108 protein-coding genes, 3 tRNA genes and 4 pseudogenes (1 of these 115 running past the window's edge) are annotated in these 115,343 nt (G+C 30.6%); 55 read left to right on the forward strand and 60 right to left on the reverse strand.

Annotation, left to right across the window (positions count from 1 at the left end; all coding sequences use genetic code 11):
- Positions 1–237: flagellin (locus tag FBE93_RS02050; protein WP_257407226.1), on the forward strand; the 237-nt coding region annotated here is incomplete at its 5' end.
- 27 nt (positions 238–264) lie between these two features.
- Here the strand turns inward: FBE93_RS02050 and FBE93_RS02055 are convergent.
- Genes FBE93_RS02055 through pseI form a run of 4 tightly spaced genes read right to left on the reverse strand, consistent with a single transcriptional unit; the run spans position 265 to position 7,013 of the window.
- Positions 265–2,163: a motility associated factor glycosyltransferase family protein gene (locus FBE93_RS02055; RefSeq protein ID WP_048818634.1), complete on the reverse strand. Its 1,899-nt coding sequence runs from the start codon at positions 2,161–2,163 to the stop codon at positions 265–267.
- Entirely contained in the window at positions 2,150–4,114 is a 1,965-nt protein-coding gene (locus FBE93_RS02060; RefSeq protein WP_048818636.1) for a motility associated factor glycosyltransferase family protein, read from the reverse strand. The genes FBE93_RS02055 and FBE93_RS02060 overlap by 14 nt, the downstream gene beginning before the upstream one ends.
- A gap of 20 nt (positions 4,115–4,134) precedes the next feature.
- On the reverse strand, positions 4,135–5,985 hold the full coding sequence (locus FBE93_RS02065) for a motility associated factor glycosyltransferase family protein (protein ID WP_048818633.1): 1,851 nt from the start codon (positions 5,983–5,985) through the stop codon (positions 4,135–4,137).
- Positions 5,982–7,013 (reverse strand): pseudaminic acid synthase, encoded by a 1,032-nt coding sequence (gene pseI / locus FBE93_RS02070; RefSeq protein WP_165434133.1) that lies wholly within the window; start codon positions 7,011–7,013, stop codon positions 5,982–5,984. Before pseI ends, FBE93_RS02065 begins: the two co-directional genes overlap by 4 nt.
- Positions 7,014–7,270: 257 nt before the next feature.
- Between pseI and pseA the strand changes: the two genes are divergently transcribed.
- From pseA to hisF, 3 genes are read left to right on the forward strand one after another with little or no spacing between them, the layout of a single operon-like run.
- Positions 7,271–8,407 (forward strand): pseudaminic acid biosynthesis protein PseA, encoded by a 1,137-nt coding sequence (gene pseA, locus FBE93_RS02075; RefSeq protein ID WP_002866284.1) that lies wholly within the window; start codon positions 7,271–7,273, stop codon positions 8,405–8,407.
- Positions 8,404–9,009, forward strand: a complete 606-nt coding sequence (hisH, locus tag FBE93_RS02080; protein WP_072225876.1) for an imidazole glycerol phosphate synthase subunit HisH — start codon at positions 8,404–8,406, stop codon at positions 9,007–9,009. The genes pseA and hisH overlap by 4 nt, the downstream gene beginning before the upstream one ends.
- On the forward strand, positions 9,010–9,756 hold the full coding sequence (hisF, locus tag FBE93_RS02085) for an imidazole glycerol phosphate synthase subunit HisF (RefSeq protein WP_002866282.1): 747 nt from the start codon (positions 9,010–9,012) through the stop codon (positions 9,754–9,756).
- Here the strand turns inward: hisF and pseH (FBE93_RS02090) are convergent.
- The 4 genes and pseudogenes from pseH (FBE93_RS02090) to pseF all read right to left on the reverse strand — a co-directional run bounded on the left by pseH (FBE93_RS02090) (position 9,721) and on the right by pseF (position 12,320).
- Entirely contained in the window at positions 9,721–10,230 is a 510-nt protein-coding gene (pseH, locus tag FBE93_RS02090) for a UDP-4-amino-4,6-dideoxy-N-acetyl-beta-L-altrosamine N-acetyltransferase (protein WP_002934480.1), read from the reverse strand. The two genes, hisF and pseH (FBE93_RS02090), sit on opposite strands and share 36 nt — an antisense overlap.
- Before the next feature lie 143 nt (positions 10,231–10,373).
- A pseudogene (gene pseH, locus FBE93_RS02095) lies at positions 10,374–10,817 on the reverse strand (UDP-4-amino-4,6-dideoxy-N-acetyl-beta-L-altrosamine N-acetyltransferase); the annotation flags it as partial.
- Positions 10,814–11,638: a UDP-2,4-diacetamido-2,4,6-trideoxy-beta-L-altropyranose hydrolase gene (pseG, locus tag FBE93_RS02100; RefSeq protein WP_165434134.1), complete on the reverse strand. Its 825-nt coding sequence runs from the start codon at positions 11,636–11,638 to the stop codon at positions 10,814–10,816. The gene pseG and the pseudogene pseH (FBE93_RS02095), both read right to left, overlap by 4 nt.
- Positions 11,622–12,320: a pseudaminic acid cytidylyltransferase gene (pseF, locus tag FBE93_RS02105; protein WP_165434135.1), complete on the reverse strand. Its 699-nt coding sequence runs from the start codon at positions 12,318–12,320 to the stop codon at positions 11,622–11,624. Before pseF ends, pseG begins: the two co-directional genes overlap by 17 nt.
- Positions 12,321–12,411: 91 nt before the next feature.
- On the opposite strand from pseF, the gene FBE93_RS02110 reads away from it, so the two are divergent.
- Positions 12,412–13,623, forward strand: coding sequence for a DUF2920 family protein (locus tag FBE93_RS02110; RefSeq protein WP_012006746.1), 1,212 nt, complete (start codon positions 12,412–12,414; stop codon positions 13,621–13,623).
- On the opposite strand, the gene FBE93_RS02115 is transcribed toward FBE93_RS02110, so the two are convergent.
- The 8 genes from FBE93_RS02115 to dcd are packed head-to-tail and all read right to left on the reverse strand — an operon-like array spanning position 13,616 to position 20,902.
- Positions 13,616–13,852 carry a hypothetical protein gene (locus tag FBE93_RS02115; RefSeq protein WP_002866278.1) on the reverse strand — a complete coding sequence of 79 codons (237 nt, stop codon included), beginning with the start codon at positions 13,850–13,852 and terminating at the stop codon, positions 13,616–13,618. The two genes, FBE93_RS02110 and FBE93_RS02115, sit on opposite strands and share 8 nt — an antisense overlap.
- A gap of 1 nt (position 13,853) precedes the next feature.
- Entirely contained in the window at positions 13,854–14,576 is a 723-nt protein-coding gene (locus FBE93_RS02120) for a formyltransferase family protein (protein ID WP_165434136.1), read from the reverse strand.
- On the reverse strand, positions 14,563–16,071 hold the full coding sequence (locus tag FBE93_RS02125) for an AMP-binding protein (RefSeq protein ID WP_002866276.1): 1,509 nt from the start codon (positions 16,069–16,071) through the stop codon (positions 14,563–14,565). The genes FBE93_RS02120 and FBE93_RS02125 overlap by 14 nt, the downstream gene beginning before the upstream one ends.
- Complete coding sequence (locus tag FBE93_RS02130; protein WP_002866275.1) at positions 16,072–16,857, reverse strand: AAC(3) family N-acetyltransferase; 786 nt, start codon at positions 16,855–16,857, stop codon at positions 16,072–16,074. It abuts the gene before it with no gap.
- A complete protein-coding gene (locus FBE93_RS02135) occupies positions 16,854–18,164 on the reverse strand; it encodes a DUF4910 domain-containing protein (protein ID WP_048818631.1) in 1,311 nt (436 codons plus the stop codon). The genes FBE93_RS02130 and FBE93_RS02135 overlap by 4 nt, the downstream gene beginning before the upstream one ends.
- A complete protein-coding gene (pseC, locus tag FBE93_RS02140; protein ID WP_002866273.1) occupies positions 18,157–19,287 on the reverse strand; it encodes a UDP-4-amino-4,6-dideoxy-N-acetyl-beta-L-altrosamine transaminase in 1,131 nt (376 codons plus the stop codon). The genes FBE93_RS02135 and pseC overlap by 8 nt, the downstream gene beginning before the upstream one ends.
- A 1-nt stretch (position 19,288) precedes the next feature.
- The gene (gene pseB / locus FBE93_RS02145; protein WP_002933602.1) at positions 19,289–20,293 is read right to left on the reverse strand and encodes a UDP-N-acetylglucosamine 4,6-dehydratase (inverting); all 1,005 of its coding nucleotides are present in this window, start codon (positions 20,291–20,293) and stop codon (positions 19,289–19,291) included.
- 48 nt (positions 20,294–20,341) lie between these two features.
- A complete protein-coding gene (gene dcd / locus FBE93_RS02150) occupies positions 20,342–20,902 on the reverse strand; it encodes a dCTP deaminase (protein ID WP_002856264.1) in 561 nt (186 codons plus the stop codon).
- Between the two features lie 147 nt (positions 20,903–21,049).
- Between dcd and accB the strand changes: the two genes are divergently transcribed.
- Entirely contained in the window at positions 21,050–21,505 is a 456-nt protein-coding gene (gene accB / locus FBE93_RS02155; protein WP_002866271.1) for an acetyl-CoA carboxylase biotin carboxyl carrier protein, read from the forward strand.
- Between the two features lies 1 nt (position 21,506).
- Positions 21,507–22,838, forward strand: coding sequence for an acetyl-CoA carboxylase biotin carboxylase subunit (locus FBE93_RS02160; protein WP_002854112.1), 1,332 nt, complete (start codon positions 21,507–21,509; stop codon positions 22,836–22,838).
- Between the two features lie 37 nt (positions 22,839–22,875).
- On the opposite strand, the gene salC is transcribed toward FBE93_RS02160, so the two are convergent.
- Positions 22,876–23,691: a peptidylprolyl isomerase SalC gene (gene salC, locus FBE93_RS02165; protein WP_002856474.1), complete on the reverse strand. Its 816-nt coding sequence runs from the start codon at positions 23,689–23,691 to the stop codon at positions 22,876–22,878.
- Positions 23,692–23,755: 64 nt separating this feature from the next.
- On the opposite strand from salC, the gene gltX reads away from it, so the two are divergent.
- From gltX to FBE93_RS02185, 4 genes are read left to right on the forward strand one after another with little or no spacing between them, the layout of a single operon-like run.
- Positions 23,756–25,147: a glutamate--tRNA ligase gene (gltX, locus tag FBE93_RS02170; protein ID WP_087684555.1), complete on the forward strand. Its 1,392-nt coding sequence runs from the start codon at positions 23,756–23,758 to the stop codon at positions 25,145–25,147.
- 1 nt (position 25,148) lies between these two features.
- A complete protein-coding gene (locus FBE93_RS02175; protein WP_002933607.1) occupies positions 25,149–26,384 on the forward strand; it encodes a malic enzyme-like NAD(P)-binding protein in 1,236 nt (411 codons plus the stop codon).
- Positions 26,381–27,007, forward strand: a complete 627-nt coding sequence (upp, locus tag FBE93_RS02180; RefSeq protein ID WP_165434137.1) for a uracil phosphoribosyltransferase — start codon at positions 26,381–26,383, stop codon at positions 27,005–27,007. Before FBE93_RS02175 ends, upp begins: the two co-directional genes overlap by 4 nt.
- A 5-nt stretch (positions 27,008–27,012) precedes the next feature.
- Entirely contained in the window at positions 27,013–27,684 is a 672-nt protein-coding gene (locus FBE93_RS02185; protein WP_002933608.1) for an MqnA/MqnD/SBP family protein, read from the forward strand.
- On the opposite strand, the gene FBE93_RS02190 is transcribed toward FBE93_RS02185, so the two are convergent.
- A complete protein-coding gene (locus FBE93_RS02190) occupies positions 27,681–28,331 on the reverse strand; it encodes a TrkA family potassium uptake protein (protein WP_002853664.1) in 651 nt (216 codons plus the stop codon). The two genes, FBE93_RS02185 and FBE93_RS02190, sit on opposite strands and share 4 nt — an antisense overlap.
- Positions 28,332–28,341: 10 nt before the next feature.
- Complete coding sequence (locus tag FBE93_RS02195; protein WP_165434138.1) at positions 28,342–29,685, reverse strand: TrkH family potassium uptake protein; 1,344 nt, start codon at positions 29,683–29,685, stop codon at positions 28,342–28,344.
- Positions 29,686–29,824: 139 nt separating this feature from the next.
- On the opposite strand from FBE93_RS02195, the gene FBE93_RS02200 reads away from it, so the two are divergent.
- Positions 29,825–29,900, forward strand: a tRNA-Phe gene (locus tag FBE93_RS02200).
- Between the two features lie 106 nt (positions 29,901–30,006).
- Here FBE93_RS02200 and FBE93_RS02205 read toward each other — a convergent pair.
- Together FBE93_RS02205 and FBE93_RS02210 are read right to left on the reverse strand one after the other, a co-directional pair.
- Positions 30,007–30,083 (reverse strand) — tRNA-Ile (locus FBE93_RS02205).
- Positions 30,084–30,136: 53 nt separating this feature from the next.
- A complete protein-coding gene (locus FBE93_RS02210) occupies positions 30,137–31,237 on the reverse strand; it encodes an FtsW/RodA/SpoVE family cell cycle protein (protein ID WP_002853654.1) in 1,101 nt (366 codons plus the stop codon).
- 77 nt (positions 31,238–31,314) lie between these two features.
- On the opposite strand from FBE93_RS02210, the gene FBE93_RS02215 reads away from it, so the two are divergent.
- The 17 genes from FBE93_RS02215 to FBE93_RS02295 all read left to right on the forward strand — a co-directional run bounded on the left by FBE93_RS02215 (position 31,315) and on the right by FBE93_RS02295 (position 50,881).
- Positions 31,315–32,283, forward strand: coding sequence for an RluA family pseudouridine synthase (locus FBE93_RS02215; protein ID WP_004313924.1), 969 nt, complete (start codon positions 31,315–31,317; stop codon positions 32,281–32,283).
- The gene (locus FBE93_RS02220) at positions 32,228–33,463 is read left to right on the forward strand and encodes a fibronectin type III domain-containing protein (RefSeq protein ID WP_165434139.1); all 1,236 of its coding nucleotides are present in this window, start codon (positions 32,228–32,230) and stop codon (positions 33,461–33,463) included. Before FBE93_RS02215 ends, FBE93_RS02220 begins: the two co-directional genes overlap by 56 nt.
- Positions 33,463–34,641, forward strand: a complete 1,179-nt coding sequence (trmB, locus tag FBE93_RS02225) for a tRNA (guanosine(46)-N7)-methyltransferase TrmB (protein ID WP_002933613.1) — start codon at positions 33,463–33,465, stop codon at positions 34,639–34,641. Before FBE93_RS02220 ends, trmB begins: the two co-directional genes overlap by 1 nt.
- A gap of 70 nt (positions 34,642–34,711) precedes the next feature.
- Positions 34,712–35,377: an ABC transporter ATP-binding protein gene (locus FBE93_RS02230; RefSeq protein ID WP_002856386.1), complete on the forward strand. Its 666-nt coding sequence runs from the start codon at positions 34,712–34,714 to the stop codon at positions 35,375–35,377.
- Positions 35,364–36,170 carry an FtsX-like permease family protein gene (locus FBE93_RS02235; RefSeq protein ID WP_002933614.1) on the forward strand — a complete coding sequence of 269 codons (807 nt, stop codon included), beginning with the start codon at positions 35,364–35,366 and terminating at the stop codon, positions 36,168–36,170. Before FBE93_RS02230 ends, FBE93_RS02235 begins: the two co-directional genes overlap by 14 nt.
- Positions 36,167–37,360 carry a M23 family metallopeptidase gene (locus FBE93_RS02240; protein WP_002933616.1) on the forward strand — a complete coding sequence of 398 codons (1,194 nt, stop codon included), beginning with the start codon at positions 36,167–36,169 and terminating at the stop codon, positions 37,358–37,360. The genes FBE93_RS02235 and FBE93_RS02240 overlap by 4 nt, the downstream gene beginning before the upstream one ends.
- A gap of 51 nt (positions 37,361–37,411) precedes the next feature.
- On the forward strand, positions 37,412–38,131 hold the full coding sequence (gene pyrH, locus FBE93_RS02245) for a UMP kinase (RefSeq protein ID WP_002854049.1): 720 nt from the start codon (positions 37,412–37,414) through the stop codon (positions 38,129–38,131).
- A gap of 10 nt (positions 38,132–38,141) precedes the next feature.
- Positions 38,142–38,366: a DNA-directed RNA polymerase subunit omega gene (locus tag FBE93_RS02250; protein WP_002853464.1), complete on the forward strand. Its 225-nt coding sequence runs from the start codon at positions 38,142–38,144 to the stop codon at positions 38,364–38,366.
- A complete protein-coding gene (locus tag FBE93_RS02255) occupies positions 38,350–40,545 on the forward strand; it encodes a bifunctional (p)ppGpp synthetase/guanosine-3',5'-bis(diphosphate) 3'-pyrophosphohydrolase (RefSeq protein ID WP_002866265.1) in 2,196 nt (731 codons plus the stop codon). Before FBE93_RS02250 ends, FBE93_RS02255 begins: the two co-directional genes overlap by 17 nt.
- An 11-nt stretch (positions 40,546–40,556) precedes the next feature.
- Positions 40,557–41,762: a tyrosine--tRNA ligase gene (gene tyrS / locus FBE93_RS02260; RefSeq protein ID WP_002856563.1), complete on the forward strand. Its 1,206-nt coding sequence runs from the start codon at positions 40,557–40,559 to the stop codon at positions 41,760–41,762.
- Positions 41,759–42,850: a nitronate monooxygenase family protein gene (locus tag FBE93_RS02265; RefSeq protein ID WP_002857924.1), complete on the forward strand. Its 1,092-nt coding sequence runs from the start codon at positions 41,759–41,761 to the stop codon at positions 42,848–42,850. Before tyrS ends, FBE93_RS02265 begins: the two co-directional genes overlap by 4 nt.
- Positions 42,850–44,829 (forward strand): N-acetylmuramoyl-L-alanine amidase, encoded by a 1,980-nt coding sequence (locus FBE93_RS02270; protein ID WP_165434140.1) that lies wholly within the window; start codon positions 42,850–42,852, stop codon positions 44,827–44,829. The genes FBE93_RS02265 and FBE93_RS02270 overlap by 1 nt, the downstream gene beginning before the upstream one ends.
- Positions 44,826–46,667: a bifunctional tRNA (5-methylaminomethyl-2-thiouridine)(34)-methyltransferase MnmD/FAD-dependent 5-carboxymethylaminomethyl-2-thiouridine(34) oxidoreductase MnmC gene (gene mnmC / locus FBE93_RS02275; RefSeq protein ID WP_002933621.1), complete on the forward strand. Its 1,842-nt coding sequence runs from the start codon at positions 44,826–44,828 to the stop codon at positions 46,665–46,667. Before FBE93_RS02270 ends, mnmC begins: the two co-directional genes overlap by 4 nt.
- Positions 46,668–46,786: 119 nt before the next feature.
- A complete protein-coding gene (locus FBE93_RS02280) occupies positions 46,787–47,926 on the forward strand; it encodes a hydrogenase small subunit (protein ID WP_002933625.1) in 1,140 nt (379 codons plus the stop codon).
- Between the two features lie 2 nt (positions 47,927–47,928).
- Positions 47,929–49,644 (forward strand): nickel-dependent hydrogenase large subunit, encoded by a 1,716-nt coding sequence (locus tag FBE93_RS02285; RefSeq protein WP_002933628.1) that lies wholly within the window; start codon positions 47,929–47,931, stop codon positions 49,642–49,644.
- Positions 49,645–49,655: 11 nt separating this feature from the next.
- Entirely contained in the window at positions 49,656–50,348 is a 693-nt protein-coding gene (gene cybH, locus FBE93_RS02290) for a Ni/Fe-hydrogenase, b-type cytochrome subunit (protein WP_002933630.1), read from the forward strand.
- Positions 50,345–50,881: a HyaD/HybD family hydrogenase maturation endopeptidase gene (locus FBE93_RS02295; protein ID WP_002933633.1), complete on the forward strand. Its 537-nt coding sequence runs from the start codon at positions 50,345–50,347 to the stop codon at positions 50,879–50,881. The genes cybH and FBE93_RS02295 overlap by 4 nt, the downstream gene beginning before the upstream one ends.
- On the opposite strand, the gene recR is transcribed toward FBE93_RS02295, so the two are convergent.
- Genes recR through FBE93_RS02310 form a run of 3 tightly spaced genes read right to left on the reverse strand, consistent with a single transcriptional unit; the run spans position 50,878 to position 53,353 of the window.
- On the reverse strand, positions 50,878–51,450 hold the full coding sequence (gene recR / locus FBE93_RS02300) for a recombination mediator RecR (protein WP_002933640.1): 573 nt from the start codon (positions 51,448–51,450) through the stop codon (positions 50,878–50,880). The two genes, FBE93_RS02295 and recR, sit on opposite strands and share 4 nt — an antisense overlap.
- Complete coding sequence (locus FBE93_RS02305) at positions 51,450–52,685, reverse strand: ArsS family sensor histidine kinase (protein WP_002933646.1); 1,236 nt, start codon at positions 52,683–52,685, stop codon at positions 51,450–51,452. The genes recR and FBE93_RS02305 overlap by 1 nt, the downstream gene beginning before the upstream one ends.
- Positions 52,682–53,353 (reverse strand): response regulator transcription factor, encoded by a 672-nt coding sequence (locus FBE93_RS02310; protein WP_002861955.1) that lies wholly within the window; start codon positions 53,351–53,353, stop codon positions 52,682–52,684. Before FBE93_RS02310 ends, FBE93_RS02305 begins: the two co-directional genes overlap by 4 nt.
- A 154-nt stretch (positions 53,354–53,507) precedes the next feature.
- Between FBE93_RS02310 and dnaJ the strand changes: the two genes are divergently transcribed.
- Positions 53,508–54,632 carry a molecular chaperone DnaJ gene (dnaJ, locus tag FBE93_RS02315; RefSeq protein WP_165434141.1) on the forward strand — a complete coding sequence of 375 codons (1,125 nt, stop codon included), beginning with the start codon at positions 53,508–53,510 and terminating at the stop codon, positions 54,630–54,632.
- A gap of 114 nt (positions 54,633–54,746) precedes the next feature.
- Here dnaJ and FBE93_RS02320 read toward each other — a convergent pair whose 3' ends face one another.
- Both FBE93_RS02320 and FBE93_RS02325 read right to left on the reverse strand, forming a co-directional pair.
- Positions 54,747–56,024: a major outer membrane protein gene (locus FBE93_RS02320; RefSeq protein WP_165434142.1), complete on the reverse strand. Its 1,278-nt coding sequence runs from the start codon at positions 56,022–56,024 to the stop codon at positions 54,747–54,749.
- Between the two features lie 251 nt (positions 56,025–56,275).
- A complete protein-coding gene (locus FBE93_RS02325; RefSeq protein ID WP_002933659.1) occupies positions 56,276–56,731 on the reverse strand; it encodes a low molecular weight protein-tyrosine-phosphatase in 456 nt (151 codons plus the stop codon).
- A 53-nt stretch (positions 56,732–56,784) separates the two neighbouring features.
- On the opposite strand from FBE93_RS02325, the gene FBE93_RS02330 reads away from it, so the two are divergent.
- Both FBE93_RS02330 and FBE93_RS02335 read left to right on the forward strand, forming a co-directional pair.
- On the forward strand, positions 56,785–57,969 hold the full coding sequence (locus FBE93_RS02330; protein ID WP_002866251.1) for an MFS transporter: 1,185 nt from the start codon (positions 56,785–56,787) through the stop codon (positions 57,967–57,969).
- Between the two features lie 17 nt (positions 57,970–57,986).
- A complete protein-coding gene (locus FBE93_RS02335) occupies positions 57,987–58,649 on the forward strand; it encodes a DUF4230 domain-containing protein (RefSeq protein WP_002866250.1) in 663 nt (220 codons plus the stop codon).
- Here FBE93_RS02335 and FBE93_RS02340 read toward each other — a convergent pair.
- The 8 genes and pseudogenes from FBE93_RS02340 to guaA all read right to left on the reverse strand — a co-directional run bounded on the left by FBE93_RS02340 (position 58,646) and on the right by guaA (position 68,680).
- A pseudogene (locus FBE93_RS02340) lies at positions 58,646–58,856 on the reverse strand (4-oxalocrotonate tautomerase family protein). The gene FBE93_RS02335 and the pseudogene FBE93_RS02340 overlap by 4 nt on opposite strands.
- Before the next feature lie 57 nt (positions 58,857–58,913).
- A complete protein-coding gene (locus tag FBE93_RS02345; protein WP_002876781.1) occupies positions 58,914–59,396 on the reverse strand; it encodes a DNA-deoxyinosine glycosylase in 483 nt (160 codons plus the stop codon).
- On the reverse strand, positions 59,393–61,552 hold the full coding sequence (locus tag FBE93_RS02350) for a polyribonucleotide nucleotidyltransferase (protein ID WP_165434143.1): 2,160 nt from the start codon (positions 61,550–61,552) through the stop codon (positions 59,393–59,395). Before FBE93_RS02350 ends, FBE93_RS02345 begins: the two co-directional genes overlap by 4 nt.
- A gap of 69 nt (positions 61,553–61,621) precedes the next feature.
- The gene (locus tag FBE93_RS02355; RefSeq protein WP_165434144.1) at positions 61,622–63,670 is read right to left on the reverse strand and encodes an LPS-assembly protein LptD; all 2,049 of its coding nucleotides are present in this window, start codon (positions 63,668–63,670) and stop codon (positions 61,622–61,624) included.
- Positions 63,660–64,112, reverse strand: a complete 453-nt coding sequence (locus tag FBE93_RS02360) for an RDD family protein (RefSeq protein WP_002855813.1) — start codon at positions 64,110–64,112, stop codon at positions 63,660–63,662. Before FBE93_RS02360 ends, FBE93_RS02355 begins: the two co-directional genes overlap by 11 nt.
- Positions 64,109–65,359 (reverse strand): phosphoribosylamine--glycine ligase, encoded by a 1,251-nt coding sequence (purD, locus tag FBE93_RS02365; protein ID WP_002859311.1) that lies wholly within the window; start codon positions 65,357–65,359, stop codon positions 64,109–64,111. Before purD ends, FBE93_RS02360 begins: the two co-directional genes overlap by 4 nt.
- Positions 65,360–65,598: 239 nt before the next feature.
- Complete coding sequence (locus FBE93_RS02370) at positions 65,599–67,059, reverse strand: hypothetical protein (RefSeq protein ID WP_002933663.1); 1,461 nt, start codon at positions 67,057–67,059, stop codon at positions 65,599–65,601.
- A gap of 85 nt (positions 67,060–67,144) precedes the next feature.
- Positions 67,145–68,680, reverse strand: coding sequence for a glutamine-hydrolyzing GMP synthase (gene guaA / locus FBE93_RS02375; RefSeq protein WP_002937788.1), 1,536 nt, complete (start codon positions 68,678–68,680; stop codon positions 67,145–67,147).
- 138 nt (positions 68,681–68,818) lie between these two features.
- On the opposite strand from guaA, the gene FBE93_RS02380 reads away from it, so the two are divergent.
- The 3 genes from FBE93_RS02380 to FBE93_RS02390 are packed head-to-tail and all read left to right on the forward strand — an operon-like array spanning position 68,819 to position 72,306.
- A complete protein-coding gene (locus tag FBE93_RS02380) occupies positions 68,819–69,313 on the forward strand; it encodes a hypothetical protein (RefSeq protein ID WP_002933665.1) in 495 nt (164 codons plus the stop codon).
- Entirely contained in the window at positions 69,306–71,108 is a 1,803-nt protein-coding gene (gene uvrC, locus FBE93_RS02385) for an excinuclease ABC subunit UvrC (RefSeq protein WP_165434145.1), read from the forward strand. The genes FBE93_RS02380 and uvrC overlap by 8 nt, the downstream gene beginning before the upstream one ends.
- A gap of 1 nt (position 71,109) precedes the next feature.
- Positions 71,110–72,306 (forward strand): hypothetical protein, encoded by a 1,197-nt coding sequence (locus FBE93_RS02390; protein WP_165434146.1) that lies wholly within the window; start codon positions 71,110–71,112, stop codon positions 72,304–72,306.
- On the opposite strand, the gene FBE93_RS02395 is transcribed toward FBE93_RS02390, so the two are convergent.
- The 4 genes and pseudogenes from FBE93_RS02395 to FBE93_RS02410 all read right to left on the reverse strand — a co-directional run bounded on the left by FBE93_RS02395 (position 72,303) and on the right by FBE93_RS02410 (position 75,960).
- A complete protein-coding gene (locus tag FBE93_RS02395) occupies positions 72,303–73,205 on the reverse strand; it encodes a radical SAM protein (RefSeq protein ID WP_059110951.1) in 903 nt (300 codons plus the stop codon). The two genes, FBE93_RS02390 and FBE93_RS02395, sit on opposite strands and share 4 nt — an antisense overlap.
- Positions 73,202–74,224 carry a uroporphyrinogen decarboxylase gene (hemE, locus tag FBE93_RS02400; RefSeq protein ID WP_002933677.1) on the reverse strand — a complete coding sequence of 341 codons (1,023 nt, stop codon included), beginning with the start codon at positions 74,222–74,224 and terminating at the stop codon, positions 73,202–73,204. Before hemE ends, FBE93_RS02395 begins: the two co-directional genes overlap by 4 nt.
- Positions 74,225–74,403: 179 nt before the next feature.
- Positions 74,404–74,724, reverse strand: a complete 321-nt coding sequence (ciaC, locus tag FBE93_RS02405) for an invasion antigen CiaC (protein ID WP_165434147.1) — start codon at positions 74,722–74,724, stop codon at positions 74,404–74,406.
- 55 nt (positions 74,725–74,779) lie between these two features.
- A pseudogene (locus FBE93_RS02410) lies at positions 74,780–75,960 on the reverse strand (MFS transporter).
- A 111-nt stretch (positions 75,961–76,071) separates the two neighbouring features.
- Between FBE93_RS02410 and FBE93_RS02415 the strand changes: the two are divergent.
- Positions 76,072–76,674 carry a hypothetical protein gene (locus tag FBE93_RS02415; RefSeq protein WP_165434148.1) on the forward strand — a complete coding sequence of 201 codons (603 nt, stop codon included), beginning with the start codon at positions 76,072–76,074 and terminating at the stop codon, positions 76,672–76,674.
- Here FBE93_RS02415 and pdxA read toward each other — a convergent pair.
- Both pdxA and FBE93_RS02425 read right to left on the reverse strand, forming a co-directional pair.
- Positions 76,664–77,758, reverse strand: a complete 1,095-nt coding sequence (gene pdxA, locus FBE93_RS02420) for a 4-hydroxythreonine-4-phosphate dehydrogenase (RefSeq protein ID WP_002933683.1) — start codon at positions 77,756–77,758, stop codon at positions 76,664–76,666. The genes FBE93_RS02415 and pdxA overlap by 11 nt on opposite strands.
- Positions 77,755–78,528, reverse strand: a complete 774-nt coding sequence (locus FBE93_RS02425) for a pyridoxine 5'-phosphate synthase (protein ID WP_002933685.1) — start codon at positions 78,526–78,528, stop codon at positions 77,755–77,757. Before FBE93_RS02425 ends, pdxA begins: the two co-directional genes overlap by 4 nt.
- A 55-nt stretch (positions 78,529–78,583) precedes the next feature.
- On the opposite strand from FBE93_RS02425, the gene FBE93_RS02430 reads away from it, so the two are divergent.
- Positions 78,584–79,558, forward strand: coding sequence for a Ppx/GppA family phosphatase (locus FBE93_RS02430; RefSeq protein ID WP_165434149.1), 975 nt, complete (start codon positions 78,584–78,586; stop codon positions 79,556–79,558).
- On the opposite strand, the gene FBE93_RS02435 is transcribed toward FBE93_RS02430, so the two are convergent.
- The 8 genes from FBE93_RS02435 to FBE93_RS02470 are packed head-to-tail and all read right to left on the reverse strand — an operon-like array spanning position 79,555 to position 87,244.
- On the reverse strand, positions 79,555–80,505 hold the full coding sequence (locus FBE93_RS02435; RefSeq protein ID WP_002933697.1) for an SAM-dependent methyltransferase: 951 nt from the start codon (positions 80,503–80,505) through the stop codon (positions 79,555–79,557). The two genes, FBE93_RS02430 and FBE93_RS02435, sit on opposite strands and share 4 nt — an antisense overlap.
- A complete protein-coding gene (locus FBE93_RS02440) occupies positions 80,502–81,323 on the reverse strand; it encodes a M23 family metallopeptidase (RefSeq protein ID WP_002933698.1) in 822 nt (273 codons plus the stop codon). Before FBE93_RS02440 ends, FBE93_RS02435 begins: the two co-directional genes overlap by 4 nt.
- Positions 81,320–83,314, reverse strand: a complete 1,995-nt coding sequence (gene glyS, locus FBE93_RS02445) for a glycine--tRNA ligase subunit beta (RefSeq protein ID WP_002933703.1) — start codon at positions 83,312–83,314, stop codon at positions 81,320–81,322. The genes FBE93_RS02440 and glyS overlap by 4 nt, the downstream gene beginning before the upstream one ends.
- A 55-nt stretch (positions 83,315–83,369) precedes the next feature.
- The gene (locus FBE93_RS02450; protein WP_002933705.1) at positions 83,370–83,990 is read right to left on the reverse strand and encodes an HAD family hydrolase; all 621 of its coding nucleotides are present in this window, start codon (positions 83,988–83,990) and stop codon (positions 83,370–83,372) included.
- Positions 83,987–84,319 carry a hypothetical protein gene (locus FBE93_RS02455; RefSeq protein ID WP_002933707.1) on the reverse strand — a complete coding sequence of 111 codons (333 nt, stop codon included), beginning with the start codon at positions 84,317–84,319 and terminating at the stop codon, positions 83,987–83,989. Before FBE93_RS02455 ends, FBE93_RS02450 begins: the two co-directional genes overlap by 4 nt.
- Before the next feature lie 9 nt (positions 84,320–84,328).
- Positions 84,329–85,954, reverse strand: a complete 1,626-nt coding sequence (locus tag FBE93_RS02460; RefSeq protein ID WP_002933709.1) for a cation:proton antiporter — start codon at positions 85,952–85,954, stop codon at positions 84,329–84,331.
- 6 nt (positions 85,955–85,960) lie between these two features.
- The gene (gene hspR, locus FBE93_RS02465) at positions 85,961–86,335 is read right to left on the reverse strand and encodes a heat shock transcriptional regulator HspR (protein WP_002861924.1); all 375 of its coding nucleotides are present in this window, start codon (positions 86,333–86,335) and stop codon (positions 85,961–85,963) included.
- 15 nt (positions 86,336–86,350) lie between these two features.
- On the reverse strand, positions 86,351–87,244 hold the full coding sequence (locus tag FBE93_RS02470; RefSeq protein ID WP_002933711.1) for a DnaJ family protein: 894 nt from the start codon (positions 87,242–87,244) through the stop codon (positions 86,351–86,353).
- A gap of 199 nt (positions 87,245–87,443) precedes the next feature.
- Between FBE93_RS02470 and htrA the strand changes: the two genes are divergently transcribed.
- From htrA to FBE93_RS02490, 4 genes are all read left to right on the forward strand, one after another.
- The gene (htrA, locus tag FBE93_RS02475; RefSeq protein ID WP_165434150.1) at positions 87,444–88,862 is read left to right on the forward strand and encodes a serine protease HtrA; all 1,419 of its coding nucleotides are present in this window, start codon (positions 87,444–87,446) and stop codon (positions 88,860–88,862) included.
- Positions 88,863–88,937: 75 nt separating this feature from the next.
- Entirely contained in the window at positions 88,938–89,612 is a 675-nt protein-coding gene (locus tag FBE93_RS02480) for a response regulator transcription factor (protein ID WP_002777451.1), read from the forward strand.
- Complete coding sequence (locus FBE93_RS02485; protein ID WP_002853920.1) at positions 89,609–90,856, forward strand: ArsS family sensor histidine kinase; 1,248 nt, start codon at positions 89,609–89,611, stop codon at positions 90,854–90,856. The genes FBE93_RS02480 and FBE93_RS02485 overlap by 4 nt, the downstream gene beginning before the upstream one ends.
- Positions 90,857–90,948: 92 nt before the next feature.
- A tRNA-Asn gene (locus tag FBE93_RS02490) sits at positions 90,949–91,023 on the forward strand.
- An 89-nt stretch (positions 91,024–91,112) separates the two neighbouring features.
- Here the strand turns inward: FBE93_RS02490 and FBE93_RS02495 are convergent.
- Together FBE93_RS02495 and FBE93_RS02500 are read right to left on the reverse strand one after the other, a co-directional pair.
- Positions 91,113–91,361, reverse strand: a complete 249-nt coding sequence (locus FBE93_RS02495) for a ribbon-helix-helix domain-containing protein (RefSeq protein WP_165434151.1) — start codon at positions 91,359–91,361, stop codon at positions 91,113–91,115.
- An 11-nt stretch (positions 91,362–91,372) separates the two neighbouring features.
- Complete coding sequence (locus FBE93_RS02500) at positions 91,373–91,972, reverse strand: bacteriohemerythrin (protein ID WP_002866222.1); 600 nt, start codon at positions 91,970–91,972, stop codon at positions 91,373–91,375.
- Between the two features lie 147 nt (positions 91,973–92,119).
- Here FBE93_RS02500 and dccR point away from each other — a divergent pair, with 147 nt between their 5' ends.
- Both dccR and dccS read left to right on the forward strand, forming a co-directional pair.
- The gene (gene dccR, locus FBE93_RS02505; protein ID WP_002853205.1) at positions 92,120–92,785 is read left to right on the forward strand and encodes a two-component system response regulator DccR; all 666 of its coding nucleotides are present in this window, start codon (positions 92,120–92,122) and stop codon (positions 92,783–92,785) included.
- Positions 92,778–93,968: a two-component system sensor histidine kinase DccS gene (gene dccS, locus FBE93_RS02510; RefSeq protein ID WP_002933796.1), complete on the forward strand. Its 1,191-nt coding sequence runs from the start codon at positions 92,778–92,780 to the stop codon at positions 93,966–93,968. Before dccR ends, dccS begins: the two co-directional genes overlap by 8 nt.
- Before the next feature lie 42 nt (positions 93,969–94,010).
- Here the strand turns inward: dccS and groL are convergent, their stop codons facing one another.
- Together groL and groES are read right to left on the reverse strand one after the other, a co-directional pair.
- The gene (groL, locus tag FBE93_RS02515) at positions 94,011–95,648 is read right to left on the reverse strand and encodes a chaperonin GroEL (protein WP_002853460.1); all 1,638 of its coding nucleotides are present in this window, start codon (positions 95,646–95,648) and stop codon (positions 94,011–94,013) included.
- Positions 95,649–95,668: 20 nt separating this feature from the next.
- On the reverse strand, positions 95,669–95,929 hold the full coding sequence (gene groES / locus FBE93_RS02520) for a co-chaperone GroES (RefSeq protein WP_002825273.1): 261 nt from the start codon (positions 95,927–95,929) through the stop codon (positions 95,669–95,671).
- Positions 95,930–96,090: 161 nt separating this feature from the next.
- Between groES and FBE93_RS02525 the strand changes: the two genes are divergently transcribed.
- The 4 genes from FBE93_RS02525 to FBE93_RS02540 are packed head-to-tail and all read left to right on the forward strand — an operon-like array spanning position 96,091 to position 100,100.
- Complete coding sequence (locus FBE93_RS02525; RefSeq protein WP_002933800.1) at positions 96,091–98,631, forward strand: hypothetical protein; 2,541 nt, start codon at positions 96,091–96,093, stop codon at positions 98,629–98,631.
- Between the two features lie 8 nt (positions 98,632–98,639).
- Positions 98,640–99,251, forward strand: a complete 612-nt coding sequence (locus tag FBE93_RS02530; protein WP_002933801.1) for a riboflavin synthase — start codon at positions 98,640–98,642, stop codon at positions 99,249–99,251.
- Positions 99,215–99,895 (forward strand): polyphenol oxidase family protein, encoded by a 681-nt coding sequence (locus FBE93_RS02535; protein WP_165434152.1) that lies wholly within the window; start codon positions 99,215–99,217, stop codon positions 99,893–99,895. The genes FBE93_RS02530 and FBE93_RS02535 overlap by 37 nt, the downstream gene beginning before the upstream one ends.
- Before the next feature lies 1 nt (position 99,896).
- Complete coding sequence (locus FBE93_RS02540; protein ID WP_002933811.1) at positions 99,897–100,100, forward strand: hypothetical protein; 204 nt, start codon at positions 99,897–99,899, stop codon at positions 100,098–100,100.
- On the opposite strand, the gene FBE93_RS02545 is transcribed toward FBE93_RS02540, so the two are convergent.
- Complete coding sequence (locus FBE93_RS02545; RefSeq protein WP_002852845.1) at positions 100,097–101,257, reverse strand: M23 family metallopeptidase; 1,161 nt, start codon at positions 101,255–101,257, stop codon at positions 100,097–100,099. The two genes, FBE93_RS02540 and FBE93_RS02545, sit on opposite strands and share 4 nt — an antisense overlap.
- Before the next feature lie 121 nt (positions 101,258–101,378).
- Here FBE93_RS02545 and FBE93_RS02550 point away from each other — a divergent pair, with 121 nt between their 5' ends.
- The 3 genes from FBE93_RS02550 to FBE93_RS02560 are packed head-to-tail and all read left to right on the forward strand — an operon-like array spanning position 101,379 to position 104,299.
- Entirely contained in the window at positions 101,379–102,104 is a 726-nt protein-coding gene (locus FBE93_RS02550; RefSeq protein WP_002853792.1) for a plasminogen-binding N-terminal domain-containing protein, read from the forward strand.
- 2 nt (positions 102,105–102,106) lie between these two features.
- Complete coding sequence (locus FBE93_RS02555) at positions 102,107–103,489, forward strand: FAD-linked oxidase C-terminal domain-containing protein (RefSeq protein WP_002933814.1); 1,383 nt, start codon at positions 102,107–102,109, stop codon at positions 103,487–103,489.
- Positions 103,490–103,492: 3 nt separating this feature from the next.
- Complete coding sequence (locus FBE93_RS02560) at positions 103,493–104,299, forward strand: YihY/virulence factor BrkB family protein (RefSeq protein ID WP_002933815.1); 807 nt, start codon at positions 103,493–103,495, stop codon at positions 104,297–104,299.
- Here the strand turns inward: FBE93_RS02560 and FBE93_RS02565 are convergent.
- The 4 genes and pseudogenes from FBE93_RS02565 to FBE93_RS02580 all read right to left on the reverse strand — a co-directional run bounded on the left by FBE93_RS02565 (position 104,243) and on the right by FBE93_RS02580 (position 108,165).
- Positions 104,243–105,499: pseudogene (locus tag FBE93_RS02565) on the reverse strand (ComEC/Rec2 family competence protein). The gene FBE93_RS02560 and the pseudogene FBE93_RS02565 overlap by 57 nt on opposite strands.
- Positions 105,499–106,056, reverse strand: coding sequence for a DedA family protein (locus FBE93_RS02570; protein WP_002853883.1), 558 nt, complete (start codon positions 106,054–106,056; stop codon positions 105,499–105,501). Before FBE93_RS02570 ends, FBE93_RS02565 begins: the two are co-directional and overlap by 1 nt.
- 8 nt (positions 106,057–106,064) lie before the next feature.
- Positions 106,065–107,618, reverse strand: a complete 1,554-nt coding sequence (gene rny / locus FBE93_RS02575; protein WP_165434153.1) for a ribonuclease Y — start codon at positions 107,616–107,618, stop codon at positions 106,065–106,067.
- Entirely contained in the window at positions 107,539–108,165 is a 627-nt protein-coding gene (locus tag FBE93_RS02580; RefSeq protein WP_002860439.1) for a 5-formyltetrahydrofolate cyclo-ligase, read from the reverse strand. Before FBE93_RS02580 ends, rny begins: the two co-directional genes overlap by 80 nt.
- A gap of 82 nt (positions 108,166–108,247) precedes the next feature.
- On the opposite strand from FBE93_RS02580, the gene FBE93_RS02585 reads away from it, so the two are divergent.
- The 5 genes from FBE93_RS02585 to FBE93_RS02605 all read left to right on the forward strand — a co-directional run bounded on the left by FBE93_RS02585 (position 108,248) and on the right by FBE93_RS02605 (position 111,948).
- On the forward strand, positions 108,248–108,805 hold the full coding sequence (locus FBE93_RS02585) for a TlpA disulfide reductase family protein (protein ID WP_165434154.1): 558 nt from the start codon (positions 108,248–108,250) through the stop codon (positions 108,803–108,805).
- The gene (gene ftsY / locus FBE93_RS02590) at positions 108,805–109,671 is read left to right on the forward strand and encodes a signal recognition particle-docking protein FtsY (protein WP_165434155.1); all 867 of its coding nucleotides are present in this window, start codon (positions 108,805–108,807) and stop codon (positions 109,669–109,671) included. The genes FBE93_RS02585 and ftsY overlap by 1 nt, the downstream gene beginning before the upstream one ends.
- The gene (radA, locus tag FBE93_RS02595; protein ID WP_002933842.1) at positions 109,671–111,011 is read left to right on the forward strand and encodes a DNA repair protein RadA; all 1,341 of its coding nucleotides are present in this window, start codon (positions 109,671–109,673) and stop codon (positions 111,009–111,011) included. The genes ftsY and radA overlap by 1 nt, the downstream gene beginning before the upstream one ends.
- 68 nt (positions 111,012–111,079) lie before the next feature.
- Complete coding sequence (locus tag FBE93_RS02600) at positions 111,080–111,760, forward strand: F0F1 ATP synthase subunit A (protein WP_002858390.1); 681 nt, start codon at positions 111,080–111,082, stop codon at positions 111,758–111,760.
- Positions 111,757–111,948 carry a hypothetical protein gene (locus FBE93_RS02605; protein WP_002933843.1) on the forward strand — a complete coding sequence of 64 codons (192 nt, stop codon included), beginning with the start codon at positions 111,757–111,759 and terminating at the stop codon, positions 111,946–111,948. Before FBE93_RS02600 ends, FBE93_RS02605 begins: the two co-directional genes overlap by 4 nt.
- Positions 111,949–111,969: 21 nt before the next feature.
- Here FBE93_RS02605 and metF read toward each other — a convergent pair whose 3' ends face one another.
- The 3 genes in view from metF to FBE93_RS02620 are tightly spaced (at most 11 nt apart) and all read right to left on the reverse strand, a layout consistent with a single transcriptional unit that may run on beyond the window.
- A complete protein-coding gene (gene metF, locus FBE93_RS02610; RefSeq protein WP_002892722.1) occupies positions 111,970–112,818 on the reverse strand; it encodes a methylenetetrahydrofolate reductase [NAD(P)H] in 849 nt (282 codons plus the stop codon).
- A gap of 9 nt (positions 112,819–112,827) precedes the next feature.
- Positions 112,828–115,092: a 5-methyltetrahydropteroyltriglutamate--homocysteine S-methyltransferase gene (metE, locus tag FBE93_RS02615; RefSeq protein ID WP_002933844.1), complete on the reverse strand. Its 2,265-nt coding sequence runs from the start codon at positions 115,090–115,092 to the stop codon at positions 112,828–112,830.
- Between the two features lie 11 nt (positions 115,093–115,103).
- Positions 115,104–115,343, reverse strand: partial view of a MetQ/NlpA family ABC transporter substrate-binding protein gene (locus tag FBE93_RS02620; protein ID WP_165434156.1) — the 3' portion only. Its footprint extends 531 nt past the window's final position; the window shows 240 of its 771 coding nt (coding positions 532–771); its start codon lies beyond the right edge, outside the window; the stop codon is at positions 115,104–115,106.

Genomic DNA, 115,343 nt, shown 5'->3' on the forward strand with positions numbered 1-115,343 from the left:
AATCTTGATCAAATCAGAGCAGACATTGGTTCAGTGCAAAATCAACTTCAAGTTACTATAAACAACATCACCGTAACTCAAGTGAATGTTAAAGCAGCAGAATCAACTATAAGAGATGTAGACTTTGCAAGTGAGAGTGCAAATTTTTCTAAGTACAACATACTTGCCCAGTCAGGCTCATACGCTATGAGTCAGGCAAATGCTGTACAACAAAATGTTTTAAAACTTTTACAATAATCTTTCTAAAGAGCAGAATTTTGCTCTTTAGATCAAATTTCTTTTTTCTAGTTCATCTTGCAAGGGAATGATAGCTTTTTTTAATCTCGTGTTTTGACTTTCTATAAGATCTATTATAGTTTCGATTAAAGATTCGTTAGCATAGATCCAAGATAAAATTTTATTTTGTCTTTGACTTTCATTATGAACGCTTTGGGTATAAATAGGAGCAATTAAACTTTCTTCATGATGTAAGGTGGGTCCTAAAATTTCATGTAAGAAAAAGTATTTCTTATGGCTTAATTTTTCTCTTATAAGATCTATATCTTTTATAACATTTTCTAGATTTATGTATTTGTTTTTTTGAGTGATTTTTTGAATTTTTCCAAGAGTTTTTTTGCACTCTTTTTGAAAATTTAATGCAAGCTGCATATTTTTTTTAATTTTTTGATAGCTTTTTAACATGCATTCAAATTGTTCTTTTTTTGTTTTTTTCTTTAATTTTTTTAAAGGTTTTTTGATATTATTTATTAACAATTCTTCACATACTTCTTTAAAAGGTTTTTCTATGGTTCCTTCTATCCTAGCACCCCCTTCTGTGCAATTATAAGTATTAATTTTTGTTTGATTGTTTATAGCATAGTTTTCAAAAATTTTTCTAAAGATTGTCCAAACTTCAGAACTCTCAACCATTCCTTTGCCACCATAAGCTGTAGTAGTAAAACGACCTTTATTTTGCTCAAAATCTTTTTCATGCAACGATAAATTGACATAATCTTCTGTGTGAGATTTTCCTTCTTTGCTGTAAGCTAAATCTTGTCCAATTAAAATAATATTTTCGCACTTTAGTAAAATAGCCAGTTCATAAGCACTATGAGCTACACTCATACCCCCTCCTATATAGCCGTTTTCTTTAAGATCTAAGGAAATGATGAAAGGTAGATATCTAGCTACTAACATATAATCTTTTTTAAATTTATTTAGATATTTAATTGAATTAGGGTGGGTTAATCCTGGTAAAATAAATAAAATATCTTTATCAAAATCACCAAAATCGTTATTAAAAAATTCTGAAGTTAATGGTATTCTTTCTAAGGATAATACATAATCAGGTTTAATATTATGTTTTGCAAGTATAGGATAAGAAGAATCGGCACAAAATATTATAGCTTTATTTGCATATTGTTTTAAAAGTGGAAGCTGTTTAGTAAGACTAGGTCCTGTTGAAACAATGATAGCATTTTTACTAAGATTTTTTCTTTTATCTAGTAATTCTTTATAGCTATAGTGTTTAAACATTTGCGGTAAATTCCAGATAGCTTGTTCTATGCCTATCATAGCATCTAAAGGATCTGTGCCCTTTTTTAAGGTAAGATATTTTATAGTTTGAAGGTTGACATTGTTGATTTTTTTAATATCTTCTTGATAAATTTTGTAAAAGGATGAATGTAAATTAATTTGATAGGTTTTTAAAAAAAGATTAATTTCTTTTAATCCAAAAATTAATTCTGCTATGTTATTATCATAATCAAGTGCATGGATAATAACTATGCGCCCTTTAAGCAAATCTTCACTAAAATCTATAAGATTTAGAGTTATAAATATAATATCTAGTTCTTTTTCTATAACAATGATTCTTTTATGATGTGAATTTTTTGCTAATGCTTTATATAAAATTCCATTTCCAAAACCATAAAAAAATAAAAAAGGATAATTAGTATATTGTTCTTGATAAAGTTTTAAATTTTCTTCAAGTTCTTTTATAGGATTTTGATAAATTTTTTTTAAATGTTTTTTATCGATAATATTGATATCTATAGGATCAGATCCTATGTGAAAAGAAAAATTTCTAAGTTCTTGAAAATTTTTAAGTTTATGTTTTAGCTTTTCATGCGCACTTCCTTGCATAGCTTCTAAATTTTTTTTAAAAATTTCATTTATTTGCATTTTTTATCCTTTCTAGGTATTTTTGCATTTTTCTTTCTTCAAGTTTTTGTTCCAATGGGATAATATTTTCAAACAAGGCATTTTCTTGTGCTTGTATATGTCCATAAATCATTTCTATCCATTCTAAGTGTTCTTTTATCCAAATTAATGATTTATTAAAACTATCTTCTAGTGTTTTGGGATTTAAAACATAAATTCTTGCTAAATTGAGTTCAAACTGAACCAATAAGGGTCCTAAAATTTCATATAAATCTTGCATATTTTTAGCATCATCAATTTGGTATTTAACTATATCAATTTTTTGTATAATAAAATTTAAAAGCTCTTTACTTTCTTCTATTTGTAAATTTTCTAAAGTTAAATACAGTTCTTTGATTTCATTATATTCTTGTAGTAACTTTTTATTAAAATCTTTGCAATGATAAATGCTTTTATAAATTTTATTATATGTTTTTAGCATTAATTCATTTTGCTTATTTATATTCAAAGGGTTTAATTTAGGGAAAGGTTTATTTAAATCTTTACTAAGTAAATTCTCACAAGCCCAAAGAAAAGGTTTTTCTATGGTTCCTTCTATTCTAGCGCCTCCTTCTGTGCAATTATAGATATTTATAAAATTCTTATCATAACTTATCCAAGTTTCAAAAAGTTCTCTAAAAAGATTCCAAAAATACGAGGATTCTACTTTATCTTTTCCACCATAGGCGGTACTTGTGAAAAGATTTTCATCTTTTTGAAAATGTCCTTCATGTAGTTTTTCGTGTATAAAATCTTTAGCATGAGAGGACTGATCTTTGCTGTAAGCTAAATCTTGTCCTATAAAAATTATATTTTTATGAGACAAGAATTTTGCTAACCAGTAATTCATATGCGCAACGCTTACCATTCCATCAATAGGTTGAAAATATTTTGCTAGATTAAGATAGTAAAAAAAATCATAAGCCCTAGGCACCAACATATACTCCCTATTATTTCTTTCAAGAAATTCAATAACTTCTTTATGAACTACCGAAGCTAGGATAAACAAAATTCCTTTATCAAATTCTTTAAAATCGTTGTCAAAACACTTAGAAACTATATCATCTCTTTCTAGCATGCAAACATAATCGGGCTTAATATTGTGTTTTGCTAAAATAGGATAAGCGCTATCGGCGCAAAAAATCGTAGCTTTATTTGCGTATTGTTTTAATAAAGGAAGTTGTTTAGTAAGACTTGGTCCTGTAGAAACAATGATGGCTGTATCACTTAATTTATATCTTTTTTTGAGAAAAATTTCACTATATGGATGAGTAAGTAATTTTGAAAGATTATAAATAAAATGTTTTATTCCCATCAAATTGTCTATAGAATCATTGCCGTATTGTATGATAGATATTTTTATTGTTGATAAAATGGTATTATTAAGCTTTAAAATTTCTTCGTTATATCTTTCATAATAATTGCTTATAAGTTCTAAAAAATAAATTCTAGAAAATTGTAAAAAAATACTATTAGCTTTTTTGTAGAAATTTGATAGATCAAATTCGCTTAAAATATTGGTATTGATAATAATTAAATTGTTTTTTTGTAATTCATTTGAAAAATCTAAGATATGAAACATCACCCAAATGATTTCTATATCTTTTTCAAAAACAACAATATGTTGATGATTTTTATTTTGTAATAAAGCTTTAAATAAAATTCCATTTCCAAAACCATAAAAATACAATACAGGATAAAGTAGGTATTTATCATTGTAAGTATTTAGCATAGAGTTTAATTCATCAATAACATTTCCATAAAGAAAAGTATTATCATTTGTATTTTTTAGATTGATATCAAGATTATCTTTACCTAAGATAAGTTCAAATTTACTAGACTTGATTTCTTTTAAACTTTCCTTTAAAAGAATATTACCTAAAGCCTCAATGTTTTTATTAAAGAGTTCTTTTTGGTTTAAATTAAATTTCATATTTCCCTCTCTGCTTTTTATCAAATATCGTCATTTTTGTATTTTTTTAAAGTTTCTTTTATGATTTGATTTTGAGTATTTAAATACTCAAAACTTTGCAACCACCATTTTTTTTGATTGGTTAAAAAATCTTCAATTTTTTTATCTTGTTCTAAATCATTTAAAACTTCATAATACATAATTTCGCATTCATTATGATAATATATAGCTTGAGTAAGCTCATTAAATAGTTTTAGTTTTTTAAATTCACTAAAAAATTTTAAAAGATTTTTTTTGATTTTTTCCAAGGTTGATAAATTAAGTTCCAATTTATTGAGTTCAAAGTCAAGTTTTTTTAGCTCATTTTGACATTTTTTTATAAATTCTTCACTTTGTTTGACATTTTTAATTAATAGTTTTTGAGTTTGTAAAAATTTATTTTTTATCTTATTTTTTTCCAAAATTTTAGGCTTATCAAATGGTTTTTTAAGATTTTCCTTAAGTAAGGTTTCGCATACTTCTTGAAAAGGTTTTTCTATAGTTCCTTCTATCCTAGCACCTCCTTCGGTGCAATTATAAGTGTTGATTTTTAATTTTTCTTTTGCCCAAAAAATATCTTTTTCAAATGCTTGTCGGAATAAGTTCCAAGTAAGTTGAGTTCTTACTTGTTTTTCTCCTCCATAAGCAAGTGTATAGACTTCACCGCGTAATTTTTCCCCTTGGTTTCCATAGATATGCTCTCTTGGATGAGAACTTCCATCTTCTGCGTAAGCTAAGTCTTGTCCTATTAAAATGATATTTTCATGCCTTAGACTTGCAGCTAGTTCATAAGCCATATTAGCAACACTTGCTCCTACCCCAATATAACCAAATTCTTTAAGATTTAATGATATGGCAAAGTGTAAAGGACGATGCACCAACATATACTCCCTATTATTTCTTTCAAGAAATTCAATAACTTCTTTATGAACTACCGAAGCTAGGATAAACAAAATTCCTTTATCAAATTCTTTAAAATCGTTGTCAAAACACTTAGAAACTATATCATCTCTTTCTAGCATGCAAACATAATCGGGCTTAATATTGTGTTTTGCTAAAATAGGATAAGCACTATCGGCGCAAAAAATCGTAGCTTTATTTGCGTATTGTTTTAATAAAGGAAGTTGTTTAGTAAGACTTGGTCCTGTAGAAACAATGATGGCATTTTTAACTTTTCCTTTTCTTTTTTTTAAAAAATCCTGAAAAATACCATGACTTAAAAGTTTTGGAATATTATTTAAAGTATGTTTTATCCCAATTATAGAATCATAAGGGTCGTTACCTTTATTTAATACTATGTATTTAATAGTTTCCATAAGTTTATAATTCAATTTTTTTATTTTTTGAGTATAAAATTTTTCATAAAAATTATTATGAATATATAAATTAAAAATTTTTACACTTTTTTGAATATTTTCATATATAAACAGAGTTGTTAATTGTGCTGTTGTTACTTCTGGAGTATAAAATAAAATTAATTTTTCGTTCTTTAACTCTTTGCTGAAATCAAACAAATGAAAAGCAAGAGCTAAAATTTCAAGTTCATCTTCAAAAACTATGATATGTTTATGGTTTTTATTCTCACATAAAGCTTTATAAAACATACCATTTCCAAAACCATAAAAAAATAATACAGGATATTTTTCATACTCGCTTTTAAAAAGAGTTAAATTTTCTAAAAGCTCTTGATTAGGATTTTTATAAAGCGAAATATCATCTTTTATAAAATTAATCCCATTTTCATTTTGCAGTATTTTAAAATCAATTTTTTCTAAACTACGCAGTTTATAGGCTAATATTTGATCTACTTCAAATAAGGCTTGAGTATTTTTTAAAAAAAGATCTTTATTCATCTAAAATCACTTTCTTTTAAAGCTTCACCAAATTTTATATCTTTATTAGCTTTTTTTCCAAAAAGTTCTTGATAAAATTTAGGATGTAGTCCAAAAGAAGGACGCACTGATTTTACATTTTCTTCGCTGAAAATTTCACCTTTTTTGATATCCTTACTTGCATATAAACTTCTTGCAAAAACACGGTTTTTAAGCGCCTTTTCATCTAAATCTAACTTGCCATCGCCTAAAGCACTTTCAGCTTGTCTAACTGCATCTACCATAGCTTTAAATTCATCAAAATCAAGACTAAATTTACTGTCTTCACTTTCTATGCTTTTATCTAACATAAAGTGCTTTTCTATCACTCTAGCTCCAAGTGCTACTGCCATAACAGGAGCTAAAAAACCAAAGCTGTGATCGCTTAGTCCCACTTCAACATTAAATTTTTCTTTTAAACTTACTATGCCTTTTAAATTCATATCTTCTATGGCAGCAGGATAAGCTGAAGTGCATTTTAAAAAGATCAAGTCAGGATTTTTTTCTTCTTTAAAAATTTCACAGATTCTAAAAAGTTCTTCTTCTGTAGCAATGCCCGTTGAAACGATAGTAGGTTTTTTTTCTTTGGCGATTAAACGTACGAAATTTGCATCATTAGCTTCAAAAGAAGCGATTTTATAGGCTATAGGATCAAAGCGTTTTAGAAATTCTAAATCTTCTTTGGCAAAAGGACTTGAAAAACAAAGTACGCCTTCATTTTGTGCGGTTTCAAAGATTTGAGAATGCCATTCATAAGGGGTTTTTGCACTTTCATAAAGCTCATAAAGTTTTCTTTTATCCCAAAGCCCACCCTTGATGATAAAATCTTCTTTGTCGCTATTTAGCGTGAGGCTATCTGGAGTGTAGGTTTGGATTTTTATCGCATCAGCACCTGCTTTTTTGGCTGCTTTTATACTTTGAAGTGCCATTTCAAGACTTCCTGCGTGATTTGCACTAAGTTCTGCTATGATAAAAACTTTTTTATCTGTGTTAAAATTTCCTATTTGCATGTTTTTCTTTCTTTTGATAAATTTCCTGACTATAAATAATATATAATTATATTATATATTTATTCAATTTATATATTTATATTATATAAATATTACGACTTTGTTATGATTTTGCTTGGTTTTATTCAAAAAATGCCATAGGGATTTAAATCATAGAATTCATTCATTTTTTAATTTTTATATAATATAAATACATAAAATTATAAAATAAAATTTAATTATAACGATATATATTCAAGACTAACTAAAGGAAATTTATGAAATTTTGTAAAAAATGTGTGATGCCAGATACTAAACCTGATTTACATTTTGATGAAGAAGGAATTTGTGATGCTTGTCGTTCTCAAGAAGCTAAAAATCAAAAAATCAATTGGCAAGAAAGAGAAAAAGAATTTTTTGAGCTTGTAAAAAAATACAAAAAACATCCTGTCTATGATTGCGTTATCGGAGTAAGCGGTGGAAAAGATTCTACTTTTCAAGTGGTTAAAATGCTTGAACTTGGACTTAATCCTTTGTGTGTGTGTTTTGAGCCTAGTGTGCCTACGAAAATAGGTCGCAAAAATTTAGACAATTTAAATCATTTGGGTGTGGATTTGATCCATATCAAGCGTGATCCAAAAGTTTATCAAAAACTTGCCCGTGAAGCTTTTATAAGAACAGGGGATAATGAGTGGCAAAACCATTTGGGAATTTTTACTTCTGTTCCACGCATAGCGGTAAATTTTGGAGTGCCTTTGATCATCTGGGGAGAAAGTCCGCAGATAGAGTATGGTGGTCCTGCGAGTAGTAAAAATAAGAATATTTTAGACAGAGAGTGGCTAGAAGAATTTGGCGGACTTTTAGGAAATCGCATTAGCGATATGATAGGTGTTGAGGGTATTACTCAAAAAGATGTTTATTTTTACACTTATCCAATTAATGAAGAACTTCAAAGAGTAGGGGTTACTGGGCTATTTTTAGGGTATTATTTTAAATGGGACTATAAAAAAATTCTTGAAATTTCTAAAAAATATGGTTTTTTAACTCTAGATCATCCTGTTGAGACTACTTATGAAAATTTTGAAAATTTAGATTGTTATTCTAATCATGTGCATGATTATTTAAAATACTGTAAATATGGCTTTGGTAGAGCAACGGATAATGCTTGTTTGGATATTCGTTTAGGTTATATCAGCCGTGAAGAAGGGGTGCGTTTGGTGCAAAAATACGATGGTAAACCCCCTAAAAAAGCTATTAAAAAATACCTTGAATTCAGTGGTTTTAGCGAGGAAGAATTTCAAAAAATAGTAGATTCTTTTACTAATAAAAAAATCTTTAAACGTGATGAAAATGGCAAATTTATAAGAGATTATGATGGTTCTTTGGTAAGAAAAGACGAGTGTGTTTTAAAATGATAGCACTCATTGATTATAAGGCAGGAAATTTAAACTCCGTTGCTAAGGCTTTTGAAAAAATAGGAGCTACAAATTTCATAGCTAAAAATCCAAAAGATTTGCAAAAAGCAGATAAATTGCTTTTACCTGGAGTGGGATCTTTTAAAGAAGCGATGAAAAATTTAAAAGAACTTGGTTTTATAGAAGCTTTAAAAGAGCAAGTTTTGGTGCAAAAAAAACCTATTTTAGGCATTTGTTTGGGAATGCAGCTTTTTTTAGAAAGGGGCTATGAAGGTGGAGTTTGCGAAGGACTTGGTTTTATAGAAGGTGAAGTAGTCAAATTTGAAGAGGATTTAAATTTAAAAATCCCACACATGGGTTGGAATGAACTTGAAATTTTAAAACAAGAACCTTTGTATCAAGACATAGAAGATAAGAGTGATTTTTATTTTGTACATTCTTTTTATGTGAGATGTAAAGATGAGTTTGTAAGTGCTAAAGCACAATACGGGCATAAATTTGTTGCATCTTTACAAAAAGATCATATTTTTGCGACGCAATTTCACCCCGAAAAAAGTCAAAATTTAGGCTTAAAACTTTTAGAAAATTTTGTAAGGCTTTGAATGTTAAAAACTAGAATTATCCCTTGTGTTTTATTAAAAAATTCTCAACTTGTTAAAAGTATAGAATTTAAGAATTTTCGTACCATCGGGCATTTAACTTCAACAATGAGAATTTATAATGCGCGCAATGTTGATGAGCTTATTATCTTAGATATAGATGCTTCAAAAAGTGGTGAGATAGACTTTGAAAGTATAGAAGATCTTGCTAAAGAATGTTTTATGCCTTTAACTATAGGTGGCGGGATAAAAACTCTTGAAGATATACAAAAGATTTTAAATTTAGGTGCGGATAAAATTTCTATCAATTCTAAAGCATTAGAAGATAAAGATTTTATAAGTAAAGCAGCAAATCGTTTTGGTTCTCAATGTATAGTTTGTTCTATAGATGTTAAAAGAAAAGGAGAGCAATTTTGTGTTTATGATAGGGGAAATTTACTTGAAAAAAGTCCTTTAGAACTTGCTTTAGAATATGAAAAAAAAGGAGCTGGAGAGCTTCTTTTAACTTCTGTGGATTTTGAAGGAAAAGCAAAGGGTTATGATTTAGAACTTTTAAAGATCTTTCAAAATAAACTTAAAATTCCTCTTATTGTCAATGGAGGACTTGGCAAGCCAAGTGATGGAGTTAAGGCTTTAAATTTGGGTGTTGATGCTTTAGCAGGGGCTTATATTTTTCATTTTTCTAAGTACACCCCTAAAGATGTAAAAGAAGAATTAGCTAAGCAAGGCTTTGCAGTCAGATTGCTTTAGACTCATTTTTAAAATTTTTTGTTTTTTTATGAAAAATTCTTGTACAATGCTAAAACCAAATTTGCGGTGTAGGTTGATTACTTGTGTGTTATTGCTAAAAACTTCCAACGAAAGTATAGGTACATTTATAATTTTAAAAGCATAATAAATACCAATTTGTTCTAAAATTCTTCCTATGCCTAATATTTTGGAAAATGGATTAGCATAAAATCCAAAATCTATTTCATTTTCTCTGATGTAAAAATTTATATTTCCTATAATTTGATTGTCTAATATGACGCAAAAATAAGATTTTTTAGTATTATATTTGAGTTTTTTGATAAAATTTTTATGTTCTAGTTTTGATATGAAATGGGTTTGATAGAGATATTTTTTAACTTCTGGCTGATTTCTATATTTTCTGATTTTTTCTTTTTCAATATAATTTAAATTGATGTAGTTTTTTAAAAGAATATTACATCGATAATCTTGCATTAAAAAAACAATATTTTTATTTTTTATATTATATTGAGTAATTTTAAAAAATTTGTCATTAAAATATTTTTAATATTTGTATTTACCCCCCCCCTATCCAGTTTACTTATTCTTTTTGCAAATTGCTTTTTATAGTTATAATTTTTAAGTTTTATATAAAAGATATTTTTATCTTCATCGTAAATAGTAAAATGATTTTGTTGATATAATTTTAAAGCTTTGTGATTATCTTTAAAAACATAAGCTTTAAGAGTATTTACTTTTAAGTTTTCAAAAGCGTATTTTATAATTTCATTCATTAAAATTTGTCCTACGCCTTTTAAATCAGGTTTTGCATAAAGTCCAAATTCGCAAGATTTAGTTGTGATATTGACAAAATCAATCACACCGATAATCTGTTCATCTTGAAAAACTAAAAAATATTTTTTGCTAGAATCTTGATGTAAATTTTTTAAAAATCTTAAATGTTCTTCAAAATCAATATGTTTTGTTTTCATAAATTGACTGATATCGGGGTGATTGCGCCATTTAAAAATCAGCTCTATTTCTTGAGGGTTAAGTTCTGTGAAATTTTTAAGTTTTATCAATACTTATACTCCACTTCATAGCCTTTTTGAGCTAACCAATTGGCTAGTTTTTCTTGATTTTTAGCAACACAGATGGCTTTAAAATTTGCTTTTAAAAGTAAGGCTTCATTGACTAAAGAACTTGCACTGATGATGAGTTTATTGCTTTCATTCATCAATTTTGCAATATTTTCATGATCGATAAATAATCTAATATTACTATGTAATTTTGCAAATTTTTGTAATTTTTTAAGATTGGGATTAGAAGAGCTAGTTGCAATGCTTATGATTTTTGTTTTAGGTAATTCGCTAGCGATTTGCAAGGAAAGATTTTTGATATCTGTTCCGCCCATGCAAATGAAAAAATCGTATTTTTTTTCTCTATTTTCTTTGGTTTCTTGATAAAATTCTTCTCTGATTAAAGCATAAGAAAAACCACATCTTACTTCGCATTTAAAAGGTACTAAACCTTCATAATCACTTGCTTTTGCATAAGCATTGACATTGAGTAAAATGTCACAATGATGAGGCTTTAATTCATCATCAAAGCTTAAGATTTTTACCCCTGTTTCAAGCTTGATCAGTTTTTCATCATCTACGCTGATGCCATAGTGATCGATGATAAGAAGTTCAAATTTTTCTTCTTTGATGAGATTAATAAGCTCGTAGATACTTTCACTGCTAAGCTCATAAACAGGATAAGGAATTTCATCAATCAAAGAGCCTTTTAAAAGCAAACAAGCAAAACTTACATCATCGTATTGTTTAGCTAAGACTAGATCGCGTTTAATGTGTCCAAAGCCTATTTGACTCGAGCTATCGCTTCTAAAAAGTACTTTCATGATTTGCCTTATAAAGTATTTTTGCAAATTCCAAATCTTGCATGGTGTCTATATCGCAAACTAAATTTCTTGGCAATACAAATACGCCAGAATGAGGTTTAAACATACAATCTTCCTCAAGCCAAGCTTTACTTGTACCAAAATAAAAAGCCCCTGCATCATGATAAGCTTTTGTTAAGTCTTGTGAGCGGCTTTTATAATGTTTTTCATCAAACATATAAACTTGATTGTTTTCATTTAGATAAAAAGCCCTTTGTATAGGATACTCAAACTCAGTGGCAGCAAATAAAAACTTGCTTTGATTTTGGATAAATTTTTCATAGGCTTGTTTTAAAATATCTTTGTTTAACAAAGGAGCAGTAGCATAAAGGCAGCAGACATTATCATAAATTTGATTTTGGCTTTGTAAAATTTCTATAGCATTTTGCACTACAGCAGTGCTTGAAGCATAATCATCGCTTAAATTTTTATCACGCACAAAAGGAGCTTTTGCACCATATTTTAAGGCTACTTCTATGATTTCTTCATCATCGCTTGAAAGTATTACTTCATCAAAAATACCTGAATTTAAAGCATTTTCTATGCTATAAGCGATTAAAGGTTTACCTAGAAAATCAATGATATTTTTTCTAGGAATTCTTTTTGATCCACCACGAGCAGGGATGATGCAAAGATTTTTCATAGCTAAGCCTTGTTTTTTGTGTTGTATTTTACTAAAATTTAAGTATAATTGTCTTTAAAATACAATAAAATAATGCAAAGAGGGTGGAATAGTGCTTATAAATCAAACCTTTGAAATCGATTCTTGTGATGATGTAGAACTAGGTATTAAAAGAACCAGTAAGCTTGAATACCGTATAAGTTATGATGATGAAAAAGATATCAAAGCTATAGTTTTTATAGTGGGTGGTTTTGGAGCTAATGCAAATATTTCTTTTTTAGACTTTGATAGAGAATATATTGCTAAAAAATTTGATGTTGTAGCGGTGCATGTTTTTTATCATTGTTTTTGTCACAGAAGATCAAATGTTGAGAAATATAGTGCAATTACAATGTTTACAAAAGAGGATGTGTCAAATTTATCTCAAGCTTTATTAGATATAGGTATTAAGATAGATGTTGATATTCAAAATGCACATCAATGTTATGAATTGCTCAATCAGAATATTACTACTTTAAAATCACAAGGAAGATTGGTACAAAATTATCAAGCGAAATTGAGTTCAACTTTTATCCCACCTAACGGGGATTATCAAAATTTTGGCATTATGCCTGCTATCGATCATATCAATGCTTTAAAAGATTTAGTGAAACGCTTTCCAAAATTTGCAGATTTACCAAAAATTTATGGGGGGGGGTCTTATGGAGGATACCTATCTTTACTCATAGCAAAAATAGCTCCTTGGTATGTGGATGGCGTGATTGATAATTCAGGAACTGTTTTGCCATTACTAGAGTGTATCATAGGAAGAAAATTAAATAAACCTGAATTTATTTACAATGATCCTAATACGCTAATAGAAATGTTTATCAAAACTTATTGGATTAGAGAGGATGAAAATTCGTCTTATTTTATTGCTAATGAAAATTATATGATTCGTTCTTTGCTAAATTCTTCTCATTTAACCATACAGGCTAATATTAACAAAAATATCATTTTTATATCTTATCATAGTTTAAAAGATGAGTTTAATACAGCCAAAGATAAACAAACTCTTTTTTTAGCATACAAAGAATTAGGCTATGATGCGACTTTGTATTTGATAAAAGATGAAAGTGAGATAGATGGAAGATTTATAAAAGATTTAAAACATGGGATGAGAATCAGTAATAAAGCTTTATTTAGAAAAGAACTTCCTTTAATGCTTGAAAAACTACAAGGAAGAAAATCTTTTATGCAAGAAAATTCCATCTCTTATCCTTGTAGGGATCAAAAATTTATTTTTGAAGATGATAAAGATAAATTTACCTTAATCATTACTTAAAGGCTTGATTTATCATATCTTGTATGGTTTTAAAACTTTCAAAATTTTCTGCTTTGATAAATTCGGCTTTTAAGGGCTTTTTATAAAATTTTTCAATTTCAGCAACTAAAGACATGATATCTATACTATCTATAATATCCTCGCTTAAAAGATTTTCCATGTTTTCATCTATATCGGCTCTATCTATGTTGATGAAAAATTGTTTGATTAAATCTACTGTATTTTGCATTTTATTCCTTTGTGATTTTTAAAAGAGTATTATCGCTTAAATTCAAAATTAAATCAAGTTCATTGATCTCATAAAACAAAATTTCTTTTTCTTCTCCTAGGATTTTTAATCTAGCTTTGGGCACTCCACTTAAAACACCACAGTCCATAGCTCTTAAAAAGCGAGAAATTTTTTCTTTATCCCAAGTAAGATCTAAATAACCTTCATTTGGCAAAGCCAATTTTTTGTGATATCCTTTTTTTGAAATTTGAGCTTTAAGTGCTTTATTTTCTAAATTTTCTACAGCTTCTTTAAATGAAGCCATAGCAAGATTGTGCTGAGTGTTTAAAAGACTTAAGGCGGTAAAATTATCATCAAGCTTTATTTCTTTTTGAGTTAAAATCGCACCCGTATCGATACTTTCTTCAACCATGTGCCAAGTAATGCCTGTTTTTTTATCATTTTCCCATATGCTCCAAATATGAGCATTACATCCTTTATGAAAAGGCAATAAAGCATTATGGTAGTTAATAATAGCGTTATTTTGAATACATTCTTTTTTGAAAATATAAAAATTATTAGCACTGATGATGAGGCAATTTTTAAGATTTTTAAAGAAATCATCCAAATTTTCTATATTTTTTACAAAAATTACTTCTTGCTTAAAAAAACCACTAGCTATTTTTTGGCATTCTTTAGCAACTTTTCCTGTACCTATAATGTAAATATTTTCAAATTTTTTCATTTAAAATCTTCCTATCGATTTTACCATTTTGATTAAGCTTAAATTTATCGATTTTAATAAAATTTTTTGGGATCATATAAGAAGGTAATTTATCTTTTAAAAAAGCTTTAAGATCAAGCTCATCTTTGCTTTCATAAAAACAAATAATATCTTCTTTAAAAATACAAGCACTGTTTTTTACACTTTCATGAGAATTTATCACACTTTCTATTTCTCCAAGCTCTATTCTATGTCCCATATATTTGATCTGATTATCTGCTCTTCCATAGCATAAAAGTTCGCCAAATTTATTATAAGAAACAATATCACCTGTTTTATAGAGTAAATCTAAATAATTATCATGCAAAGGATTTTGAATAAAAGCTTGTTTGCTTTTTTCTTTGTCATTATAATACCCTAAAGACAAAGAAGTTCCACGCACGAAAAGCTCTCCTTTAACACCTATTTGTTTAGGGCTTATGAAATTCATATTTTCATCAAAAACTAAAAGTTCTGTGTTTTTACATGCTTTACCTATAGGTAAAAGTTCTTCATCTTTAAAAGTGCGATTGATGATATAAAAAGAACATACATCAGTGATTTCTGTTGGACCATAAAGGTTCGCAAATAAAGCATTGGGTAAGTGTTTACGCCAAATGTTTAGCTGCTTATTAGGCATGATTTCACCACAAAAAAGTATCTTTTTTAAGGTGTTTAAACTAAAATTATTCAAAGCTTCAGTATTTGCAAAATAAATCAGCACCGAAGGTACCCAAAATATAGTGCTTACTTTTTCTTTTTCAAGGCATTCTAAAATTTTATTTGGAAAGGCAAAAAGATGATTAGGTAAAAGATGTAAAGTCGCTCCTGATTTTACACTTGAAAAAATATCTAAAATGCTATTGTCAAAATAAAATGGCGCTTGATTGGCTAAAATTTCATTCTCATCAAATTTAAAAGTCTCACATACCCAAAAAGTATAATCAATCACACTTTTATGAGCTATGCTTACTCCTTTAGGAATGCCTGTGCTCCCGCTAGTAAAGAAAACATAAAGTAAATTAGTATCTATGTGTTTTTCTTTTGCATTTTTTAGCAAACTCTCATTTATATCAAAACCTTCAAAGTCTTGCGTATAAAGTGTAGGTAAATTTAAATTAAAATTTAAGTTCTTTGAAGTGATAAAAAGTTTAGGTTTTAAAACTTCTATAACTTTTTCTACTCTTTCTTTAGGACTTTTCTCATCTAAAAGGGTATAAAAATTTCCACTTAATGCCACTCCAAAAAATGAAATCAAACAATCAATCCCTTTAGGTAAGATGATTAAAACAGGAACTTGGATAGGATTATCATTTCCTAGATTTCTCAAAATTTCACTGGCTAGTTTTTTAGAAAAAAGATCAAAGTTTTTATAAGTGATTTCTTTTCTTTCCTTGGCAAAAGGTTCTACAAAAGCAGTTTTTTCGCTAAATTTGATTAAACTTTTTTCTAGGAAATCATAGATGTGGGTTGTCATTTATGGCTCCATTAATAAACATTTTAAATTTTGGTTTAAAGCTTGCATAGTGTCTTCTAGGTAAGCTTTAGAATTAATAAGAACAATGCAAGAATTACTAAATTGTTGGAGTTTAAAATTATCATTTTGTTTTAAAATTTCAATTTGTTTATACACATCCAAATTTGAATTTTCTTCTAAATCTCTTACATAATAATTTATTACTATTTCTTTTGGCATTTTGTTTTCTAATATAATTTTACCTTTAAACTCCTTAAAATATCTATAAGGTACTTTAATTTTTTCTTCGATAAAATGAGTAAAAGTATATCCTGCAATTTTTGTGCCAAGAAGTATTATTTTGCCATTTTCTTTAACTAAAGTGTCATATACAGAATTTTCTCCAAAGCAACTTGTTGTGTTTTTTAAAAACAATTCTTCTTTTGCTCCTTTTATAGCGAAAGAAAATATAGGATCATTTGTGCGTTTTACTCCTTGTTGTTTTCTAAAAAATTCATTTAATGTTCCTACGGTGCACTTAGAATTAAGTTTGTCATAAACTTCATTTTTGCAAAAACTATAAGTAAAGGTTGGCATGATCAAAGTGCCTTCTTTGCCTATAACTTCAAAAAAGCAATTGAGTATAGTCTGTAAAAATTCATTTCTAGAAAGCAAAGGCACGCCAAAGTTAAAAAGTTCTGTATGTACGCATAAAATATCGCCTCTTTTTATACCTAGTTGATAAAAAGCATCTATTAAATCTTTATCGGAGTATTTTTTGTCGTTGTGTTCTAAAAAATATTTCATTTTACTAGTCCATAAAATTTTATTTTTTCCAAAAGTTCTTTAAATTCATAAGCTTGCATATTTAAGATATTGGCTATATCGATAATGTCATTTTGTCCATCACAGTATGCTAGAAAATCGGCACTTATAGGTTTTTGTTTAACTCCTTTATTTATAGTGTGGTAAAGCCCTCTTTTGCCAAGATTGGGTTCGCATACTATGGTGTTTTCATATATAGCGTTGATTTCTAGATTTAAAATCATTTCTTGCATACTTTGAAGTCCGCCCATTAAACCTTTTTCAGAGATAAAATTGAGATCATCTTTTGAGTTATGATATCCATCATAATCACCATACCTTGTGCGACATACTCCTACTATGCCAAGATTTGCAAGCGGAGCATTGTATTGTCTTTCATCGCTTCCACGATTTAAAAAACTAAAAGCTTTGAAATTTTCTTTATTTTTAAGCGTATGCAGGGCGACTTTATCGCTTAGAGTGTTTTCTTTAGGTGTGTGTATGAGTGAGTAAGCATGATCATCGCCTATACAAGAAAGTACAAAGCCTGCTTTGACATGTTTTTTTAAATGTTCTAAATGTTTACTAAGATAGACTATAGAGCCTATGGTTTCAGGGATGATGACAAAGCGGTAATTATATTTTCTTTCTTTTAAATTCAAAAGCCATTTTGCTAAGAAAATAGCCACCACAGGGCCACTAAGCTCATTATTTGCCATGGAAGGGTGGCAAAGATAGGTTGAAATTAAAATTTCATCTTTTGAGTTTTGCGTGCTAGGTAGGATAAAATCAGCATAGTCCAAAACCCCATTTTCATCATGTTTTGCATCGATATAGACTTTGTATTTGCCTTTTTTGAGTTTTTTTCTTTCATTATGTGTGAGACAAAATCCCCAACGCCTTTTATAATAGCTCGTTACATAAGGAATAGCATCAGGCATTTCTTCTATGGAGTAAAGATGATCTTGAAGTTCTTCTAGTTCGATTTCTTGATCGATAGCTTCGCTATAGTTTAGAAGGTGTAGATTATGCTTTTTAAAATCACAAATTTTTTCTCCTTCTGGAGTGATGATATAGGCTTCTTTGGCGTTCCATTCATCAGGAACTATCCAGTCAAAAACCTTTGTACCACTTTTTATAGAGTGAAATTTGAGTATACCCCCCCCCAGAGTTTTATTTAAAATTTCTAAACTAGCTCTAAAACCTTGCCCTGTGATGCTTCTAGGGATAGGAAAAAGTTCACAAGCTAGTTCATACATAGCCTTTCCAGTTTGGCTAAAATCTTGATTTCTAAAGTCTAGCTTATCCACAATATCCCTTTTTAACTTTTTCAAGAATGCTAAATAAAGTATCTTTTACAAATTTTGCATCTTTTAGATTCATTTCTTGATGACAAGGTATGCTAAGCTCGGCTTTGTAAAAATTATCCGCATTTTGGAGTTTTATTTCTCCTAAGAGTTTTTTATAAAAACTAAACTCATAAGTTGGTTTATAATGCACCTGTACGCCAATTCCTGCATGAAGTAAGCTTTCAAAAAGTTCTTCTTTTTGACAATAAAATTCAGGAAAAAGCAAAATAGGATATAAATGTCTCGAGCTTTTTTTATAGTTTTTGATTTTTATCGTGGAGAAATAAGGATTTTTTTCAAATTCTTTATCATAAAAACTTGCGATTTTTTCTCTTTTTTCAAGATTGTGATCGAGTTTTTTAAGCTGGTTTATCCCTAAAGCACAAGCAACATCACTTAAGCGGTAATTATAGCCAAGTTCTACCATATCGCTATCCCAAAGCCTTTTTTTAATGATACCATGGCTTCTTAAAAGCTTGATTTTAGCGATAAGCTCTTCATTGTCACTCACCACAGCTCCGCCTTCAAAAGTGGTAATAGGTTTAACAGGGTGAAAAGAAAAGATAGAAAGATCGGCTTTTTTTCCTACTTTTTCACTTTTATACAAAGCACCCAAAGCATGACTTGCATCATCGATTAAAGGGATATTATATTTTTTAGCAAGGTTTGAAATTTCATCCATTTCAACGCTATTGCCCGCAAAATCCACTACGCTAATAGCTCCTATATTTTCACTATCTTTTAAAAGTCTTGCTTCTAGTTTTTTTTCATCGATATTGCCATCGTTTTTAATGTCGATAAACTCTACCTTAGCTCCAGCCATTAAGGCCGCATTAGCTGTAGCAGCGAAGGTTAAAGGAGTAGTTAAAACGATTTTTTCTTTGACGCCTAGTGCTGTGTAGGCAAGATGAAGGGCTGAAGTGGCTGAGTTTAATACACAAGCGTGTTTTACGCCCACATATTCACAAAGGGCTTCTTCAAATTCATTTACTTTTTTACCCCCTGTTAAAATTTCATCTTTTAAAGCTTTTGTAAGCGTATCTATATCGCTTTGATCGATGTTTTGATGAGAATAGGTAAGCATTTTAAAAACCTTCGGTGTGATTGATGATTTCTAAAAGTTCTTTTTCGCTTGCCCATAAAGGATTATTATCCGAACTATAAGAAAAACCATCTTTTACTTTTTGTCCTTTTTCGCCTAGAGCATTGATACTAAAGTCATTATCTTTATCTACAAATTTAATGCTAGGGCTTATAGCATAGTAGTTTTCAAATTCATAGGTTAAATGACTATCATCGCTTGAAATCATGATTTCATGTAGTTTTTCTCCTGCTCTTATACCTATGATTTTATGGCTTAAATGAGGAGCTAAAGCATGGGCTAGATCGGTGATTTTCATCGAAGGAATTTTAGGGATAAAGATTTCTCCTCCGTGCATTCTTTCAAAATTACTCAGTACAAATTTTACTCCATCTTCAAGGCTGATCCAAAAACGAGTCATTCTTGTATCGGTGATAGGAAGTTCTTTAGCTCCTTCGCTGATGAGTTTTTTAAAGAAAGGCACCACTGATCCTCTTGAACCTACAACATTGCCATATCTTGTAACACTAAAGCGTGTTTGTTTGTTACCTGCTATATTGTTTGCAGCGACAAAAAGCTTGTCGCTTGCAAGTTTGGTTGCGCCGTATAAATTTATAGGATTGCAAGCCTTATCTGTGCTAAGAGCGATACATTTTTTAACCCCATTTTCAAAACAAGCGTCGATGACATTTTGCGCACCGTGGATGTTTGTTTTTATACATTCCATAGGGTTATATTCAGCAATAGGCACATGCTTCATCGCAGCAGCATGTATAACAAAATCCACATCACGCATAGCAGCACTTAAACGCTCATTATCTCTTACATCTCCTATAAAATAACGCATACAAGGAGCATTAAAAACGCTTGCCATTTCAAATTGTTTGAGTTCGTCACGAGAATAAATGATGATTTTATTAGGTTTATAGTTTTCTAGTAAAACCTTAGTATAGGTTTTTCCAAAAGAGCCTGTTCCGCCTGTGATTAAGATATTTTTTCCATTAAACATTTTGCCTTCCTTTGCTTAAGTTTTTTTAAATTAAAGCAACAAGTGTTCCTATTTTAAAATTCTTGGCAAGGTTATGCCAGTTTGGGCTTGATACTTGCCTTTTTTATCTTTATAAGTGGTGTCGCATTTTTCATCGCCTTGTAAAAACAACACTTGCGCTATGCCTTCATTGGCATAAATTTTTGCAGGTAAAGGCGTAGTATTTGAAATTTCTATAGTGATATGTCCTTCAAAACCTGGCTCAAAAGGAGTAACATTGACGATGATACCACATCTTGCATAAGTGCTTTTGCCAAGACAAATAGCTAAAACATCATCAGGCATTTTAAAATACTCTATAGTTCTAGCTAGGGCAAAAGAATTTGCAGGAACTATACATACATCACCTTCAAAATCTACTACATTTTCTTCTACGAAATTTTTTGGATCCACTACAGTTGAATTAACATTGGTAAAAATTTTAAACTCACGCCCTACGCGTATATCATAACCATAGCTTGAAAGCCCATAGCTTACCACACCTTTTCCTATATTTGCTTCGCAAAATGGTTCGATCATCTTGCGTTCTAATGCCATTTTTCTTATCCAATTATCCGCTTTTAAGCCCATTTTTAACCTTTTAATATTAGTAATTTTTTATAAGGATTATAACCTAAAAAATCTATATTTTTTATGATTTTTTTCTTTTTTAAAGTTAAATTTCAAGTTTTTTTATATAATACAAGATTAAGTTCTTAAATTTTGTAGGAGAATTTTATGACAAAAGAAGAAATTAAAGAGTTAGTAAACCTTTTTGCTGAAGCAAATATTAGTAAAATTAAGATCAAAGAACAAGATGGTTTTGAAATAGAACTTGAAAGAGATATGTGCTGCGATGTTCCAGCTCCTGTTTGTCCTCCAGTTCCAGCTCCACAACCTATCAATGTAAGCGTTGTAAATGAAGCTCAACCTAGTCAAAGCGCAAAATCGAACAAACCAAGTATAAACAGCCCTATGGTAGGAACTTTCTATCAAGCTCCAAGCCCAGGTGCAGCACCTTTTGTAAAAGTAGGTAGTACAGTTAAAAAAGGCGATACTATAGCTATTATCGAAGCGATGAAAATCATGAATGAAATTGAAGCAGAATTTGATTGTAGGATCGCTGAAATTTTAGTTGCTGATGGTCAGCCTGTAGAATTTGGAATGCCTTTATTTGCGGTGGAGAAATTATAAAATGGAAATTAAAAGCATATTAATTGCTAATCGTGGAGAAATAGCACTGCGTGCTTTAAGAACGATTAAAGAAATGGGTAAAAAAGCAATTTGTGTGTATTCTGAAGCAGATAAAGATGCTTTGTATTTAAAATACGCTGATGCAAGCATTTGCATAGGCAAAGCAAGAAGTTCTGAAAGTTATTTAAATATCCCAGCTATTATCACAGCAGCTGAAATTGCTGAAGCAGATGCGATTTTTCCAGGATATGGATTTTTAAGCGAAAATCAAAATTTTGTTGAAATTTGTGCTAAACATAACATCAAATTTATAGGTCCTTCTGTAGAAGCTATGAATTTAATGAGTGATAAATCAAAAGCAAAACAAGTTATGCAAAGAGCAGGTGTACCCGTAATCCCAGGAAGTGATGGGGCCTTAGCAGGAGCTGAAGCGGCTAAAAAACTTGCTAAAGAAATAGGCTATCCTGTGATTTTAAAAGCAGCTGCAGGTGGTGGCGGTCGTGGTATGCGTGTGGTTGAAAATGAAAAAGATCTTGAAAAAGCGTACTGGTCAGCTGAAAGTGAGGCTATGACAGCTTTTGGTGATGGTACTATGTATATGGAAAAATACATACAAAATCCACGCCATATAGAAGTGCAGGTTATAGGAGATAGTTTTGGTAATGTGATTCATGTGGGCGAAAGAGATTGTTCTATGCAAAGACGCCATCAAAAACTTATAGAAGAATCCCCTGCAATTTTACTAGATGAAAAAACACGCACTAGGCTTCATGAAACTGCTATTAAGGCAGCTAAAGCTATAGGATATGAAGGTGCGGGAACTTTTGAGTTTTTAGTAGATAAAAATTTAGACTTTTATTTTATAGAAATGAATACGCGTTTGCAAGTTGAACACTGTGTAAGTGAAATGGTAAGTGGGATTGATATCATAGAACAAATGATTAAAGTAGCAGAAGGTTATGCCTTACCATCTCAAGAAAGTATTAAGCTTAATGGGCATTCTATAGAATGTAGAATCACAGCTGAAGATTCTAAAACCTTCTTGCCAAGTCCAGGTAAGATTACTAAATACATTCCACCAGCAGGACGCAATGTAAGAATGGAAAGTCATTGTTATCAAGACTATAGCGTGCCTCCTTATTATGATTCTATGATAGGCAAACTTGTAGTTTGGGCAGAAGATCGTAATAAAGCTATTGCAAAGATGAAAGTAGCTTTAGATGAATTGCTTATAAGTGGGATAAAAACGACTAAAGATTTTCATCTTTCCATGATGGAAAATCCTGATTTTATTAATAATAATTACGATACAAATTATCTTGCAAGACATTAAAATTTCCCTATTATAAGGGAAATTTTAATTGTAATTTTTATCTTAAATATTCTATATTGATTTTAGAGCGGAGTTTATCAAAATAATCCTGTATGAAATTTTGTCTTTGTTCACTTACGTAAGCGTTTAAAACTTCATTTTTAACTTGTTCGTATTCAGGAGTTTGTGTCCCATCTTTGCTTTTAACTTCATAGAGTTCATAGCCATTTTTTCCATTTAAAACAGGGGAAAAGCCTCCAACAGGAATTTGCGATAAAAGTCCTAAAAGTCTTGGATCGGCATTGCTTGTGTTTAAAGATGCATTTTGTGGTTTAAGGATTGTTTTTTTTGTATTTTTGATATTTTCTAAAGTTTGAGGATTGTTTGATAGATAAATATTTGCATTAATTTGTGTATAAAAAGTGAATTTATCTTTATTTTGTTCGAAAAATTTTTTTGCTCCATCATCACTAAAGTCAGTTTTTGCCATACTTGCGATTTTTTCATAAAGCTTTCTTTTTTCTAAATCTTTTTTAAAATTTGTACGAAATTGTTCATAGCTTTGATTTTTGGATTTTAAATTTGCTTTGAAAGCATTTAAAGTGGTTTTGTTTTGAGCAAGCATTTTATTTATAGCATCATCAAGCTCTAGATCATTGACTACAATACCCAGTTGTTTCATTTGTGAAATTTCCATTTTTTCATTGATGAGTACGCCTAAAGCTTTATTTCTATCAATTTTAAGTGCTTTCATAGTTTGATCTATATCATAAGTTGTGATAGGCTCTTTGTCTACAACTACAGCTATAGCATTAATGGTATTTGCACTAGCCAAACTTGCAAAAAATGCAAAACTTAATAAAATTTTTTTCATTTCAAACCTTTATTTAAGTATAAATATCGCATTATATCAATAAAAATTTAAGAAAAGGCAAAAAATGCACGAAAAACTTACAACGCGTTTTGCTCCAAGCCCAACAGGGTATTTGCACATAGGTGGACTTAGAACAGCTCTTTATAATTATTTATACGCTAGAAAAAATGGTGGAAATTTTTTACTTCGCATTGAAGATACGGATTTAAAAAGAAATTCCAAAGAAGCTACTAAAGCAATTATCGAAGCTTTTAAATGGTGTGGTTTAGAACATGATGGAGAAGTAACTTACCAATCAGAGCGTTTTGATCTTTATAAAGAATATGTTAAAAAGCTTTTAGATGAAGGTAAAGCGTATTATTGTTATATGAGTAAAGAAGAATTAGAAGAATTGCGTGCCAAGCAAGAAGCCGCCAAAGAGCGCCCAAGATATGATGGAAGATATAGAGAATTTACAGGCACGCCACCTCAGGGTATAGAACCTGTTGTGCGTATTAAAGCGCCTCAAAGTGGCGAGATTGTTTTTGAAGATGGGGTTAAAGGCGAGGTGAGATTTAAAGCAGAAGATATAATGGATGATTTTATCATTGCAAGAAGTGATGGAACCCCAACTTATAATTTTACTGTTGTTATTGACGATGCTTTAATGGGGGTAAGCGATGTGATTCGTGGGGATGATCATCTTTCAAATACTCCTAAACAAATTGTGCTTTATGAAGCATTGGGTTTTAAAATTCCTAAATTTTTTCATGTGGCTATGATACATGGAGAAGATGGTAAAAAGCTTTCAAAAAGACATGGGGCAACTGATGTTATGGAATACAAAGAAATGGGAATTTTACCTCAAGCTTTGCTTAATTTTCTTGTGCGTTTAGGTTGGAGTCATGGCGATGACGAGGTTTTTTCACTAGAAGATTTGAAAAAACTTTTTGATCCTTATCATATCAATAAAAGCGCATCTTGTTATAATGCTAAAAAGCTTGAATGGTTGAATGCTCATTATATTAAAACTTTGCCTTTTGAAGAGATTAACCGTCAGCTTAAAGATCTTGGCTTTGATTTATCTGTTTATGAAAAGGCAGGATTTTTACTTGATTTATTAAGAGAGCGTGCAAAAACCTTGCATGATATTATCAATGGTGCAAAAAGCATAGTTAATGCACCGCAAAATTATGATGAAAATGCAGTGCAAAAATTTGTTAACGAAAATAATTTAGAATTGCTCCAAGCATTTGCTAATACACTTAAAGATCAAAAAACAGGTAAAGATTTTGAAGATTTTACAAATGATTTTTTAGAAAAAAAAGAAGCAAAGTTAAAAGATTTGGCTCAGCCTATACGCATAGCTTTAACAGGGAGTGCGGTAAGTCCTAGTATTTTTGAAGTATTAGAATTTTTAGGGGTTGATGAGTGTAAAAAAAGAATAGAAAATTTTTTAAAAGTTAGAGGAAAATAAAATGAATTTAAAAGAAGAAGCTTTAAAATACCATTTAGGTGGGAAAATTGATATTGTACCAAGTAAGCCAATGGCTACAAGTTATGATCTATCTTTGGCGTATAGCCCAGGAGTTGCAGAACCTTGCCTTGAAATCGCTAAAGATAATGAGCTTGCTTATACTTATACAAATAAGGCTAATTTGGTAGCTATAGTTAGCGATGGTTCTGCTGTTTTAGGACTTGGAAATATAGGAGCACAGGCTTCAAAACCTGTTATGGAAGGTAAGGCTTGTTTGTTTAAAAAATTTGCAAATGTAAATGCTTATGATATAGAAATTAATGTTCATAGTGCGGAAGAGATTGTAAATTTTTGCAAAGCTTTGACTCCGACTGTGGGTGGGATAAATTTAGAAGATATAGCTGCTCCAAAATGTTTTGAAATTGAAGCGGCTTTGCAAGATTTAGGAATTCCTGTAATGCATGATGATCAGCATGGAACGGCTATTATTTCAACTGCGGGACTTATGAATGCTATGGAGATAAGCGGTAAAAAATTTAAAGACATTAAGGTGGTTGTAAGTGGCGCAGGTGCTGCAGGTATAGCAAGTGCTAAGATGTATAGAAATTTAGGGGTTGAAAATATTATTTTAGTAGATAGCAAAGGTGTTGTTTCTAAGGATAGAAATGATTTAACTCCTCAAAAGCTTGAATTTGCTGTTGATTCTAAGGAAAAGACTTTAAAAGAAGTTTTAAAAGGAGCTGATGTTTTCCTAGGACTTAGTGCACCAAAAATTCTTGATGATGAAATGGTTTTAAGTATGGCAAAAGATCCTGTAATTTTTGCTTTGGCAAATCCTATCCCTGAAGTGATGCCTGAAGATGTGGCTAGACTTAGAAAAGATGCGATTGTAGGAACAGGAAGAAGTGATTATCCAAATCAAATCAATAATGTTTTAGGTTTTCCTTTTATTTTCCGTGGGGCTTTAGATGTGCGTGCAAGTAAAATCACTGAAAATATGAAAGTAGCTGCTGCTAAAGCATTAGCAGATCTTGCAAAACTTCCTGTAAGCGATGAGGTTAAAAAGGCTTATAATTTAAGCGCTTTAGAATTTGGAAGAGATTATGTTATACCAAAACCTTTTGATGAAAGAGTAAAAGCTGCAGTAAGTACAGCTGTAGCAGCAGCTGCAGTAAAAGATGGTGTGGCTAAGGTGAAAAATTTTGATGAGAAAGCTTATTTTGAAAGCTTAAAATGAAAAATATTCATTGTATCAATCATCCATTGATCGAACATAAATTAGGAATTTTAAGGGCTAAAGAGACAAAGCCCTTTCAATTTCGTATGTTAATCGATGAAATTTCATCTTTTTTGCTTTTTGAAGCGAGTAAAGATTTTTCTTTAAAAGAAATTGAAATTTCAACACCTATACAAAAAACTACAGTAAAAAAACTTGATGAAAAAATTATGATTTGTCCTATTTTAAGAGCTGCATTAGGAATGCTTGAAAGTGTTTTTAAGATGATTCCTGATGCAAGTGTTGGATTTTTGGGGTTTGTGAGAAATGAAGAAACTTTAAAGGCGGATTTTTATTTTCAAAAACTTCCCAAAGATGCAAAAAAACGCACTACTATTGTTATAGATCCTATGTTTGCTACAGGTGGGACTGCTATAGAGGCTTGTAATTTTTTAAAAAGCCAAGGAGTTAAAAAAATAAAATTTATATCCATACTTGCTGCTCCACAAGGTTTGAAAAAATTTAGCCAAATGCATGATGATGTAGAAGTTTTTGTGGCTTGTATTGATGAAGGTTTAAATGAAAAAGGTTATATTATCCCAGGGCTTGGAGATGCAGGAGATAGAGTGTTTAACACTCTTTAAAAGAGATGATTTTTGGAAAAATTGATTATATTAATCTTTTACCTTTGCATATATATCTTAAGAAATATCCCTTGCCTAATGGTTATAAAGCAAGTATGGAGTATAAAAAAGGAGTTCCAAGTAAGCTAAATAAAGATTTATTTTATAGAAGAATTGATGCAGCTATCATTTCAAGCATAGAAAGTGCTAGAAAAAAATATAAAAATTTAGATTTGGGTATTTGTGCTAATAAAAGAGTTTTAAGTGTTTTAGTAGAAAAAAATACATTAAATGCCAAAGATCCAAGTTCAGCAACTTCAAATGCTTTAGCTAAAGTATTAAAACAAGATGGAAAAGTAATTATAGGTGATAAGGCTTTAAAGCTTTATCTAAAAGATTCTTCTAAATATATCGATTTATGTGCAAAATGGCACGAAAAAACAGGGTTGCCTTTTGTTTTTGCTAGATTCTCTTGTGTGCAAAAAAAAACTTTATATAAACAAATTTTGAAAAAATTTCCAAAAATAAAGATTAAAATTCCTTATTATATACTGCAAAATTATGCCAAAACAAGGGATTTGGATATAAAAGATGTTAGATATTATTTAGATGAAGTTATATATCATAAAATTTCTACTAAAGAAAAAACAGCCTTAAAGCGTTTTGTAAAGGCTTGTAAGACTTTAAATCTTGCTTAGTGTTCAAATTCTCTAAGTTCTTTAACTGTTCCAAGGAGTATTACAACATCTCCACTATAAACCGTCGTGGTTTCTAAATCAGGTAGTATTTCCCAGTCGCTATTTAATTTTTTATAAGAAATCACTTTCATATTTTGTGCTACATGTTTTAAAGAATTTCCTGCTAATTTTTCATCTATATTGATCTTAATAGCTCGTATAGTATTTGCTGAAAGATCAAAAACTTCATAATCAGCATCTTTAGTTAAAAATTCTTTTACTAGTCTTTTAGCACTTTCTTTTTCAGGATAAATAACCTTTGTTGCACCTAACTTAGAAAGAATTTGACCATGGATATTAGAGGTTGCTTTAGCAATGATATTTTTAACACCTATATCTTTAAGCGCCATAAGAGTAAGGATTGATTTTTCAACATTTTCTCCTATGCTAACAATAACAACTTCAACATCATGAAAGCCTGCTTCTTTTAGGGCTGAAATATTTGTAGAATCTAAAATATAAGCATAGCTTGGAGGATTTTGTATACTTTTTAAAGCTTCCTCATCTTTATCCGCAACGATAACAGTATGACCTCCAGCAATGAGTTCATCTGCTACAACTGATCCAAATTTTCCAAGTCCTATGATTCCATAATTAAGATTTTTCACGATTTTACCTTTATAAATTAACCTTTCCTTCAGGGAATTTTAAATGAATAGCTTTGTCTTGTTTGAATACCGAGAGTAAAAAAGCAAAAACACCTATCCTGCCACTTAGCATCATAATGATGATAATCACCTTGCTAGGATCACTAAATAAAGCACATAAAGATAAAGTTCCACTATTTCCTACTGAAATTCCTACGGTTGCAAAAGCTGAAGAAGTTTCAAAAAGCAAGGCTATAAAATCAAATTTTGACTCTAGCAAGGAAAGCAAAATAACAGCTATTACTATATAAACAGCTGAACCTACAGCTATAATAAAAGCTTTAGATATAGTTTCTCTTGGAATTTCATGTCCAAAAATTCTAACTCTTCCATCGCGGATACTCCAATAAGCATAGAGTAATAAAACCATTACAGTTGTTACTTTCATACCCCCAGCTGTTCCTCCTGGTGCACCACCAATAACCATAAACAATGATCCAAAAAATAAGCTTGCATCATGCAAATGTCCCATATCTAAGGTGTTAAATCCTGCTGTGCGGTAATTAATAGCGATAAAATATGAGCTTAAAATTTTATCAAAAAATGAAAAATGTCCTATAGTTTGAGGATTTGAGTATTCAAAAGCAAAAATAATAAGCGTTGAAGAGAAAATAAGAAAAATACTTGCAACAACAACCATTTTTGTATGTAGGCTTAAATTTTGCAATTTTTTTCTTTGAAAAAAGTATAATTCAACCAAAACAAAATATCCAAGCCCTCCAATAATAATCAAAGAAGTGATAATAAGATTAATTGCTATATCATGTTTATAAGCTATAAGTCCATGTTCAAATATAGTAAATCCAGAATTATTAAAAGCACTAATAGAATGAAAAATTCCAAACCATAAAGCTTTCTTAAAATTCATTTCAAGGGCAAAACGCATGGTAAGAAGTATAGCACCTATCAATTCTATAGTAAAAATGAACAGCAAAACCTTTTTAAAAAATTTAAATAAACCATCCATTGATGGATAAAATAAAGACTCTTTTAGTAAATTTCTTGCACCAAAACCAACTTTTTTGCGTATAAGTATATAAACAAATAAACCTATACCCATATATCCTAAACCGCCAATTTGTACCAAAGCTAAGATAATAATTTGCCCTGCTAAGGTAAAGTCAACCGCAGTGTTCTTAACTACTAATCCTGTCATACTAACAGCAGATGTGCTTGTAAAAAAGGCATCTAAAAAATCAATAGGAGTTGTATGTGCCCAGCTTGAATGTAGCAATAAAGCCCCAAACAATGCAATAATAATATAACCAGCTAGTAAAATTTTAAAAGTTCGTCTATCTAGTCCAAATTGTTTCAAAAAATTTCCATTTGATAATGATCTAAAGCGGGTATTCTATCTTATTAAAACTTTAAGGGAAATAAAATTTTATTTTTGTATTTAAACTTAAATTAAAGAAAAAAAGATACAATTACATTTTTACTTTATTAAACATCGTGGTTGGATAGCTCAGTCGGTAGAGCAGCAGACTGAAAATCTGCGTGTCGGCAGTTCGATTCTGCCTCTAACCACCACTTTATCTTTCAAAAAATCACATCACATACTTTTTTATATAAGATTGAAATATTTAAAGAACTAAAAATTATTTTTAAAGAAAGAGTCTATAGCTTATATGTAGAATGGTGGATTTAGCAGGACTCGAACCTGCGACCAACCGGTTATGAGCCGGTTGCTCTAACCAACTGAGCTATAAATCCGCCTAAGTTGAATTAAAAGATAAAATTATATCTTATTAATGCTTAAAAATATTTTATTTAGCCTTTATATCCGTCCAAAAATATCTAAAAGTGATTAAATGCTGTAAAATTCCAAAAAAAATCATAAAAATAGTAAAAGAACTTCCACCATAACTAAAAAAAGGCAAAGGGATCCCAACTACTGGTGCAAAACCTATAGTCATTGAAATATTTACTGCCGCATAAATAAAAATAAATAATGCAACACAATTAATAGCAACTCTAGCAAAATAATCATCTTTAAGCTTATAATTTAAACTAAGTAGATGAAAAATAAGTAAAATATAAAATATAATTAATGTCAATCCCCCAATAAATCCAAATCTTTCTATCATGTAAGCGAAAATAAAATCACTAGTTGAAATAGGTAAAAATTTAAAATGAGTTTGCGTAGCTTCATCTTGAGATTTTCCGGTTAAACCACCATTTCCAATAGCTATCATTGATTGGGCTACTTGATAACTTGGTTTTTCTGAAATAAAATCATGAATTCTTTGCTTTTGGTAGGGCTTTAAAAGATGTGTATAAATAATAGGAGAGCTAACACTTATAGCTATAACAATACTTAACCAAATTTTATAATGAACTCCCATGATAAAAAGCACTCCAAAACCAACAAGTAGTAAAACCATAGCACTTCCTAAATCAGGTTCTTTTGCAATTAGCAAAAAAGGCAAGATGATGTAAAAGCTAAGTTTGATGAATTGTTTAAGTTTGTATCCATTTTTTGGAGGAGGATTTTGATAAATAAGATAGGCAAGCATTAAAATAAAACTAGGTTTAAAAATTTCAGAAGGTTGTATAGTAAAGTGAGTAAAAGGAATTTCAAGCCATCTTTTAGCACCTAATTTTTCAACCCCAAAAATATCTACGCTTAGCAATAAAAAAATATTAATCCAATAAGCAACAGGAATAATCCAAATAAATTTCCTTATGGGAAAGAAGAAAAAAACCATAAAAGCAAACAATCCCACACAGGCATAAACAAACTGTTTTTCTGCTAAAAAAGGATTAGCTTCAAAGATTAAGAAAAATGAAATAAGAATTATGGGTAAAAATAAAATGGGTTGCATATAGTCAAAATGAGTTAAAATTCTTCTATCTAATCTAAACAAAATTTGCCTTCAGTTGGTAATATAAAGCTATAATTATAAACTAAAATTTTAAATTTATCAAAACCTCTAAGGAAAAAATGCAAACTTTTTTAGTAGATGAAAATTCAAGGCTTGATGTATTTTTGGCTAAAAAATTAAACCAAAGTCGCAATCAAGTTGCTTTACTTATAGAAAAAGATTGTGTACAGGTTAATGATAAAATTCAAGATAAAAATTCATTTAAGCTTAAAAATGGTGATATTATTTCTATTGCAAGTTTAAAGCTTTGCAATGAGATAAAACCTCAGTTTGAAGTGGATTTTGATATTGATGTGTTATACGAAGATGAAGACTTGCTTGTTTTAAATAAACCTTCAAATTTAGTCGTTCATGGAGCAAGTAGCGTTAAAAATGCCACTTTGGTGGATTGGTTAATAGAAAAAAAATATACTTTATCAAATTTAGGAGGAGAGATAAGAGCTGGTCTTGTTCATAGATTAGATAAAGATACAAGCGGAGCTATACTGATAGCGAAAAATAACTTCACCCATCAAAAATTAAGCGAACAGCTTGCAGATAAAAGCATGGGAAGAATTTACCTTGCGTTAATTGATTTGCCACTAAAAGAAGATAAAATTATAGTAGAAAAATTTTTAATGCGTTCGCCTTCTAATGCTATTAAAAAAATAGCCATAGATAAGGAAAATAAATTCAGTAAAAACGCAAAATCAGCTTTTATAAATGTAGTAAAAACTGAAAATTTAACTTTGATGGCTGCTAAGCTTTTTACAGGAAGAACTCATCAAATTAGAGCGCATTTGGCTAGTTTAAATCGCCATATTTTAGGTGATAGTTTATATGGTTATAAGGGTAAGTATGATTGTAGGATAATGTTGCATGCTTATTTTTTGTATTTTATCCATCCAAAAACCAAAGAGCAAATTTTTGTTAAAGCACCTTTGATGGAAGATTTTAAAAATATTATGTTTAAACAAATTAATTTAGGAGAGAATGATGAAAAGATTTCGCTTGAGTTTTTACTTGAGTTTTTTAACTCTTTTGCTTAGCGCTTGTAGTGTTTCGCAAATGAATTCACTAGCTTCAAGTAAAGAGCCTGCTGTAAATGAAAGCTTGCCAAAGGTTGAAAGTTTAAAAAGTCTTAGTGATATGAGTAATATTGCTTTTGAATGGGAGCCTTTATATAATGAAAATATTAAAGGATTTTATTTGTATCGTTCTAGTGATGAAAATCCTGATTTTAAACTTGTAGGTACTATTAAAGATAAGTTTCAAACTCATTATGTAGATACTAAATTAGAGCCTGGTACTAAGTATCGTTATATGATGAAAAGCTTTAATGAGCAAGGACAAATTTCAGAAGATGGCAAGGTTATAGAAGTGAGCACAGCTCCAAGACTTGAAGCTATTCCTTTTGTTCAAGCTGTGACTAATTTGCCTAATCGTATTAAACTTATTTGGCGTCCGCATCCTGATTTTAGAGTTGATTCTTATATTATTGAAAGAACTAAAGGTGATGATAAAGAATTTAAAAAAATTGCAGAAGTAAAAAATCGTTTAAACGCTGAATACATCGATAGTGATTTAAAACCTAATGAAAATTCAAGCTATAGAATCATTGCTGTGAGTTTTAATGGGATAAAGAGTGAGCCAAGTCAAGTTGTAAGTTCTACAAGCAAGGCTTTACCTCCTCAAGTTGAGCATTTAAGTGCTAGCACAGATGGTTCTAATAAAATCATTTTAACTTGGGATACTCCTGCATATAAAGATTTTTCTTATTATAAAGTTTATTCTACGAGCTCGAGCTTCCTTCCTTTTAGTGTTTTGGCAAAGACTGATAAAAATTCTTATGAGGATATAGTAGAAGGAGCAGGTAAAAGCAAGTATTATAAAGTAACAATGGTGGATAAAGATGGTCTTGAAAGTCCTATGCCAAAAGATGGTGTAGAAGGTAAAACTTTAGGCAACCCTTTGGCTCCTAGTATTATTTTGGCTCAAAGTACAAGCGAAGGGATAAATTTAGAATGGAGCGATAATGATACTAGAGCTGTTGAGTATGAAGTAAGACGCTATGGCGGGGAGCAAAATGCAGTTTTTAAAGGCATTAAAGAAAAGCGATTAAAAGATGTAAAAGCTTTGCCAGGGGTGGAATATAGTTATGAAGTTATTGCTATTGATTCAGCCGGGCTTCGTTCAGAACCTTCAAGCAAAGTTAAGGCGGCTCAGTAGTGCCAAATTTTAAAAGCAAAAAGATCAAAGAAATAAATCTGCCTTATAGTAAGGATGATGTTGAATTTCTTTGGCTTGCTAAGAATGATAATGTTAGTCTTATTTATACAAAGGTTCAAGAAGAGAGTTTTTTTCTGCAGATTAAAAAAGCACAAAATGGTTTTGTGATTAAAGGCGATAAACATACAAAACCTTCTAAAATAGGTTATTTGCAAAAGGCTTTAAAAATCTTTAAAGAAGGTTTTTGTGAGGATATTATCAATGAAGCTTTTGGACTTAAAAACAATGCTTTAATTGAAAAAACACCATTTATCGTTGATAATTTTGATGAGCTTTTATCTAGACTTCAAGGTAAAATTTATATAGAAATAGGCTTTGGATCAGGAAGACATTTGCTTTATCAAGCAAAAGAAAATCCAAATGTTTTAATTTTAGGGGTGGAAATTTACAACCCAGCTTTAACTCAAGTAGCTAAACTTGCTAAAGTGCAAAATGTAAATAATATTTTGCTAATCCAAAGTGATGCAAGATTGTTATTGAGTGTATTAAAATCAAAATCAGTTGAAAAGATTTTTCTACATTTTCCTGTTCCTTGGGACAAAAAGCCTCATAGGCGAGTTATTGGGAAAGATTTTTGCAAAGAATGTGCTAGGGTTTTAACCCAAAATGGTCGTTTTGAACTTAGAACAGATAGTTTTGAGTATTTTAATTTTACTTTAGAACAATTTTTGACTTTTCCTGCTCCAAAATTTAGTCTTAGAAAAAATGAAAATTTAGAAATTTCAAGCAAATATGAAGATAGATGGAAAAAGCAAGAAAAAAATATATATGATCTTTGGGTTTGGAATTTTAACCAAGAGTGTAAAAACTATGAGTTAAATGAATTTAATCTTTCATCGGTTGAATTTTCTAAAGAGGATTTGAAAAAAATAGAGCAGAATTTTAAAAATATTACTATAAAAAAAGATGATTTTTTCTTACATTTTGAAAGCATCTATAAACAAGATGAGAATTTGCTTTTAAAGGTTGCTTTTGGAGCTTTTAATAAGCCTGAACATTGCTATTTGCATCTTGATAAAACGATCGATTTTGCTTTTAAAGAACCATTTAAAATTCAAGAAAATATTAAAGCGATAAATGAATTAAAAGAAATTTTAAAAGTTCAGTTTAAAATATAATTTTTCTTGAAAGTTAAGCAAAAATAAAGCATAATTTAAAAATTTAAATAAGGGAAATTAAGGAAAAAGGATGCCTAATTTAATCCAAGCAAATAAACTTACTTTAGGTTATGATGAATTAGTTATTAAAGAAGCAAGTTTTGCTTTTAAGGATGATGATTTTGTTTTTATTACGGGTAAAAGTGGGAGTGGTAAGAGTACGCTTTTAAAGTCTTTTTATGGAGATTTAGAACCTATTTCTGGTAAGCTTGAAGTATGTGGATCTTTGATGAATAAAATTGGAAATTTAGAACTTTTAAAATTGCGTCAAAGAATAGGGATTATTTTTCAAGATTATAAACTTGTACAAGAATATAGTGTTGAAAAAAATGTTATGTTGCCTTTAATGATTAAGGGTTATAGCAAAAAAGTATGCCATGATCAAGCTGCTAAGCTTTTAAAGCATGTAAATTTAACTTTTAAAGCAGATAAATTGCCTAATCAACTTAGCGGTGGTGAGCAACAACGCGTCGCTATGGCTAGGGCTTTAGCTCATAATCCAAAGCTTTTGCTTTGCGATGAGCCAACGGGAAATTTGGATGAGTATTCTTCTGATATTATATGGACTCTTTTAAAGTCTGCTAGAGAGCTTTTAGGAACTTGTGTTATAGTGGTAACACATAGAATTCCTAGTAATTTAAGAGTGGATTATCGTCGTTTTAATATAGAAAATGGAAAAATGAATGAAATTTTTTAAAACACATTTATCTTTAATTTTACCTTTACTTTTTATGATGTTTGCTTTTGAATTTATTTTGATTACAAATGCAACTTTAAAGCATTATGAAGAACTTGTTAATAAAGATTATAATATTATAGTTGTCAGCAAAACTGAACTTGATCAGAATGTAGTAAAAACAAAAATACCATTTTTTGCTGGACTTGAATCTTTGGATCCTAAGGATTTAATCGATCGTTTGAAAAATGATGTTTCTGAAAAGAATTTGAAAGTTTTAAAAGATTCTCTGCCGAAATTTTATACTTTAAAATTAAATTCTTTGCCCGATCAAAATGAACTAAATTCGATTAAAAATCAACTTTTAAATATTGTAGGTGTTAGTAAGGTTGAAACTTTTTCTAAAACCCATGATAAGATATACTCTTTGCTTATTTTGATGAAATTTGTTTTTTGGTTGTTTTTATTTATCATTATTTTGCTTGCCTTTGTTTTGTTTTTAAAACAGATGAGAATTTGGCTTTATGAACATACCGATCGTATTGAAATTATGTGTTTATTTGGAGCCCCGTTTTGGTTTAGATCTTTTATGCTTTATAAGGTGGTTGTGGTTGATTGTTTTATTGCTTTTGTTATTTTACTTGCCTTTTTTACCCAAATTTTTGATCTTTCTATTATCCAAGAAAGTTTAAAGGCTGTAGATATTATTTTTCCACCTATTAATTTTATTTTACATTTGACTTTAATTTTTTTAGCTACTTTGTTTATTTGCTTGTTGTGTGTAAATACGGTTATGTTTAAGGTTAAAAGATGAGAAAAAATATTCTTATCTTTTTTTGTTTTTTTTTATTTGTTGATATAAGTTTAGCAAACGCTATAAATGAAAAAACAAAAAGTTTAGAAGAAAATAAACGCATACAAGAACAGCTAAATAAAAAACTTGAAGATTTGGCTAGCGATATTTTAAATGGTGAAAAAAGTTTGAAAGATCTAAGTTTGCAAATTGAAAGCTTAAATTCACAAACTTCTAAGCTTGAAGCAAGTGCTAAGGCTCAAAATCAAGAGTTAAACACCCTTACAAGCCAAAATGAAGATTTGCTTAAAAGTAAATCAAATATGGAAGGTAAGCTTATATCTTTAATGGCTAAAGATTTTGCTTATGATTTACCTATCTCTCAAGGCTATATTGAAAGTGAAGAAAGTTTTATGGCTTTTGAAATTTTAGGAAGTTTAAACAAAGTTTTAAATGAAGAAATTTTTAAAATTTCTAAAGATTATGAGGGAGTAAGCAGGCTTATTGATGATAAACAAGCTCAGATTAAGAAAATCAATGAAAGTCTTAAGGATTACAACGCTCAATTAGCCAAGCTTCAAAGTTTAAAACAAAAACAAATTAGCGAAATTAATAAACAAAAAACAGATCGAGCTATATATGCAAAAAAACTCGATGATTTGCAAGCTCAGCAAGAAGAGCTTAGAAAAACATTAAATCAATTAAAAATTATTAATGATAAAGAAGATGCAAATTCAAACAAAAATGATACTAAAATAGTAAAAAATAATCAAAAAATAAGACAATTAGGTTCAAGCTATCAAGGAAGTTCAGTCAAGCGTTACACAGGAAAAAAAACCATAGCTCCATTGGATTCTTTTACTGTGAAGCAAAAATTTGGAAATTATGTTGATCCTGTTTACAATCTTAAAATTTTTAACGAGAATGTAGTTTTAAGAAGCAATAAAAGCGATGCAGTTGTTAAAAATGTGCTAGATGGAAAAATAGTTTTTGCCAAAGATACTAGTATGTTAGCTCGAGTTGTTATTGTTGAACATGATAATGGCATACATACAATATACGCACATTTAGATAAGATTGCTCCTAATATTAAAGTTGGTAAGAATATTAAAAAAGGTGCCGTAGTGGGTAGAATAAAAAATGATCTTACTTTCGAAGTAACTCAAAAAAATTTTCATATCAATCCTTTGGAACTCATTAGCTTAAATTAGCTAAATTTAATGGAATTTAAAATATAATTTCAAGTTAAATAAGGAGAAATAATGCAAGAGAGAAAAAGAGTTTTAGTAAAATTTTCAGGAGAGGCTTTAGCAGGTGAAAATGGCTTTGGTATAGAAAATTCTATTTTAAAATTCATAGCTTCAGAGATTAAAGAACTTATAAAAAATCAAATAGAAGTAGGCATAGTTATAGGCGGTGGTAATATTATTCGCGGAGTAAGTGCTGCTAAGGGCGGATTGATTAAAAGGACAAGTGGAGATCATATGGGAATGCTTGCTACGGTTATCAATGCTATTGCTATACAAGAAGCTTTGGAAAGCTCTGGACTTGAAGTTAGGGTTCAAAGCGCCATTCAGATGGAAGCATTTTGTGAAACTTATATTATGAGAAGAGCACAAAGACACTTAGAAAAGGGTCGTGTTGTGGTTTTTGCCGCAGGTACTGGAAACCCTTATTTTACTACAGATACAACAGCTATTTTAAGAGCTGTGGAAATTGATGCAGATATGGTAATAAAAGCTACAAAAGTTAATGGAGTTTATGATAAAGATCCAAAACAATTTGATGATGCAGTATTTTTAAATACTTTAAGTTATGATGAGGCTATGCAAGATAATATTAAAGTGATGGATGATACAGCTATAGCTTTAGCTAAAGATAACAAACTTCCTATTGTGGTTTGTAATATGTTTGAAGAGGGTAATTTACTTAAAATCATACAAGGTGATACTAGCCTTTGTTCAATCGTTAAAAATAATTAAGGAGAAAATTATGGATAAAAGAATAGAAGAAGTAGCGGCAAAAGCTTTGGAAAAAATGGGTAATGATAGATATCGCCTTTCTTTAGTGGTAGCAAAAAGAGCGGAACAATTGGCGAATGGAGCGACCCCTTTGGTAGACTTTGATAAAAATAAAAATAAACTTGCAGATATAGCTTTATATGAAATTGCAGAAAATAAAATCACTTTAGAGGGTTTAGTTGAAACCAATCGATGAAGAATTATTGCTTGAACAATTAATCGATAATGTAAAAAATTGTAAAGATTTAGAAGCTGCTAAGGCTTTGCTTTTCGAAATTTGTGGCCATGATGCCATTCTTGAAAAAGCGGTAGATTACTGTATATTTTGCCATGAAGGGCAGTTTAGAAAAAGTGGAGAGCCTTATGCAGTGCATCCTATTTTGGTAGCGACACTGGTTGGATTTTTAAGTGAAAATAAAAGCAATATTTTAGCTGCTTTATTGCATGATGTGATTGAAGATACAAACTGCACTGAAGAAGAACTTAGAGAGCAGTTTGGTTCTGAGGTTTTAAAACTTGTTTTAGGACTTACTAAAATTATAGAAATTAGAGAAGATAATCTCATTTCATCAAAATCTAAAAAAAGTTTAACTAAATCAGCCTTGACTTTCAGAAATATGCTTTTAGCAAGTATTGAAGATGTTGGGGTTTTGATTGTGAAGTTATGCGATAGGCTGCATAATATGCTTACTCTTGATATTCTAAGAGAAGATAAGCAAAAAAGAATCAGCGAAGAAACTTTAGTTGTATATGCTCCAATAGCCCATAGACTCGGTATTTCAAGCATAAAAAATTATTTGGAAGATCTTAGTTTTAAATATCTTATGCCAGATGAGTATAAGCTTATTGACAATTATATCAACTCCAATAATCAAGAAATGCAATTAGGTTTAAATGAATTTATTTCCAAAATCGAACTTTTATTTTTGAGCAATGGCTTTAGACAAGGTAGTTTTGAAATTCAAAAACGCATTAAGCATAGTTATTCTATTTATCTTAAAATGCAAAGAAAAGGCATTGGTATTGAAGAAGTTCTTGATTTGCTTGGGGTAAGAATTTTGGTTGAAAAAGTAAGTGATTGTTACTTGGCTTTGGGAATTTTACATACACATTTTAATCCCTTGGTTTCGCGTTTTAAGGATTATATAGCCTTGCCTAAACAAAATGGTTATCAAACTATACACACCACACTTTTTGATGCTAAAAGTATTATAGAAGCACAAATTCGAACTTTTGATATGCATAAAATTGCGGAATTTGGTATAGCAGCGCATTGGAAATATAAAGAAGATGGCAGTGTGGTTGCGCCTCGTCTTGATTGGCTTACAGATATTTCAATGCAAAGTATAAACAATCTTGAAAATGCAGAAGATTATAATGCTATTGAACTTTATGAATATGCTAAAGATAGTCTTTATGTTGAAGATGTCGCAGTTTATTCTCCTAAGGGAGAAATTTTCACTTTGCCTCGTGGTGCAACGGTTCTTGATTTTGCCTATGAAGTACATACTAAAGTAGGGCTTCATGCAAAAAGTGCTTATGTAAATCGTATTAAAGTACCTTTGTTAACCGAGCTTAAAAATGGCGATATTGTGCGAGTGGTTACTAGCAATGATAAATTTTATCGCTGTTCTTGGATAGATAGTGTTAAAACAGGAAAAGCAAAAGCAAGTATAAGGGAATTTTGTAAGCAAAAAATCAGAGAGATTAATCTAGCAAGTTCTATTAATATGTTAAGTTTTATTTTTGGAGTTGATAAAAACAGAATTGAAACTTGGATAGAAAAAGAAAATTTAGCCAGACGTATTAGACAAGTAGCAACAGATAGTGCTTATTTGAAAGATATAGTCAATGGTCTTAAAAAATACGCCAAGAAGTCATATTGGTTTGATAAATATGAGATTAAAGAGCAAAAAATAGGAAATTTTACTCTATATTGTAACCATAAAATCGCTAATGTGGATTTTGATTTTTGCTGCCATCCAAAAAGAGGTGATGCTGTTTTAGCTTTTGTTAAAGGTGGTAACGCTATTGTCCATCATAAGCTTTGCGATAGAGCTGATAAAATGATAGATAATAATCAAGATATGGTATTTATAAAATGGGATTCTAACATCCCTAAATCTTATAAATTGATTTTTTCTTTGGAAAATAAAAAAGGTGTTTTAGCGGAATTTTTGGCATTTTTAGCTAAAATGCAGATAAATTTATTAACAATTAATTTATCAAGTGATTTAAATTCGGCGGTAGATTATTTTGAGATTACAATGGAAATTCCTGATAATATCAATCCAGATAGTGTCAAGGATAGGTTAAAATCTCGTTGTAAAATTTTAGATTTTACATCTTTAAATGATGCTTATAAAGAAGGTTAAAAAGGTTTATTATGGATATAAAAAAAATATTAGCAGAAGTTAAGCGTGGCTGTGCAGAGCTTATTGATGAAGAAAGAATAGAAAATTTAATTAAAAATTATTATGAAAAGGGTGAAAATTTCTTCATAAAGGCAGGATTTGATCCTACAGCACCTGATTTACATTTAGGCCATAGTGTGGTTTTAACAAAAATGGCTTTTTTGCAAAAACATGGAGCTATTGTGCAATTTTTGATTGGAGATTTTACGGGACAAATTGGCGATCCAAGTGGAAAAAGTGCAACGCGTAAAAAGCTGGATAAAGAGCAAGTTTTAATCAATGCTAAAACTTATGAAACGCAGGTTTTTAAGGTTTTGGATAAAGAAAAAACACAGATTAAGTTTAATTCTACTTGGCTTAATGAACTTGGAGCTGCGGGTATAGTAGAGCTTACTTCAACTTTTAGTGTAGCTAGAATGCTTGAGCGTGACGATTTTACCAAGAGATTTAAAGAGCAAAGCCCTATTTCGATTTGCGAGTTTTTGTATCCTTTACTTCAAGGATATGATAGCGTGGCTTTAAAAAGCGATATTGAAATGGGCGGAACGGATCAAAAATTTAATCTTTTAATGGGAAGACAGCTTCAAAGAGTTTATAACATAGGAAAAGAACAAGCTGTGATTATGATGCCTTTACTCGAAGGTTTAGATGGTGTAAACAAAATGAGTAAGAGTTTAAATAATTACATTGGTGTTACAGAAAAAGCTAATGATATGTATGCTAAAATTTTAAGTATTAGTGATGAATTGATGTTTAGATATTATGAACTTTTAAGTCAAAAAAGTCTAGAAGAAATCGCGCAAATAAAAAAAGATATAGAACAAGGCAATTTACATCCTAAAAAAGCTAAAGAAAATTTAGCTTTAGAGATTACGGAGCGTTTTCACTCCAAAGAAGAGGCTAATAATGCTAAGTCTGAATTTGATAGGATTCATTCTCAAAATGCTTTACCAAGTGATATGGCTGAATTTGAAATACAAGGAAAAATTTGGCTTGCTAAGGCTTTGGTTGAATGTGGTTTGGAAAGTTCTACTTCTGCGGCAAGAAGAAGCATCAGTGCTAATGCAGTAAGTGTAAATTCTCAAAAAGTTAGCGACGAGCAAATGCATTTAGAACAAGGAGAATACATCTTACAAATAGGTAAAAGAAAATTTGCAAAATTAAAGGTAAAAGAATGAATTTACAACCCTTACAAATAGGAAAACATACTATAAAATATCCCATTTTTCAAGGGGGAATGGGACTAGGCATAAGCTGGGATAGATTAGCTTCTGCAGTTTCTTTAAATGGTGGACTTGGGATCATTTCTTCTGTGGGAACAGGATATTATGAAGAAAGAAAGTATGCAAGTAAAGAATTAAATGCTAAGCCTTATGGAAGTGAAAATTTTTACTCACGCAAGGGTTTGCAAGCTTTGATTAATAATGCAAGAAAAGTTTGTGGCGATGCACCTTTAGGGTGTAATATCTTATGTGCAAGTAATGATTATGCAAGAATAGCACGCGATGCTTGTGAAGTTGGTTTTAATGTGATTGTTTCAGGTGCTGGACTTCCTACAAATTTACCTGAATTTACTGCAGATTTTCCTGATGTGGCTTTAGTGCCTATCATTTCATCTGCAAAGGCTTTAAAAATTATTTGCAAAAGATGGCAAAGCCGTTACAATCGCTTGCCTGATGCAGTGGTTTTAGAAGGGCCAAAAAGTGGAGGTCATCAAGGTTTTACTTATGAACAGTGCTTAGATCCAAATTATCAGTTAGAAAAATTAATCGCTCCTGTGGTAGAAGAGGCTAAAAATTGGGGATCTTTTCCTGTGATTGCTGCGGGTGGAATTTGGGATAAAAAAGATATAGAAAACGCTATTTCTTTAGGGGCTAGTGGTGTTCAAATGGGAACGCGTTTCATAGGAACTTTTGAATGTGATGCGAGTGAAGAGTTTAAAAGCGTTTTGCTAGCTTCTAAAGAAGAAGATATAGAGCTTATTAAATCTCCTGTGGGCTATCCTGCACGTGGGGTTAGAACCAATCTTTTAAATTTGGTAGATAAAAGAATGGGTCCAAAGATCAATTGTATAAGCAATTGTGTAGCACCTTGTGGACGCGGAAAAGAGGCAACTAAAGTAGGGTATTGTATAGCAGATAGGCTTTTTGATGCGTGGTCAGGTAAAAAAGAAACAGGGCTTTTCTTTACAGGTGCAAATGGATATCGTTTAGATAAGCTTATCAGTGTTAAAGAACTTATGGAAAAATTGGTTAATGGTGAATAATGGCTAAAATTTTTGTATTTTTAGTATTTGTTTTTACAACTCTTTTTGGAGCCTATGAAAATGAACTTGCAAATTTCGATAAAAATTTTATCGGTTCTAAAAGTGAAGTACAAGTAAAATTTCACCATCAGCTCAAAAGCCTTTATATACAAAGTGTTATTAATGAAGATGAAAAAACTAAAATTGAAATTTTAAAAAGATTGATCATCAGTTCAAATACTTTAAATTTAGATGACAAGTCATATGCTAATGAGTTAAAAGAAAGTGGTATAAGTGAAGCAAGTATTAATGCTTTAAGAAAGGCTGTTATTAAAGATATTAAGGTTCAAAATATTTCTCAAGACACTGAAAAATCAACTTTTGAACCTATAAAAACAGTTCAAAAAAATGAAAAAAAATCATCTAACGAACAAATAAAAAATACAGAAAAAACAAATTCTAAAACTTCGCAAGCACCAGAGAGTAGTATCGTTTCTAAAGCAAAAAGCGATGATAAAATTTATGTTTTAAAGTCAAGTAAAACAAACCAAGGTGTAGAGTTTGAACTAAATGCAGATTTAAATAAGGATCAATTAAAAAGTTTTGCTTTAGACGAAAAAGGAAACTATCGTTTTATTAGTGATTTTGAGGGGGTTTTAGAGGGGGGTAAAAAAGAGTTTAAATTTGATGACTATCGTTTAGTGATTTCACAATTTAATCCCAAAACCATACGCATAGTGGTTTATGCTAAAGAAAAAATTCCTATTGATATATCTTTTAAAGAAGAAAAATTAATTTTTTCAAAAGAAACTACTAGCCAAAAAAAGACTGAGCAAGTTAGTAAAATTTCAGAGAAAAAGCAAGATCAAAAAACAGAAATTAAAACCAAAGTTTTAGAAACAAAAAAACAAGATAAAAAAACCAATAACGAAAAAGAAAATCAAGGACCTTTATATGTTTTAGATGTGGATAAAATTTCTAATGCTGTTGTGTTAAATTTGAGCGATGATTTGGATGAAAAAGAAATAGCAGTATTTGAAACCAAAGATCAAAAATTCCGATATGTTGTAAGTTTTAAAGGTGTGTTGGAAGGTAATAGAAAAAGCTTTACTTTTGGACAAAATGTGATTACAGTTACTCAATACAATCCAAAAACTGTTCGTGTGGTTTTGAGTGCTCCTAAAGAATTTAAACTTTTAAAAAAGTTGGATAATAAAAATCTCACTTTAGGTTTTCATGTGCAAACTTCAAATCAAAATATAGATAAAAAAGCAACTCAAAGCTTTAGTAAAACCTTAAGCGTGAAATACAAATCAGGAAAACTTATAGTTATCGATGCGGGGCATGGTGGAAAAGATAGCGGTGCTCTAAGTGATAAAAAAGGAAGTTTAAAAGAAAAAGATATAGTTTTAAGTGCGGCTTTAAAACTTGGAAATGAACTTAAAAAACGCGGTTATAAAGTACTTTACACTAGAAGTTCGGATAAATTTATCAATCTTCGCGATAGAACTAAATATGCTAATGATAAAAGAGCGGATTTGTTTATCTCTATACATGCTAATGCAGCACCCAATGCTGTCAAGGCCAAAAGTAGCGAAGGCGTGGAAACTTTCTTTTTAAGTCCTGCAAGAAGTGAAAGAAGTAAAAAAGCAGCAGAAAAAGAAAATCAAGGAGATTTTGAAGAGATTAATTATTTCTCAAAACAAAGTATTTTAAATTTCTTAAATCGTGAAAAAATCGTTGCTTCAAATAAACTAGCCATTGATGTACAAAAAAATATACTCACTCAAACACGTAAAAAGTATAAAATTGTAGATGGTGGTGTAAGAGAAGCGCCTTTTTGGGTTTTAGTAGGTGCGCAAATGCCTGCAATTTTGATTGAAATTGGCTATATCACACATCCAAATGAAGGCAAAAGAATCGCCAATAAAGCTTTTCAAGATTTATTGGTTAAGGGTATTGCCGATGGAGTTGAGAGTTATTTTTATAACAACCGATGAAAAAAGCTAAGCTAATTTTTAAGGATAATACTCCTTTTTCTTTGGATTTTGATGATTTTTATTTTAATTCCAAAGATGGCTTAAATGAAAGCAAATTTGTTTATGCTCATTCTTTTGAATGGAAAAATCAAGAAAATTTCATTATCGCAGAGAGTGGTTTTGGTATAGGTTTAAATTTTTTTCTTACTTTGAAACGCTTTTTAGAAACCACTCCTTCTAAGCGTCCTAAAAAACTTTTTTATATTAGTGTAGAAGCTTTTTATATCGAAAAAGAACAATTAAGAGAAATTTATCAAAAACTAAGATTTTATGAAGAGTTTAAAGAGCTTTTAGAGCAATTTTTAAAATTTTATCCTAAAGCTAAAGAAGGAATTTATCGTTTTTATTTTGAAGATTGTTTTTTAGATCTTGTTTTTGAAGATATAGCTGTTTTAAAAGAATTGGATTTTAAAGCTGATGTTTGGTATTTAGATGGATTTTCTCCAAATAAAAACTCGCAAATGTTTGATGAAAATTTAATCTTTGAAGTGGCAAGACTTTCTAAAAAAAATACACAAATTTGCACCTTTTCTTCGGCAGGTTTTTTACAAAAAAATTTAAAAAAATATGGTTTTAGAGTAGAAAAAACCAAAGGTTTTAGAAAAAGAGAAATGATTAAAGCTTATTTGGAAAATGAGCTTGAGTTTAAAGACAAAGAAGCGTATTTTTCAAGAACATTTTCATCTTTAAAAAATAAAAAAGTAGCTATTATTGGTGCGGGTATATCAAGTGCTGTTTTAGCTTATGAGCTTAGTTTAAGGGGTTTTGAAATAGATGTTTTTGAAAAACATTTAGAATTAGGCAAGGGTGCAAGCGGAAATGAAAGTGGAATTTTAAGCTCTTTAATCTTAAAGCCTAAGGTAAATTTAGGGGAGTTTTCAGAGCTTTCTTTTATAGAAGCAAGCCGTTTTTATAGACAAATTTTAGATTTAAAATTTAAAGGTGTGATGGAGTTTGCACATAATGATTTGATGCAAGAAAGATTTAACGCACAAAGAGAAAATATTTTGTTTAAAATTTCAAAAAATCAAGCTTTTTTAGAAGGGGGTGGAGTGATTTTTCCAAAAAATTTGGTTAAAAATCTTTTTGAAAAAAGCAAAGCTTGTATATATTTTAATCATGAATTTCAAGCTTATAAATTTGAAAATGAGTGTTTTAGTTTAAATTTTAAAAATAATATTGTTAAAAGTGATTATGCGGTTTTGATTTATGCTATGGGTGCAGATACAAAAGACTTTGTTTTTTATGATGAGATGAAATTAAGTAAAGTAAGAGGTCAAGTTACACATCTAAAACCTTTTTTAGATACCCCATTTCCTTTATCTTCTAAGGCTTATATTTGCCCTATAAAAGATGATTTGCAAGTGATTGGAGCAAGTTATGATAGGCTTAATGCAAGTTTAGAATCAAAAGAAGAAGATGATAAACAAAATATAGAAAATATAGCCGAATTTATAGATAAAAATACAAAATTAGAAATCATAGGTTCTAAAGTAGGTTTTAGATCTTATTCGAGTGATCGCTTTATGATAGTTGGAAATGCTTATGATGAAGCGTTTTATAAAGAAGAATATAAAGCTTTATTATGGACAAAAAATAAGGAGCAAAAACCAGCTAAAATGTCTTGTAATTTGTATTTTAATTTTGCTCATGGGTCAAGGGGTTTTAGTACAAGTGTTTTAGCGGCAAGGTATTTGTGTGCATTGATAAATAATGAACCCTTGTGTTTAGAAAAAAAATACATCCACGCTATTCACCCTGCAAGATTTTTGATTCGCAAACTTAAAAAAGGCTTATGATTAAGCTTTAATTAAGAGTGATGCTAATATTTGCTTATGATAGTAAGTTTTTAACTTTATTTTAACTTCCTTTATTTTATTATTATAGAGAATAAATTTCATGTTACAAAGGAAATATAATGATTGATTATCATCAAATAGAGTCGCGTTTATCGACTCTTGAAAAGCTTCCTTCTTTGAAAGACAATGATAGTATTACAAAAGCATTAGAAAAGTCAGGTTTTTCTAGAAGGGATTTTATGAAATGGGCAGGTGCTATGACGGCATTTTTGGCTTTGCCAGCGAGTTTTACTCCTATGGTGGCAAAAGCTGCTGAGCTTGCTGATAGGCTTCCTGTTGTGTGGCTTCATATGGCTGAGTGTACAGGCTGTAGTGAGAGTTTGTTAAGAAGTGATACTCCAACGATTGATAGTTTGATTTTTGATTATATTTCTTTAGAATATCACGAAACAGTGATGGCTGCAGCAGGTTGGCAAGCTGAAGAAAATTTAGAAAGTGCCATTCAAAAGCATAAAAATAAATACATTTTAATGGTTGAAGGTGGTATCCCTATGGGTGATACGGAGCATTTTTTAACCATAGGTGCACATGGAAAAACAGGCTATGAGCTTTCAAAAATGGCAAGTGAAAATGCTTTGGCGATTTTTGCTATAGGAACCTGTTCTAGCTTTGGAGGAATTCAAGCCGCAAGACCAAATCCTAGTAACGCGCAGTCTTTAAGCAAAGTAACAAGTAAAACTGTGATCAATGTTCCAGGCTGTCCTCCAAGTGAAAAAAATATAGTGGGTAATGTACTTCATTATTTATTATTTGGTGAGTTACCAGCACTTGATGTGTATAATAGACCAAAATGGGCTTATGGTTTAAGAATTCATGATCTTTGTGAAAGACGCGGACATTTTGATGCGGGTGAATTTGTACATGCTTTTGGAGATGAAGGAGCAAAACAAGGTTTTTGTCTTTATAAAGTAGGTTGTAAAGGACCTTATACTTTTAATAATTGCTCAAGAGAGAGATTTAACCAGCACACTTCTTGGCCTATTCAAGCAGGGCATGGTTGTATAGGTTGTTCTGAGCCTAATTTTTGGGATACTATGGGACCTTTTGAAGAGCCTATGGCTAGTCGTAAATTTGATACTGTTTTTGGTTTGGGTGCGGATAGTGTTTCAGATAAAATCGGTATAGGTGTGCTTACACTCACAGGCGTTGCTATAGCAGCACACGCAGTTATATCTTCCATTCAAAAAGATAAGGAATAAAAATGAGTCAAAAAATAATCGTAGATCCTATTACAAGAATTGAAGGGCATTTAAGAGTTGAAGTTGTTGTTGATGATAACAATGTGGTAAAAGAAGCTTATGCGGGCTCTACTTTGTGGCGTGGTATTGAAACCATAGTAAAAGGGCGTGATCCAAGAGATGCGGGTTTTATGACGCAAAGAATTTGTGGAGTTTGTACTTTTTCACATTATAAAGCAGGTATAGTTGCTGTTGAAAATGCTTTAGGTATTACTCCGCCTTTAAATGCACTTTTAACAAGAACTTTAATGAATGCAGCTTTATTTTTACACGATCATATTGTGCATTTTTATCAACTTCATGGGCTTGATTGGGCTGATGTGGTAAGTGCTTTAAGTGCTGATGTTAAAAAAGCAAGCGATGAAGCTTTTAAATACACTTTAAATCCTTATGCAACAGGTGCGGATAAACTTCTTGAAGTGCAACAAAGACTTAAAACTTTTGTAGATAAAGGAAATTTAGGACCTTTTGCTAATGCGTACTATGGTCATCCAACTTATCGTTTAACTCCTGAGCAAAATTTAATCGTTCTTTCTCACTATCTAGAATGTTTAAGAATTCAAAGAATCATTGCTCAATGTATGGCGATTTTTGGAGCTAAAAACCCACATCCACAAAGCTTAACCGTTGGTGGTGTAACTTGCGTTATGGATTTACTTGATCCTGCAAGAATGGGTGAATATATGGTTAAATTCCAAGAAGTGCAAGACTTTGTCAATCGTGCGTATTATCCTGATCTTGTGATGGCAGGAAAAGCTTATGCACATGAAGCAAGTGTTTTAAATGATATAGGGGTAAATAATCTTTATACCTTTAAAGAATTCCAAATCGGAAGAGATGAATGGCTTTTTGAAAGTGGTATTATCAAAAATGGAGATTTAAGCAAGGTTTATGAAGTAGAAGAAGATAAGATTACTGAAGAGGCAACTCATTCTTGGTATGCAGACAATGAACCTTTACATCCTTATGATGGCAAAACAAATCCAAATTATACAGGACTTGTAGATGGAGAAAGCGTAGATCATCATGGAAATAATGTCCATTCTAAAGTGTTTGATACTAAGGGTAAATATAGCTGGATTAAAGCTCCACGCTATGAAGGAAATCCTATGCAAGTAGGACCTTTAGCAAATATCGTTGTAAATTATGCTAAAGGTAATCAAAATGTTGTTCCTGTGGTAGATGAGTTCTTAAAAGAAACAGGACTTCCTTTAAATGCTGTATTTAGCACACTTGGAAGAACAGCTGCTCGTTGTATTGAAGCAAAAATCGTTGCAAATAATGCTTTAAAAGCGTTTAATAATTTAGTTGAAAATTTAAAAGTAGACCAGAGTACTTGTGCTCCTTATGTGATCGATAATTCTAAAGAATACAAAGGACGCTATATGGGGCATGTGCCACGCGGAACATTAAGTCATTGGTGTAGAATTAAAAATGGCGTCATTGAAAACTGGCAAGCTGTGGTGCCTTCTACTTGGAATGCAAGTCCAAAAGACGCAAATGGTGTAGGTGGAAGTTATGAGCAATGTTTGATAGGACTTAAAATCGCTGATGTAAAACAACCGCTTGAAATCATTAGGAAAATTCACTCTTATGATCCTTGTATTGCTTGTGCGGTGCATGTAATGGATACTAAGGGCAATAATCTAAGCGAATATAAAGTGAATGTCAATTTATAAAGGAGGCTTTCATGCAAAACAAAGAAGAAAAATTGCAAAGAAAAGCTGAATATGAATTTAGCATAGGTTTGCGTTTAACGCACTGGGTAAGAGCTATTGCTATAGTGATTCTTATTGGCACAGGGTATTATCTTTCTTATGTGTTTCAAAGTCCTATTAGTAACGGTGAACCCGTAAATTTTATACAAGCAAAATATCGTTTAGTACATCAAGCGGTGGGTTTTATTTTAATTGCTTGTATTATTTTTAAGGTATATTTGTTTTTCTGCGATAAGGTAAGTGCAAAAGAACGCAGAAGTGTATGGGATATTTTTAATATCAAATTATGGATAGAACAAGTAAAATTTTACATTTTCTTAGGAAAACACCCGCATTTAAAAGGGGTTTATAATCCTTTGCAATTTGTAACTTATTTTTTCTTTTATCTTGTGATGTTAGGTATCATTCTTACAGGGCTTATTCTTTATACTCATACTTATCATGAGGGCTTAGGTGGGCTTTTATATCATATTTTAAGACCGCTTGAAGCTGCAATGGGCGGCTTGGCTGATGTAAGAACTTATCATAGAATTTTGATGTGGGTGATTATGATTTTTATACCAGTACATATTTACATGGCGATTTTTAACGCAGTAAAAGGTAAAGATGGTGCTATGGATGCTATTATTAGCGGATATAAATATGTAAAAGAAGAAAAGCATTGAAATTCTTAGTCCTTGGAATAGGCAATATCATGTTTGCAGATGAAGGCTTAGGCGTTCATCTTTGTAAGCAACTTGAAAAAAACTACAAATTCACTCATCCTGAATTTACTTTAGATTTTGTTGATGGTGGAACTTTGGCTTTGCAACTTAGCTACATCATCGCTCGATACGATAGACTTATTGTTTTAGACTGCATAGAAGCACAAGATGCGAGTATAGGAGATGTGTTTTTCTTTCCTTATGATGCCATGCCTAATAAAATTAGCTGGAGTGGAAGTGCCCATGAAATAGAAATGCTTCAAACCTTACAGTACATGGAACTTGCAGGAGATTTGCCTAAAACGCACATCTTAGCTTGTGTGCCAAAGCGTATTGAAGCAATGAGTTTTAAGATCTCAGATGAGCTTATACAAGGGGCTAAAATCATGGAAAAAACTTTTCTTGATTTTTTAAGCAAGGAAGGTTTTACTTATGAAAAGATTGCGGATTTTTCTTTGCAAGAATTAGCTGATATTTCTTATAAAAATTACTAAATTTTTGTTCTAAAATTCATAGCTTTATTTAAAGAGATTAAATCCACATTTTCTAAATTTACACCACTTGGAATTCCTTGAGCGATTTTACTAAAAGTTAGGTTTAAGCCTTTAAATTTATCTTCTATAAAAAAAATAGTTGCATCAGAATTAATGCTATGTGTCAACGCAAAAATGAGTTCAGAGGTATTTAGTTTAAGTATGATTTGCTTTAGTTTTTCAAGTTTTTCTTCACTTAAGTCATCTAAAACAAAATATAACCCATTGTAGCTTTGACTCTCTTCGAGTGTTAGTATATCTTTTGGACTTTCAACTATACATAAGATGTTTTTATTTCTTTCTTCATCGCTACAAATTTCACAAAGCTCATTTTCGCTTAAAGCACCGCATTGCTCACAAGGTTTTATAAAGCGGATAGCATTTTCTATATTGTGTGCGAGTTTTATACCATCGATTTGATTATTTATGCAAAGGTGATAAGCAAGCCTTATGGCGGTTTTTTTTCCTATGGTAGGTAAATTCGCGAAACTTTCAACAAGTTCGTTGAATTTTTCTAGGCCTTTTGCCATTATTTTTCTTTATCTCCAAAGAAAATTTTAAAGCAATGCTTTCCATCATCATAAAAATAAATCAAATCAAAATTATGCAGTTTGCATACTTCTGAAACTATATAAAGTCCTAGCCCCATACCTTTGACCTGATTGTGTTTTTCTCTTGTGAAAGCTTCAAGATAATGTTCTATAGGCTCTGCTAAAGGTTTGCCTGGATTTTTAATGGTAAAACATTCTTTACAACAAAAAAGCTCACAAGTGCCATTGTTTGAGTATTTTAAGGCATTATCGATAAGATTTTTTAAAATTACAGAGAAAATTTCCATATCAACATTGATTAAAGCATCATATCTTATATCGACTTTTACAACTTTATTAAAATCATCTCTCATAAGGTGTTCTTTAGCTTCCTCAAGTATAGTGCTAAAACGACTAGGTTTAAAGTGTAAGTTGTAGTTTTTTGAAAATAAATTTTCGATTTTGGCAAATTCATTGATCAAAGAATCCATGCGTAAAAATATAGCGATAAGTCTTTCTTTTTGTCTGTCTTCTTTGATCATTTCAGAAATGATTCTCCCTTTTCCTATAGGGGTTTTTAACTCATGCATAATTGTTCTTAGGAACAGTTGTCTTGATTGGATTAATTCTTGATTTTTTTTGAAAGCTTTTTGAAATTCAAAGGCGATTTTACCTACTTCATCTTCTTGATAGTCTAAAAAATCAGGTTGCTCCCCATTTGCAACTTTAGCAACTTGCCTTCTTAATTTTTTTAAAGGTTCTAAAGATTTTAATACCGAAAAATACATAAAAACAACCATCAAAGAAAAAGAAAAAAATCCTATTAATAAAAGATTATAAACTCTATCACTAGTATTTTCTTCATACAAGCCATCAAAATCTTTACATTGAACATCAAAATAAAGATTGCTATGATATTTTAAAGAAGAAAGGGTGCAAAATTCTCCATTTGCTTTAAAAAGCGATTGTCCATTATTTCTTATGCTTTTTACAAGATAGGGATTTTGTATAGTATTAAAACCGCTATTTTCAAGATAGGAACCTATTTTAGTGCCTGAAGTGTTTTCATAGGAGATGAGTAAATTTTTTATAAGATTTTCTTGTTTTAAACTTTCTTCTTCGTTGTAAGCACTTCCTTCTATTTTCAAAAGAACGATAAAAAGCACACAAACCAAGAAAAAAGTAACAACAAATAAAATAATTAGCTTGGTATAAATAGAATAATTTTTTGTCATCCTATTAGTTTATATCCTATACCTCTAACAGAAAAAATATGTTTTGGAGATTTTGAACTATCTCCTATTTTTACTCTTAAGCGACCGATGATAACATCGAGACTTTTAGAATCTTTATCTTTTAGATTTTTACAGCGACTTACAAGCTGTTCTCTTGAAACGCTATATCCGTGCTGCTGGATAAGATATTCTAAAATTTCAAACTCAGCAGGAGTAAGTGTTAAAACCTTATCTTCATAGGTGATCTCATGCCTTCTTTCATCGATTTTGAAAGCGGAGTTAATATTTTCATTATTTGCGTGTTCAACTCTTTTTGTGCGACGAATAAGACTCATAATCCTTGCATACATTTCTTTTGGATCGTAAGGCTTTGGTAGGTAATCATCGGCACCAATTTGAAGACCTACAACCTTATCGCTTAAGTCGCCTCTAGCTGATGAGATGATAATGGGAATATTGCTTTTTTGTCTGATTTCTCTACAAACTTCAAGACCATCAATTCCTGGTAAAGTTAAATCCAATATTAGACAATCATAGCCTTGAACGCCTACATTTAAGGCACTTTTAGGATTTTCAAAATTTGTGATTTTAATATTAAATTGCGCTAAATACTCAGATAATAATTGCGCAAAATCAGGATCATCTTCTATCATCAACACATTAATCATTTTGGTATCCTTTAAATTTTATCTAAGATTTATAATATTTGCATAATTTTATTTAAAATTTGATAAATTATTGATTTTATTTTTGCTAAAATTAGATTTTTGAATTTTTAAGATTAAAATTCTAGCAAAATTTTAAATTTTTTAAAGGAATAATGTGGAAATAAGTTATTATGAAATTCTTGAAATCACGCAAAATGCTGATAAAGAAACCATAAAAAAAGCCTATAGAAAAATGGCTTTAAAATACCATCCTGATAGAAACCAAGGCGATAAAGAAGCAGAGGATAAATTTAAGCTTGTTAATGAAGCCTATGAAGTTTTAAGCAACGATGAAAAGCGAGCTATTTATGATAGATATGGAAAAGATGCTTTAAAAGGCGGTGGATTTGGTTCTAGTAGTTCAGGTTTTGGTGGTTTTGAGGATTTAGGAGATATATTTTCTAGTTTTTTTGGAGAAGGCTTTGGTTCATCATCACGTCGTAGAAAAAGTTCAAATGATGAGAAAATCCCTTCAGATTTTATCGTTAATTTAAAATTAAGTTTTAAAGAAGCGGTTTTTGGTTGTAAGAAAAATATAGACTTTACTTATAAATGCTCTTGTAAAACTTGCAATGGAACAGGGGCTAAAGATGGAAAACTTCAAACTTGTCCAAAGTGTCAAGGTAGGGGACAGGTTGGAATTTCTCAAGGTTTTATTACTTTTGCACAAACTTGCCCTGATTGTCAAGGAAGTGGAGAAAAAGCTAGTGAAAAATGTAGCGATTGCAAAGGTTTGGGTTATAATGAAAGCAAAGATAGTGTAGAACTTAATATCCCAGAAGGTGTAGATACAGGTATGAAACTTCGTGTCAATGCTAAAGGAAATATCCCAAAAAATGGCACTAGAGGGGATATGTATGTTAAGATCATTGCTGCTGAAGATGATACTTTTATCAGAGATGATGATGATATATATATAGAATTTCCAGTATTTTTTACTCAAGCTATCTTAGGAGAGAGTATAAAAGTACCTACCATACGCGGTGAGGCGACTTTAAATTTACCAAAGGGCGCTAAAGACGGACAAAGATTTGTTCTTGAAAAAGAAGGGGTAAAAGATGTTCATAGTTCTCGCATAGGAAATCAAATCGTTCAAATTTCTATCAAATTCCCAACTTCTTTAAACGATGAACAAAAAGAACTTTTAGAAAAACTAAGTGAAAGTTTTGGTATCAAAGATGGTATGCATCAAGAGCAAAAAGGGCTTTTTGAAAAAATCGCTAATTGGTTTAAGTCTTAATTTTCCTAAAGCTTTTTAGCTTGGGAAAATTTTTTATATAAATTTAAGTTTTAAAAATCAGGCATAAAAAAAGACGGAGTAAAACCCCGCCTTGAAGTTAGACTTGAAAACTTCTTAGAATTTGTAAAGAGCTTGAAGTCTTACAGTGCTATGATCAGCACTTTCTTTAGTGTTTACACCTTCATCTAGGTTCACATAAGAATAGAATGCTGAGAAGTTAAGTTTTGGAGAGTATTTGTAATCTACTCTTGCAACAGCTTCAAGTTTTTTACCACCACCTAAATGACCAGCAGTTTCTGTTTTTGTTCCACCGTATACGAAGTCAGCACCAACGCGAACTGTTTCGTTGAAAGTATATCCACCAGTTACATAACCAAAAATATTTCTACCAGTGTCGCCATTTAGTCTTGAACCAGTAGTATAGAAAATTTCCTCACCTGCAAGTAAAGAACCAATATTGCCTTGATCTTCGATTACAACTGTAGAAGCTTTTTCTTTATCACCGTAGTATAAACCACCAAGACTAGCATCCCAACCATTTAATTCAACACTACCTCTTAAAGCAAATAAGTTACCATTAGTGTGTGTTTTATCATCAAGTTCGCTATCAATGCTATTTCCTAAGTAAGCACCTTCAAGTGTCCAGTTGATTCCATCAAAGATGGTAGTGCTATAAGCTGCATCTACAGCATAAAAGAATGCTACTTGATCCCAATAAGCTAACCATAATTGTGGGTTGAATTGTCCACCTAAGAATTCATAAGAACCTACAGCAGCACCACCATAAAGATTTCCAATTGAATCTAATTTAAAAGGAGCTGTATTAGGTTTATCAGATGATATATTACTATGTCCTAATAAATCCGCACCTTGTTCCGCAGCCATAAAGCTATCTACAGCAAAAGCAGCTAGAGTTAAACCATCGATGCTATTATTTATTACTTTAACACCTGTTCCAACTAAACCATCGATACCATTGTCTGTCCAGATAGTGTTTAGTTGTTGTTTACCAGCGATTACGCTTGTAGCAACATCTTCATTTGTATAAGTTAAGTATAATTGACGAACAAAAAGTCCTTTTTGATCATTTTTTATTTCATTAGTACCATAACCACCATCAGCAGCATTATAGTCAAATTGAACAAAAGCTTTGAAGTTATCAGCTATAGCAGCACTGAAGTTAACTTGCGCTCTATATTTGTGATCTTGTTTGCTGTTGTTTAAATTTGAGTTGTTAATGAAATTTTTATCAAAATTACCTGTATCGTATCTGTATCTTAATACACCTGATACATCAACATCTTTAATCGCTTCTTCAAGTGGAGTAGCGTTAGCTGCTGAAAAAGCACCTGCAGCAAGAGCTGCAACTAAACTAAGTTTAACTAGTTTCATGAGAATTCTCCTTGTCAAAATTAATAAAACATCATAATTGTAGCACATAAATTTGGAGTTTTTTCTTAAGAAGCACTTAAAATAGTAAAAATTTTAAATCTGTAAGGATAAAAACATCTAAAGAAAAGCCTAGCTAAAGGGATTTAAGCTAGGCGTGTAATTTTAAGGAGTTTTTCTTATGAATGTTTTTCGGTTCATTTAAAAGTATAAGTCTAAAAAGTAAACAAGAAGTAATATATAGTTGCTTTAAATTATTTTGATAAAAAAACAAGTAAATTTTTACAAGCCAGGGATAAAATTTTATAAGTTTCATTAAAATTTCCGCTATACCAAGGATCGGGCACTTCATCATAGTTTAGAGTAGGGCTAAAATCAGTGATTTTTAAAACTTTGTTTTGAGTGTTGGTGAAGTTTTTTAAAACATTTTTGAAGTTAGAATTATCCATGGTGATTAAAAAATCGCTTTCATCACAAAGTTTTTGAGTGAGTTTTTTGCTTGTGAAGTTTTTGTGTTCTATGTTAAGTTGAGCAAGCTTGTTTTTGGTGCCATGGTGCATACCTTCTCCATCGTGTTTTCCTGAAGTTCCAGCACTGCTTATAAAAAATTCTTTTTCTAAATTTGCTTTTTTGACAAGATCTTTCATGATAAATTCTGCCATAGGCGAACGGCATATATTGCCTAAGCATATAAAGAGTATTTTTTTCATTTTTATCCTTGAGTTTTAATTAAAAATTATAAAAAATATCATACAATAAATCCATGGAAAATTTCAATAGAACTTTGCTTGTGTGTTGGTTTGGTGTTTTTACCACAAGTATGGGGCTTAGTCAAATCGCTCCGATTTTGCCTTTTTATATCAAAGAACTAGGACATGTTGATACGAGTGAAATAGCGTTTTATTCAGGGCTTGCTTTTGGGATCACTCCGCTTTTTATGGCTGTTTTTTCACCTTTGTGGGCTTTTTTGGGTGCAAAGTATGGTTATAAAAATATGCTTCTTCGTGCAAGTTTTGGGATGTCGGTTTTAACCTTATGGCTTAGCTTTGCTCATAGTGCTTTAGAAGTGGTTTTTGTGCGGGGTTTAACAGGGATAATCTCAGGTTTTACTTCTGCTGCTGTTGTGTTTATCGCTGTGATAGCACCTAAAGAAAAAGTGGCTTATGCTTTAGGAACTCTTTCTACGGCTTCTATAAGTGGAAGTTTGCTTGGACCTTTGTTTGGTGGCTTTGTGGCTGAATTTTTTAGCATTAGTGCGGTTTTTGATGTGGTGGCTTTTTTGATCGCTTGTTCTTTTGTGACGATTTATTTTTTCATCCATGAGAGAAAAATTCAAAAAGAGGCGAAGAAAAATACTCAAAAAGTAAAAGAAAATAAAACCCTTATCATCGTTCTTTTTATCACTACTTTTGTGATACAATTTGGTACTTTTGGAGTGATGCCGATTTTAAGTATTTATGTTGAGCAAATTCATCAAGGTGGAAATTTGGCTCTTTGGGCGGGTATAGTGGTAGCTGCAAGTGGGATTAGTAATCTTTTTTTTGCACCAAAACTTGGAAAAATTGCTGATAAGATAGGGCCTAGTAAGATTATTTTGATAGCTTTGATATTTTGTGGAATTTGCTTTTACTTGCAGGCTGTAGCAAGTAATGTTTATACGCTTATTTTCGTGCGTTTGTTTATAGGTGTAGGACTTGGAGGGCTTTTGCCTTGTGTGAATGCCTTGCTTAAAAAAAGTGTGAGTGCTAAAAATTTAAGTGTGATTTTTGGTTTTAATCAAACTTGTCAATTTTTGGGAAATTTTTGCGGTGCTTTTGGCGGAGGGCTTATGGCTTCGCATTTTAGCGTGGAATTTGTTTTTGCTTTTGTGTGTTTGATTTTTATCATTAATGCTTTTATTTTTTTAGCGTTTGAGAAAAAATATATCTTTTCAAATCAAGGCTTATAAATTTAGAAAGGTTTAAAATGGAAATGATTTTATTTGCTTTAGTGATGATTTTGCTTGTGTTTTTATTTATAGTACTTTTTAGGCAATATAAAAGCTCTAAAATAGAAGAAAAAAGCACGCAAAGCTTTAGCGATATCATGCAGCTTAAATCCATAGGAGAGTTAAGTGTTTTTCAAGTTTTTAGTAAAGAGATTGTCACTAAAAAAGATAGTGCTTTTAATGGAATTTGGAAAAATCTTTTAGGATGGTCTTTGAGTGAAAGACAGATTGCTTTGATTTTTGAATTTGAGATCACTTTTTTGTATGATTTAAGAGATAAAAACTTTGATATTTTGCCTTTAGGGGACGATACTTATAAGATCATCATGCCAGAGTGTAGATATAAACACAGCATCATAGATATGAAATTTTATGATGAAAAAAATGCTAAATTTTTACCTTTTTTACTGCCTGATTCTATCAATAGTACGGGGATTAGTTTTAGCGAAAGTGATAAAAACAAACTCATAAAAGAAGCTAAAGATGAGGTTAAAGACTTGTCTTTAAATCTTATCCAAAATTTGGAAAGCAAAATTCATAAAAGCGCTAAGGATACTTTAGAAGCTATTGCTAAAGGTTTTGGGGCTAAGAGAGTGGAATTTGAATTTAAGGATAATACGCAAAAGCTAGATGTAAACTAGCTTTTTTCTTGTCTTGCTTGGGTAATGCTTTTTCCACCTAGTCCGTAATTATCTGTATCGATTTCATCGATAATTACTACAGTGGAGCTTTTATTTTTGTTTAAAACCTTAGCAAGTAAATCCGTTACTCCTGGCGATAAGCTCTTGTTTTTGTTCTGTTGTAGGTTCTCCGTTTTCTTTGGTGATGTGTATATTTACAAAAGGCATTTTTAACTCCTTAAATTTTTATAATTATTCTAAAATCTAAAAAATTAAAATATTCTTTTATTTTGTAAATTTTTTGATTATTTCATAGTTTTGTAAAAGCTGTTCAAAAGAAAAATTTAAATTTGCGGGAGAAGTTGAGGGGAGGGCTATGGCTTCTAAGCGAGGGTGGAATTTAACAAAAAATTTATAAGCGCTTTGTCCTGTAGTAAAAATGGCTTGGATTTTGGCTTGAGAAAGGATCAGGCTTAAATCATTGGCTTTTGCATAACTTATAGTTTTATCATCTGAATTTTTTATCTTGCAACTTTGAAGTACATCCCAAAGAGCGATATGTTTTTTTCTTAAAAAGGCTTGTTGTTCTGTGATATTTTCTAATTTTACATCAAAAAGTGTTTCTAGTATGGGCCAAAAACGATTTCTTGAGTGTTGATAATAAAAGCCATCTTGTCTTGATTTTACTGAAGGAAAAGATCCTAAAATTAAGATTTTAGAATCTTTGTCAAAAAAAGGCTCAAAAGGATGAGTTAGAAATTTACTCACTCACACAAATCCACAGAAATTTTTCCGTTTTTAATTTCGCTAATTTTAACTTTTAAGCTTTGGTTTTCAGTTAAATTAAGATGCTTGCTTTTTGAGCTATGCAATAAACCATCAACACCATTTTTAAGTTCCACAAAGGCTCCAAAAGGAGCGATTTTTTTAACAATACCTTGAAATTCTTGCCCAAGTTCAAAGCCTGATATATCTTTGTCTTTAGAGCCTTTTTTAGTTCCTTTTTGAGAGCTTGTGATGTTTATGATGTAGTCTTTTGCGGCTTTGATTTGCTCGTTTTGACTACCTGCTATTTTTACTTCACCTTTTTCGCGATCTAAGTCTATAGAAACGCCAAATTTTTCTATGATTTCTTTGATGGTTTTTCCAGCTTGTCCTATGATATCAACGATTTTTGAAGGATCAACGCTAAAAAGCTCAAGTTTAGGTAAAACTTCTTCATTGACTATGATTTCTTTTGCAGCTTCTTCCATGATATTTAGGATGTGAATTCTTCCTTCTTTGGCTTGATATAAAGCTTGTTTTAGTGTTTCTTGATCGATTCCGCCTAGTTTTATATCCATTTGAAGAGCAGTAATGCCGTCTTTGCTACCAGCTACTTTAAAATCCATATCCCCATCATGATCTTCAAGTCCCATGATATCTGTTAAAACAGCATGCTTGTTATCTTCAAAGATAAGCCCCATGGCTACTCCTGCAACAAGTTTTAAGCTTGGCACTCCTGCTGCTTTTAAGGCTAAAGATCCGCCACAAACCGTTGCCATAGAACTTGAGCCATTGCTTTCTAAAATTTCACTGACTAAGCGGATTACATAAGGATAGTTTTCATCCACGCTTGGATAAAGCGCTCTTTTGGCTAAATTTCCATGTCCTAGTTCTCTTCTTCCTGGAGCTTTGATAGGACTTGCTTCGCCTACTGAAAAACCTGGAAAATTATAATTTACCATAAAGCGTTCGCTTATAGGATTTTTTTCTGTAAGCAAGTCTATCATTTGAGCATCGTTTTCTCCGCCTAAGGTTGCAACAACTAGAGCTTGAGTTTGTCCACGAGTGAAAAGACAAGAGCCATGAGCGTTTGGCAAGATATTGGTTTCTATACTGATAGGACGTACCTCGTTTAAACTTCTACCATCAGCTCTTTTACCTTCATTTAAAATTTGCTCACGAATAAGTTTGCGTTTGACTTTAGCTAAGGTATTTAAGACACTTTCTTCGCTCCAGTCTTTAGCGATTTCAAGATTTAAAATTTCTTTAGCAATTTTATTCAGTTCGCTTGCTCTTTCGCTTTTTGCCATTTGGTTGATGGCTTCTTTGATTTGTTTTTGGAAATTATTTTCTATAAAAGCTAAAATTTCAGGATGTTCAATCTCATTTTTTAGTTCGATTTGAGAATTTTTTTTGTGTTTGCTAAAGGCTTCTTCATAAGCATTTGAACCATTTAATATAGCTTTTTGAGCTAAATTTAGAGCTTCTAAAATTTCATCTTCGCTAAGTTCATTCATATTTTGTGAAGTGGTTTGAGTTAAAACATCAGCATAGGGAGCTTCGATAAAGATTTCATTTTCTTTTTGATCAGGCAAGGCTCTCATTTCTATCATCAAAAGCTCATCTTTTACACCTGCTACATAGAGATCTAGGGTGCTATTTTGAAGCTCTTCATTGTTTGGATTGAGTATGAAATTTCCATCTATCTTTCCTATACGCACACCACATACTGGAGCTTTCATAGGTATATCACTAAGATAAAGTGCCACGCTTGCGGCATTTAAGCTCATTACTTGCAAATCTACTTTAGGATCAGCTGAGACAACCATCACAACGATTTGAGTCGGATAAGCATAGCCTTTTGGAAAAAGAGGGCGTAAGCTTCTATCAATAATGCGTGCTGTTAAGGTTTCTGCATCGCTTGGTTTGGTTTCTCTTTTGACATAACCACCAGGGATTTTTCCTGCGGCATAAGCTTTTTCGATGTATTGGACGGTTAGAGGTAAAAAATCTTCTTCAACTTGTTTTTCTTCTCTTGCAACTGTAGCTAGAACAACGCTTTTGCCTTGTCTCATTAAAACAGCACCGGCAGCTTGTTTGGCGACTTTGTCTATATCAAATATTTCTGTATTTTTGTTAATTTCTATGCTGTATTGCATTATTTTTCCTTTTTTACCAGATAATAAATTCGTAAAATTTTTTAAAATATTTAGCAAATTTCATCCTTTTTAAATTTTGTTTTCACTTTCTGCTAAAGAGAAATCGTATTTTACTCCTCCTAAAGGATAGAAGTTGAAAATAAAATAAACTCCGCTTTGATTTTTAGCTGTGATGCCACCACTTGTGAGTTGTGGATCGATTCTTTCTCTATACATTAAAGAATAGTTCCAACATTTTCTTTGGTAGGTATAGCCAAGTTCCCACATGTTTGCATGAGCTCTTTGAGTATCAAACCAAATTCCACCAAATAAATTGTAATTAGGTGTGGCAATATAATTTGCTCTTGTACCAATAAAGCTATATTTTCCATACTCATCGTTTTGATAAGCATGAGAAAACATCCAATTAAATTTTGAATTTGTATTGACTTCTATTTGGCTGATGATATTGGTAAAGCGACTTTGCTCATAAGAGTAAAGCATTTCACTATTAAAATTAATGTTTTCATTAAAATAATAAGTTAGAAGGTTTTCAAGTTCATAGAATTCATTTTGTTTATTGAGATAGTCAAGTGAAATTCTGTGTTTGATTTTTTTTTGTCCTTCATCATTATAAAAATATTGAACGGCATAAAAACTTGTATGTTCGTTTTCTTTATCGTATTCTTCAAGATAATCTTGCGTGATTTTACCTGATTTTGCTCCTGGTAAAACGTAATTCACCCCTAAATTTAAAGTATGAAAGAAATTTTCATAAGCTTTTGAAAGATCGGTGTAGAGATTAAAATCATGAGTGTTTCTGAAATAATGCTCATGGTTTCTTTCGGGATCGTTGCTATAATTTACAAAAGAAGCATAAAATCTTTCTGTAAAAGTAAAGTGTAAAAAGTCTCCAAAAAAAGCGTTGTGATACGAGATAGGCAAGTCTAAATTTAGCTCATTTGCATAAGAACCAGCAGGTCGGTAAAAATTATGAAATGAAGCATCAAATGAATAACGCAAGCGTTCATCAAAAAGGTTATTTAAAAATCTATGATATTGAAAGCTTGGATATTCTTGCAAGGTTGTATTGTTGCTAAGTTTAGATGTGTCGATATAATATCTTACATAAGCTCCATAAAAATTGTTTTCATCGGCTAAAAAATAATTGATTTTGGAGGTTACAAGCGAGTTAAGATCTCGATAATCCCTACTTCCTAAATTTAAATAATCCACATCGTTGAGATAGGTTGCATCTATCCATAGACCTTCTTGAAAATTATCGCTGAGTAAAGATTTGATTAAATTATCTCTTGAGTATTTTAATTCTATTCCATAGTGAGTTTGATTTTTCAAATTTTCATCGTGAAAATAGGAGCTATTTTCCCTAAAAGTACCAAAATTTAATTCTCCTGTTGAATATGGAGAATCAAGAAATCTTAAAGTAGAATAAAGTCCAAAACCACGATTTGTTCGAATTTGTGGATCAAGTTCTAAATCCCAATTTTCTTGAGTGGCTATATAAATAGGCTGTTCATAGTATAAGCCTTCGCTACTTTTTAAAACGATTTTTGGGATTAAAAGCCCGCTTTGTCTATGAGTATCAGCACTAAATCCAAAATAAGGTAGATAAAAAACTGGGGTATTTTTAACATATAATTTTGCATTGTAAAGATGAACAAAATTGGTTTCCCGGTTAAGCCAGCCTTTTGAAAAACGAATTTCCCAATCAGGATCTTCAACATTGCAGCTTGAAACTGCTGAAATTTTACTTTCAAAGACTTTATCATTTAGATGACTTGTTTTGCTTTGAAACCATACTTCAAGATTGTTATTGGAAAAGAAAAAATTACTAAAATCAGCTTGATTGGAATTTAGGTTGATTTTAGCATAATCAGAATGTGATCTTTCGTTTTGTCCCCTTAGGATGTTAACATCGCCAAAAAGCTCAACATCTCCGGTTTTTTCATTGTAAATTGTTTTATTGGCAGTGATGAAATAAAAATCAGAAAAAATAATAACATCATTGTTTGCAGTAAGAATATCACCTTCTTTTTTTGCATCAAGAGCGTAAATATCAACTTGTGCTGCATTTAAAGCTATGCTAGTTCCTAGCAATAGGGAAAATTTACGCCACATCGACTACTATTGTCCTTGCTAGATAATCCTCCCAAGCTTTGCGCAAATCATTGCTTAAAGCCCAAGCAAACCCAAGCATAAACGCCATAGCACTAACTTGTCTTATGGCAGATCTGATGCAACTTTGGATGAGATTGGGTTTGTCGAGAAGATTTTCATCCAAGATGATAATTTTGCATAATATTTTTCCCAAACTTGCCCCATAAAGATAAGTAAAAATCGCTTGATAGCTAAAATGAAGCAAGATGAAGCCAAGATAAAAATTTCCTATAATTTGAGTCGTTTCAAATAAATCTTTTGCTTGGATTAGACGATCATAAAAAATGATAAATACAATCAAAGAAATAACCATATCATCGATTAAAAAAGCTAGAACTCTTTTTCCAAAACTTGCTATTTTTAGATTTTCACGCTCTAAGCGGTCTTGTAAATTTTCTTTCATTTAAGAACCTGATGAGCGATGTCTTTTCTGTATTGTTTTCCTTTGAAATTTACATTATCACAAAGTTTATAAGCATTTTTTTGCGCTTCTTCTATACTTTTTCCTGTGCCAACGCAAACTAAAACTCTTCCACCATCAGCCATTAATTTGCCATCTTCTAGGCTTACTCCAGCATAAGAAATATGAGAGTTTTCAGGAATGTTATTTACAGTAATTTCACTTTTTGGTGAACTTTTGTAAGGATAGTTTTCACTCGCGCATACAACCCCTACTGCAAATTCTTTTTTGATTTTGATTTTTGCGTGTCTTAAGCGTCTTTGAGTAGCAGCTAAAATAAGCTCTAAAGGATCTTCGATTAAAGGCATTAAAACTTCACATTCAGGATCGCCAAAGCGAACATTAAATTCTAATACATAAGGTTTATTTCCAACGATCATAGCGCCTATAAATAAAACGCCACAAAATTCCGCTCCTTCTTTTTTCATACCTGCTAAAGTCGGTAAAATAATATCTTTTTGAACTTTTCTAAGCAAGCTTTCATTCGCCAAAGAGCTAGGGGCGTAAGCACCCATTCCACCAGTATTTGGCCCTTGATCATTATCGAGTAATTTTTTGTGATCTTGTGCTGCAGGAAGTAAAACAAAATCATTGCCATCACATACTGCAAAAATGCTTAATTCATAACCATCTAAAAATTCTTCAATTACAACGAGTTTTCCAGCATCTCCAAAGCTTTCTCCACTCAGCATTTTAGCTGTTTCTTCTATGGCTTCTTCATGAGTCTTAGCTATGATAACACCTTTTCCTGCGCAAAGTCCATCGGCTTTTACTACTATAGGAGGGGTTAAACTATATATAAAATTTTTTGCTTTTTCAATGTCATTTGTGTTTAAAAATTTGGCTGTTTTGATGCGGTATTTTTTAAGAAAGCTTTTCATAAAAGATTTTGAGGTTTCAAGCATTGCAGCAGCTTTACTTGGCCCAAAAATAGCAAGTCCTTGTTGTTTAAAAATATCTACAACCCCTTCGGCTAAAAAACTTTCACTTCCTACTATACAAAGATCAAAACCTTTTTCTTTTGCATAGGTTGCTAAAACTACTGGATCTTTTAGGTTTAAATTTGTTCCAAGACTTTCGGTAGCGCCATTTCCAGGAGCAAAATAAAACTCTAAATTTTTGTCTACTCTTCTTAAGGCTAAAGCAATAGAGTATTCTCTTGCACCACTACCCAAAATCATTATTTTCATTTATATCTCCTTTTAAACCCAAACAGCCGTTTAACAAAGATTGACCCCAAAAAGTCAAAGAAAACCGCTAGGTAATTTTTAAAGGCTGCAACTTCTCGCTTTTTTCAAAGCTCAAACGATGCCACAGAACACGGTAAATCACACAATCGCAGTTAATAAAAATGTGTTGGATCACTTTAAATACCACAAACTGTTTAGGCAAGGAAATTATAACTTAATTTAGCTTAAATTTCTATGTCTTAAATCAGTTTAAATTTGGTTTTTCCTGATTTGTCAAAATGCTTTCCTTGTAAAATAATATCGGCAACATTTTCCCAAACATGTTTTTCATCAATATAGACTATATCAAAGGTGTTATCACGCATTAAAGACTGATAATTCACTTTTTTAGGTGCGTATTTTACTAAATAATACGGATTTTGTGAAAAGTTTTCAATTTTTAATTTGCATAATAAATCTAAATCCGATGTGACAACTAAAAATTTTTTTCTTTGTTCTTTTGTGATTTTTTGAATATACACTAAAAGTTTTTGATCAAAAGGATTTAGAGCGGATTTATTTAAGCGACTTAAGTAATGTTCTGCAAAAGAAAGAGAACAGAAAGAATTTTCTATATTACTCATAGTAAAATAAGAATTTTTAACCCCTGATGATTTTAAAGACAAGTGCCAAATTTTAACATCCATTATGGTTGCGCATAGATTTAAACCTGTGACAATTTTTTTAAAGAGCTTTTCTCGTGAAAGTTTAAAAGCATTTTCGAAAATATTATAATTTTTCTTATAAAAATCTTCCCTTATAGCATCAAGTCTTTTTAGTGTTGTTCTGTAGTATTCTGCTTCTTTTTGTAGTTTAGCCAATCTTTCTTGTCGAGCTTTAAGTTTTTCAGGGTCTGCATTGGCCGCATTGCTTTTAAGATTTATTTCAGATTGTAAAGTTTTCATTTGTGCTTCAAGCGAGGCTAGACGATTTTTTCTTGTATCTATGGTGGCTACTAAAGCTTGGTAATGACACTGCAAAGATAAAAAAGTTTCGTTAAAAATTTTAGTGATATTTGGTTTTTGATCAGCTATCATTTGCTTGTATGAATTCTCCAAATGCATCATGATGCTTTTTAATGCGCTAAATTGGGTTTGGTCTATGCTATTATCCATAAAAATTAAAGTATCATAAGCTTTAAATAAAAATCTTTTAAGTATAAGATAATCAAGTATGCAAGGAATTTCCTTTTCATCTTGTAGATTGGCTTGAAGCGTTTCTACGGATAAAATTTCATGGGCAAAATATTTTTGTATAGCTTGAGGTATAGTAAAAGAAAGAGGAATTTTTTCTATAGTGTCAAAGTCTGTCGTTCTATAAAGTTCTGTTATATAAGCACTTCTTCTTGAGTTTTGTAAGTCTTCTAATTCATCATCATTATCAGTTTTCCAAAAATCATGCTCAGTGATAAAATCCCCTTCTTTAAATTCTTGAAATTTTGAAGGTTTTATACCTGTTATGGTTTTACTTGTTTGAACGGGCTTGCCGTCTTCTGCTTTTTTTTCGCTAGAAAGAGTTCTAAATTCCACAAGCATACCAACACTTGGCATACTTTTTTTATCATTCCAAATTTGGCGATTGAAGTCAAAAAAGGTATTTGCTGAGTTTGTAACGGTTCCACGTCCTGTAGAATCCATATAAATAGCTATTTTTCCATGCATATTTCTTCCTTGAAATTTCTTGAATAAATTCTAGCCTTATTTTTATAAAAATTTTATAATAAAAATAAGAGCTAGAAAAAATGGATCATTCCCATTCTATGGTTGCAGGTGGTTTGCTTGAGATATCATAAACAACGCGGTTTATACCTTCTACTTCATTGATGATACGGCGACTTATGTTTTCTAAAACTTCGTAAGGTAAATGCGAGAAAGTAGCTGTCATGCCATCGCTTGCATCTACAACGCGTATGCAAACTGCATTATCATAAGTGCGATTATCCCCCATAACTCCAACGCTTTTAACATTTAAAAGCACGCAAAATGCTTGCCAAGTTTTATCATACCAACCTGTACTTTTAAGTTCTTCAAGTAAAATTACATCAGCCTTGCGTAATAGTTCTAAGCTAGGGCGATTTACTTCTCCCATAATGCGTATAGCAAGACCTGGCCCAGGGAAAGGATGACGATAAACTACTTCTTTGCTAAGTCCAAGCTCAAGTCCTAAGGCACGCACTTCATCTTTAAAAATTTCTTTTAAAGGCTCTATGAGTTTAAGATTCATTTTTTCAGGTAAGCCCCCTACATTATGATGGCTTTTAATGGTTTTGCTTGCACCTACAACAGAACTTTCTATGATATCAGTATAAAGCGTGCCTTGAGCGAGATATTTTACATCTTTATGTTTTTTTGCTTCTTCTTCAAAAACTTCTATAAAGGTATTTCCTATGATTTTTCTTTTTTGCTCGGGATCTCTAACATTAGCTAATCGACTTAAGAAAATTTCACTTGCATCAATGCTGATAAGATCGATACCTAAGGTATTTTTAAACATAAATTCAACTTGTTCTTTTTCACCACTTCTTAAAAGTCCATTATCTACAAAAACTACTATAACTTGCTCTTTTATAGCACTGGCTAAAAGTGCAGCAACTACGCTACTATCTACTCCGCCACTTACTGCACAAAGCACTTTATCATTGCCCACTTCTTCACGGATTTTTTCTGCTTGAGTTTTTGCAAAAGAGCCCATATTCCAAACACTTTCGCAATTACAAGCGTATTTAGCAAAATTTTTTAAGATATTTTTGCCAAATTCACTGTGTTGCACTTCTGGGTGAAATTGCAGAGCAAAAAATTTCTTATCTTCGTTGCCAAAAACACAAAAAGGGCTATTTTCACTTGTGGCTAAAACTTCAAAACCTTGAGGTAAATTTTCTACCTTATCAGAATGACTCATCCAAACGGTTTGTTTTTTTGGAAGATTTTTAAATAAAGCGCTATCTTTTTTAACTTCTATGTTTGCTTTGCCGTATTCTTTATGTCCTGCAGGTGCTACTGTAGCTTTGTAATGATGTGCCATAAGCTGCATACCATAACAAATTCCAAGAATAGGTAAACCTAAGTCAAATATACCTTTATCGCAAAAATACGCATCAGTTGCATATACGCTTGCTGGACCTCCGCTTAAAATAATACCTTTTGGTTCTTTCGCCTTAATATCAGCTAAGCTCACATTAAAAGGTAAAATTTCTGCATAAACTCCTTGTTCCCTTAAGCGTCTTGCTATAAGCTGAGTGTATTGAGAGCCAAAGTCTAAAACTAAAATATCTGCTTTTTTCATTATTTACCACCTATGTAATTGTTCGTATTTTTTAATGGTTTTTACCGAACCATTTTGTTCATAGCTTGTGTATTGAGGGTTGCCTTTATATCCGCAAGCACAGAAGAAAATTAAGAAAAGAAATGCTAAAATCATCTTATGGGAAAAAGAAATAATATTAAGATGACTAAAAACGCTAGTGCTGTTATTAATGAATTGATGGATAAACCTCATTATAAGCCTTTAAAAACCTTATTTTTTTGCAAAGATTTTTTAAGTTCTTTTCCGCCTGCTAAGCAACGTTTGATTGCTAAAATTTATGTAAAAAATCATATTTTAAATATAATAACCTTACATCCAGCAGCTTATCAAGAATTAAATCATGATGATAGCAAAATTTATATTAAATTTCTCATAAAAGCATATGGACAAAAATATCCTTTAAGTGGATTTGTTGATATAAAAGATATAAAAATCTTTTCTCAAAAATACACTTATGCAGTAAATAAAAACAAAAATGATGAAAAACTCTCTAAAAATTCTTATTTGGAGCTTTCTAAGGGTGAATTTAAAAATTGCTTTGAAGATGAAAAATTATTTAAGAAATTTGAAGATTTAAGAGAGCTTATAAAAAAAGGTTCTAATCTTGACTAAAGAGAATTTAGAAAATGAGTTAAAAACTCTTCCTAATAGTGCTGGAGTGTATCAATATTTTAATCAAGAAGGAAAGCTTTTATATGTAGGTAAGGCTAAAAATCTTAAAAATCGTGTCAAATCTTATTTCGCTTTTACTCCAAATTTACATGCAAACCCAAGAAATTCTTTAAGAATTCAAAAAATGATTGAAGAAACAGTGCATTTGGAATTTATCACTACTAATTCAGAAGCCGATGCTTTGATTTTGGAAAATTCTTTTATCAAACAACTGCATCCAAAATATAATATTTTGCTAAGAGATGATAAAACTTATCCTTATATTTATGTGGATTTTGAAGAAGAATTTCCACGCTTTGAGATCACTAGAAAATTAGTAAAAAAAAGCAAAATTAAATATTTTGGCCCTTTTTTTAAAGGCGCTAGAGAGCTTTTAGATGCGCTTTATTTATACTATCCTTTAAAGCAAAAAGCAAGTTGTAAATCCCCTTGTATTTTTTATCAAATTTCTCGTTGTCTTGCACCTTGTGATAAACGCATCAGCAGGGAAAAATACCTTGAAATTTTAGATGAGGCTATGCACGCGCTTTTAAATCCTAGTATTTTAATAAAAAATTTAGAAAAACAAATGCTTGTTTTAGCACAGAATGAAAATTATGAAGAAGCAGCTAAAGTAAGAGATCAGATTGTAACGATTAAGGATTTAGAAATTAAGGTTGAAATAGATATTGCAAAATTAGAAGATTTTGAAGTGTTTGCTTTAGCTTTTAAAAATTCTATGCTTTCAACCTTGCGTTTTGTAGTGCAAAATGGAAAAATTATCAGTGCAAATTCTAAGATTACTCCTATAAAAAATGATATACAATGGGATAAAAATGAAATTTACAAGCAATTGATTTTAGAAAATTTTAGCATGGATATTCCTTGGCTTGCAAATGTTATTTATGTTTATGAAGAATTTGAAGATAGAGTGCTTTTAGAAGAAATTTTAAGCCAAAGATTTGATAAAAAAATCAGTATTAAAATTCCTAAAATAGGAGAAAAAAGAAGAATTTGTGATTTGGCTTTTCAAAACGCCCTTTTAAATATAGAAAAAGAGCAAAAAAATCATGGTTTTACTATACAAAAAGAATTAAAGTCTTATTTTGAGCTTGAAAATTTACCAAATGATATAGAAATTTTTGATAATTCTCATTTGCAAGGCGTGGCAAATGTTGGAGCTATGGTAACTTATAGTGCAAATTCTTGGGATAAGTCAAAATATCGCAAATTTCATTTAAAACATAAAAATGATTATGATCAAATGCGTGAGGTTTTAATGCGTAGGGCTTTGGACTTTGATAAAAATCCACCTCCTGATTTATGGCTTATAGATGGAGGAAAGGCTTTGCTTGATTTGGCTAAAGAAATCATTGTAAGTAGTGGAGCTAATGTTGATATTTTAGCTATTTCAAAAGAAAAAATCGATGCAAAAGCACATAGGGCTAAAGGAGGTGCTAGAGATAAAATTCATTCCTTAAAAGGAGAATTTAGCCTAAGTATTAACGATAAAAAACTACAATTCTTACAGAAATTAAGAGATGAAGCGCATCGTTTTGCTATCAGCTTTCATCAAAATACTAAGAAAAAACAGGACTTGAATAGTTCTAAGCTTGTAAATTTAGGACTTAGTTCAGGGGTTATACAAAAACTTTTAGCGTATTATGGAAATTTTGAATCTATATATAAGGCTGATTTTAAAGATCTTGCAATGCTTGTAGGCAAGAAAGCGGCACAAAAGATAAAGGAAAATTGATTTGATATTAGCAGGGATAATTTTTATTTTTAATCTAATTTTAGCGTATTTAAGTATTGATATCTCAAAGCTTGATAGTGTTGCTGAACAACTGAAAATAGGTATGTTTTCTAGCATTTTTGTTTTATCTTTAACACTTTTTATTTTTGCTTTTAGGCAAAATAGAAATATAAACAAAATATATCAAAAAATTTTTTGCATGCAAAGTGATTTTTTAAATTTTCAAAAAAAGATTGATGTTGATAGTGCGCTTGATTTGTTAAAGGAAAAATTTGAAACTACGGGGCAAAATTTAACTAAAATATCCCATGAAAAAGACAGATATTTGCATTTATTAGAGGAAAATTTATATCAGCTTGGAAATATATCCAATGCAATGCGTTGCTTAAATGAAGGGTATAATAAAGAAATTAATTCTTTGATTTTAAATGCCTTAAATTCTCAAAAAGATCAAATTAGATTAGAATTAAATGAGGCTTTAGAGCATCATAAAAGCATTATAGGGACATCTCACGGAAAGGTTTTGCAGTTTGAAGCAAGTGTGGCTATAGTTAATAATGATGAGCTTGAGAATTTTTTACTTGCAAATTTACTTTCGTATTTTGGCATAGAAAGTACTTGTTTTAAAAATTTAAGTTTTGATGTTAATGACTTTCACTTGATTTTTATCAAGGATAAAATTTTAAATGAAAATGTAAAGAAAAACTATGATTTTATAGTGATGGGTCGCCATAAAAATACACATTATGAGTATTTTTTAACTTTACCTTTTGAAAAAAAAGATCTTGAAAATATTTTGCAAAACAAGCTTGATAAGGTTTGCACTTTAAAATTTAAAACCCCTTATCAAAATAATGTATTGCTTTTTAAACAAAATGATTTTGATGCAACCTTATTTTTTAATATAATAGAAAAACAATGCGATAAAAATGTATGTATAAATTCTTTTAGTCAATTAAAACAAGAATTAAGCAAGGAGATTTATCGTTTGATTTTGCTTGATTATGAATTAATTAAATTTGATCTTGAGCAAATGAGAAATTTGCTAAGTGCTTATAAAAAACAGCATCCACAAAGCCATATCATCTTTTTTTCAAAGGAAAAAGTTAGGGATTTTGATTGTGTGAGCGAAGTTTTAAGTGATGTAAGTAGAAATGATCTTATAACTTTACTTAGAAAGTATTTACCAAAGGCCTAAGCTTTATAAAATTTAACTCCAGCTAAATCGAGAATTTTTACCTTTTTTTCTTTGATAAGTTGATTTAAGAGAGTTTTGGATTGTTCATCAAATTTCACTTCAATGTCTATTTCGCTTTGTGAGCGTAAATGAAGCATTTTTAATAATTCTTCTTCATTGAAGCTTAGTTTTTTACCTTCATAATGCCTTTTGGCTAAGAGTACGGGAGTAGAATCTATAAGTTTAGAAAGTTCTAAAAGTTTTTCTTCGCTTACTTTTTTAACGGCATAAGCAGGAGGTCTATCTATGGTGCTTAGATCAACCCTTAAAGGCATGATTTTTTTTAAAGCTTGATTAAGTGCTTTAAATTCTTCTTCGTTGTCATTAAGATCTTTAACAACTAGAATTTCCATAATCAAATCTCCATTAAACCTAGCTCTAAAATCTGCCATTTTTTCTATCATTTTTTCTAAGTCAATGTTTTTTAAAGCTCTATCAATACGATAAAAAGTTTTAGCAACTGCACTATCTAGGCTAAATTTGATCACATCTAGTTTTAGCAAAGCATTAAATTTGTCTTCATCTAATACAGCTGTACCATTGCTTAAAATAAGCAATTTTTTATCTTTAGCAATGCTGCGTAAAGATAAAATAAGCTCATTTAAATAAGGATAAAGACTAGGCTCTCCGTTGGCAGTAAGGGTAAGAAAATCAAATTCAACATTTTTTTCAAGCATAACTTTAACTTCGGAGATAATTTTATCTATGCTGATAATTTCATCCTGTTTTTCTTGGGCTTTTTTTGGATCAAGCTCACAATAAACACAATCAAAATTGCATTGTTTTTTACTAGGGCTTAAATCTATACCCAAAGATCTTCCAAAACGCCTAGAGCTAACAGGACCAAAGAGTATTTTCATTTAGCTGAACTTTCTTGTACAAGCTTGATAAAATATTTTGCATTTTCAACAGGAATATCAGGCAAGATCCCATGTCCTAAGTTGAAAATATGAGCTTTATTTTGCATGGTTTTTAGTATTTTTTCCACTCCTTCTTTGATGGCATTTTTATCATAAAGTCTACAAGGCTCCATGTTGCCTTGAAGAGTGTATTTGTGTGATAGTTTATCGCGTGCTAAATCAAGTGGAGTACTCCAATCAACCCCAAAAACATCAAAATTACCATCGATTCTATCCAAATAACCGCTAATGCCTTTAGGGAATAAAATTACAGGTATATTTGGGTATTTGCTTTTAATAAAATTTGAAATTTCAAGCATATAATTAAAAGAGAATTCAAAAAACTTATCATATTCTAAAGCACTTGCCCAGCTATCAAAAATTTGTATAGCATTAGCACCTGCTTTAATTTGCTCTTCTAAATAAAGTTTTAAAACTTGAGTTAGTTTATTTAGAATTTTATGTAAAAGCTCTGGGTTTTGATAAAGCATTTTTTTACACTTTGTATAATTTTTACTTCCACTTCCTTCTATCATATAGGTAGCTATAGTCCAAGGGCTTCCGCAAAATCCTATTAAAGCCTTGTTTTGAGATAATTTTTCTCTTGTAAGCTTTAAGGCATCATAGACATAATTTAATTTTTTATGTGCATTTTGATTGTCAAGTTTTTCTAAGTCTTCTAGGGTTGAAATAGGATTATCAAAAACAGGCCCTTCTCCTTTTTCAAAGCGTAAATTCATACCCATTTCAAGAGGAACAACTAAGATATCTGAAAAAATGATTGCTGCATCTACATCTAAAATATCAATAGGCTGTAAAGAAACTTCAGAAGCTTTTTTATAGTCTTTGCATAAAGAGAGAAAATCACCCGCTTGTTTTCTTACTTCCATATATTCTGGCAAATATCTTCCTGCTTGACGCATCATCCAAATAGGGGTGTAGGGTGTAGGTTTTTTAAAGCAAGCATCAATAAAAATCATTATTTTCCTTTGTTTTTAGCAAAATTATAACAGAATTTGATAAATTAAATTGGTCAATTTTTCTATATTTTCTTCATATGGAGGAAATAATAAATTTTTTCATTTTATCCAGAGTTATGAGAAATTTTACGAGAATTATTGGAATTCTCGTTTGTGTAGTTTGAGTTTTGATTTGTATATTAAGCCTTTGTATTGTTTGTGGCATTTCCTGCGTCAATTGTAGCAAAAAGCTTATTTAGCAAAGTCTCCTCATTTTTTTTGTATTGATCTTCTCTCATTTTTTCCCAAGCATAAGATCTAAAATCTTCTCTAACAGCACCAAGATCAATGTCTTCATTAGTAAATTTGCTTGAGCTTGTTTTTTCTTCTTCCTTTTCTTCTTTGTTTTTTACTTCATTTAATGTGGCTTGAAATTCATCTGCTGAAGTATTTTTCTCTTTAACCTTTGTTGTGGTGCTAAAAATAGCATTTGATGTTTTTTGAGTATTATCTACTACCATTTTCTCCTCCTTTATTTAACTTTACATTAAACAAACAAGCAATTTCTATTCCAATTTATATCTTTTTTAAACTTTTTCTTTGAAATTTTTTATAATTTAATTTATCTTTGGCAAAAAGTAAGGCAAAAATCAAAGCAGGGCTTACAAAAAGTGCCGAAAATAAAGCATTAAATTCTATACCCAATCCTGCTAAAACAATCCCACCTAAAAAACTTGCTAAAGCTATGCCTACATTAAAAGCTGCTTCATTCACACTTACTGTGCTGTCTATGACTTTATAAGTGTGGCGTTTAGCTTTAGCAATGCTAAGCATTTTTAGCGCAGGTATGGTTGAAAAGGCAAAAAATCCTATCAAAGCTATGCTAAAAATGATTAAAATTTTAGAATGCATGGTGAGAAATACGCTTAAGAATACTAGAACTTGTATGCTTAAAATAAGACGCAAAGAAAAAATAGCACCTTTTTTATCTACTATTTTTCCGCCCCACAAATTCCATATAAGAGCAAGATATAAGCTGTATCTTGGACTTTAAAACCGCTTATTTCTACAAGTAATTTTTGCAAATAAGTGTAAAGAACGAATTGAGCCCCACAACTACAAATGGTTATAGTATAAGTTTTTAACAAATTTTGATGCGAAAAAGCAGGGATTAGATTTTTAAGACTTGTTGGACTAGGATGTAAATTTTTGGGCATCATATGCCATACTCCAAAAAATGCTAGGCTTGTAATGATAAAAATAAGTAAAAAGATAAATTTAAAGCCAAAATAATGTCCTATAAAAGTTCCAAGTGGTACTCCAGTAACTAAGGCTACGGTAAGTCCTGTGACCATTATAGCTAGAGCACTTGATTTTTTATCATTAGGTACTATAGCACTTACAGCTAAGGTAGCAATGACAAAAAATACTCCATGTTGTGTTCCTGCTACAAAACGCGCAAACGCTGTAAGATAGAAATTTTGGCTAAAAAAGATAATGAAATTTGCTAAAGCAAAAATTCCAAGATTGATTAAAAGTTGTGTATGTCTGTGAAAACGACTTAAAGGTATAGTAATAAGAGGAGCACCTATAACAACACCTATAGCATATAAGGTTGTAAGATAGCCCGCAGTTTTTGCATCTACGCTAAAATACGCTTCAACATCAACCAAAACTCCTGCCATAACAAATTCGGTTACACCCATACAAAAAGCACTAAGAGCTAGTGCAAAAAGAGCTTTTTTGTAATTTTGCATTTTAATTTCCTTATAAAAATAAAAACGCATTATAATAAAATAAAGGCTTAATTTCCTTAAAAAATTCAAAATATTTTTGTTAAAATAAAATAAAAATTTTAAAGGTAAATAATGAAAAAAATTATTTTATTGCTTGGTTTAAGTTTGGTGAGTTTAGGGGCTTTGAGTTTTGATGAGCTTATTTATAAAGATGAAGTAAAACCTAGTTTTGATTGTTCTAAAGTCAAAGATGATGGTAAAAGTGATGATGAGCTTATGATATGTAATGAAATTGGTGTGCGCAATGAATTTGAGAATAAAAAACTTGCTTTAGTAGATAACATCTATAGTAGTTTGTATCAAAATATTTCAAAAAAAGCAGATAAAAAGACGAAAAAAGATTTTAAAGCTATTTCAAAAAAGATGATTAAAGAAAGAAAAATTTGTATAAAAAATATGCAAAATACAAAAGCAGGGGAAAATCCTATTTTACCTTTACTCAATGCAAGTGATTGCATGCAAGAAGCTTATGCTAAAGCTTTATTAGAACTTACGCAAAGAGCAAAAAAAGATATAAAGACTAAAGAAGTTTTAGAGCAAATTTTTAAAAATAAAGTTGATAAATATGAAAATTTACTCACTCAAAGTTTAAATACCAATAAAGATTTGCAAGATTTTATAGACAGCTTGGCTAAAGAAGATTTGATTGATTCTAGGGCTAAATTTAAGCTTTAGGGCTTAAATTGATTGCAAATTTAGCCGCTTCAAAATAACTTTTAGTGTTGATTTTAGCATTTTTATAGGCCTTATCAAAGGCCGTGCCATGATCAACGCTAACGCGTATGATGGGTAAATTTAAACTCACATTGATGCTTTTATCAAAATACAAGGCCTTTAAAGGAGCAAGGGCAAGATCGTGATACATAGCCACTAAACGATTGCAGTTTTTTAAACCAGCCTTGGTAAAAGCTGTGTCAGCTACTAAAGGATAGGGTAGATAAACGCCCTTGCCTTTAAAATTTAAAAGCAATTCTTTTTGTAAATTTTCATCTTTTAAGGCTTTTTTGAAAAATTTTTCATCTTTTTTAGAGTGTAAAAAGGCATTAACAAAGGCTATAGCTTTTTCCATGATCTTTTCTTCTTCTCCACCTATAACTCCATAATCTCCAGCGTGAGGATTAAAACCTAAAAGTCCTATTTTTTTAAAATGCGTTTCTTTGTAAAAATCTTTTAAAAAGATGCTTAAATTTTTAAAAGTGATTTTTTTACTCACCTTAGCTAAAGGTACATGTTCGCTAAAAAGCCCTACAAAAAGTTCTTTACAACCTAACATCATAATGGCATTTTTTTTAAAAAAATCCCTTAAAGCATCGGTATGTCCTTTGTATTTAAGTCCTGCATCTTCCCAAGCTTTTTTGTGTATAGGTAGAGTAAGTAAGGCATGGGCGTGTTTTTCATAGACAAAATAACTTGCCGCCTTAAAGCTTAAAAAACCATAAAGTCCGCTTTTTGCATCTATTTCTCCGGCTTGGATTTCAAAATTTTCATCCACTTTAAAGCCTAAAGGAAGGCAAAAAGAGTAAATTTCAAGAGAATTTTCTTTTTTTATAAAATTAAACTCATAGTCTTTGTCATCTTTAAAAGCTACGATTTTTGCATTAAAAAGTTTTAAATTTAAAAGTTTTAAAGCTTTATTAAGCAAGCTTTCGTGGATAAAATAAAAAGGTGTGCAGATTTTGCTTAGTTCTTCATGAGAACGCACTAAAATTTCAAGTCCTATGCTGTTTATATCGCCTATACTAATGGCTAGTTTTTTCATCTTTTAATAAGTTCTTTCATTTCTAAAATAGCGTTTTGAAGTCCTGTAAATACAGATCTTGCTATAATGCTTTGTCCTATATTTAGCTCGCAAATTTCTTTAGTTTTTATTACGGGTTTTACATTTTTGTAATTTAAACCATGTCCTGCAGCTACTTTTAAACCAAGCTCTACGCCCTTTTTAGCACAGAGTTTTAAATTTTGCAATTCTTTTTCAAATTGAGTTTGCAAGGTTTTTTTATCTTGATTGAGTTCTTTTAAGGCAAAAGCAGTATGAGAGATATTGCTAAAAAGTGCATTGTGTAAATTTGCATAATGTCCTGTATGAAGTTCTATGAATTGGGCTTTTAAAATTTTTGATTTTTCTATATCTTCTAAACTAGGATTGATAAAAAGTGAAACTTCAATGTTTGCATTTTGAAGTTTTTCTATGCTTTGTTTTAATTTAGTATGATTTAAACAAAGCCCCCCTTCTGTAGTAAGCTCTTCTCTTTTTTCAGGTACTAAAGTAACGCGGTGGGGTTTGAGTTTAAGAGCTAAATTTAAAATTTCATCATTTAAAGCACATTCTAAATTGATAGGGCTTTTACAAAATTTTATAATATTTTCCAAGTCAAAATCCTGAGCATGACGGCGATCTTCTCTTACATGCAAAGTGATTTGATCTGCGTATTTAGCTGCTATAAAAGCAGCCTCTAAAAGATCAGGATCATTTACCATTCTAGCTTGTCTTAACACTGCGATATGATCGATATTTACACCTAAAAGCATATTTTTCCTTTAGAACTTTTTTGCTATTATACTATAAAATCAAACAAGGAAAGTCATGTTAGGTATAGATCTTGGTTCAAATACTTTAAGAGCAGTACAAATGGATGAAAAATTAAATAAATTAAAAGAATATGAATTTGTTATTGGGGCAGCGAAAAATCTAAATCAAAGTGGAGAAATTTCGAAAGAAGCCATACAAAGATTAAAAAATGCTTTGAGTATTTTAGCTAAAGAGCAAGATTTAAGCAAAGCAAGAGCTGTAGCGACTGCAGCTTTTAGAAAGGCAAGTAATACAAATGAAATTTTTGCTCATTTAAAAGAAGAATTTGGGATTGATTTTAAGCTTATAGATGCCAAAAGTGAAGCTAAGATTAGTGTTTTAGGTATGCAATCAGGTTTAAGAAGGCTTAAAATTTGGGGAGAGTTTGCGTATTGTGATTTAGGAGGGGCTTCTTGTGAGCTTTCTTTTAGAAAAAGTTTTAAAAGTTTTGATTTTGGTATTATTAGTTTTTATGAAAAAAATTGCCATTCGTATTATAAATCTTGTATTTCTTATAAAAAATTGATAAAAAAATATCCTAAATTTATCATAAATATTAAAGATAAAAAACTTAAAATTCATTTTTTAATTGCAAATCCCTATTTAAAGCATTTAGCTTTTATGGCTTTTGATGAGGTAGCTATGATTAAAAAGGAGCTTCGTTCTTTAGGAGTTAAAACGGTGGTTTTAAATTCCGGAGTTCCTACTACACTTAGCGCATTAAAACAAAATATAAGCTATGAAAAGTATGAAGCAAGTAGAGTAAATGGTAAAAAACTTTGCCATAAGGATTTTTTAAATTATGCTATTAAACTTTTTCATATGGAAGAAAAAAAGGCTATAAAAGAAGTAGGCACGATGAGAAAAAATTATTTGAGTGCAGGTTATTTATTGTTTTATGCTTTGTTTGATAAACATAAACTTCTAGTCATTGATGAGGGTTTAAGGGAGGGAGTTTGTTTGGCGAGTATGAAAAATATAAAATTTTAGTTTTTTTGAAATTCGAAAAAATGAAATTTTTCATCAAAATTAAAAAATAAAATTTTAGCTTGAGATAAAAAACTTTCGTAAGTTTTAATGTTTTTATTTTTTGTGTATTCCAATAAATCTTCAAAACCAAAATCCATTAAAGCAAGACTTTGTTTTTTAAAAGCTAAAGGTTTAAAATCATATTCTTTGATGAGTTTTTGAAGATGGGTAAAATTGACATTATAAGTTAGATCGCTTTTGCCGAAAAAATCTTTTAACGATACTTCAAAGGGGCTAAAAACTTCGTGCTTTTGATAAATTCTTAAGCTAAAATTTTGTGGATTCAAAGTTCCATAATCAAATCCTGCAAATATAAATCTATCACAAGCTTGATCTAAATCTTTAAAAAAAATTTCAAGCTCTAAACTGAGTTCACCTTTTGTAAGATTTAAAGCTTTGCATTTTGTGTTCAAATTTTCATCCATATTTTTAAAAATAAGTTTAAAATTTTCTACAAATGCCATTTTATCATGATCTATAAGTTCGCAAGTAAAACTATCAAAAAGTTCATTGCAAAAGAAAAAAGCGTTCTTAAAATGGCATTCTTTAAGACTATTTTTGTGAGTAAATTCCACTCCTTCTAAGGTCTTTTTCTGTAAATTTTTTAATTTTTCATGTGGTTCTATGATGAAAAAAGAAATTTGAGAAAAAATTTCAGGTCTTAATTCAAGCAAAGCGGCTAAAAAATCACGACTTAAATAGCCTTCATTAGCGCCTATTTCTACAAGCTCTAGTGGAGGTTTGAGAATTTTTTCATCTATTAAATTTAAAAAATGCTTAGCTAAAAGTGTGCCAAAAAGATTTCCTACGCTCACAGCAGTAAAAAAATCTCCGTTTTTTCCTATACTTACAGCATTTTTATAATAGCTTTCATGTAGCCAAGCATGGAAAAAGTCACTAAATTTCATTGAAAAATAGCATTAAATTTGGATACAAAATCCAAAGGATCGACTTGTTTGCCTCCAGCTAAAATTCCAAAATGCAAATGCGGCCCACTTACCCTACCACTAGCCCCGCTAAGTCCTATAAGTTCGCCTTTTTTTATCTTTTGTCCTACTTTAACATTGATTTTAGAAAGATGATAGTATTGTGAATAAATTCCAAAACCATGATCAACGACTACCGAATTTCCTGCGAAATAACGATCTTTTGCAATTTTTACTATGCCTGAATTGGCTGCATAAATAGGTGTTCCTATAGCGGCCCTAAAGTCCGTTCCACTATGATAACTTGCTACTTTTTCATTAAAAGTTCTTGCTTTGCCAAAATCACTTGTGATAAAAGAATTTAAAGGTATATTAAAAGCACCGTTAAATAAAGCTTTTGGAGTATAAGAACTATAAATTGCATTGGCTTCTTTTAATTCTTTAGCGATGCGTTCTTGTACAGTTTTTGGTGGAAAAATCTTTTTGTTTTCAACTTGCAATTTTTCACTTTTATAATTACCTTCTAAAGTTTTTATGAAAATTTCTTCTTTTCTATCTTTATAAAATGCTATAAGTTTTGTATTTTGCGGGGGATTTTTGTAAGGTAAGGAAAAAATAGCTAGAATTTTTTCTTGATTTTTAGGATGTGTAAAAGTGGGAATATTTTTATCATTATTTTTTAAAGATAAAAAATCTTTCTTATCTAGTTCCAAAAATAAAGCTTGACCTTTGATGAGTTCTAAATTTTGAGCTCCAAAAAGCCAAAGAGTAAGGCTTAAAAGAATCCATAGGGCTTTCATAAGCTTAACTCTTTAAGATCGGCAATTTTTAAAAACTCCGCATAAATTTCATAAACCAAAGCTTGGCGATTGTTTTTAAGTTTTTCATCTTCAGCATTAATCATCACTTGATTAAAAAACTCATCAATAAAAGGCTTAAGTGCAAAAAGATTTTCAAGTTTTTCTTGTAAAGAGTTGGCTTTAGTTTTTTCTTGAAAAGCTTTGTAAAGTTTGCTTTCTGCTTCTTGAATAAAAAGACTTTCATCAACTTTATGAGGATTTTTAGTGGCGATATTGGCCAGTCTTTTAAAGGTTGCAAAATTTTCATTAAAATTATCTTTTTTGCTAAGTTCTATAAGAGCATTTACGCTTTGATTGATATGGATAAGATCTGTATTTTGTGAGCTTAAAACCGCTTTTACAAAAGAAGCATTGACCGTATAAAAAGTATAAAGTCTTTCAAAAATAAAATCTTTTAAAATTTGCATATCAAAGCTTTTATAATGACTTGAAAGTTTTTCTAATAAAATTTGGATATCAAATTCTTTATTTAAATTTAGAGCGATTTTAATGATCCCATTGGCTGCTCTTCTTAAGGCATAAGGATCCTTTGTTCCGCTTGGAATTTTTCCTATGCTAAAAAGTCCTATAAGGGTATCAAGCTTGTTTGCAAGGGCTACTATGCTTGAAAATTCCGTGCTTGGAAGTGGAGCTTGTTCGGAATTAGGAAGATATTGTTCTTTGATGGCTAAGCAAATTTCATAATCTAAGCCCATTTTTTGCGCATAATAACTTCCCATAATGCCTTGCAAATCAGTAAATTCATAAACCATTTGTGTGGCTAAGTCTGCTTTGGCGTATTTTAGTGCCGTGCTGATATTTTCGATTTTATCATTATGAAGCATTTGACATAAAATTTCAGCAATTTTAATCTCTCTTAAACTTTTATCTTGCATTGTGCCTAAACCTTCAAGATAGGTCATTTTGGCAAGTTTTTCAGGTTTTAAACCATTTTGTAAATCATTTTGATAAAAAAACATTGCATCGCTAAGTCTTGCACGCAAAACTCTTTCATTTCCATGTATGATTTTTGAATAATCTTTACATACTGCATTGCTTACTACTATAAAATGATTACTTAAGCCTTTATCGTTAAAAACTGCAAAATAACGTTGATTTTCTCTCATTGAAGTGATGATTACTTCGCTAGGAATTTCTAAAAATTCTTCTTCAAAGCTTCCTAAAAGTGCATTAGGGTATTCTGTGATAGCAACTACTTCAGCTAAAAGTTCTTCATCCTCTCCAATTTGTATATTTTTTTGACTTTCTATAAGTTTAAATTGCTCAAGTATTTTTTCTTTTCTTTTGATTGGATCAAGGATAATATAGTTTTTCTTTAGTAGTTCAAAATATTCTTTTGCATTGTTAAAATCTTGCAAATCATAACTTACACTTCTGTGAATGAAAGTTTTTTTAGCACTTTTTACCCCATAGCTTTGAAAATCAACAAGTTTATCATTTAAAATGCAAGCAATAGAACGGATCGCACGAATGAATTCAAAAGAATTTGCACCCCAACGCATGCTTTTGCCAAAACTAAGACTTTTTAGAAATTTTTCTACCATTTCTCCTAAAATTTCTTGACTTTGCAAACCTTTGATAGCTTTTTGATGGTATAAAACTTCTTTGCCTTTGATTTCCTTAAAAGTGAGTTCATTTTCACTGATCCCTGCTTTTTGTAGGAAACTTTGTCCTGCAGGAGTTAAAACCCCGTCTTTATAAGCGACATTTTTAGGTGCTCCTATAAATTCAGCAAAGCTATCTTCTTGTTTGTCTGCAAAATTTTCATGAAAAAAAACTAAACGACGCGGAGTATAATAAAATTTAAAATCACTTACCAAGCGGTATTCTTCTAAAACATTTTTCCATTTTTTTTCTATATTAGCTAATTCTTTTAGCAAAGGAATAGCAGGTAATTCTTCTGTGCCAATTTCTATTAATAATTCACTCATAATCTACTCTTTTTAAAATTTATTTCTAATTTTAACTAAAATTTCATTAAAAAACTTATAAATACTTTTGCAAAAAGCCTTTAAGTTCACTAGCGTTGCTAAATTCATTTTCTTTTAAATCTTTTTGATACCATTTTGCATGAAAATAAGGCAAATTGGCATTTTTAGCACATTCTTTATCTTTTTGACTATCTCCTATAAAAACGCTTGTTTTATATGGAGCCTCGTTTTTTAAAAGTTCTAGCATCATAGGATGAGGTTTGGGTTCTATGCCTAAACTTACGCCTAAAATTTTATCAAAATAAGGAATGATTTGATGTTTTTTAAGTATGCTTGAAAGTGAGCTTTGCGGGGCATTAGTAGCAATAGCTAAAAAACAATTTTTGCTTTTTAAAAATTCTAAAAGTTCTTTCACTCCTTCAAAAAGTACCACGCTTTGTTCATAGTGTTTGACAAAATATTTTTCATAGCCTTCTTTAAAGCTAGAATGATGGAAATTTTCTATATTATAAAGTTCTTTTGCCCAGTCAATATTAGGAGTATTGATGGTTTGCATAATGATTTCTCTTGAAAGTGGGGCTAGGTTTAAATCCTGTCTTATTTCATTGACTGCACAAGAAATGGCATTTGCGCTATCGATTAAAGTTCCATCCATATCAAAAAATACATTAATCATTCATAATCCTTTAAATAATTTTTATGTTTTTCTTTTTTTTCACCTTGTTTTTTTTGCTTATCTAAAGCATTGGCAAGATTTAAAAGTTCGCTTTTTTCTTTGGAAAAATCTAAACAAGCATTGACAAAAAATTCAAGATTTTTTGCATAGGTTGAGTTAAGATTTACCGTGGGATTTTTTTCAAAAAATTTAGCATTTTTTAGCATTCTTTCTTCAAATTTAGTTTTATTAAAATCTTCTTTTTTAAGTGCAGATATAGCGCCATTGAAAAATTTTTCAAGATTTCTTAGGTATTTTACGCGTAAGGCTTTTTCTTCATTTTTTGTCAAAATTCTTCCTTAGGTATTTTTATGAATGCGGCATTCTAGTGCTTCTTGAACTAAATTTCTAGCGATTACTTTTTCAGAGCGAATGATGCGTATATTTTCATCTATGCTAGAAAAAAGCATCTTTTTCAAAGTTCCATTTACATGAATGATAGTATCTATAGGTTTTGGATAATTAGCTAGCACTTGACATAAAATTTCAAGTTTAGCTTCATTTGTAACTGTGATAATAGCTACGGCACATTCTTCTATATTGGCAATTTTTAAGGTTTCTTCTTGAGCAGCATTGGCAAAAACGACATTTTCACCCCGACTAACTCCAAGTTCTACTAAATTTAAATCACTTTCTAAAACAAGATAAGGTACGCCTGTGTTTTTGATTTTTTGTACAACTTCTTGACCTAAACGTCCGTAGCCAAAAACAACAAGATGATTTTTAAGCTTGATATTGCTGTCAATATTTTGCACAGCGTTGGTATTAAGTGCTATATCTTCTACAACATTGGTAATTTTTCTTATATTGTTTAAAATAAAAGGCGTGATAATCATGGTTAAAATAGAAACAACAATTAAAATTTGTGAAGTTTTGATATCAAGCATATTTTTTGCTTGTAAAAGAGAAAAAATTGCTAGGGCGAATTCGCCAATTTGCGCTATGGCAAAAGCTGTTTTAAGCGCTACTCTTTTTTTGGTGTAAAGAAATAAAAAGCCAAAAACTATGCCAAATTTTAAAGCCATTACAAGAAGGGTTAAAACTATGATTAAAAACCAATTTTGCGCCACTACATCAAGTTGAATTTGCATGCCTACAGTTATGAAAAAAAGCCCTAAAAGCAAATCTCTAAATGGGATTAAGTCCGCTTCTATTTTGTGTTTATATTTTGTTTCTGCTATCAAAGCACCTGCTATAAAAGCACCCAAAGAATAAGAAAATCCAAAATAATTTGCTAAAAAACTTGCTCCAATAACCATAAATAAAACAGTACTAATAAAAATTTCCTGAGAAGAGGTGTGGATAATGAGTCTAAAAATTCTATCCACTAGATATTTACCTATGAAAAATAATAAAGTGATTAAAATAAGTGCTGAAATTAAAGTGGTAAAAAGGAGTTTTTCTATGTTTTGATTGTTGGATGAAAAAATATCTACAAGCAAAAGCAAAGGAATAACGGCTATATCTTGAAAAAGCAAAATTCCCAATGCTTTTCTGCCATATTGCTCATTTATATCGCCATTATCATTTAAAATTTTAAGCACCACTGCAGTTGAAGAAAGTGCTAGTGCAAAGCCTACTATGGTAGCGCTTTTATCTCCAAGTCCTAAAATTCCCATAGCAAGTAGCATAAAAACAAAGCCACAAGTAAGCATCTGCAAAGAGCCGTTTAAAAAAACTTCTTGTTTCATTGCCATTAAATGCTTAAAAGAAAATTCAAGCCCTATGGTAAACATTAAAAACACTATACCAAATTCGGCTATATGGGTGATTTCGCCTTTGCCACTTAAATGATAAATTTCAGAAATGATTTCTCCAGCAGCTATATATCCAATGATAGTTGGAATTTCAAATTTTTTAAATATGACATTTAAAACTATAGCTATAGCAACGGTGATTAAAAAAATTTCTAAAAAATTATCCATTATTTTTTATTTTTTCTCATAAAAAATCAAATCAAAGCTATTTTTATGCTTAACAACGGCTTTGCTAGCCGCTTCTTTATCTTGTTGTTTGCTTAATTCTAAGCGTAGTTCATCAATTAAATTTTCAAATTCGTGAAGTTGGTTTTTCAATTTTAAGATAACATCTACTCCAGCAAGATTGATTCCCATGTCTCTTGTTAAACGCAATATAAGTTTAATACGGTCAATATCCCTTTGAGAATAAAGTCTTATTTTGCCATCGGTTCTACTTGGCTCTATCAATCCTTCTCTTTCGTATTGCCTTAAGGTTTGTGGATGTATGCTTAAAACTTTAGCCACAACACTGATTAAATATACAGGTTCATCATAATGGTGTTCCATATTTTATTCCTTTCTTTAAGGTAATTTTTCTTTTAAGAGTTCTATAAATTTTTCATCAAGGGTATCTAAATTTGGCAAAACAACATTTAAAATCAAATACATATCCCCATAAATATCACTTTTTCTATTTTGCACCCCATAACCTTTTAAACGAATTTTTTGGTTATTTTTTGAATTAGGCGTTATGTTAATTGTCGCTTCTTCCTTACCTTCTTTGAGTGTTTTTATATTTATTTTTCCACCAAAAAGTGCAGTTTTTAAAGAAATATCAACCTTTTGATATAAATCATCATCTTCTCTTGTGTAAATAGGACTTTCTTCTATTTTTACAATAATGATTAAATCGCCTCTAGCTCCATTTCTGCTTTGTTTTCCTTTAGAGCGAATTCTTAGTTTCTCGCCTTCTTTTATACCGTGTGGAATTTTAAATTTAATGGTTTCGCCTTGAAAATTAAAACTATGTTCCCCGCCTTTAACAGCTTTTTCGAAAGGAATGTGAAGCTCTAGATTACTGTCTAAATTTTCTTCTTCAAAACCTCCAAATCCTCCAAAACCACTGCTAAAGCTTTTTGAAGAAAAGCCGTTAAAACCCCCTCTTGAGCGTCCACCAAAGCCTCCTCCAAAGAGATCTTTTAAAATATCGTCTAAATTTACCCCACCAGCATTTCTTGAAAAATCATGAAAACTTTGTCCACCAAACATAGAATCGCCGTATTGGTCATACTGAGCTCGTTTTTTTTCGTCACTTAAAATTTCATAAGCAGCATTAATTTCTTTAAATTTTTCTTCTGCGCCTTTTTCTTTGTTGATATCAGGATGATATTTTCTAGCTAGGCGACGGTAAGCTTTTTTTATTTCATCTGCACTAGCGTTTTTGCTAACTCCAAGAGTTTCGTATAAACTATTCATGTTATATTTCCTTAAAAATTTTTACTTGATTATATAGAGGATTAAATTATAACATAAACTTTAGTCTAAGTCAATCAAGTTTTATAAATTTTTATCACTCAAGGTTTTATTTACAATTTTGTAAATTTTCGGTTTTATACTATGAAGACAGTAAAATATTTTACGAGATAATTTATCTTTAAGAACAAAAGGAAATGAAATGAAAAAGATTTTTTTATCATTAAGTTTAGCAAGTGCTTTATTTGCTGCAGGTATTAATTTTAACGAATCGACTACAACGGCTAATCGTGTGAATCCTGCCGCCGGAAGTGCAGTGCTTTCTTATCATGATTCTATTAAAGATGCAAAAAAATCAGTGGTTAATATTTCTACCTCAAAAACTATTACAAGAGCAAATCGTCCAAGTCCTTTGGATGATTTTTTTAATGATCCTTATTTTAAACAATTTTTTGATTTTGATTTTCCTCAAAGAAAAGGAAAAAATGATAAAGAAGTGGTGAGTTCTTTGGGATCAGGGGTGATTATTTCAAAAGATGGTTATATAGTAACAAATAATCACGTTGTAGATGATGCTGATACGATTACAGTGAATTTACCAGGAAGCGATACAGAATATAAAGCCAAGCTTATAGGTAAAGATCCTAAAACAGATCTGGCTGTTATAAAAATAGAAGCTAACAATCTTTCAGCTATTACTTTTACAAATTCTGATGATTTAATGGAAGGAGATGTTGTTTTTGCACTTGGAAATCCTTTTGGAGTCGGTTTTAGTGTTACAAGTGGGATAATATCTGCTTTAAACAAAGACAATATAGGTTTAAATCAATATGAAAATTTTATACAAACAGATGCTTCTATCAATCCAGGAAATTCAGGTGGAGCTTTGGTGGATAGTCGTGGATATTTAGTAGGTATTAATTCAGCTATTCTTTCTCGTGGCGGTGGAAATAACGGCATAGGTTTTGCTATACCTTCAAATATGGTTAAAGATATAGCTAAAAAACTTATTGAAAAAGGCAAGATCGATAGAGGGTTTTTAGGTGTGACTATTTCAGCTTTGCAAGGTGATACTAAAAAAGCTTACAAAAATCAAGAAGGAGCTTTAATTACTGATGTTCAAAAAGGTTCAAGTGCTGATGAAGCAGGGCTTAAGCGTGGAGATTTAGTTATTAAAGTTAATGATAAGATTATAAAAAGTCCTATTGATCTTAAAAATTATATAGGAACTTTAGAGATTGGTCAAAAAATTTCATTAAGTTACGAAAGAGATGGAGAAAATAAGCAATCAAGTTTTACTCTTAAAGGTGAAAAAGAAAATCCTAAAGGCGTACAAAGTGATCTGATTGATGGTTTGAGTTTGAGAAATTTAGATCCAAGACTTAAGGATCGTTTGCAAATTCCAAAAGATGTTAATGGTGTTTTGGTTGATAGTGTTAAAGAAAAGAGCAAAGGAAAAAATTCTGGTTTCCAAGAGGGTGATATTATCATAGGTGTTGGACAAAGTGAAATTAAAAATTTAAAAGATTTAGAACAAGCTTTAAAACAAGTTAATAAAAAAGAATTTACCAAAGTTTGGGTATATCGCAATGGTTTTGCGACTTTGCTTGTGCTTAAATAAAAATAACGGAAGGATTTTCCTTTCGTTATAAATTTTAGTTTAAAATTAAAATTAAGTTTAAAATAAAGGAAAACTATGACAAATATTCTTATGATAGAAGACGATTTAGAATTAGCAGAAATTACAGCTGAATATTTGGAAAAATTTGATATGAAAGTTGATATAGCTCATGAGCCTTATATAGGCCTTTCTAAGCTTGCATTAAAAGAATATCAGCTTATCATTTTAGACCTTTCTTTGCCAGGACTTGATGGGCTTGAAGTGTGTGAAGAGATTCGTAAAAAGTATGATACGCCTATTATTATTTCAAGTGCAAGACATGATATTACAGATAAGGTTAATGCTTTAGAGCTTGGAGCAGATGATTACCTACCAAAACCTTATAATCCAAAAGAATTACAAGCACGTATTAAAAGTCATTTAAGACGTATTTCAAATACAAAAAGCGCCATAGCAAAAAGTGTAAAAGATCTTGTTTATGATCAATATAAGCATATTATTACCATGAAAGGACAAGAGCTTACTTTAACTAATGCTGAATTTGATATTTTAAGCTATTTGATTAAAAAAGAGGGTGGAGTGGTAAGTCGTGAAGAGCTTGTTTATAATTGTTCTTCTATTAGTGAGGATTCTAGTAATAAAAGTATAGACGTTATTATCAGTAGAATTCGTCAAAAGATGGGAGATGATCCAAAAACTCCAAAATATATTCACTCTATACGTGGAATAGGTTATAAGCTTACTCAATGAATAAATCTTCGATTTTTTATACTATAACTTTTATTTTTATTTTTGCTGGGGTTAGTGTTATACTTGGCTTTTTGTGGCTTATAGAATACGATCAGCAAAATTATACTAGAGAATTAAATACAAAATATTCTTTGATAGCTAATGCAAGGCTCTTAAATTTTGCAGGAGTTATCAGTGAAAAAGAATTTGAAGAGCAGACAAAAAATTATAATAAAATGGATGAGATAACAGAAGCAAAGCAGATCCGTAAAATTCTTTTTAGAGGTGATGTTTTAGCTAGGGTTGAGGTTAATAATGGCTTGATCGAGATTATTTCTTATAATAGACAGGTGTATTTAAATATTATTTATGATGGAAAGGTTTATCTTTATAAGGATCAAGATTATCAAACCTATAGGTATTTTATTATCAAAGCTATAGCTGTAGCTGTGATTTGTATTCTTGTATTGCTTTATATTTATATATTTAAAAAATTAAAACCACTTAAAAGACTTAAAAAACAAATTGATAAATTTGCCCAAGGAAAGCTTAATGATATAGAAGATGTAAGCACTGGGGTGGATGAAATTTCACAAGTAAGTGAAGCTTTTTATCAAGCCATTGTTCAAATTCGAAAGCTAAACCAATCTCGTCAGTTTTTTTTAAGAAATATTATGCATGAACTCAAAACTCCTATTACTAAGGGGCTTTTAACTTTAGAAATGATAGAAGATAATAAATATAAAGAGCGCTTAAATGGGGTTTTTACTAGACTTGAAATTTTAATTAATGAATTTGCTGCTATTGAGCAAATTACTTCAGGGGCTGCTTTTATAAATAGAAAAAAATACAATATTTTAGATGTTTTAGATGAAGCCAAAGAAATTGCAATGCGAGATGATAGCAATATACGTATTTTTATGGAAGAAAGTTTTTTTGTAAATGTGGATTTTAAACTTTTTACTACGGCGATTAAAAATATGATAGATAATGGTATTAAACATTCTGAAGATGGGTTTGTGCAAATTGATATTATAGATGATTATATTTGTTTTAAAAATCGTGGTCCTGAGCTTAACAATACTTTAGAATACTATACTCAAGCTTTTACTCAAGGATCAAAACAAAAATCAAGTTTTGGATTAGGGCTTTATATTGTAAATACTATTTTAGAAACACATGGAATGAAGCTTGATTATTTATATGAAGATGGGGTAAATTTGTTTTATTTTAGAAATTTAAAAAGTGTTATTGTTAAGGAGTAAATTAATTTTTTTACATAAAAAATGCATTTTTGTGTAAAAACCCTTGACAAAGTTTTTTAATTTCACTATAATCACATTTTACTTTTAAATATTCCGGATTAGCTCAGCGGTAGAGTAGTCGGCTGTTAACCGATTGGTCGTAGGTTCGAATCCTACATCCGGAGCCACTTTTTTAACTCCATTTTTAATATTCATAAATGTATTTTAATATAAAAAATTAATAAGTCTTTATCACAAAAAATTGTGATAAAGTTTTTTATTTTGTTTGTTTAAGATTTTTGACAATTTTATCTATTTTTTTACTTGCCTTTTGATAATCCCCATCTTTAAGTTCTTCTAGGGCATTAACAGCAAAAGAAAAATCTTCAACTTCATTAAGATAAGCCTCTATGGCTTCTTTTACTATGGCTGATTTTGGTTTAGAAAGATTTTTACTTAAATTATCCAAACGCTCCTTAAGCTCTAAAGGTATTCTAAAAGAATAAGTTTTTACATTGCGTTTCATTATTATCCTCCTTAAGAATGTTTTTTGTAAAATTTTATAGCTTGTTTACAAGTTTTACAAGTAAATTTATGACCTTGTAATTCTATTTTTTGATGAATGCTATAAGGAACATCGTGAATTTTACCAGGACAATTACAGGTATAAAGGTAAAATTGTGGATGCTCATTATCTTCATCTTCTGCTGCTTCAAAGCTAACATCGCCACCATCATCTGTCGACAAAGAAGAACTTCTCCATTTTTCAACTTTCATGTCTTCATATAGTATATGTTCTAAAAGCCACTTTTTAGCCACTATATAAAGTTTTTCTTTAAGATCATTGGTTGATTTGATATCTTTGATCAAGTTAATCATGGTTTGGATGATTTCTTTGTGTATTTTTCGATGTTCTTCTAAATTTGGATAGCCTATTAGCTGCATGTATTTTTCTTCATCATTAAAGTGATCTTTCATATAATTAAAAAATTCAGCCAAAAGTTCTTTGACTTCATTTTTACTTACAGATCTATCTGATACAACTTCAACTTTTGCAGCAAGTTCAAAAAGCTTTTTATGTTGCTCATCAATTTTAGCATTGTGTACACTATAGCTGTTATCCCATTTTGGAAGCATTTTAACTCCTTAAGGAAAAATTTATTTGTATAAAAGGATTATAGATAAAAATAAATTAAATAAAAATGAAATTTTATTAAATAATTGATAAGAATTTTGATACAATGATATATATTTAAGAGATTTGAAGTTAGAAAGATTTAAATTATGGCTGCTAAAATTTTACTTTTAGAAGATGATTTGAGCTTGAGTGAGATCATTGAAGAGTTTTTAAACGATGAAGGATATGAAGTATTTTTATGCGATAATGCACAAGAAGCTTTAGATATGGCTTATGAAAGATATTTTGATCTTTGGATTTTAGATGTAAAAGTTCCTTTAGGAGATGGATTTTCATTACTTAAAGAATTAAGAAAAAGCGGAAAGCAAACTCCAGCAATTTTCATGACTTCTTTAAACACAACAAACGATTTAAAACAAGGCTTTGACGCAGGTTGTGATGATTATATAAAAAAACCTTTTGAACTTGCCGAGTTATCTATCAGGGTTAAAGCTTTGCTTAAAAGAGCTTTTTCACATAAAAATGAAGATTTTGAAGATTTAGGAGATGGATTTAGATTTGAATTTACTACACAAATTCTTTACCATAATAATAAAGCCTTGACTTTACCGAGTAAAGAAATTAAGCTTTTGTCTTTATTACTTAAAAATAAAAACAACTTTTTAAGCACAGAGAGAATTTTTGAAGAACTCTGGGATTATGATGAGGAGCCTAGTGAGCTAAGTTTAAGGGCTTATGTGAAAAATTTACGTAAAATTTTAGGAAAAGAAAAAATTATAAATCAAAGAGGCAGGGGATATTGCTATGGCTAAAAAAGTCATTAGGCAAATTTTATTAATCTACCTAACAACTACAGGTATTTTTTTAACTATTTTTTTTGCATTATGGTATCAAAAATTATATGAAGAATTAGTTGTTTTAAAGGGTGCCACTTTGAGAGAAAATCATAGAAATATTGTTATAAGCATCTTAAATTCTCGTTTTACCCCTATAGATATAAGTGCAAAAAATATTGCTCAAAGTACAGCGCTAAAATTTGCTATATTTGATGCTAAAAAGATTGTTTTTAGTAATATAGATTTTGATTTAAGAAAAGCAAAGATAGAGCTTAAAGGTAGAGGTATTTGTGATAATAAGGTTTTTTTCCTTGCTCCTATGAGTGCAGATCATTATTTTTTAAGACATGCTAGTAATGAAGAAGTAAATACTAACGATGGTTTGCAAATTTTAATACAGGGTGAAGATGTTGGCAAAGATCTTTTTTGGATTAGAACAAAAGTTTTTGGTTTTGCTATTATGGCTTTTTGCATATTGGGCTTAATATCTTATATTTTAGTAAAAATTGCTCTAAAGCCTTTAGAGGATAAAATCAGCACACTAAATCGTTTCATTAAAGATTCAACCCATGAACTCAATACCCCATTAAGTGTTATTTTGATGAGTATAGAACAACTTGAGCATCAAAATTTAGGAGATAATGCTAAATTTACAAGGATTAAGCTTGCTGCAAAAAGTTTGTCTCAAGTGTATTCTGATCTTGTTTTTTATAATTTCCCTAATGCCTTAGAAACAGAAAAACAAAAATTTGATTTAAGAATACTACTTGAAGAAAGATTGGAATATTTTAAAGTATTTTTTGAGCAAAAAAAAATTACACTAAAGCTTGATTTAAATCAAGTAAATATTTTTGCTCCTAAAAGTCAAATTTCTAAATTGATTGATAATCTTATAAGCAATGCTATTAAATACAATAAAAAAGGTGGAGTAATTTCTATAATTTTAAAAGCCAATTTTTTAAGTATTGCGGATACAGGTTGTGGAATTTCAAAGTCAAATTTAAATCATATTTTTGATAGGTATACAAGATTTAATACCGATCAAGGAGGATTTGGTATAGGGCTTTCTTTGGTAAAAAAAGTTTGTGATGATAATGATATTAAGATTATTTGCGAATCTGTAGAAAATCAAGGGAGTGTTTTTAAATTAAATTGGTAATCAGCAAGGAAAATCCTTGCTGATAAGAGGTTAGAGTAGATATTACATCATTCCGCCCATGCCACCCATTCCTCCCATACCGCTCATATCTGGCATAGCAGGTTTATCTTCTTTAATTTCACTAATTGTTGCTTCTGTAGTTAAAAGCATACTAGCTACAGAAACTGCATTGAGTAAAGCTACTCTTTCTACTTTAACAGGATCGATAATTCCACTTTCAAGCATATTAACATATTCACCTTTTGCAGCATCAAATCCTGTGTTTTCATCTTTAGCATTTTCTACGCTATTTACAACCACACCCGCATCAAATCCTGCATTTTCAGCAATTTGTCTTAAAGGTGCTCTTAAAGCTCTTTCAACGATAGCTGCGCCGATTGCTTCATCACCTTGTAGATCAAGTTTGATTTTAGCTTTTGCTTTGATAAGCGCTGCGCCACCACCAATTACTATACCTTCTTCAACTGCTGCTTTAGTAGCACTTAAAGCATCATCAACACGATCTTTTTTCTCTTTCATTTCAGTTTCAGTTGCTGCGCCTACTTTAATAACTGCAACACCGCCACTTAATTTTGCAAGTCTTTCTTGTAATTTTTCTCTGTCATAATCTGAAGTTGTTTCAGCAATTTGTGCTTTGATTTGATTTACTCTTGCATCGATATTTGCTTTTTCACCTGCGCCATTTACTATGGTTGTATTGTCTTTATCGATGATTACGCTAGAAGCTTGTCCAAGATCTTGTATGGTCGCACTTTCAAGAGTTCTTCCAAGTTCTTCAGAAATCACTTCTCCACCTGTTAAAATCGCTATATCTTCAAGCATAGCTTTTCTTCTATCGCCAAAACCTGGAGCTTTTACTGCTGAAATATTAAGAACACCGCGAAGTTTATTTACAACCAAAGTTGCAAGCGCTTCACCTTCAATATCTTCAGCGATAATCAAAAGTGGTTTGCCTGTTTTTTGAATTTGTTCTAAAACCGGTAATAAATCTTTTAAATTTGCAATTTTTTTATCAAAAAGCAGGATATAAGGGCTTGAAAGCTCTACTGTCATTTTTTCTGCATTAGTGATAAAATAAGGGCTTAAATAACCTCTGTCAAATTGCATACCTTCAACTACATTTAATTCATCATTGATTGATTTTGCCTCTTCAACAGTGATAACACCATCTTTGCCCACTTTTTCCATAGCATCAGCGATTAAATTTCCGATTTTTTCATCAGAATTGGCTGAGATTGTAGCAACTTGTGCAATTTCTTTTTTATCTTTTACTTCGCGAGAAAGTTTTTTAAGTTCGCCTACTATAGCTTCGCAAGCTTTATCCATGCCACGTTTTACTTCAATAGGATTTGCACCTGCTGTGATATTTCTTAAACCTTCTTTAAAAATCGCATGAGCTAAAACCGTTGCAGTAGTTGTTCCATCGCCTGCTTGATCAGCTGTTTTGCTTGCTACTTCTCTTACAAGTGAAGCGCCCATATTTTCAAGACTATCTTTAAGTTCTACTTCTTTGGCAACACTTACGCCATCTTTAGTAATGCTTGGAGCACCAAAGCTTTTTTGGATTAAAACATTGCGTCCTCTTGGCCCCATAGTTACTTTTACCGCGTCATTAAGTTTTTTAACGCCCTCATAAAGTTTATTTCTTGCTTCATCTGAAAAAATAATTTCTTTTGCCATTTTTTATCCTTTTTTATAAATTATTTTAAAATTCCTAAGATATCATCTAAGTTTAAAACTAAATATTCATTATTATCAAGTTTAATTTCTGTTCCACCGTATTTAGCAAACACGATTTTATCACCATTTGCAATATCAGTGATTTCTTTACTTACTGCTACTACTTCACCCATTAAAGGCTTTTCTTTAGCATTATCTGGTATAATTATGCCTGAGGCTGTTGTTTTAGTTTCTTCTACGCGTTTAACTAGAACACGCTTTCCTAAAGGTTGAAAATTCATTTTTGTCCATCCTTAAAAATATTGATTTTAGCACTCTTTTATTTAGAGTGATAATATCATACTATAAAAAATGAATTTTGTCAATACTTTAAATTAAAATATTTATAAAAGTTTAGTTTTATAGACTAAAGTTATTTTATAAAATAAACTAAAGGATAAAAATGAAAAAGATTTTTTATGGAGTTATAGCTTTTGTTGTTGTGCTTTTGATTGCTATTTATACCATACTTTTCACAAGTTTTGGTAATAATATAGTGGCAAATATAGCGCAAAAAAAGATCAAAGAAAGTGCGGGATTAGATGTAAATATCACGCATTTTAATTTACGTTTTTCAAGTCTTGAATTGCAAGCAAATATCGCAAATATGGCAGATTTTAATCTTAAGGGATCTTTGAGTCCTTTTAAGCTTGGATTTGATCTTGACTATCTTATTTCTTTAAATCAAAATTATGCTAAAAATTTAGGTTTAAATTTAAATCAAAACCTTTCTTTTGGCGGTAAAATTCAAGGTAAAGCAAGTGATTTTACTTTAGATGGAAAGGGTTATTTGTTAGGTTCAAATGTACTTTTAAATGCAAGAATGTATAATTATAGCCCTATTGCTTTAAATTTAGATGCGCAAAATCTTAAGATAGAAGAAATACTTCATCTTTTATCTTACCCTAGTTACGCTAAAGGTTTTTTAAATGCTCAAGCAAAAATTTCAGCACAGAATTTAAAACCTGATGGGAATATCATCATAAAACTTGATACAAATTATATAAACTATGAGGCGATAAAAAAAGATTTTTCTTTAGACTTGCCTTTAAATTCTAATCCTAAAGCAGAAATTTTGGCCAATGTTAAAGAAGATAAGATTTATGCTGTAAGTAAAATTTACAATGATTATCTTAACTTACAAACCCAAAAAACTCTTTATGATATTAGCAAGAATGCTTTAAGTACTGATTTTAGTTTAAGTATTCCTTCTCTTGCAAAGCTTGAAAAGCTTGCAAAAACTAGACTAAATGGTAGTTTGGGTGTGGTAGGTCAAGCAAGTGTTGTAAATAATATTTTATCAAGTTTAAATGCTCAAGTTATTGGACTTGGTGGAGAAGTAAAGGCAAGTTTGAAAAATAATAAAATTTTTGCAGATATTAATGAAGCAAGCTTGGAAAAATTATTAGCTCTTGCAGGATATGGAGCTTTAGTTTCTGGAAATTTAAATGCTAAACTTCTAAATGCAGATTTGGATTTTTCTAATTTTGATCTTGAAGCAAAAATAAACAATGCAAAACTTAACACCAATGAGCTTAAAAAAATGGCTAAAATAGAGCTTCCAAATACAATTTTTAGTTTTGATGCTAAAGCAAATGCAAAAAATAGCAATATTGCTTACAATGCTTTGCTTGCTTCAAATTTGCTTAATATCAAAAAACTTCAAGGAACTTATAATTTAAAAAATAGTGAGTTAAATACAGATTTAAATGCTTTTATCGATGATTTATCTCAGTTTAGCGCTATAACAGGACAAAAATTACAAGGTAAGGCAGATCTTACTGCAAAAGCTCATATTATAGGCACTCAAATACAAAATTTAAATGCCAATGCAAATTTGGCAGATGGTGTAATCAAGGCTGATTCAAATGGTAAAAAACTTGATTTAAACATTGATAAACTTGATTTATCTAAACTTTTTGTTATAGCAGGTATGCCAAATTATGCCAGTGGGATTGTTAATGCAAAAGTTAATTTAGATAATATCGATTTTAACAACCTTAATGGTAAAGCAAATTTAGAAGCTAAAGGTATATTAAATGCTGCAACTTTAAGTAAAATTTTAAATAAAAATTTTCCAAACAATACAAGTTATGATTTAAATACCAAAATTAATTTTAAAAACAATATCGCTCAATTTGATTCTGTTTTAAATTCATCTTTAGCTGATCTTACAAAACTACAAGGAAGTTTTGATATAAGTAAAATGCTTTTAAATTCGGATTTTAATCTAAAGATAAATGATTTTTCAAAACTAGGCTTTTTGTTGGATAGAAAACTTAAAGGTAGGGCAGAATTTAATGGAAAGGTAGGTTTTGATAAGAATTTAAATTTTGTTGTAAATAGTCCAAATTTATTTGAAGGGAGGCTTCAAAGCACACTTAAAGATAACCTTTTGCTTGCTGATTTAAATGGAGTGGATTTAAGTAGTCTAGCTCAAGGTTTAGATTTTATGGATGTTTATCAAGGTAAGGCAGATGTGAAGGCAAATTACAATCTTTTAAGTGAAGAAGGAGAGGTTAATTTGGATATGAAAGAGGGTAAATTAAAACCAAATCTTATTACCAATGCTTTAAAAATTTTAACACTAAAAGATATTACCAATGATGTTTATCGCACTGCTAATGCTAAAGCTTTGATTAAAAAAGAAAATATCAAACTTGATCTTAATATGCAAGCAGATCGTTCTTATATTTTAGTACCATCAGGAGCTTTAAATTCTAAAAGCGGAGCTTTAAATTTGCCTTTTGATATTAAACTCGATAGAGCCAATTTTAAAGGAAGTATTACAGGAACTACGGAAAATCCTAAAGTGAATTTAAATGCAGGAAGTGTGTTAAATTCTATTAAAAATGTAGTAGGTGGCGGTGTGAGTGATGGTGCTAAAAGTACGGGCGATAAAGTTGATAAAGCGGTGAATAAATTATTAAATAAGATTTTTTAAGGTAAAAAATGTTTAATGGACTCATAAGAGAAATTGCTAAAGTTCAATCTTATCAAAACAATACTTTAAGCTTAAAAGCAAAATATCGCCCAAACCTTGGCGATAGCATAGCCGTAAATGGAGCTTGTTTAAGTGTAACAAAACTTTATGAAAGGGGTTTTGAAGTGGAGCTTTCTCGTGAAAGTCGCACTCATATAGCTATAGAGAATTTAAAAGATAAAGTTCATATAGAACCTGCTTTAAGATATGGCGATAGAATTGATGGACATCTTATGCAAGGACATATTGATTTTATCGGCACACTTGAAAAGATTCAAAAAGATGAAAATGGAGTGGATTTTTATATATCTTTACCTAAAGAAGCTATGAAATTTATGGCAGAAAAAGGAAGTATAGGCGTTGATGGGGTAAGTCTTACTATCAATGAAATTTTAAAAAATGGCATTAGGCTTACTATTATTCCTATTACTTTTAAAGAAACGCTTTTTAAAGACTATCAAGTAGGTAGAAAAATCAACATAGAAAGCGATTTACTTGCTCGTTATATTTATGCACAATTACAAGGTAAAAACAAAGGATTGTCATGGGAAGAAGTGGAAAGAATTTCTTATCTTTATTAGAAAATGATAAAGTCGGTATTTTTTGTGCTTTTGATAAGGATTATAATGTTTTTAGAGCTAAAATTTATAATGAGAATTTATTTTCTCATTTAGGTTTTAAAGATATTAAAAAATGTGTTTTTATGGATCAAATTCACTCTCATAAAGTTATCATTTATGAAAAAAATTTAAAAAATCTTAGCTGTGATGGGCTTATAAGTAAAGAAAAAAATATCGCTCTTTGTGTTTTAAGTGCGGATTGTCTGCCTTTGATCTTATATTATGAAAGCGGCATTATAGCAGCTTTGCATTCAGGTAGAAAAGGAAGCTTTGAAAATATTCTAAAAGAATGCGTTGATCAAATTACTATACAAAATTCACATTTAGATAAGAATAAATTTCATCTTTTTATCCTGCCTGGAATTTGTGCTAAAAATTATGAAATAGATGGAGAAATTTTAGAATTTGCTAAAAAAGAATTTAAAGAATTTGTTCAAGATGATAAACTTGATTTAAAAGCTTTAGTAAAATTTCAAGCGCAAAATTTAGGCATTGAAAATATTAAAGATTGTGGAATTTGTAGCTTTGATGATGAGAGTTTTTTTTCTTATCGTCGTGATAAAACGACTAAGCGTTTTGTGAGTGTGGTTTATTTAAAGGATTAAAATGTATGAAAGAAAAGATTCAAGGGTGTTAAAAATCATTCAAAAAGCTAGAGAATTTGGCGATGGAGATTTGTTAAATGAAGCTTTGGTAAAACAATTGATTGATGCAGATTTTTGTGAAATTAATGAAAAAGAAAAAGAAGAGCTTGCAACTCTTCTACATTCTTTAATCAATGCAAAAGATAAAGCGTTATTGAGTAATTAAAATTCTATATAGTTTTCAAAATCTTCTTCTTTTGGAGGATTAGGTTGATTCGAGGCTAGGGCTTCTTTAACAACCTGCTCGTATCCAGCTATGATATGTTTAAAATTCTCTTTTGCTTTTCCACTAAGTTCTGATTTGGCGATTTTTACAACAGATGCAGGATTTATAGCTTTATTATTTAAATATACTCCAAAATGCAAATGAGGACCTGTGCTCATACCTGTTGAACCAACATATGCAATTACTTGTCCTTGATTTACCTTTTGTCCGTTTTTAATTTTTGCAAAACGACTAAGATGGGCATATAAAGTCATATAACCTGAGTCATGCTTGATTTGAATTACATTTCCATAACCACCTTTTGTGCCTATAAAGGTTACTACTCCTTTGCCAGCACTTTTTACAGGAGTTCCAGTAGGTGCAGCATAGTCTATACCAAGATGAGCACGATAGCGTTTTAATATAGGATGATATCTTGCTGTTGTAAAAGGAGAGGAAATTCTAGTGTAGTTCACAGGTTTTGTAAGTAAAAAAGATTCTAATTCTTTGCCATCGCGATCATAGAATATATCATTATAAGAAAAGACTTCTCTAGCACTTTTATTGATTTCTACCATTGCCATTTTTATATTTATATCGCCCCAAAGTTTACCCATGCGTCTTTTTTGTTCATAATATAGGGTTACTTCATCACCTTTTTGGATATTGCGAAAATTTATACTTCCTCGAAAAGCACGAACCATAGCACGAGCTAAAGTACTGCTACCACTTTCTTCATAGACATCTTGATAAGCAGAGCTTTTAATGGTTAAATGTAAAATTCTATCTTCTTTTTGATAAGATACAGGAGTAAAAGCAAGAGTGTATTGTCCATCTTTATCTTTATAGATATGAATTTGTAAATCATCACTAATTGGAATTAAAACTTGTTCTATGTTGTTGTTTTCATCTTTTAAAACTTGATATTTTATTTTATAGGCTATATCAGAAGCAAGTTCTTGATCTTCTCTATCAAGTCCATAATAAAGCGACATAGGTATGGAATTTCTTTGTAAGAATTTAAGCAAGGTATCTCCATTATCCCAAGTTAGCTCTTCAACACTTAAAGCTGCAAAACTTTGAACAACAAAAATAAATAAAAGCAATAATTTTTTCATGAGATAACCTTAATTTTTAAAAGAATTTTGAAATTTGAAAGCTATATTTTACTTTATTTTTCTTACAATTGCTTAACAAAAAAGGATTATAATTCTATAAATTTTTATTTAAGGAGCAAATTTGTTTAAAACTATAGTGTGTTTTTTAGCTTTAAACCTTAGCCTCTTTGCGGTTGGATTTGATTTAAAACCTATAAAAAGTGAACTTGTAAAAGTTGATGATATTTATGGTTATATTAAAGATAGCGATGATATAAAACTTTATTCAAGTGGCGTAGTAGTGCAACATTTTAGCAATTCGCAAAGTATCATCGCTAGAGCAAGTGTTATAGATAAAAAAAATGGTTTGGCAAAATTAGAATTTAGTGTTTTTTCAGCTCTTAAGCAAGATGCTTTGCCTTTACCAAATGTTTTACCTAAAGTAGGTGATGAGGTTGTTTTAAATTTTCTTTATGATAGAGGATTGGTAATTGCTCCTGATGAACAAACTTATAATGAACTTGTTAGAGAATTTCCGCAGATATATTTTACCCATATTGACATTTTTGGAGCACAATTAATTAGAACGGCCACTCTTTCTCCTAAGCGTTCAGATTTTAGGCAATTTTGTGATGATAATGCGGTTGGCATTTTGGTTGTGGCTTTGGAAAATCAAGCAGAAGTTGTGGATTGTCAAGATTTTAATAAGCTTTATGAAGTGCCTATAAGCAAGCCAACTAGCGTTCAGGTTCCTTTTTATTCTCGTATAGGTGGATATAAAAGTAATTTTTTTGATTTTAACTCTCAAGAAATAGGGAATTATTATAGATATTATGATGCTTTGATTAATCTTCCTAAGGTGCAATAAACATGAAAAAAGAATTTGAACAATATTTTAAACGATTTTTAGGAGAAGAAAACGCTTATTTTGATGAAATTCACAAAAGAGCTTATAGCTATGATGCGACAAAAAAACATTATTTACCCGATGGGGTTCTTTTTCCAAGAAATGAAGAAGATATTGCTCAAATTTTAAAATTTTGCAATGAAAATAATATCATAGTCATACCACGAGGCTCAGGATCTGGTTTTACAGGAGGAGCTTTAGCTGTTAATGGCGGTGTGGTGCTTGCTTTTGAAAAGCATATGAATAAAATTTTGGAAATTGATCTTGAAAATTTAGTGGCTGTTGTGCAACCTGGGGTTATTAATATACATTTACAAAAAGAAGTGGTTAAATACGGACTTTTTTACCCACCTGACCCTGCTAGCATGGAGTATTCTAGCTTAGGGGGTAATGTAAGCGAAAATGCTGGGGGAATGAGAGCTGTAAAATATGGCATTACAAAAGATTATGTGATGGCTTTAAGGGCTGTTTTGCCTAGCGGAGAAATCATTCGTGCAGGAAAACGCACTATTAAAGATGTGGCAGGTTATAATTTGGCAGGAATTTTAATCGCTAGTGAAGGTTCTTTGGCAGTTTTAAGTGAGCTTACTTTAAAATTAATACCTTTACCTAAATTCAAAAAAACCGCTTTTGCTATTTTTCCAAGTGTAAAAAGTGCTATGAATGCGGTTTACAAAAGTCTTGCTAGCGGTGTAAGTCCTGTATCTATGGAATTTTTAGACAATCTTAGCATTAGAGCGGTTGAGAGTAAATTTAATAAAGGTTTGCCTATAGAAGCTGGCGCTATTTTGATTGCTGATGTGGATGGTAATGTTAAAGAAGCTATTGATGAGGATTTAAGAAATTTAGAACATTATTTTTTAGAAGCTGGAGCTAGTGAATTTAAAATAGCAAAAGACGAACAAGAAGCCGCAGATATTTGGTTTGCTAGAAGAAATTGTTCTCAAAGCATTGCCATCTATGGAACTTTAAAACTTAATGAAGATATTACAGTTCCGCGTTCTAAACTACCTGCTTTGCTTGAAGGTATAGATGAGATTTCTAAAAAATATGGTTTTAAAATTCCTTGTTTTGGGCATACAGGGGATGGAAATGTGCATACTAATGTTATGGTTCCTGATAAAAATGATAAAGAGCAGGTGAAAAAAGGCTATGAAGCTGTGGAAGAAATTTTTAAATTAACAGTGAAACTTGGAGGAACTTTAAGCGGAGAGCATGGCATAGGACTTTCTAAGGCACCTTTTATGAATTTAGCTTTTTCTGAAGCTGAGATGACTTTAATGAGAAATATTAAAAAAGCTTTTGATCCAAATAATATACTAAATCCTTTTAAAATGGGACTTTAGAAGGTGAAAAATTTTTTTACTATTTTACTAAATTTACGTGATAAGGAAATTTTAAATTATGCAGCAGCGCTTAGTTTTTATACTGTATTATCTTTAATACCTATTTTATTTGTATGTTTTTCTGTTTTTACGCAAATTTCTAGTTTTAAAGCTTATTATGAAAAAGCAAAGCAAGTAATTTTTGCTTTTTTAATACCAACGCAACAAGATGTTGTTGCTACTTACATCGATACTTTTTTAAAAAATAGTGTAAATTTGGGTATTGTAGGTCTTATTGCTATGGCATTTACTTCTTTAGCTTTTTTTTCAGGCTATGATTTTGTAATCAATCGTATTACTAAAAATGAACCTAAAGGACTTTGGCAAAGCATTAGTTCTTATTGGACTCTTTTAACTCTTGTTCCTTTGGGGCTTGGGCTTAGTTTTTATATTTCAGGTTTTATCCAACAAACTTTGGATGATTATAAAATAGGGTTTAATTTTTTTGAAATTTTACCCTTTGTAATTATTTGGGGTTTATTTTTTATATCTTATTCAAGTTCTGTTCATAAGGGAACTCTTAAAAGTTTAGCTTTAGTATCTTTTGGAGCGGGTGCTATTTGGTATATAGGAAAAAATTTATTTGTATATTATGTGGTATATAATAAAACATACGCTAGTGTTTACGGATCTTTTTCTACTATTTTATTCTTTTTTATTTGGATTTATATTTCTTGGATTATTTATCTTTTTGGGCTTAAACTCTATTATTTTCTAAATCACAATCATAATGAAGGGAATAAAATTCGCAAAAATACAAAGAAAAGCTAGATATTTAAATCGTACAGAGATTAAAGAAGCAATAAGATAACTTAAAAAATCCAAAATGGGATATGGATATTAGTTCCATAAATTTTAAATTTAAAAAATTCATCCAAGATAAAATTGAACAAATCTCCATAGTTTATAAGATGTAAAAATAATACTAAAGGATAAAATATTACAAAAATTCCACTCAAAATAATACCTAAAATTTGTTGGTAGCTTATAAGTGGAAAAAAATAAAGTACAGGTAAAGTCATAGCAAAAAAAGTCCAAATATTAAGCAAAATAATATTTATAAGATTGTTAAATTTATTTGCAAAATGATGCATATATAAAAAATATAAAAAACACCTAAAATAGAAAATAAAAATCCAATATTAAATAAAAGTCTAGGGTAAAGAGAAATGCACAATAAAATACTACAAAAAAGCGTAAAGAAATTAATAATTTTTATATTTTTACACAATAGATAAAAAACCCAAAAAGCCATAATCAAGGAGCGCACAAAAGAAGGGACAAATCCTATTAAACAAGCATAAGCTAAAAGTAGTGTAAAAATTAAAATACTTAAATCTAAACGTAAATTTCTATAAGGAAAATATCTTTTTTGGAAAAAACTATAAATTGGAGCTAAAATAAAGAAAATTAAACTAAAAAGCAAGCTTATGTGATAACCGCTAATTGCTATAAGGTGTGCTATGCCGTAGTAATTTACATCGTTTCTAAGCTCTAAAGATATGGGCAGTGCAAAAAATAAAGCACTATAAAATTCTTTAATTTTTTCATTTGTATGTTGATTTAAGAAGTAAGATATAATGGGATTGTATTCTTTTTCTTTTAATTTTTCAAAATCATAAGAAGGTGTGTAAAAACTTTTGCTCAGATAGTCTTTAAAGTTAATATTATGGGTGATAATTCTAAGGCTTAAAAGTTGATTCTTGCTTAAATTTAAATCCTTAAAACTTGTAGTATAAAAAGTGAAGTTTTCAGTTTGTAGCTTTAAAACCCAGTATTTTTTATTTTTTTATTATATTTTGTATATTGGTGCGTTAATAGAGCGTTATTTATAAAGTAATGTTTTTGGTTTTTAAATTTTAAAAAATTATTATATTCTAAAAGGATATTAAAAATAAAAATAATAACAACAGATAAAAATAAATAATGAAATTCTTTAAAAGAGTAAAAAAAAGAATTCCATAGAGACATTATTTTTTAGAAAATTTACTTAAATAAAGCCAAATTATTCCAGCTAAAAATAATAAAAATAAAGGAGCAGTATAAGGATATAAACTCAGTTTATCAAAAATTGCTTCAATAACATACCCAAAAGTATAAGCAGCAAAACCTAGAACAATAGCCCATGCCAAACTAGCTAGAGTATTGATAATAAAAAATTTAATAAAATTATATTTTGCCATACCTGCAGCTATGGGAATGAAAGTTTTTAAACCATAAATAAATTTTTGAGTTACAAGTAAAATAATTCCGTGTTGTTTTGTTTTCATCATAGCAAGGGCTAGTTTGCGTCGGTGTTTTTTAAAATAAGGCATAATATCTTTTTTATAATATTTTCCAAGTATAAAAAGCAAAGTTGAACCTATGGTATTAGCAATAAAAGCAAGAGCAATGCAAAAACTAAGATCCATTTTTCCTTGAGAGCTTAAAACTCCTGCAGCTAAAATTCCAACCATTCCGCCCCCTAAAGAGTAAAAGAATAAAACAATATAACCATATTTTATTAAAGTATCAATCATATCTTGCATAATAAACCTTATTTAGCGTATTCTACAGCTCTAAGTTCACGTATAACATTGACTTTAATTTCACCAGGATATTGCATTTTTTCTTGAATTTCAGCTGCTATTTCCTTAGCCAAAAGTACACTTTCATCATCATTAACAAGCTGAGCATTGGCTATGACGCGAATTTCTCTTCCGGCATTGATTGCATAGGCATTTTTAATTCCTTCTTTACTTTTAGCGATATCTTCTAGCTCATTGACTCTTTTTAAGAAAGCTTCTAATACTTCTCTTCTAGCTCCAGGTCGTGCAGCACTTAAAGTATCTGCTGCACAAACAGCTGCTGATTCTATGCTTGTAGCTTCTTCGTGTCCATGATGTGCGTAAATAGCATTGATTACTACAGGATGCTCTTTATAGCGTTTGCAAAGTTCTGCGCCTAAATCCACATGAGATCCTTCAAAATCATGGGTTAATGCTTTTCCTATATCATGTAAAATTCCCGCACGACGTGCTAAATTCTCATCCCCGCCACACTCAGCAGCAATGATTCCTGCAAGGTGAGCCACTTCCAAAGAATGTGCTAAAGCGTTTTGTCCATAGCTTGCTCGGTATTTGAGTTTTCCTATGAGTTTTACAATTTCAGGGTGTATTTTATTTAAACCTAGATCCATAACTATGGTTTCGCCTTCTTCTAGAATAGCACTATCAAATTCTTTACACACTTTTTCGTGAATTTCTTCTATGCGCGCGGGTTGAATTCTGCCATCTTCAACTAAAAGTTCTATAACTTTTGTAGCAATAGCACGGCGATAAAGATTAAAACAACTTACTATAATAGCACCTGGTGTATCATCGATGATAATATCAACACCTAAAACCATTTCTAAGGTTTTAACATTGCGCCCTTCTTTGCCAATGATACGTCCTTTAAGTTCATCGTTTTTAATGTTAATAACATTGATAAGTCTTTCAGCTGCAAATTCACCTGCAAAACGAGAAGTAGCTTGAGCAATGATGAAGTTAGCTTTTCTTTTGGCTTCATTTTTTGCTTCTTCTTCATATTTTCTTACTATATGTGCAATTTGCTCGCGAGAATTTTCTTCTACTTTTTTAAGAATGATTTCTTTGGCTTCATTTTGTGTAAGTCCTGTAGAATGTTCTAAAATTTTTAAAACATCGTCAAGTTTTTCTTGATATTTATTTTTTAATTTATCAACATCAGATTGTAAGTCTTGAATGTGTTTTTGTGACTTGCAAAGGTATTCTTTATCTTCTTTTAGTTTTTCTTCTTCTTGCTGAAGTTTTTGTTCTTTTTTAGAAAGATCATCAAATTTTTGATTAAAATCTTTTTGAATTTTGTGAGTTTTTTCTTCGTATTTTTTTTTAACTTCTAATTCTGCATTAAGAATTGAATTTTTTGCATCTTTTAAAATAAGCTCCGCTTCGTATTCTATAGCTTTAGCTTTAGCTTTGGCTTGTTCTACGAAAATTTCATATTTGGCATCATTGATTTTTTTTGCAACTAAATATCCTATACCGAGTCCGACTATAGCGGCTATAAGTGCGATAAGTGATTCTATCATTTTTTCTTTCTTTCTTGTAATATTTTTTATAAGGGTTTATGTATAATTTTCCTGAAATATCATGCTTTTGTGTTAGATTATTTTGACTTAAAGCATCTATACTTTGGACAAATATTATATGAGGTTTGTAATTTAAATTTTCAAAAAATCTATCATAAAAACCTTGCCCATGTCCTATTCTTTTTAAATTTTTATCGACACCAATTACAGGCACAATAGCTAAATCAATTTTTGCTTTAAAAAAAGAATCTATAGGCTCTAAAACCCCAAACCTTTTTTTAATAAAAGGCAATCTTAATTTTACAATTTTTAAACTTTTATCTTGCATAAATGGAACAAAAAGTTTGTAATTTTTATTAAGAATATGGCGAAATTTTATTAAGTTTGGTTCATAATGCAAAGGAATAAAAATTAAAATATTTTTAGCTTTAAATAGCTTTATTATTTTAAGACATTCTTTGAATATTTTATAATCTTGTTTGAAATTTAGTTTTGAATGTTTGAAAAGGCGTATTTTTTGCAATGCCCTAAAATCTGTTTTTTCCATTAATATGCCTTTAAAAAAATATTATCTTATGTATGTTATAATTTTAGCATTTTTATAAAGAAGAATAAAGGATTGATAAATAATGAAGATTAAAAAAATACTTTTACTAGTGGCAATATCTTATTTGTTTGTTGCTTGTAGCAATGATAAAGAAAAGCAGCAAAATGATGTAAATTTAAGTACCGAGGCAAGTATCAATCAAAGTGATGATATGAATTTTAAACTTAATTTGATTGATGGAGGATCAATTTCAGTTAAAAAAGAAAATGCCGTTTTAAATTTCAACGATGAAGATAAGGCAACTTTGTTTGTATTTTTTACCACTTGGTGTACCCCTTGCATTGCTGAAATCTCTCATCTTAATAAATTACAAGAAAAGTATAATAATGATTTTAATATAGTTGGGATTTTATTAGAAGATAAATCTAACGATGAGATTCAAAAATTTATAGAACAGCATAAAATATCTTATAAAGTCGCTAATGGTGAAAATAACTATCTTTTAGCTAAAGCTTTAGGTGGGGTAAATGGAATTCCTACCATGTTTCTTTACAACAAGCATTCTAAATTGATTAATCAGTATTTAGGGCTTATTCCTGAAGAAATGCTAGAAATTGATATACAAAAGGCTATACTTTAATGTTTGATTTTTTTAAAAAAGGACTTGCAAAAACTCTTGAAAATATTGTTGGAGTTAAAGGAGAGAATAAAAAGATAACCAAAGATTTGCTTGAAGAAATTTTGCTTGAAGCAGATGTAAGTTATGAAATAGTTGAAGAGATAATTTATTATTTACCACCTCAAAATGAAGTAAAAAAAGAAGATTTAAAGCGTGTTATGGGTTCTTATTTTCTTTATGAAAAAAAAGAAACCAATCAAGAAAAACCTTTTGTAGAGCTTATTTTAGGAGTAAATGGAGCAGGAAAAACAACAAGTATTGCCAAGCTTGCTTATTTATACAAAAACCAAAATCAAAAAGTGATTTTAGGAGCGTGTGATACTTTTAGAGCAGGTGCGATTGAGCAATTAAAACTTTGGGCGCAAAAAGTGGATGTAGATATAGTTTTAACTGCACAAGGGCATGATCCTTCAGCGGTTGCTTTTGATACCATTTCTAAAGCAAAAGCAAAGGATTTTGATAGGGTTATTATCGATACAGCAGGGCGTTTGCAAAATCAAAAAAATTTAGCCCATGAGCTTGAAAAAATTGTGAGAATTTTAAACAAAGCTTTAGAAGGTGCACCCCATAGAAAAATTTTAGTTTTAGATGGAACACAGGGAAATGCTGGAATTTTACAAGCTAAAGCTTTTAATGAGCTTGTAAAACTTGATGGTGTGATTATTACAAAGCTTGATGGGACAGCTAAAGGGGGTGCACTTTTTAGTATAGCAAGAGAGCTTGAGCTTCCTATTTTTTATGTAGGCGTGGGTGAGCAAATGACGGATTTACAAGAATTTAATGCAAGTGCTTACTTAGATACTTTATTAGATCCTATTTTTGAATAATGGCAAAAAATAAAGCACTTTTTGAATGTCAAGCTTGTGGAAATCAACAAAGCAAATGGCTTGGAAAATGTCCTGATTGTGGAGCTTGGGATAGTTTTATAGAATTAAAAGCTGAGCAAATTAAAGTTTTAAAAGAGCTTGCGCAAGTTAGTATGAAAACAAGCGAGGCTGTTTGTATTGAAGATGTGGAGTTAGAACATTTTACAAGATACAGCACAGATGATAATGAGCTTGATTTGGTTTTAGGCGGAGGGCTTGTTGAAGGTTCTTTAGTGCTTATAGGCGGAAGTCCAGGTGTGGGAAAATCTACGCTTTTGTTAAAAATTGCTTCAAATTTAGCTAAACAGGGTAAAAAAGTGCTTTATGTCAGTGGCGAAGAAAGTAAAGCCCAGATTAAATTAAGAGCTGATCGCCTTGAGGCTAATACTCCGAATTTATTTTTACTTACTGAACTTTGCCTTGAAAATATTTTAGAAGAATTGCACAAAAAAGATTATAGTATTCTTATCATTGATTCTATACAAACTCTATATTCAAATAAAATCACTTCAGCAGCAGGAAGCATTACTCAAGTGCGTGAGATTACTTTTGAACTTATGCGTGTTAGCAAGGCTTATAATATCAGTACTTTTATCATAGGGCATATTACTAAAGAAGGTGCTATAGCAGGACCTAGAGTTCTTGAGCATATGGTAGATGTGGTGCTTTATTTTGAAGGAGATGCCACTAAAGAAATTAGACTTTTAAGAGGCTTTAAAAATCGTTTTGGTGGAACGAATGAAGTAGGTATTTTTGAGATGACTGCTAAGGGTTTGATTAGCGCAAAAGATTTAGCAAATCGTTTTTTTACTCGTGGAAAGGCTATTTCAGGAAGTGCTTTAGGTGTTGTGATGGAAGGATCTCGTGCCTTGGTTTTAGAAGTTCAAGCTTTAGTGTGTGAAAGTTCTTATCCAAAACGCAGCGCTACAGGATATGAAAAAAATCGCTTAGATATGCTTTTGGCTTTGCTTGAAAGAAAACTTGAAATTCCTTTAGGGCATTATGATGTATTTGTAAATATTAGCGGCGGAGTAAAAGTAAGTGAAACTGCTGCGGATTTGGCTGTGGTTGCTGCGATTATTTCAAGTTTTAAAAATCGCCCTTTGAGTAAAGATAGTATTTTTATAGGGGAGCTTAGTTTAAATGGAGAAATTAGAGAGGTTTTTAGCCTTGATACGCGTTTAAAAGAAGCTAAAATGCAAAAATTTAAAAATGCCATTGTTCCTTCTAAGCCTTTGGAAGATATAGGGCTTAAGTGTTTTGTTGCTAAAGAACTTTCGCAAGTTTTAGAATGGATGTAAATTTTCATTAAAATATAAGTAAGATTTTGCTAGAATTTCGAGTTTAGAATAAAATTTTTGAGGAAACCATGAAAGATTTATTTTTATTTAGCTCTTTGCTTGATGCAAGTCATACTTTTTCTTATTTTTTTCACATAGGTTTGGTAGCTTTAATTGCTGTTATAGTGGCTATGATGGCTACTCGTTCTATGCAACTTGTTCCACGCGGTATGCAAAATTTAGGTGAGGCTTTTTTAGAGGGAGTTTTATCTATGGGTAGAGATACCATGGGAAGTGAAAAAGGTGCAAGAAAATATCTTCCTTTGGTTGCAACTTTGGGGATTATAGTGTTTTTTAGTAATATTATAGGTATAATACCTGGTTTTCACGCTCCAACTGCAAGTTTAAATTTGACTTTGTCCTTGGCTATTATAGTTTTTGTATATTATCATTTTGAGGGTATTAGGGCACAAGGTTTTGTAAAGTATTTTGCTCATTTCATGGGACCTATTAAACTTTTAGCTCCTTTGATGTTTCCTATAGAGATAGTTTCTCATCTTTCTCGTGTGGTTTCTTTGTCCTTCCGTTTGTTTGGAAATATTAAAGGTGACGATTTATTTTTGATGGTAATTTTAGCTTTAGTTCCTTATATAGCTCCACTTCCCGCTTATGTGCTTTTAACTTTTATGGCATTTTTACAAGCTTTTATTTTTATGATTTTAACTTATGTATATTTAGCGGGTGCAACTGTTGTTGAGGAAGGTCATTGATCTATATTTTAGAATTTTTCAAAGGTGCATCTTTAGCTTTAATGCTTTTTGGTGCATTTTTCTTCTTTTTTAAATATAATTCTTTTTTCTATCTTTGCTTGGGTATTATACCAGGTTTGCTTTTATCTTTAATTTTTGTTTTACTTATAGAAAACCATAAGCTGAAAAATGAAAATAAGTTAAGATAAAAGCAAAAAATAGTTTATTTTCTAAGCATGAAGCTCTTCTTTAAGCAAATACTTTACAGCTTCATAAATTTTAATAGCTGCTTTGGATTTATTCATAGTATAAAGATGAATTCCATCTACACCACTTGTGATTAAATCGACAATTTGATCGCAAGCATACGCGATACCTGCATCTTCTAAAGCCAAAGTATTATTTTCATATTTTTCTAAAATTTTAACAAATTTAGGAGGGATTTTAGCTCCGCAAAGTTGAGAAATTTTTAAAACCTGTCTTTTGTTAGTAATAGGCATAATACCTGCGTAAATAGGTATGTCAATACCTGCTAAAGCACAATTTTGTTTAAAAGTATAAAAATCTTCATTATCGTAAAAAAGTTGAGTAATGAGCTTATCTGTTCCTGCATTTACCTTAGTTTTAAGATGGTGTATATCCTCGATGAAATTTTTAGATTCATTATGTTTTTCAGGATAGCATGCGGCATAAATTTCAAAGTATTCTTGTTTTTTTATAAAAGAAATTAAATCACTAGCATAAGAAAAATCTTTGCTTTTTTCTAAATTCTCACATATATCGCCTCTTAGGGCAAGAATTTGATTAAGATTTTTTTCTTTGCATTTTTGAAGTATCTGAGTGATTTTTTCTTTACTAGAATGGATACAAGGTAAATGTACTATGCTAGGAATTTGATATTCTTTCTGGATTAAGCTTGCAATTTCTAAAGTGTTTTGTGAGTTAACAGAGCCTCCAGCTCCAAAGGTTACGCTGATAAAATTAGGGCTTAATTGCCCTAAATCATCTAAGATAGCATGAAGATTTTTGATATTTTCATCCTTTCTTGGTGGAAAAACTTCAAAAGAAAAATTACACATAAAAACTCCTTATAATTGTTTTCGTATTTTTTGCGTAGCCGTAACTAAATTTTTAAGAGAGGCTATGACTTCTTCATAAGCTCTTGTTTTAAGTCCGCAGTCTGGATTGATCCAAATTTGTTCTTTAGGTAATTTGTTTAGAATTTTTTCTATGGTTAAGCTTAGCTCTTCTATGCTTGGAACTCTAGGGCTATGTATATCATAAACTCCTGGTCCCACCTCAGTTTTAAAATGAATAGCTTTTAGGGTATCTAAAAGGCTTAAGTTTGATCTTGAAGCTTCAAAAGAAATCACATCAGCATCCATAGCGTCAATTTCTTTTAAGATATCGCTAAATTCACTATAGCACATATGAGTGTGAATTTGAGTTTTAGCTTTTACCCCACTATGCACAAGATTAAAAGCAGGGATAGCCCAATCTAAATACTCGCTATGCCAATCGCTTTTTCTTAAAGGCAGTTTTTCACGTAAAGCTGCTTCATCAATTTGTATGATTTTTATACCCGCATTTTCAAGATCTAATACTTCATCTCTTATAGCTAAGGCAATTTGCTCAGTGCTTTCTTTTAGACTGATGTCTTCTCTTGGAAAGGACCAATTAAGTATGGTTACAGGTCCAGTTAGCATACCTTTTACGATTTTTTGACTTAAACTTTGTGCAAATTTAGACCAAGCTAAGGTAATAGGCTTTGTGCGTGATACATCACCCCAAATCACAGGAGGCTTAACGCACCTTGTGCCATAGCTTTGAACCCAGCCATTTTGAGTAAATAAAAAGCCCTTTAAATTCTCTCCAAAATACTCCACCATATCATTTCTTTCAAATTCTCCATGTACTAAAACATCAAGTCCTATTTCTTCTTGAATTTGTATACATTCTTTGATTTTTTGTTGGTTAAATTCAGTGTAGTTTTGAGCTGAAATTTTTTCTTGCTTAAAGGCAAGGCGATTAGATCTTACATCAGCACTTTGAGGAAAGGAGCCTATGGTTGTGGTTGGCAAAAGAGGAAGTTTTAAAAATTCTTTTTGGATTAAGGCACGTTCTTTAAAACTAGGCGTTCTAGTAAAATCTTCTTTTTTTAAAGCCTTAAGTCTTACTTTGACTTTTTCATCTAAACGCTCCGGAATATTTTTAAAAAGCTCTTGATTAGCTTTAAAGAGCGGATTTTCTTCACTGGAATTTAAGATTTCTTTTAAATCTTTAAGCTCTTGAAGTTTTTCTTTAGCAAAGGCAAAAAGTTTAAGATAGCTTGGATCCAATTTGCTTTCAAATTCAGTGCTATAAGGCACATGCAAAAGTGAGCAAGAGGTGTTTAGAATGATATTTTGTGTATATTTTTGAAGCTCTTTAATAAGCTTTAGGCTTTTAGCATAATCATTAGCGTAGATATTTTTGCCGTTAATAAGACCTGTAAAAAGGATTTTATCTTTAGCAAAGCCGTATTTTTGAACTAAGGCTAAGCTTTGTTTACCTTCGATAAAATCAAGCCCCAAAGCATCAAATTTGCTTTCTAAAAGTTTAGGATAAATATCTCTTAAGTCTCCAAAATAGCTTTGAAGTAAAATTTTAAGATTTTTTTTATGATTTAAAAGTTTTTGGTAAAATTCTTCAAACAAAGCAATATCTTCCTTGTTTAAATCATAAACCAAATAAGGCTCATCAAGTTCAAGCCATGTCACTTTAAGTTCATTTAGTTTATCAAAAAGCTCTATATAAGCGTTTAAAAGCTTTTCTTTGGCAAGTTTTTGAGTTTTTTCATCTTTAAAGGCAATGAGTTTAAAAAGTGTGAAAATACCTATTAAAACAGGCTTGCTTTCTATGTCAAGCTCTTTAGCTTCAAGATATTCTTTAAAAATTTTATCCCCTGTTAAAGCTATAATATTAGCATTATCGCACTCAGGCACCAAATAATGATAATTTGTATTGAACCATTTTTTCATTGCTAAAGCTGTAACATCTCCATTTTCTCCTTGATAACCTCGACTTTGAGCAAAGTATTCATCTAAAGCATCTAAATTTAAATTTTTATACTTTGTATGAACAATGTTAAAAAGTACAGCCGTATCTAAGACATTATCATAAAGTGAAAAATCATTACTAGGGATAAAATCAATGCCAGCTTTTTGAATTTCTTGCCAGTGTCTAATCCTTAAATCCTTAGCACTTTTTAAAAGCTCCTCTTTTGAACTTTGGTTTTTAAAGTATTTTTCAATAGCAAATTTTAATTCTCTATTTGCACCTATTCTTGGGTAAGAAATGATTGAATTTTTCATATTTGTTCTCCTTAAAATGTAGGGATTAAAGCACCCTGATATTTTTCTTCTATAAATTTTTTAACTTCATCGCTTTGCAAGGCCTTTACTAGGGCTTTGATTTTAGGAAGGTTTTCATTACCTTCTTTAACAGCGATGATATTGCCATATTCACTATATTTACTTTCTGTATAAAACCCATCTTTTACAGGGTTTAAACCTGCTAAAATAGCAAAATTGCTATTAATAAGAGAATAATCTACATCATCTAA

Origin of the sequence: Campylobacter sp. CFSAN093229 (genome assembly GCF_011068225.1) — a bacterium.
Taxonomy (GTDB): Bacteria; Campylobacterota; Campylobacteria; order Campylobacterales; family Campylobacteraceae; genus Campylobacter_D; species Campylobacter_D jejuni.

Bases quoted from the DNA above. Each gene is read 5' to 3' on its own strand.
- FBE93_RS02055 (WP_048818634.1), bottom strand. From the start codon at position 2,163: ATGCAAATAAATGAAATTTTTAAAAAAAATTTAGAAGCTATGCAAGGA.
- FBE93_RS02060 (WP_048818636.1), bottom strand. From the start codon at position 4,114: ATGAAATTTAATTTAAACCAAAAAGAACTCTTTAATAAAAACATTGAG.
- FBE93_RS02065 (WP_048818633.1), bottom strand. From the start codon at position 5,985: ATGAATAAAGATCTTTTTTTAAAAAATACTCAAGCCTTATTTGAAGTA.
- pseI (WP_165434133.1), bottom strand. From the start codon at position 7,013: ATGCAAATAGGAAATTTTAACACAGATAAAAAAGTTTTTATCATAGCA.
- pseA (WP_002866284.1), top strand. From the start codon at position 7,271: ATGAAATTTTGTAAAAAATGTGTGATGCCAGATACTAAACCTGATTTA.
- hisH (WP_072225876.1), top strand. From the start codon at position 8,404: ATGATAGCACTCATTGATTATAAGGCAGGAAATTTAAACTCCGTTGCT.
- hisF (WP_002866282.1), top strand. From the start codon at position 9,010: ATGTTAAAAACTAGAATTATCCCTTGTGTTTTATTAAAAAATTCTCAA.
- pseH (WP_002934480.1), bottom strand. From the start codon at position 10,230: ATGCAAGATTATCGATGTAATATTCTTTTAAAAAACTACATCAATTTA.
- pseG (WP_165434134.1), bottom strand. From the start codon at position 11,638: ATGAAAGTACTTTTTAGAAGCGATAGCTCGAGTCAAATAGGCTTTGGA.
- pseF (WP_165434135.1), bottom strand. From the start codon at position 12,320: ATGAAAAATCTTTGCATCATCCCTGCTCGTGGTGGATCAAAAAGAATT.
- FBE93_RS02115 (WP_002866278.1), bottom strand. From the start codon at position 13,852: ATGCAAAATACAGTAGATTTAATCAAACAATTTTTCATCAACATAGAT.
- FBE93_RS02120 (WP_165434136.1), bottom strand. From the start codon at position 14,576: ATGAAAAAATTTGAAAATATTTACATTATAGGTACAGGAAAAGTTGCT.
- FBE93_RS02125 (WP_002866276.1), bottom strand. From the start codon at position 16,071: ATGACAACCCACATCTATGATTTCCTAGAAAAAAGTTTAATCAAATTT.
- FBE93_RS02130 (WP_002866275.1), bottom strand. From the start codon at position 16,857: ATGAAATATTTTTTAGAACACAACGACAAAAAATACTCCGATAAAGAT.
- pseC (WP_002866273.1), bottom strand. From the start codon at position 19,287: ATGCTTACCTATTCTCATCAAAACATCGATCAAAGCGATATAGATACG.
- pseB (WP_002933602.1), bottom strand. From the start codon at position 20,293: ATGTTTAATGGAAAAAATATCTTAATCACAGGCGGAACAGGCTCTTTT.
- dcd (WP_002856264.1), bottom strand. From the start codon at position 20,902: ATGGGCTTAAAAGCGGATAATTGGATAAGAAAAATGGCATTAGAACGC.
- accB (WP_002866271.1), top strand. From the start codon at position 21,050: ATGACAAAAGAAGAAATTAAAGAGTTAGTAAACCTTTTTGCTGAAGCA.
- FBE93_RS02160 (WP_002854112.1), top strand. From the start codon at position 21,507: ATGGAAATTAAAAGCATATTAATTGCTAATCGTGGAGAAATAGCACTG.
- salC (WP_002856474.1), bottom strand. From the start codon at position 23,691: ATGAAAAAAATTTTATTAAGTTTTGCATTTTTTGCAAGTTTGGCTAGT.
- gltX (WP_087684555.1), top strand. From the start codon at position 23,756: ATGCACGAAAAACTTACAACGCGTTTTGCTCCAAGCCCAACAGGGTAT.
- FBE93_RS02175 (WP_002933607.1), top strand. From the start codon at position 25,149: ATGAATTTAAAAGAAGAAGCTTTAAAATACCATTTAGGTGGGAAAATT.
- upp (WP_165434137.1), top strand. From the start codon at position 26,381: ATGAAAAATATTCATTGTATCAATCATCCATTGATCGAACATAAATTA.
- FBE93_RS02185 (WP_002933608.1), top strand. From the start codon at position 27,013: ATGATTTTTGGAAAAATTGATTATATTAATCTTTTACCTTTGCATATA.
- FBE93_RS02215 (WP_004313924.1), top strand. From the start codon at position 31,315: ATGCAAACTTTTTTAGTAGATGAAAATTCAAGGCTTGATGTATTTTTG.
- FBE93_RS02220 (WP_165434139.1), top strand. From the start codon at position 32,228: ATGATGAAAAGATTTCGCTTGAGTTTTTACTTGAGTTTTTTAACTCTT.
- FBE93_RS02230 (WP_002856386.1), top strand. From the start codon at position 34,712: ATGCCTAATTTAATCCAAGCAAATAAACTTACTTTAGGTTATGATGAA.
- FBE93_RS02235 (WP_002933614.1), top strand. From the start codon at position 35,364: ATGAAATTTTTTAAAACACATTTATCTTTAATTTTACCTTTACTTTTT.
- FBE93_RS02240 (WP_002933616.1), top strand. From the start codon at position 36,167: ATGAGAAAAAATATTCTTATCTTTTTTTGTTTTTTTTTATTTGTTGAT.
- pyrH (WP_002854049.1), top strand. From the start codon at position 37,412: ATGCAAGAGAGAAAAAGAGTTTTAGTAAAATTTTCAGGAGAGGCTTTA.
- FBE93_RS02250 (WP_002853464.1), top strand. From the start codon at position 38,142: ATGGATAAAAGAATAGAAGAAGTAGCGGCAAAAGCTTTGGAAAAAATG.
- tyrS (WP_002856563.1), top strand. From the start codon at position 40,557: ATGGATATAAAAAAAATATTAGCAGAAGTTAAGCGTGGCTGTGCAGAG.
- FBE93_RS02265 (WP_002857924.1), top strand. From the start codon at position 41,759: ATGAATTTACAACCCTTACAAATAGGAAAACATACTATAAAATATCCC.
- FBE93_RS02270 (WP_165434140.1), top strand. From the start codon at position 42,850: ATGGCTAAAATTTTTGTATTTTTAGTATTTGTTTTTACAACTCTTTTT.
- mnmC (WP_002933621.1), top strand. From the start codon at position 44,826: ATGAAAAAAGCTAAGCTAATTTTTAAGGATAATACTCCTTTTTCTTTG.
- FBE93_RS02280 (WP_002933625.1), top strand. From the start codon at position 46,787: ATGATTGATTATCATCAAATAGAGTCGCGTTTATCGACTCTTGAAAAG.
- FBE93_RS02285 (WP_002933628.1), top strand. From the start codon at position 47,929: ATGAGTCAAAAAATAATCGTAGATCCTATTACAAGAATTGAAGGGCAT.
- cybH (WP_002933630.1), top strand. From the start codon at position 49,656: ATGCAAAACAAAGAAGAAAAATTGCAAAGAAAAGCTGAATATGAATTT.
- recR (WP_002933640.1), bottom strand. From the start codon at position 51,450: ATGGCAAAAGGCCTAGAAAAATTCAACGAACTTGTTGAAAGTTTCGCG.
- FBE93_RS02305 (WP_002933646.1), bottom strand. From the start codon at position 52,685: ATGACAAAAAATTATTCTATTTATACCAAGCTAATTATTTTATTTGTT.
- FBE93_RS02310 (WP_002861955.1), bottom strand. From the start codon at position 53,353: ATGATTAATGTGTTGATGATAGAAGATGATCCTGATTTTGCGCAATTA.
- FBE93_RS02320 (WP_165434142.1), bottom strand. From the start codon at position 56,024: ATGAAACTAGTTAAACTTAGTTTAGTTGCAGCTCTTGCTGCAGGTGCT.
- FBE93_RS02325 (WP_002933659.1), bottom strand. From the start codon at position 56,731: ATGAAAAAAATACTCTTTATATGCTTAGGCAATATATGCCGTTCGCCT.
- FBE93_RS02330 (WP_002866251.1), top strand. From the start codon at position 56,785: ATGGAAAATTTCAATAGAACTTTGCTTGTGTGTTGGTTTGGTGTTTTT.
- FBE93_RS02335 (WP_002866250.1), top strand. From the start codon at position 57,987: ATGGAAATGATTTTATTTGCTTTAGTGATGATTTTGCTTGTGTTTTTA.
- FBE93_RS02350 (WP_165434143.1), bottom strand. From the start codon at position 61,552: ATGCAATACAGCATAGAAATTAACAAAAATACAGAAATATTTGATATA.
- FBE93_RS02355 (WP_165434144.1), bottom strand. From the start codon at position 63,670: ATGTGGCGTAAATTTTCCCTATTGCTAGGAACTAGCATAGCTTTAAAT.
- FBE93_RS02360 (WP_002855813.1), bottom strand. From the start codon at position 64,112: ATGAAAGAAAATTTACAAGACCGCTTAGAGCGTGAAAATCTAAAAATA.
- purD (WP_002859311.1), bottom strand. From the start codon at position 65,359: ATGAAAATAATGATTTTGGGTAGTGGTGCAAGAGAATACTCTATTGCT.
- FBE93_RS02370 (WP_002933663.1), bottom strand. From the start codon at position 67,059: ATGCATGGAAAAATAGCTATTTATATGGATTCTACAGGACGTGGAACC.
- guaA (WP_002937788.1), bottom strand. From the start codon at position 68,680: ATGAAAAAAGCAGATATTTTAGTTTTAGACTTTGGCTCTCAATACACT.
- FBE93_RS02380 (WP_002933665.1), top strand. From the start codon at position 68,819: ATGGGAAAAAGAAATAATATTAAGATGACTAAAAACGCTAGTGCTGTT.
- FBE93_RS02395 (WP_059110951.1), bottom strand. From the start codon at position 73,205: ATGAAAATACTCTTTGGTCCTGTTAGCTCTAGGCGTTTTGGAAGATCT.
- hemE (WP_002933677.1), bottom strand. From the start codon at position 74,224: ATGATTTTTATTGATGCTTGCTTTAAAAAACCTACACCCTACACCCCT.
- ciaC (WP_165434147.1), bottom strand. From the start codon at position 74,724: ATGGTAGTAGATAATACTCAAAAAACATCAAATGCTATTTTTAGCACC.
- FBE93_RS02415 (WP_165434148.1), top strand. From the start codon at position 76,072: ATGAAAAAAATTATTTTATTGCTTGGTTTAAGTTTGGTGAGTTTAGGG.
- pdxA (WP_002933683.1), bottom strand. From the start codon at position 77,758: ATGAAAAAACTAGCCATTAGTATAGGCGATATAAACAGCATAGGACTT.
- FBE93_RS02425 (WP_002933685.1), bottom strand. From the start codon at position 78,528: ATGCTTTTAGGTGTAAATATCGATCATATCGCAGTGTTAAGACAAGCT.
- FBE93_RS02430 (WP_165434149.1), top strand. From the start codon at position 78,584: ATGTTAGGTATAGATCTTGGTTCAAATACTTTAAGAGCAGTACAAATG.
- FBE93_RS02435 (WP_002933697.1), bottom strand. From the start codon at position 80,505: ATGAAATTTAGTGACTTTTTCCATGCTTGGCTACATGAAAGCTATTAT.
- FBE93_RS02440 (WP_002933698.1), bottom strand. From the start codon at position 81,323: ATGAAAGCCCTATGGATTCTTTTAAGCCTTACTCTTTGGCTTTTTGGA.
- glyS (WP_002933703.1), bottom strand. From the start codon at position 83,314: ATGAGTGAATTATTAATAGAAATTGGCACAGAAGAATTACCTGCTATT.
- FBE93_RS02450 (WP_002933705.1), bottom strand. From the start codon at position 83,990: ATGATTAATGTATTTTTTGATATGGATGGAACTTTAATCGATAGCGCA.
- FBE93_RS02460 (WP_002933709.1), bottom strand. From the start codon at position 85,954: ATGGATAATTTTTTAGAAATTTTTTTAATCACCGTTGCTATAGCTATA.
- hspR (WP_002861924.1), bottom strand. From the start codon at position 86,335: ATGGAACACCATTATGATGAACCTGTATATTTAATCAGTGTTGTGGCT.
- FBE93_RS02470 (WP_002933711.1), bottom strand. From the start codon at position 87,244: ATGAATAGTTTATACGAAACTCTTGGAGTTAGCAAAAACGCTAGTGCA.
- htrA (WP_165434150.1), top strand. From the start codon at position 87,444: ATGAAAAAGATTTTTTTATCATTAAGTTTAGCAAGTGCTTTATTTGCT.
- FBE93_RS02480 (WP_002777451.1), top strand. From the start codon at position 88,938: ATGACAAATATTCTTATGATAGAAGACGATTTAGAATTAGCAGAAATT.
- FBE93_RS02485 (WP_002853920.1), top strand. From the start codon at position 89,609: ATGAATAAATCTTCGATTTTTTATACTATAACTTTTATTTTTATTTTT.
- FBE93_RS02495 (WP_165434151.1), bottom strand. From the start codon at position 91,361: ATGAAACGCAATGTAAAAACTTATTCTTTTAGAATACCTTTAGAGCTT.
- FBE93_RS02500 (WP_002866222.1), bottom strand. From the start codon at position 91,972: ATGCTTCCAAAATGGGATAACAGCTATAGTGTACACAATGCTAAAATT.
- dccR (WP_002853205.1), top strand. From the start codon at position 92,120: ATGGCTGCTAAAATTTTACTTTTAGAAGATGATTTGAGCTTGAGTGAG.
- dccS (WP_002933796.1), top strand. From the start codon at position 92,778: ATGGCTAAAAAAGTCATTAGGCAAATTTTATTAATCTACCTAACAACT.
- groL (WP_002853460.1), bottom strand. From the start codon at position 95,648: ATGGCAAAAGAAATTATTTTTTCAGATGAAGCAAGAAATAAACTTTAT.
- groES (WP_002825273.1), bottom strand. From the start codon at position 95,929: ATGAATTTTCAACCTTTAGGAAAGCGTGTTCTAGTTAAACGCGTAGAA.
- FBE93_RS02525 (WP_002933800.1), top strand. From the start codon at position 96,091: ATGAAAAAGATTTTTTATGGAGTTATAGCTTTTGTTGTTGTGCTTTTG.
- FBE93_RS02530 (WP_002933801.1), top strand. From the start codon at position 98,640: ATGTTTAATGGACTCATAAGAGAAATTGCTAAAGTTCAATCTTATCAA.
- FBE93_RS02535 (WP_165434152.1), top strand. From the start codon at position 99,215: ATGGGAAGAAGTGGAAAGAATTTCTTATCTTTATTAGAAAATGATAAA.
- FBE93_RS02540 (WP_002933811.1), top strand. From the start codon at position 99,897: ATGTATGAAAGAAAAGATTCAAGGGTGTTAAAAATCATTCAAAAAGCT.
- FBE93_RS02545 (WP_002852845.1), bottom strand. From the start codon at position 101,257: ATGAAAAAATTATTGCTTTTATTTATTTTTGTTGTTCAAAGTTTTGCA.
- FBE93_RS02555 (WP_002933814.1), top strand. From the start codon at position 102,107: ATGAAAAAAGAATTTGAACAATATTTTAAACGATTTTTAGGAGAAGAA.
- FBE93_RS02570 (WP_002853883.1), bottom strand. From the start codon at position 106,056: ATGCAAGATATGATTGATACTTTAATAAAATATGGTTATATTGTTTTA.
- rny (WP_165434153.1), bottom strand. From the start codon at position 107,618: ATGATAGAATCACTTATCGCACTTATAGCCGCTATAGTCGGACTCGGT.
- FBE93_RS02580 (WP_002860439.1), bottom strand. From the start codon at position 108,165: ATGGAAAAAACAGATTTTAGGGCATTGCAAAAAATACGCCTTTTCAAA.
- FBE93_RS02585 (WP_165434154.1), top strand. From the start codon at position 108,248: ATGAAGATTAAAAAAATACTTTTACTAGTGGCAATATCTTATTTGTTT.
- ftsY (WP_165434155.1), top strand. From the start codon at position 108,805: ATGTTTGATTTTTTTAAAAAAGGACTTGCAAAAACTCTTGAAAATATT.
- radA (WP_002933842.1), top strand. From the start codon at position 109,671: ATGGCAAAAAATAAAGCACTTTTTGAATGTCAAGCTTGTGGAAATCAA.
- FBE93_RS02600 (WP_002858390.1), top strand. From the start codon at position 111,080: ATGAAAGATTTATTTTTATTTAGCTCTTTGCTTGATGCAAGTCATACT.
- metF (WP_002892722.1), bottom strand. From the start codon at position 112,818: ATGTGTAATTTTTCTTTTGAAGTTTTTCCACCAAGAAAGGATGAAAAT.
- metE (WP_002933844.1), bottom strand. From the start codon at position 115,092: ATGAAAAATTCAATCATTTCTTACCCAAGAATAGGTGCAAATAGAGAA.